The organism is Rathayibacter sp. AY1C2 (assembly GCF_002931195.1).
GTDB lineage: Bacteria > Actinomycetota > Actinomycetes > Actinomycetales > Microbacteriaceae > Rathayibacter.
On record NZ_PSWG01000005.1, the window covers coordinates 1 to 113,131 of the forward strand.

The window sequence follows — 113,131 nt, forward strand, 5'->3', positions numbered from 1 at the left end:
TCCGTGTTCGTCATGGATCCCATTGTCCTCCTCCGCACGGCCGCGGGGGCCGCCACGGGCCGGGCGGGGGAGGAGGACGGGGAGTCGGCGCCGGGGAGGAGCGTCAGGACGCGTCCTTCACCATCCCGCGGACCGAGAGCTGGACGACCAGCGGCCGGTGGTCGCTCCCGGCGTCGTCGCGGTCGTCGACGACCTGGTAGCCCGAGACCTCCCAGCGTCCGGAGAAGAGGACGTGGTCGATCGGGGCGCCGAGCGCGGGCGGGACCGAGGACGGCCAGGTGCCCAGGGCGGCGCCGCCCGCGACGGTCCCCGCGTCGCGGCAGCCGCCCAGCGCGGCCGAGCCCGGCAGCCCGGTCCAGTGGTCGACCGTGGAGTTCAGATCGCCGAGGACCACGACGTCCTCCTCCGCGGAGCAGAGCGCGGAGACCGAGAGCAGATCGCTCCGCCACTCCGCGAGGCGCGAGGGGATCGGCGCCATGGTGTGCACCGCGGCGAGGACGGGGCGCTCGGGAGTGTCGGGGCGTGCGACGAGGGACGGTGTCGATCCGGTGACGACCGCGGCGGTGTCGACGCTGTAGCCGCCGAGCGAGGGGGAGAGCAGCAGGGCCGCCCCGTCGTCGGCGCCCGACCCGGCGTAGTGGAGGGTCATCGACATCCCCTGGGCGCTGAGCGCGTTCACGACGTCCTGCGCGTGCGTCTGCGAGACCTCGAGGAGGGCGATGCCGTCGACCGCGCTCTCCCGGGCGAGCGAGGCGATCGTGTCGACGGGCACGCCGTCGTGCAGCACGTTCCAGGTCGCGAGGCGCACGTCGGCGAGGCGGTGGGCGCGCGGAGCGGCGGAGTCGTAGCCCCGCCCTCCCTGCACTCCCGCGAGCACGAGCGCGAAGACGACGCCGAGCGCCGCGAGGGCCAGCGCGAGGCGCCTGACCGGAGCGACGAGGACCGCGATCACGACCAGGACAGCGGCGAGCCCGACGGCCGCCGCGCCCGTCGCGAGCCGGAACGGCACCAGCTGGGCGAAGGGGGCCTCCCGGGCGATCCCGAAGAAGCCGGGCGCCGCGACCACCAGCAGAGCGATCGCCACGATCACCGCCACCGCGGTCTTCACCAGTCTCGTCCCCATCGCCGCCCAGGCTACTAGGGCATCGGAGGGCTCGCAGGCGGCGCGTCTACGATGAGCGCATGCATGTCGACGGGGGCCGTTACGACCTCCACACCCACTCCGTCGTCTCCGACGGCACCGAGGCTCCGGCCGTCCTGGTGCGGGCCGCGGCCGCGGCCGGGCTCGCCGGAGTGGCGCTCACCGACCACGACACGACCGGCGGCTGGGCCGAGGCGCTCGCCGCGGCCGAGGAGGCGGGCATCGACCTGCTGCCCGGCATGGAGCTCTCCTCCCGCGTCGGCTGGGCCAGCGTCCACGTCCTCGCGTACCTCGTCGATCCGGCGGATCCGGGGCTCGTGGCCGAGACCGCGCGCATCCGCTCGGCCCGCACGCACCGCGCGGAGGCGATCGTCACCGCGATCGCGGCCGACTACGACCTCACCTGGGACGACGTCCTCGCCCAGACCAGCCCGGGCACGACCATCGGGCGTCCGCACATCGCCGACGCGCTCGTCGCCCGCGGCCTGGCCACCGACCGCTCCGCGGCCTTCGCGGGGATCCTCGACTGGCGCGGCGGCTACTATCGCCCGCACTACGCGCCCGACCCGGTCGACGCCGTGCGCCTGGTCCGCGCGGCGGGCGGGGTCCCGGTCATCGCGCACCCGGCCGCGAGCGCCCGCGGGATCGCGGTCGAGTCGATCCTCCCGCAGCTCGTCGACGCCGGCCTGTTCGGCCTCGAGGTCGAGCACCGCGAGAACACGGCCGACGGCAAGCGCCGCCTGCGCGAGCTCGCCGAGCAGTACTCGCTCGTCACCACGGGCTCGAGCGACTACCACGGCACGGGCAAGCCCAACCGCCTGGGCGAGAACACGACTGCGCGCGCGACCGTCGACTCGATCCGCTCCTCCGCCCGCTGAGTCGCGGAGAGCCGCTGACAGGCGGAGAGCCGCCGGATCACCGTGACCGCTGAGGGGCGGAGATCCGCTGAGTCGCGTGGGGACCCCGCTGAGTCGCGGGAGAGCCGCTGAGACGCCGAGAGCCCGCCCTCCCGCGACGGATCGCGGGGGGACGGGCTCGGGGCGCGGAGGCTCAGGCCTGCGCGTCGGGGCGCGGCGAGCGGCGGCGCGACCGGGTGCGGCGGCGCGGCTCGCTGTTGCCGTCGTGGTGCTCCTTGCTCTCGCTCGAGGGAGCGGGGCCGGTCTGCTGCGGAGCGGTCGAGTCGGCGGAGTCGGAGCGGGTGCGGCGACGCGGCGGCCGGTCGCCCCGCTCGGAGCGCTCGCCGCGGTCGGAGCGCTCGCCCCGGTCCGGGCGCGCGTCGGCCTTCGCCTCGGCGGGGATCGGGGTCGGCTTCAGCCGTCCCTTGGTCCCCGCGGGGATGTCGAGGTCGGTGTAGAGGTGCGGCGACGACGAGTAGGTCTCGACCGGGTCGGGCTGGCCGAACTCCAGCGCCCGGTTGATGAGGGCCCACTTGTGCAGGTCCTCCCAGTCGACGAAGGTCACCGCGATGCCGGTCTTGCCCGCGCGCCCGGTGCGGCCGACGCGGTGCAGGTAGGTCTGGTCGTCGTCCGGGATCGTGTGGTTGATCACGTGGGTGACGTCGTTCACGTCGATGCCGCGCGCGGCGACGTCGGTGGCGATCAGGATGTCCTTCTTGCCGGCCTTGAACGCCGCCATCGCGCGCTCGCGCTGCTCCTGGTTGAGGTCTCCGTGCACGGCCGCCGCGTTGAAGCCGCGGTCGTTGAGCTCCTCGACGATGCGGGCCGCGGCGCGCTTCGTGCGGGTGAAGATGACGGTCTTGCCGCGGCCCTCGGACTGCAGGATGCGCGCGATGACCTCGTCCTTGTCGAGCGAGTGCGCCCGGTAGACGATGTGCTTGATGTTCGCCTGCGTGATGCCCTCGTCGGGGTCGGTCGCGCGGATGTGGATGGGCTTGTTCATGAAGCGGCGCGCGAGCGCGACGATCGCGCCCGGCATCGTCGCCGAGAAGAGCATGGTGTGGCGGGTGGGCGGCGTCTGCGCGAACAGCTTCTCGATGTCCGAGAGGAAGCCCAGGTCGAGCATCTTGTCGGCCTCGTCGAGGACCATCACCTGCACGTTGGCGAGCGAGAGCAGGCGCTGCCCGGCGAGGTCGAGGAGGCGGCCGGGGGTGCCGACGACGATCTGCGCGCCGGCCTTCAGCTGCTCGATCTGGCCCTCGTAGGCCTTGCCGCCGTAGATCGAGACGATCTTGGTCGGCCGGTTGGAGGCGGCCAGCTCGATGTCCTCGGTGACCTGCACGGCGAGCTCGCGGGTCGGGACGACGATGAGCGCCTTGACGCCCGGCTCCGGGTCGGTGCCGAGGGCCTGGATGAGGGGGAGGCCGAAGCCGAAGGTCTTGCCGGTGCCGGTCTTGGCCTGGCCGATGATGTCCTGCTTCTGCAGGGCCAGGGGGATCGTCTGCTCCTGGATGGGGAACGGCTCGAGGATGCCCTTGGCGGCGAGTGCGGCGACGATGTCGTCGTCGATGTTCAGATCGGAGAAAGTCACGGAGTGAAGCGCCTGTCGTGTCGAACGGTCTACGCCCCTGTACGACTCCGGGCGCAGGGTCACCGATCCAGCGCCGGTGACATCCCGGCGAGTCTACTGCTCCCGGCCCCGCCGGCCCCGGAACCCCGCTCCTCCGGCGCCCTATGCTGAGGAAATGGCTGCCTGGTTCCGACGTCGACGTCCCCTGCTCGAGGTGCCCCGCCTGACGCCCCGCGGGGAGTCGAGCCAGAAGCGCGACCGCGTCGACCTCGCCGACCTCACCCCCGAGGTGCTGCCCTACCTCGGCCAGGTCGCCTACCTCCAGCTCGCGGTGTTCGAGGTGCTGGCGCGCGCCGTCGCCGAGACCGACGACCTCGCGGACAAGGAGGCCATCTCCTCCGCCGCCGGCACGGCGCTCGCGAAGCACCACGCGGTCGTCGCCGAGCTGCGCCGCCGCGACGTGGAGCCCGGCGAGGCCATGACTCCGTTCCGCCCCGCGATCGACACCTTCGAGCGGCTCACCCGCGGTGCGGACCTCCACGAGACGCTGCTCTCGGCGTACATCACGGCGGGCCTGCTCGACGACTTCTTCATCCGCCTCACCGGCGGGCTGCCCACCGACGTGGGGCCGCGCATCGCGCAGACGCTCGGCGCGGACACGGGCGTCGACGGCGTGATCGCGATCCTCCGCCGCGAGATCGCCGCGGACGAGCGCCTGGGCTCGCGCCTGGCCGTCTGGGGCCGCCGCCTGGTGGGCGACACCCTCCTCGTGGCGCGCTCCGCGCTGATGGGGTCGGGCAACCACGACTCCGACGAGTCGCGGATCGAGCCGGTGTTCACCGAGCTCATCGCCTCGCACACGCGCCGGATGGACGCGCTGGGGCTCACGGCCTGACGGTTCCCGGCGTCGCACTGCCCCGGAATCCGGAACGACGGAGGCGCGGAAGTCCGAGGACTCCCGCGCCTCCGGCTCGGATCAGGGGGCGACGCGTCCCGAGAGCATCGCCTGCAGGGAGGCCTCGTCGCGGCGGGCGCGGCTGCGCCCGAGCGAGAGGCCGACCGGGACGACGACCACGGCGGTCGCGACGAGGGACAGGACCCAGATCAGGCCGCCGTCCCACGGCAGGCCCGCCCAGGTCAGTGCGACCCAGACGACTGCGGCGACGAGGCCGCCGATCGCCGGGACCAGCACGGAGCCGTGCAGGTGCCGGTGCGGCAGCCCGTAGCGCGCGGCGAGACCGATCAGGACCCCGAACAGGGTGATGAAGAGGAGCTCCACGACGTGTCCGCCCGGGACGCTCTAGGCGACGAAGCCGACGCGGCGCGACTCCTCGGAGCCGACCTCGACGAAGGCGATGGTGGCGGTCGGGACGATGTAGATCTTGCCCTTCTCGTCGCGGAGGCGGAGGACGGCGGTGCCGGCCTCGAGAGCGGTGGTCACCGTCTTCTCGACCTCGGTCACGGACATCGACGACTCGAAGTTGAGCTCGCGCGGGGTGTTGACCATTCCAATACGGATTTCCACCAGCAGTGCCTTTCGGGAGGGGACGAGGGTGTCAGGATACGGGACCGTGCTCGGACGACCGCGCCGGTTTCGCGGTGAGCGGAGCGGGCGGCCGGGGCTCCCCGGCGGGGACGGGCGGGAGTGTCGGACCCGGTGGCTACCGTGGTCGTGTGACCGCTCCCGCGACCCCCGCTCCCTCCACCGCAGCCTCCGTCGGCGAGGCGCTCCCGGGCGAGCCCGCGGTCGTGCTGGACGACTCCCAGCGCGCGGTGCTCGCGCTGCCCGAGGGCCGCAGCGCCGCCGTGCTCGGGGCGCCGGGGACGGGCAAGACCACGACGGTCGTCGAGCTGGTCGCCGAGCGCGTCCTCGAGCGGGGGTACCCGCCCGAGTCGGTCGTGGTGCTCGCGGCCAGCCGCACCGCCGCCACCGCCCTGCGCGACGTGCTCGCCCTGCGGCTGGGAGTGCCGACCCGGGGCCCGCTCGCCCGGACCGCGACCTCGCTCGCGTTCGAGGCGGTCACCTCCTCCGCCAAGGAGCGCGGCCTCGAGCGGCCGACCCTCCTGACCGGCGGCGAGCAGGACGCCCTCCTCTCGGAGCTCGTCGAGGGCCACCTCGAGGAGGGGACCGGCCCGCGGTGGCCGGAGGAGTTCAGCCCCGAGGTGCTGCGGCTCCGGACCTTCCGGACCGAGCTCCGCGAGTTCGGGATGCGGGCGACCGAGCACGGGCTCGACTCGGACGCGATCCGCGCCCTCGGGGTCGACGCCGAGCGCGGCGAGTGGAGCGCGGCGGCCGACGTGCTCGACGAGCTGCGCGAGGTGGTCGAGTGGATGGCGCCCCAGGCGGGGACCCGCCTGGACGCGGCGGAGTTCGCGGCCTATGCGGCCGAGGCGATCCGCGCCGGCGAGGGCGGCGAGCGGATCGACGCGCTGCGCCTCGTCGTCGTCGACGACCTCCAGGAGGCGAGCGAGTCGACGCTCGTGCTGCTGCGGGCGCTGACGGAGCGCGGGGTGACCGTGATCGCGCTGGGCGACCCGGACGTGGCGACCAGTGCCTACCGCGGCGCGGCCTCCGACACGCTCGGCCGGTTCGCCGCGAGCATCGGCGCGTCCGACGTCGAGACGCTGGTGCTCGCTCGGGTGCACCGCCACTCGGCCGCGCTGCGGGCGGTCGTGTCGGCGGCCACCGAGCGGATCGGCACCGCGGCGGCCGGCCGGCAGCGGGCGGCGGTCGCGGCTCCGGCCCCCGAGGCGGGCCCGGCGCCCGTCCTGGTGCTGCACGCCCCGACGGCGGCGCGCGAGGCGGCGACGGTGGCGCGGCTGCTGCGCGAGCGGCGGCTGCGCGACGGAGTGGCGTGGCGGCGGATGGCGGTCGTCGTCCGCTCCGGAGCCGCGGTCCAGCCGCTGGTGAAGGCGCTCGCGGTGGCGGAGGTGCCGACCCGCTCCGTGCTCGCCGGACGGGCGCTGCGCGACGATCACGCGGCCCGGGCGCTGCTCGTGCTGGTCGGCGTCGCGATCGGCGAGCGGCCCCTCGATGCGGAGCTCGCGGCGGAGCTGCTGCTCGGCCCTTTCGGCGGGGTCGACCGGCTGGGGCTGCGCAGGCTCCGGCTCGCGCTCCGGGCGGAGGAGCTGGCCGGCGGCGGCATCCGCGCGAGCGACCCGCTGCTGGTCGAGGCCCTCGCCGCGCCCGGCCGATTCGCGACCATCGACTCCGCTCCCGCCCGGCAGGCCGAGCGGCTGGCCGTGACGATCGACCGGGTCCGCCGCCTGCACGAGGAGGGGGGCTCGATCGAGGAGCTCCTGTGGTCGGCGTGGGAGTCCAGCCGCGTCGCGTCCTCCTGGCGCGAGCTCGCCCTCGGCACCGGCCTGACCGCCGCCGAGGCCAACCGCAACCTCGACGGCGTGGTCGCCCTCTTCAGCGCCGCGCGCCGGTTCGTGGAGCGGGCGACCGGGCACTCCGCGGTCGGCTTCGTCACCGAGATCCTCGAGGCGGAGGTGCCCGAGGACACTCTCGCTCCGCGCTCCGTCGAGGACGCGGTCCTCATCGGCACGCCCTCCTCGGTCGTCGGCCTGGAGTTCGACGTCGTGGTGGTGGCGCGGCTGCAGGACGGCGTCTGGCCCAACCTCCGCCAGCGCGGCTCGCTGCTCGATCCGGACGGCCTGCTGCGGCACGCCCGCGGCGAGGGCGGACTGCCGCTCGACGCCCGCAAGGCCACTCTCGACGACGAGCTCCGGATGTTCGTACTGGCCGCCTCGCGCGCTCGGCGGCAGCTGGTGCTCAGCGCCGTCGCGGGCGAGGACGAGACGCCCTCCCTCTTCTTCCGGCTCACCCCGCCGGACGCGCCGCGGCTCGATCCGGCCTCCGCGGTGCCGCTCACGCTGCGCGGGGCGGTGGCGGCGCTGCGCCGGACCGCCACCACACCGGACTCGACCGAGGCTCCCGCCGCCATCCGAGGGCTCAGCGCCCTGGCGCTCGCGGAGGTCCCCGGCGCCGACCCCTCCTCCTGGTCCGGGGTGCTCGAGCCCTCGACCACGGAGCCGCTCTTCGACGTCGGCGACCCCGAGCGGCCCGTCTCCGTCTCGCCGAGCCGGCTCGAGGCCTTCGAGCGGTCTCCTCTGGACTGGTTCGTCGACGCCGTCTCCGGCTCCACGACGAGCACGGCGATGGGGGTCGGCACCCTCGTGCACTGGGTCCTCGAGAACGCCGAGCGGCCCGATCCGCAGGAGCTGTGGGCGGCTCTCGAGTCGCGGTGGCCCGAGCTGGTCTTCGAGTCGCCCTGGCTGGGGGAGCGGCAGAAGCGCGTCACACGGCGGCTGATCGACGGCCTCGCGGGCTACCTCGCCGACTTCGAGCGCGGGGGAGGCGTGGTGCTCGGCCGCGAGCAGCAGTTCGAGCTCGACGTCCCGCCCGCCCGGGTGCGCGGCTCGATCGACCGCGTCGAGCGCGCGGCCGACGGCTCCGTCACGATCGTCGATCTCAAGACGGGCCGCAGCACTCCCCGCAAGGACGACATCGCCGAGCACGCGCAGCTGGGCAGCTATCAGCTCGCCGTCGCCGAAGGGGCGATCGAGGCGGCCGACCCGGCCGACGGGGGAGGCGCGAAGCTGCTCTTCGTGGCGACGGGCGTGCGCGGGAAGCCGTACCGCGAGGTGGTCCAGGAGCGCTTCGGCGAGGAGGAGCTGGAGCGGCTGCGCGAGCGCGTCCGCGCCGCGGCCCTGGGCATGGCGGCGGCGGGCTTCTCGGGCCTGCTCGACGCGACCCCGTTCTCCCCCGGCGACGCCCTGCGGTACCGCATCCACGCGGTACCCGAAGTCCCGGGGGACGGCCTCCTGGCGATCGACGAGGTCGACGAGACAGAGGACCTGGAGGACTCCGAGGAGCCGGATCCCGATGCGCCGGCCGATCCATCCGGCGCCGCCGACCCCGACCCCTCCGCCGTCTCCGAGGAGGAGCTGCCGTGATCGACGCCCTGACCATCGCCGAGCGCCTCGACCTGCGTCCGCCCACCGCCGAGCAGCGCGCCGTCATCGAGGCGCCGCTCGAGCCTGCCCTCGTGGTCGCCGGCGCCGGCAGCGGCAAGACCGAGACGATGGCGAACCGCGTCCTCTGGCTCCTCGCGAACGGCCACGCGGCGCCGTCGGAGGTGCTCGGCCTCACCTTCACCCGCAAGGCGGCGGCCGAGCTCGGCGAGCGCATCGGGCGGAGGATCGACCAGCTCGGCGCGGCGGGCCTGCTCCCGCTCGCGCCCGGGCAGTCGGCGCCCGACCCGTTCGAGGCCGCCACCGTCTCGACCTACAACGCCTTCGCGAACACGATCTTCCGCGACAACGCCGCCCTGATCGGCCGCGAGGGGGACGCGACCGTGCTCTCCGAGGCCTCCGCCTGGCATCTCGCGCGGGGAGTCGTGGCCGACACGGCCGATCCGCGCATCCTCGAGGTGGAGGCGGGGATCGACCGGCTGACCGACCTCGTCGTCTCGCTCGCGCACGACCTCGCCGACAACCTCGCCGATCCGGCCGCGGTCGCCGCGTTCGCCGAGGACTTCCTCCGCCTGGGCGAGCTGCCGCGCGGAGGCAGCGGCTCGGGGCTCTACCGCGAGCTCGAGAAGGCGCTGCAGGCCGTGGGCGCGCTGCCGGTGCTGACGGCGCTCGCCGAGCGGTTCCAGGAGGCGAAGGCCGAGCGCGGCTTCGTCGAGTTCTCGGACCAGGTGGCCCTCGCGCTGCGGATCGTCGACAGGGTGCCGCGGATCGTGGACGAGCACCGCGCGAGGTACCGGGTGGTGCTCCTCGACGAGTACCAGGACACCTCCGTGCTGCAGACCCGCCTCCTCTCGCGGCTCTTCGCCGGGCAGGGAGTGATGGCGGTGGGCGACCCTCACCAGTCGATCTACGGCTGGCGCGGTGCGAGCGCCGAGGGGCTCGGCCGCTTCGGCACCGATTTCGGGGGAGCGGGCCGCTTCTCCCTCAGCACGAGCTGGCGCAACGGCCGCCGTGTGCTCACCGCCGCGAACGCGATCGTGGAGCCGCTGTCGGCGAGCAGCGCGGTCGCGGTCGACACGCTGAGCGCGGGTCCTCAGGCCTCCGAGCACCCGGTCGAGCTCACCTTCCCCGAGACGATCGAGGAGGAGGCGGACGACGTCGCCGCCTGGTTCGCCGGGCGGCTGCGCGAGAACGCCGAGCCGCCGTCGGCCGCGGTGCTCTTCCGGGTGCGCGCGCACATGGACCGCTTCGCCGCCGCGCTGGCGAAGCACGGCGTCCGGTACCACATCCTCGGCATCGGGGGCCTGCTGCGGCAGCCCGAGATCGCCGACCTCGTCGCCGCGCTCACCGTCGTCGAGGACCCGGCCGCCGGCAGCGAGCTCGTCCGCCTCCTGGCCGGCGCCCGCTGGCGTCTGGGCGTCCGCGACCTCAAGGCGCTGCGCGACCTCGCCTCGTGGCTCGCGGCGCGCGACCACGCGCACCGGCTGCTCCCGGAGGAGGTGCGCGAGCGGATGCGCGCGTCCGTCACCGAGGGCGAGGGCGGCTCGATCGTCGAGGCCCTCGACTTCATCGCGGCGCGCCGCCCCGGCGACGACGGGCGGATCGACCACTCCGCGCTCGGCGGGTTCAGCGCCGAGGGCCTGCGGCGCCTGCACGAGGCGGGCACCCTGTTCGCCCGGCTGCGCGCCCGGGCCGGGCTCGACCTCCTCGACTTCGTCACCCTGGTCGAGCAGGAGCTGGGCCTGGACATCGAGGTCGAGGCGAACGAGTCGCGCGGGGACGGCCGCGAAAACCTCGAGGCCTTCCGGGAGGCGGTGGCCGGGTACCTGCAGACGGACGACCGCGGCGCCGGCACCGGCTCCTCTCTCCGCGGATTCCTCCGCTGGCTCGTCCTCGCGGACAAGCGCGACGGCCTGGCCCCGCGACCGGAGGACCCGGAACCGGGGACGGTGCAGCTGCTGACGATCCACGGCTCCAAGGGTCTGGAGTGGGACCTCGTCGCCGTCCCGCGGATGGTCGACGGCGAGCTCCCCGGCACGCCGGTCGAGGGCTTCCGCGGGTGGGTCAGACTGGGCGCGATGCCCTACGCGTTCCGCGGCGACGCCGCCGAGCTCCCCGATCTCGCCTGGCGCGGCTGCAGCACGCAGAAGGAGGTCGTCGACGCGATCGGAGCGTTCGGCGACACCCTCCGCGAGCGCAACGAGGCGGAGGAGCGGCGTCTCGCCTACGTGGCCGTCACGCGGGCGCGTCACCACCTCCTGCTCAGCGGCTCGTGGTGGGCCGGCCAGGCCAAGCCGCGCGGACCGGGCGTCTTCCTCCGCGACCTCGAGGAGGCCGGCACGATCCCGCCGCTGCCGACCGAGCCCGCGAACGAGGAGAACCCGCTCGAGCGGGCCCCGCGCACGTTCCGCTGGCCCCACGATCCGCTCGGCTCCCGCGGCGACCGGGTCCGCGCCGCCGCCGCCCGGGTCCGCAGCGCCGAGCCCGCTCTGCTCGGAGCGCGCGGCGACGACATCCGCCTGCTGCTCGCCGAGCGGGCGGTGCGGCTGGCCGGGGGCGAGCGCACGCCGCTGCCCACCCGCATCCCCGCCTCCCGGTTCAAGGACATCGTCAGCACTCCGGACGAGGTCGCCGCGCAGCTGCGCCGGCCGATGCCGGAGCGCCCCTACCGGCAGACCCGGCTCGGCACGACCTTCCACTCCTGGGTCGAGAACCGCTTCGGCGTCCAGGGCGGGGCGGAGGCGGTCGACACCTTCCCCGACGAGCTCGACGACGCCGGCCCCGCGTCCGTAGAGCAGGAGCGGCTCGACGCCCTGATCGCCACGTTCGAGCGCTCGGAGTGGGCCGACCGGCGCCCGGAGGCGGTCGAGATCGAGATCCACCTCCAGCTCGCCGGCCACGTCGTCGTCTGCAAGCTCGACGCGGTGTACCCGACGGAGGACGGCGTGCAGATCGTCGACTGGAAGACCGGGCGGGCGCCGAAGGACGCCGCCGACCTCGAGCTCAAGCAGTTCCAGCTCGCGCTGTACCGGCTCGCCTACTCGCGCTGGCGGGGAGTGCCGCTCGAGAGCGTCGACGCCGTGTTCTACTTCGTCGCCGACGACCTCGTGCTGCGGCCCGAGCGGTTCTACTCCGAGCGCGAGCTCGCGGAGTCGCTCTCCTCGGCGACGGGCGCGAGCCCGCGGCCGTGAGCGGAGGAGCTCGTGCGGGCTCCCGGCGTGCGGTTGAGCAGCTCCTCGACCTCCGAGACCGCCAGCACCGGGCCGGTGTCGGTCGAGAGGGGCGCGGAGAGGTCGCCGAGCACGCTGTCCACAAGCGTGTCCAGCATGGCGACCGCGTCGTCCACGATGGCGGAGTCGTCGGTCTCGGTGCCGTGCAGCAGCCATCGGGCGAGTTCGAGCTCGGCGTAGAGCTGGGCGCGCTGGCGGATCGTGCGGTCCACTGCTCCCGCGCGCATCCGGGAGTAGGCGGAGAGCGCCGTCTCGGAGCCCGGGGCGCTCAGCAGCCAGTGCAGGTCACGCGCCGGGTCGCCGACCCGCAGCGCCGCCCAGCCGAGCACGGCCGCGACGACGTCGCCCGAGCGGAGGAAGGAGTCGGCGGTCATCGAGCCGTTCACCACGGTCGGGTCGAACTGCCAGAGCGCCTCGTCCGAGGAGGCCGACTCCCAGCGCGCGACGAGCGCCGCCGGGACGTGGCCGGTGTCGGCCGCGCGCTCGATCACCGCGACCGTCTCGTTCACGCTGTCGCGCGCGGTCGCGATCGGCAGGCCCGCCTCCTGGACGAACGACACCGGGAGCGAGTGGATCGCCCCGACGGCCCGGCCGATCGAGTCCGCGAGCCCGCTCTGCGTGGCCACGTCGTCGATGAGGACGCGATCTCCCTCGAGGTACTCGTAGACGACCGCGCGGGTGCCGTCGAACGGCGTCTGCCCGACGCTCTCCTGCAGATCGAAGGGCAGGCGGCTGCGGATGCCGGCGGTCAGCGCCCGGAGCGCGACGAGGTCGCCGAGCTGCTCCTGCTCCGCGAGCGCGGACGTGGGCACGCGCACGACGAGGCGGGCGCCCTCGCGCGTCGTCAGCAGGGCGGAGTCGAAGTCGCCGTGCGTCGAGGACGTGAAGGGGCGCGCGGAGCGGACGTCGAGGCCCTCGACGGCCGAGGTGGCCAGCGCGGCTAGAGTGAGATGGGATCTGGCCATGGTTTCCAGGGTAGGCGGCTCGTGCCCGGCCGGCCCGCCGCCACGCGCTGTCCCGCCGATGCCGTCGAAGGCCCGCGACAGCGGTCCTCGCGGCCCCCGTCACGAAATGAGCCCCGGATGTCACTGCCCTTCGCCGATCGCCTCCCGCTCTCGCGACAGGCGGCCGACCGCGACGGCGTCGGACGCTCGCGGCCCGCGCTCTTCGACGAGCTGCTCGCCGATCCCGCCACCCGCGTGCTCGTCCTGCACCACGACCGGACCCTGGTCGAGGCCGACCGCCTCCTCCTGCGCCGCCCCGAGGACGTGACCGCCGGCACCCTCCGGATCTACCTCGGCCGCACGCTCGCCGAGGCCCCCGGCGAGCCGGTCGGAACCCCCGTCATCGCGACCGTCCTCACCGACGCGGCCGCCGCCGAGCTCGAGCCCGACGAGGAGCGGTGGAGCGGCCTGCGCCCGATCGCCGAGCGCCTGAGCGACCGCGACGCGGGCCTGTTCACCGAGGCGCTCGCCATCGCGAACTGGCACGCCTCGCACGGCTACTCGCCCCGCAACGGCGACCCGACCGTCGTCGAGCAGGGCGGCTGGGTCCGCCGCTCGCCCACCGACGGCAGCCAGGTCTTCCCGCGCACGGATCCGGCGATCATCGTCTGCGTCCTCGACGCGGACGACCGCCTCCTCCTCGGCTCGAACGCGATGTGGGGCACCGGCCGCTTCTCCCTGCTCGCCGGCTTCGTCGAGCCGGGCGAGTCGCTCGAGGCCGCCGTGATCCGCGAGATCGGCGAGGAGTCGGGCATGCGCGTCGTCGACCCGCAGTACCTCGGCTCGCAGCCCTGGCCCTTCCCCGCCTCCCTCATGGTCGGCTTCACCGCCCGCCTCGCCGAGGACCAGTCCCCGGAGGATCTGCTCCCGGACGGCGAGGAGATCGTCGAGCTGCGCTGGTTCACCCGGCAGCAGCTGCACGACTCGCTCGAGTCCGTGCTGCTGCCCGGCCGCTCGTCGATCGCCCGCGCGATGATCGAGGACTGGTACGGAGGCGAGCTGGAGAACGGCCCGATCGCGTGACCCTGCTCGACGGACTCGACGAGGGGCAGCGCGAGGCGGCGGAGGCGCTGCTGGGGCCGGTCTGCGTCCTCGCGGGAGCGGGCACGGGCAAGACCCGGACGATCACGCACCGCATCGCGCACGGAGTGGTGACCGGCGTCTACACGCCCGGTCGCGTCATGGCCCTGACCTTCACCAGCCGCGCCGCGGCCGAGCTGCGCTCGCGCCTGCGGGTGCTCGGCGCCGGCGGTGTCCAGGCCCGCACCTTCCACGCCGCCGCCCTCTCGCAGCTCGGCTACTTCTGGCCGCAGCTGGTGGGGGGCACGATGCCCCAGCTGCTCGACGGCAAGGCCCGCCTGCTCGGGCACGCGGCCGAGCGGCTCCGCCTGAAGCTCGACACGGCGACGCTCCGCGACCTCTCGGCCGAGATCGAGTGGCGGAAGGTGTCCGCCCTCTCGCTCGAGCAGTACGCCGTCGCCGCCCGCACGCGCCCCCTGCCCGGACGGCTCACCCTGGAGCAGACGGTCGCGCTCGTGGACGAGTACGAGGGGCTGAAGGACCAGCGCCGCCAGATCGACTTCGAGGACGTCCTGCTCGTGACCGCCGGGATGCTCGAGTCCGAGCCCGCGATGGCGATGCAGGTGCGCGAGCAGTACCGCTTCTTCGTCGTCGACGAGTACCAGGACGTCTCGCCGCTGCAGCAGCGGCTCCTGGAGCTCTGGCTCGGCGACCGGAGCGACCTCTGCGTCGTCGGCGACGCCAGCCAGACCATCTACTCCTTCGCGGGTGCGCGGGCCGACTACCTCCTCGACTTCCCGTCCCGCTGGCCGGCCGCCACCGTGGTTCGTCTGGAGGAGAACTACCGCTCGGCCGTGCCGATCGTCCAGACCGCGAACCGCCTCATGCGGGGCAGGCCCGGCGCCCTCTCGCTCCACGCCGTCGCCGCCGCCGAGGCGCCGGAGCCCGCGATCGACGCCTACCCGGACGACATCGCGGAGGCGCGCGGGATCGCGGCGCGGGTCGCGGCCGACATCGAGGCGGGGGTGCGCCCCTCCGACATCGCGGTCCTCTTCCGCACCAACAGCCAGTCGGCGGTCATCGAGCACGCCCTGCACGAGCGGGGAGTGAGCGCGCACATGCGCGGCGGCAAGCGCTTCTTCGACCTCCCCGAGGTCAAGCAGGCCGTGATGCAGCTGCGCGCGGCGTCCGTGTCGATCAGCGGCGAGCCGCTGTTCAAGTCGGTGAGCGACGTCCTCCGCTCGCTCGGCTGGAGCGCCGAGCCCCCGTCGGCGCCCGGTGCGGTGCGCGACCGGTGGGAGTCGCTGGACACGCTGGCCCGCCTCGTCGACGAGGCCCCTGCCGGATGGACCTTCCGGCAGTTCACCGACGACCTGATCGCACGCCAGCAGGTGCACCACGAGCCGGACCGCGGCGCGGTCACCCTCGCCACGCTGCACTCGGCGAAGGGCCTCGAGTGGGAGTCGGTGCACCTGATGGGGCTCGCCGAGGGCCTGCTGCCGATCTCGTACGCCGCCGGCCTCGAGGCGATAGACGAGGAGCGGCGCCTCCTCTACGTCGGCATCACCCGGGCCCGCCGGCGCCTGCGCCTCTCGTGGGCGCGCTCGACGGTCGGCCGCGTCACGCGGAGGGAGCCGTCGCGCTTCCTCGAAGAGCTCGGCACGCGCACTCGGGGTGCGGCTCCCGCTCCCGCACGGTGAAGGCTCCGGAGGCGTCGCTGTAGGTCCGCTCGGCCCCGCGGAGCCCTCGCCAGCCCGCGAGCAGCCGCCGCAGCACGGCGTCGGCGGCCGCCACGGCGATCGCGGCGCTCGCGAGCGGCGTGCGGGTGGGGGCTGAGCGGCCGAGCACCTGGATCACGAGGCGCGCGCGATCCGGGTCGAGGTCCATCCGGTCCCGCTCGGCGCAGTGCAGGCACGGTCCGGACCCCGGCTCCACCAGGGGTCCGAGGCGCACCGATTCGTCGCCGAACACCACCGCCAGGTGCGGCACGTCGGCCGCGAGCCAGTGCGCGGCGCGGGCGGGGGCTACCGCGAAGTCGGCGATCAGCACGGCGAGGTCCGGCGTTCCGACGTCGGCGAGCAGCGAGCAGCCCTCGCTCCGGAGCAGCGTGCGCAGTGCGTCCGGTGCCGCGCCCGTCCCCTCGACGACGACCCGCGGTGCCGGGGCAGGGCCGGGCTCGACGCTGCGCAGCAGGACCGGCCGGAGCGCCTCGAGCACCTCGTCGACCCGCGCCTCGCTCGCTCCGGCGCGCGCCGCGATCAGGCGGACGGTGCCGGCGCTGGTGCCCACGCGGAGGGCGTCGAGCAGCAGCTCCTCCGGGTAGCCGACGCCGTCCAGGACCGCGTGCGGCCGGTCGAGGCCGAGCTGCACCGCGGTCGCGGAGCGCCAGAGCAGAGGGAGTCGGGGATCGAGCCGGAGCACCATCCGGCGATCATGGCCGAGACCGGCCCGGCGCCGCGCGAGTTGTCCACAGGCGGGCGCCGGACGGGGGGTCAGACGGGGCGGTCGCCCGTGGGGGAGGAGCCGCGGTCGTCGTCGTCCGGCGAGCCGGCGTCGTCGGTCGTGTCCGGAGCGTCTCCGGAGGCGCCGTCGCCCTCGCGCGGCATCGCGCCGTTCAGCAGGTCCTCCAGCGCGCGGTCCATCTCGTCGGGCTCCGGGGTCTCGCCGCGGGCCTCGGCCGTGAGCCGGGCGACGAGCGCGCTCGGGTCGTCCAGGTCCTCCGAGCCGGGGAGCAGGTCGGGGTGCGACCAGAGGGAGTCGCGGGCCTCGGGCCCGACGGCGTCGGTCACGGCCTGCCACATCGCGGCGGCCTCGCGGAGGCGGCGCGGGCGCAGCTCCAGGCCGACGAGGGTGGCGAAGGCGGATTCGGCCGGCCCGCCGGAGGCGCGGCGGCGGCGGACCGTCTCGGCGATCGCCCCGGCGCTGGGCAGGCGGGTGGTCGCCGCCGCGGTGACGACGTCGACCCATCCCTCGATGAGGGCGAGGACGGTCTCGAGGCGGCCGTGCGCGGCGAGCTGCTCCTCCGTCTTCGGCGGGATGAGCGCGCCGGAGGTCATCGCGTCGCGGAGCTCCTCGGGGTTCGACGGGTCGAAGCCCTCGGCCAGCTCCTCGAGGCGGGTGGTGTCGATGCTGATCCCGCGCGCGAAGTCGGTGATCTGCGAGATGAGAGCGAGACGGAGCCACTTGCCGTGCCGGAAGAGGCGGGCGTGCGCGAGCTCGCGGACCGCCAGGTACAGCTGCACCTGGTCCAGCGGGATGTCGAGGCCCTCGCCGAACGCGGCGACGTTCTGCGGCAGGATCGCCGCGTCGTTCTCCTCCAGCAGCGGGATGCCGATGTCGCCGCCCGAGACGACCTCGGCGGCGAGCTGCCCGACGACCTGGCCCAGCTGCAGGGCGAACAGGGTGCCGCCGATCCCGCGCATCATGCCCTCGGCACCGGCGATCATCGCCTGCATCTCCTCCGGGGCCTGCTCGCGGAGCACGCGGGTCAGCGCGTCCGAGATGCTCAGCGCCACCGGCTCGGCGAGCTGGGTCCAGACCGGCATCGTCAGGGAGATCCACTCGAGGCGGCTGATCGAGCGCGGCGTGCGGCTCAGCTCGGAGACGTACGCGACCTCGTCGAGCCAGAGCGCGGCGACGCCGAAGGCCGCGTCGATCGGAGCCCGCACGGAGTCGGACACCGGCGCGGACTCGGCGCGCGCGAGCTGCTTCGCCTGCTCGAGCGAGAGCGTCCAGTTGACGCCGCCGTCGCCGTTCTGCTGCATCGCGCTCTGCAGCTGCGAGAGCAGGTTCTGCAGGGCCACCGGGTCGTTCGGCAGTCCTGCCGCTCCGGCGAGCTGCGAGGGGTCGACCGGGCCGTTCCCCGAGAGGAACTGCCGCAGCATCTCCCGGAACTCGTCCTCGGAGCCGCCGCCCGCTCGGTCCGCACTGTCGCCATCGGCCATCGGGATCAGCCCTCCGTCGCTCACGTGAATCCGGTCGCCGCACCGCCTCCGCGGCCCTGCACAGGGCGCCGGTTCCGGCGCGACTCCCAGTCGTGCAAGCTACGTTAGCCCGAGCGCCCGGGGCCTCGGCGTGCAGAGCACCGCTCGGGCCCAGCCCGCTTCCGCCCGCCGCGAACATCCCGGCGGAGCCGCTCCACCCGTTGCCAGAAAGGCCCCCGTGTCGCTGTTCTCCGACGACCCGCGCCCCTCCTCCTCCCCGCGCCGCCCGTGGGTCGGACCGGTCGTCCTCCTCTCGGGTGTCGCCGTCGTGGTCGGTCTGGGCGTCGCGCCCGCCCCCTACGTGATCGAGCAGCCCGGCCCCGTGTTCGACACCCTGGGCAGCAGCAAGGACGTGCCCCTCATCTCGATCCCGGACCGCACCACCTATCCCACGGCCGGCACGCTCGACATGCTCACCGTGTCGGTCGTCGGCAACCCGCAGAGCCTGCCCACCTGGGTCGAGGTCGCGAGCGCCTGGTTCGACAGGACCAAGGCGGTCGTCCCGGTCGACGCGATCTTCCCTCCCTCCTCCACGGTCGAGGAGCGCGACGAGGCGAACCAGGCCGAGATGACCGACTCCCAGCAGGAGGCGATCGCCGCCGCGCTCACCGAGCTCGGCTACCCCGTCGAGCAGCGCGTCTCGGTCGTGCAGGTGCCCGAGGGCTCCCCGGCCGAGGGCGTCCTGGAGGCGGGGGACGAGATCCTCGCGGTCGCGGGCACCCCTGTCGCCGACGCGACCGCCCTGCGCGCGACCCTGCAGACCCTCGGCACCGGCTCCCCGGTGCAGGTCAGCATCGAGCGCGAGGGCGTCCGGCAGGAGGTGGAGGTCACGCCGCGCGACTCGAACGGCGCCGCCGTCATCGGCGTCCTCCCCGGAGCGGCCTTCGACTTCCCGTTCGAGGTCGACATCCAGCTGGACGACGTGGGCGGGCCGAGCGCGGGCATGATGTTCGCCCTCGGGATCATCGACAAGCTCACCGAGGGCGAGCTCAACGGCGGGCGGAGCGTCGCCGGGACCGGCACGATCGACGCGGCCGGCGAGGTCGGCGCCATCGGCGGGATCCGCCAGAAGCTCTACGGGGCGGAGGGCGCCGGAGCCGAGTACTTCCTCGCCCCCGCGACCAACTGCAACGAGGTCGTCGGCCACGTCCCCGACGGGCTCGACGTGCTCGCGGTCTCGACCCTCGACGACGCCCTCGCCGCACTGAAGGGCATCGCCGCGGGCGACACCTCCGGGCTGCCGGACTGCAGCACCGCCGCTCCCCTCGACTGATCCCGCCCGCCGACCCCGGGTCGACGCCCAGGTGAGCCGGACAGCCGTCGCATAGCATGGGGGGCCTCCCCTCACATCTCGACAGCAAGAGGCCCTCACGTGAGTTCCACAGCAACCGAAACCCCGCCGCGGAAGAGACGGAGCGTCCTCGCCGTCACTGTCGTGGTGGTGGCCGTCCTGGTGGTGGCGTTCTTCGTCTTCGCCGGTCTGTACACCGACATCCTCTGGTACGACCAGCTCGGCTTCCTCTCCGTGCTCACGACGCAGTGGGCGGCGGCGGGCGGTCTCTTCGTCATCGGCTTCGTCGCCATGGCGGTGCCGGTGTTCATCAGCCTGATGCTGGCGTACCGCCTCCGGCCGGTCTACGCGAAGCTCAACTCGCAGATCGACCGCTACCAGCAGGTCGTGGAGCCGCTGCGGCGCCTGGCCACCTTCGGGATCCCCGCGGTGCTCGGCCTCTTCGCCGGCGTCTCCTCCGCCACCCGCTGGCAGACGAGCCTCACCTTCTGGAACCGCACGCCCTCGGGCACCACGGATCCGCAGTTCGGCCTCGACACGTCGTTCTACCTCTTCGAGCTGCCCTTCTACCAGAGCATCGTCGGCTTCGCGTCGGCGGTCCTGCTGATCTCGGCGTTCGCGACCCTCGCCACCGGCTACCTCTACGGAGCGATCCGGGTGAACGGCCGCGAGATCCGCATCTCGAAGGCCTCGCGCATCCAGCTGGCGGTCATCGCCGCCCTCTACCTCGCCGTGCAGGCGGTCAGCCTCTGGCTCGACCAGTACGCGACGCTCGCGCAGCAGGGGCCCCGCATCACCGGCGCCACCTACTCCACCGTCAACGCGACGATCCCGGGCCTGCAGATCCTGGCCGGCATCGCGGCGCTGGTCGCGATCCTCTTCGTCGTCACCGCCTTCATCGGCCGCTGGCGCTTCCCGGTCATCGGCACCGCGCTGCTGATCGTGTCGAGCCTGCTCGTCGGCTCCCTCTACCCCTGGATCGTGCAGAAGTTCCAGGTCGAGCCCAACGAGCGCACGCTCGAGCAGCCCTTCATCCAGAACAACATCGACATGACGCGCCAGGCCTACGGCGTCAGCGACGTCGACGTCATCCCCTACGACGCGACCACCGACGCGGAGCCGGGCGCCCTGCGCTCGGACGCCGAGACCACCGCGAACATCCGCATCCTCGACCCCGCCGTCGTCACCGACGCGTTCTCGCAGCTGCAGCAGTTCCGCCAGTACTACAAGTTCGGCGACACGCAGAACGCGCTCGACGTCGACCGCTACTCCATCGACGGATCGACGCAGGACGCCGTGGTCGGCGTCCGCGAGCTGAACCTCAACGGCCTCGGCACCAACCAGACCTGGTACAACCAGACGCTGGTCTACACCCACGGCTACGGCCTGGTCGCCGCGTACGGCAACCAGCGCTCGGCCGACGGCGAGCCGGTGTTCATCGAGTCCGGCGTCCCGACGACGGGCGACCTCGGCGACTACGAGCCGCGGATCTACTTCGGCGAGAACTCCCCGCCGTACTCGATCGTGGGCGGCAACGACTCGCGCGACATCGAGCTCGACTACCCCTCGGGCACCGACGGCGCGCAGCAGACCTACACGACCTTCGACGGCGAGGGCGGCCCCGCTCTCGACAACGTCTTCAAGAAGCTCGTCTACGCGATCAAGTTCCAGTCCGAGCAGATCTTCCTCTCGGACGGCGTGAACGACGACTCGCAGATCCTCTACGACCGCGATCCCGTGCAGCGCGTCCAGAAGGTCGCGCCGTACCTCAAGCTCGACTCCGACGCCTACCCGACCGTCGTCGACGGCCGCGTGAAGTGGGTCGTCGACGGGTACACCACCTCGGCCGACTACCCGTACTCGGAGGTGCAGAGCCTCTCGCAGGCGATCGCCGACACGAACACGCAGCAGCAGTTCCCGACCGACGACGTCAACTACATTCGCAACTCGGTGAAGGCGACCGTCGACGCGTACGACGGCAGCGTCACGCTCTACGCGTGGGACACCGAGGACCCGATCCTGCAGACCTGGCAGAAGATCTTCCCGACCACGGTGAAGCCCGTGAGCGACATGTCGGGCGAGCTGCTCAGCCACGTCCGGTACCCGGAGGACCTCTTCAAGGTCCAGCGCGCGGTCCTCGGCACCTACCACGTCACCGACGCGGGCTCCTTCTACTCCCGCGAGGACGCCTGGGCGACGCCGAACGACCCGACGAGCGGAGCCGCGACCACGGCCGCCGCGACCGGCACCAGCCTGCAGCCTCCGTACTACCTGACGCTGCAGACGCCGGACCAGGACGTGCCGTCGTACTCGCTCTACTCGACGTACATCCCGGCGAGCGTCCAGGGCGCGCAGGCCAGCCGCAACGTGCTGACCGGCTACCTCGTGGCCGACTCCGACGCCGGCTCGACGGCGGGCTCCGTGGCCGACGGCTACGGCACGCTCCGCCTGCTCGAGCTGCCGAAGGACGACACGGTGCCCGGCCCCGGCCAGGTGCAGAACGCGTTCACCACCGACCCGACGGTCGCGAACGAGCTGAACATCCTCTCCCGCGGCGACACCACCGTCACGAGGGGCAACCTGCTCACGCTGCCGGTCGGCGGCGGCCTGCTCTACGTCCAGCCGATCTACGTGCGCTCCAACGGAGACACGAGCTTCCCGCTCCTGCAGAAGGTGCTGGTCGCGTTCGGTGACGACATCGCCTTCGAGGACACCCTCGACGCGGCCCTCGACAGCCTCTTCGGCGGCGACTCGGGAGCCGACGCGGGCGACACCGGCACGCCGACGACTCCGGACGCCGGCACCGGCACCTCGGGCGGCGACACCGGAGGCGACGCGGGCGGCACGACCGGCGGCACCGGCTCCACGCCGGCCACGGGCGACCAGACGGCGCTGCAGCAGGCGCTGAACGACGCGCGGGACGCACTCACGGCTCGCGAGAACGCCCTCAAGGCGGGCGACCTCACCGCCTTCGCGGCGGCGGACGAGCAGCTGACCGAGGCGCTCTCGCGGGCGCTGCAGGCCGAGGGCGGCCAGTAGCCCGCATGGTGCAGGTCGACCGCGGCGAGCACCTCCGCTCGGGGGAGTGGCTCGAGCTGAACCGCACGTACTGGGAGGAGCGCACCGGCGAGGGTGCGCTCCACCCGGAGCTCGTCACCGCGGCGCTCCTCGACCCCGGGCCGAGGATCCTCCAGCTCGGCTCGGGCGACGGGCTCGACGCGCTCGAGCTCGCCGAGCGCGGCGCCCGCGTGGTGGGCGTCGACTTCTCGATGCCCGCGGTGCGCCGAGCACGCGCCGCCGCCGCGGACAGGGACCTCGCCGGCTCCGCCCGCTTCGTCTGCGCGAACCTCTACGAGCTGCGGCACATGCTGCCGGAGCCCGACTCGTTCGACGTCGTGCTCTGCAGCGCCGGCGTCGTCTCGTGGCTCCCCGACCTCGAGGAGTGGGCGCGGCTGGTGGAGTGGTTCGTCGCCCCCGGCGGCGCGGTGCTCGTCGCCCCGTCGTCGTCCGCTCCCGTCGACGCCGACGTCCGCACCTGGTCGCGCACCTCGTCCGAGCTCGCAGCCGCCCTGACGGCGGTCGGGCTGAGCGTGGACGGGAGCGCCGCGCTGCGCGCCGCCAAGCCCGCCTGAGACCGGAGCCCGCTCCCACCGCCGCGTCGATTTGCACCGGCGCCGGAACGCGTGTAATGTCTCTTCTTGTGCCGCGGGGTGGAGCAGTTCGGTAGCTCGCTGGGCTCATAACCCAGAGGTCGTAGGTTCAAATCCTGCCCCCGCAACAAGAAAGCGAAAGCCGGTCCTGAGAAGGGCCGGCTTTCGTCGTTAACACGGGTCGCGGACGTGCTTCCCGCGGCTGACAGTGCGCGGGCCGAGACCTCAGTCGCCCTCGATCACGCTCAGCACGTTGCCCGCCGGATCGCGGAACCAGCAGATCGTCGGCCCGTGGCCGCGCATCACTCCGTCCGCATCGGTCGGCAGCGACGGGTCGTCGTAGATCGCCGTGGTGACGCCTGCCGCGTGCAGCTCGGCGACCGCCGCGTCGACGTCCTCCACCGAGAAGTTCAGGATCGTGAACGACGCCGGCTCGTGGTCCGGCTTCGGGTACGCGATCGCGCGGCCTCCGCCCGGCAGCCGGATGTCGAGGATCCCCATCGCGTTCAGCTCGACCTCGAGCCCGAGCACTCCGCCGTAGAAGGCCCGCGCCGCCTCCACGTCGTCCACGCTGAAGCCGCTGAAGGCCCTCTCGCTCCGGATCATCGCCGTCCTCCGTCCCGCGGCCGCACCGTCGCGCCCGCTCCGCTCCGGACGCTACTCCGGTCGCCCGTCCGCGTCACCGTCGGATCCGCCCGCGGCGCCGCCGACCGCGAGCCGGTCTCGCGCGACCCGCATCCGCGGACCGGCCTCCTGACGCTCCGCGCCGACGCGTGTGCCGGACCGGCCCGCACGTTAGGCTCGACCCCGATGCGAGGGGTGCTGCTGTGAGGGACGAACGCGGAGACGACGGCTCGAACGAGGGGCTCGGCGACCGCCCGACCCGGCGGAGCCCGCGGCAGGCGCCGCACGCGCTGCCCGCGGCACGCGTCGCCACTCCGGTCCTCACGCCCGTCCGCCCCGTGCGGCGCCGCCGGGGCCGTGTCTTCCGCGCGACCGTCAGCACGGTCGCCCTCGCCGCCATCGCGGGCCTCGTGGCGGTCTCCGCGCTCCCCGCCTACTCCTTCGACCCGGCACCCGATTCGCAGGCCGCCGTCGAGGCCGCCGCCCGCGTGCAGGCGCTCGGCAACCAGAAGCTCACCGTCGCGGCGACCGCGGTCCAGGAGCAGGTCATCCGCGACTCCTTCACCGCACCGACCCAGGCCCAGCTCGACGAGGCGGCCGCCCAGGCGCGCGCGCTCGCCGCCGCCGAGCAGGCCGCCCGCGACGCCGAGACCGCCCGCCTCGCCCAGGAGGCGCAGGCCGCGGCAGGCACGACCGGCGCGGACGGCGCCGCCGCGGGCAGCGGCGGCACCAGCACCTCGGTCACGCCCCGCGAGGAGGGCGACGACTACCCCTGGCGCGACCAGCTCACCGACGACCAGGGCGGCGGCCTCTCGCCGCTGCGGTACTACTACCGCGAGTGCGTCGACTTCGTCGCCTGGCGGATCAACCGCGACCAGGGCTCGACGAGCGCACCCTTCAAGTGGACCTGGGGCAACATGACCCCGGGCGGGGGCAGCGCCTACGCGTGGGCCGGCCAGTGGGCCTCCCACGGCTGGGTGACCAGCAGCACGCCCGTCCCCGGCGCGGTCGCCTGGTTCACCGGCAACCACGTCGCGTACGTGCAGGCCGTCAACTCCGACGGCACGGTCTCGCTCGAGGAGTACAACTGGGGCAACGACCACGCGTACCACAAGCGCACCATCCCGGCCTCCCAGGTCGCCCTCTTCCTCTACCCGCCGAGCTGATGACCAGCGCCGTCGGCATGGCCGTGGCGCAGTTCGCCCCCTCGACGGACCGGGAGGCGAACATCGCGACGATCGGGCGCCTGGCCCGGATCGCCGCCGAGCGCGGCGCGAGCCTGGTGGTGCTGCCGGAGTACAGCTCCGCCTTCACCGATCCGCTCGGGCCCGAGCTGGTCGCGGCGGGCGAGGCGCTCGACGGCCCGTTCGTCACGGCTCTCGCGGCCCTCGCGCGCGAGCTCCGGATCCACCTCGTGGCGGGCATGGTCGAGGCGGTGGACGGGCGCCGCATCGCGAACACGCTCGTCGCGCTCGACCCCGAGGGCGCGCTCGTGGCCCGCTACCGCAAGCTGCACCTGTACGACGCCTTCGGCCAGACCGAGTCGGAGTGGGTCGCCGCGGGGGAGATCGCCGCACCCGAGACGTTCGAGGTCGGCGGCCTCGTCGTCGGGCTGCAGACCTGCTACGACCTGCGCTTCCCCGAGGTCAGCCGCTGGCTGGTCGACGCCGGGGTCGACGTCATCGCGGCACCGGCCGAGTGGGTGCGCGGCCCGCTCAAGGAGGCGCACTGGCGGACGCTGGTCACCGCCCGCGCGCTCGAGAACACGGTGTACCTCGTCGCAGCCGACCAGACCCCGCCGATCGGGGTCGGCACGAGCATGATCGTCGATCCGATGGGCGTCGAGACCGTCACCCTCGGCGAGGTCGAGGATGTCGCCGTCGCCTGGGTCTCGCGCGAGCGGATCGACGCGGCGCGCGCGAAGAACCCCGCTCTGGCGCTGCGGCGCTTCCGGGTGCTGCCGCTCTGACCGCCCCCCCGGCCCGACGGCGCCGGGCATCCGACCGAATCCGCTGAGGCCGGCTCCTCAGCGCGCCATGCGGGCGAGGCCCGCGACCGCGGTCTCCAGCACCTCGAACCGCTTGCAGAAGGCGAAGCGGACGAGCGAGCGGTAGGGAGCGGCGTCCTCGGGGCGGCAGAACGCCGACACGGGCACCGCCACCACTCCCGCGAGATCCGGGAGCGCCCGGCAGAGCGCGACCCCGTCGTCGTAGCCGAGCGGTGCCGCGTCCGCGACGACGAAGTAGCCGCCCGAGGAGGGCGCGACGCCGAAGCCCGCAGCAGCCAGGCCCGCCGACAGCAGGTCCTTCTTGGCCGCAAGAGTCTGCGCCGCGCCGGTGAAGAAGGCGTCCGGGAGCCCGAGCCCGAGGGCGACGGCCCCCTGGAACGGCGAGCCGCTGACGTAGGTGAGGAACTGCTTCACGGCGAGGACGGCCGTGATCAGCTCGCGCGGGCCCGTGACCCAGCCGATCTTCCAGCCCGTGGTGCTGAAGGTCTTGCCCGCCGAGGAGACGGAGAGCGTCCGCTCGAAGGCTCCGGGAAGGGAGGCCAGCGGGACGTGCGGGGTGTCGAAGCGCAGGTGCTCGTAGACCTCGTCCGTCAGGATCACGGCGTCGTGCCGCTCGGCGAGCCGCACGATCAGCTCGCGAGTCTCGGCCGGGAGGACGGCACCGGTCGGGTTGTGCGGGTCGTTCACCAGGATGACGCGCGTGCGGTCGCTCACTGCGGCGGTCAGCTCGTCGTGGTCGACCGCGAAGGAGGGGCCGCGCAGGAGCACGGTGCGATGCACCCCTCCGGCGAGGGCGATCAGGGCTCCGTAGGCGTCGTAGTGGGGAGTGAAGGTGACGACCTCGTCGCCCGGCTCGAGCAGGGCCAGCAGAGCCGCGGCCAGGGCCTCGGTGGCGCCCGTGGTGACGAGGACCTCGCCGTCGGGGTCGAGGGAGATCCCGGAGAAGCGCAGCCGGTGCGCGGCGATCGCCTCGCGCAGGACGGGGAAGCCGGGACCCGGCGGGTACTGGTTGAGCCCGGACGCGATGGCGTCGCGCGCGGCGTCGAGGATCTCGCGCGGGCCGTCCTCGTCCGGGAAGCCCTGGCCGAGGTTCACCGCTCCGGTGCGCAGGGCGAGCGCGCTCATCTCGCTGAAGACGGTGGCGGCGACCTCGCCACAGGGGCCGAGGAGGCCGGCGCCCGCCGCGGCGCGCGACCAGGATCCGGGAATGCTCACGTGCCCAGTGTGCCCGCTCGAGCAGTCCGGCCGGTTTCATTTCCCGCTCGCAGGCCCGTCATAAGAAACCCCCAGGTACGATCGCCAAGCTATCCCCGCTTGGAAGGAGCAGCACCCATGACCGAGAGTCACGAGGGTCCTCGTCAGCCGGAGGAACCCACCACGCCGACGGAGTCCGGCGCCCGAGAGGCGACCGAGCGCACCCCCGGCGAGAGCTCCGGAGCGTCGTCCTCGACCACCGGGCCCACCGAGCCGATCCACCGGGGCGGAGCGCACCGCGAGAGCGAGAACCCGACCGTCCCCTACCCCTCCTCCTCGGCCCCCCAGCCGCCGTACACGCCGAACGCGACGGCCGGCAACGAGGCGCAGCCCGTCTCCCAGCCCGCCCGCTACGGGCAGTACGCGCCGCCCGCCGCGAACACCCTGCACGGCTCCGAGGAGCCGCCCTCCTCGAGCCCCTTCGGCCCGGGCGCCGAGTACACCCCCGCCCCCACCGCCACGAAGCGCCGAGCCGGAGTGGGCGTCGTCGCGGCGCTCGCCATCGGCGCGGTCGTGGGCGGAGTCGCGGGAGCCGGCGTGTTCGGCCTCTGGTCCGCCTCCAACGGCGGCGGGACCCGCGTGGTCTCCGCCGGCGGCGCGCAGACGATCACGGTCAACAACGCCGAGGACGCGACGACCGCCACCGCGGTCGCCGCCAAGGCCACTCCGAGCGTCGTCACCATCGCGGTGAGCGGCAGCTCGTCCGCCGGCACCGGCTCCGGCATCGTGCTCTCGAAGGACGGCTACGTCCTGACCAACACCCACGTGGTCACCCTCGACGGCGAGATCGCGAACGGCGCCGTCTCGGTCACGACCAGCGACGGCCGGATCTTCGACGCGACCGTCGTCGGCACCGACCCGACCCTCGACCTCGCCGTCATCAAGCTGACCGGCGCGACCGACCTCAGCCCGATGACGTTCGCGGACTCCACCAAGATCAATGTCGGCGACACGGCGGTCGCCATCGGCGCCCCGCTCGGCCTCTCCGGCACCGTGACCGACGGCATCGTCAGCGCGCTCAACCGCAGCATCCAGGTCGCCTCCTCGGCGGCTCCGGACGACTCGGGCGACAGCTCGAGCGGCGGCACCGAGAGCCCGTTCAACTTCGACATCCCGGGCCAGCAGGCGCCGACCCAGGCGAAGAGCACCATCTCGCTGCCCGTCATCCAGACCGACGCGGCGATCAACCCGGGCAACTCCGGCGGCGCGCTGCTCGACAGCGACGGCGAGCTGATCGGCGTGAACGTCGCGATCGCGAGCGCCGGCCAGTCCTCCTCGAGCGGCCAGTCCGGCAACATCGGAGTCGGATTCGCGATCCCGAGCGCGATCGCCGAGCGCATCGCGAAGGAGATCATCGCGAACGGCTCCGCCTCGCACGGCCTGCTCGGCGCGAGCGTCTCCGACTCGACCGCGGACGTCCTCGGCGCCCGCATCGAGGAGGTCTCCGGAGGCGGTGCCGCGCAGGCGGCCGGTCTCGCCAAGGGCGACATCATCACCGCGGTCGACAGCACTCCGATCACGAGCGCGTCCGACCTCACCGCGCAGGTCCGCGCGCAGGCCGCGAACGCCGCGGTCGAGCTGACCTACGTCCGCAACGGCCAGAGCTACCAGGCGAAGGCGACGCTCGGCCAGATGGCCGCCGGCTGACCCTCCGCCACCGCGCACAGCCCCTCGACGATCCGTCCCCGGGGGGCTGTGCTCCGCCACCGTGCACAGCCCCTCGAGGATCCGTCCCCGGGGGGCTGTTCCGCGTCCGGGCCCGGCCCGGGGCGCGGCGCTCCCCGCTGGTAGGGTGGTGGATCCCTGCGCCCGCGCTCCTCCCGCACGAACTGGACCCATGCAGCACGAGATCCCGGAAGACGACCTCTCCGACCTGCCCGGCGTCTCCTACGTCATGCCCGTCCTCAACGAGGTGGCCCACGTGCGCGCCGCGGTCGACTCGCTGCTGCACCAGGACTACACCGGCCCCTTCGACGTCGTCCTCGCCGTCGCCCCGAGCATCGACGGCACGGAGCAGCTCGTCGCCGAGCTGAGCGCGGCCGACCCGCGGATCCGCGTCGTGCCGAACGAGGTCGGCTCCACTCCTGCGGGCCTCAACGCCGCGATCCGCGCCTCGCGCCACCCGGTCGTCGTCCGGGTCGACGCGCACTCCGTCCTGCCGCCCGAGTACGCGCGCACGGCGGTCGAGGCGCTGCAGCGCTCCGGAGCGGCGAACGTCGGCGGAGTGATGGCGGCGGAGGGCCTCACCCCGTTCCAGCGCGCGGTCGCCCGGGCCTACGGCTCCCGCATCGGGCTGGGCGGCACGCCCCACCACGTGGGAGGCGAGGAGGGCCCGGCCGACACGGTGTACCTCGGCGTCTTCCGCCGCTCCGCCCTCGAGCGCGCCGGCCTGTTCGACGAGCGCTTCAAGCGCGGGCAGGACTGGGAGCTGAACCGGCGGCTGCGCGAGCGCGGCGAGGTCGTCTGGTTCACTCCGCGCCTCACCGTCACCTACCGGCCGCGGCCCTCGATGCGCGCGCTGCTCCGGCAGTTCCTCTCGACCGGGATGTGGCGGGGCGAGCTCACCCGGATGTTCCCGGCCTCGCGGTCGTTGCGCTACTTCGCTCCGCCCGTGCTCGTCGCGATGCTCGCGATCGGGCTGCTCGTCGGGCTGGCGGGAGTCGTCCAGGTGCTCGCCGGAGCCGCGCCCTGGCTCCTGCTCGGGTTCGCGGTGCCCGCCGCCTACCTCCTCCTGGTGGCGGCGGCCACTCTCGTGGTCGCGCGGCCGGACGGCGCGCGTGCGATGCTGTGGTTCGCCGTGGTCATCCCGGCGGTCCACGTGGCCTGGGGGACCGGCTTCGTGCTCGGCTTCGCCGGGCTGACCAGCAACATCTCCGCCCACCGCCACCAGCCGCGGTCCGACTCGCCGAGGGGCGCATGACCACGACGACGAGACCCCGCTCCATCGCCGAGCTGCGCGCCGTCGCGCAGCCCCCGGAGGTGCGCGGGCGCCGCAACGCCGAGCACTGGACGGCGTCGCTCTACCTGCGCCGCTTCTCGCCCTACCTGACCTGGCTGCTGCTGAAGACCTCGATCTCGGCGAACGGCGTCACCGGGCTGATGATCCTGGTCGGCTGGAGCGCGGCGGCAGCCCTCCTGATCCCGGGGATCGCCGGAGCGGCGCTGGCGCTGCTCCTCGGCCAGCTGCAGATGCTGGTGGACTGCTGCGACGGCGAGGTCGCGCGCTGGCGCCGCACGTCCTCTCCGGCGGGCGTGTTCCTCGACAAGGTCGGGCACTACACGACCGAGGCGCTGATCCCGATCGCGCTCGGGCTGCGGGCGGCGGGCGTCCCGTTCGAGGCGCCGGCGGACTTCCTCTGGACCACGATCGGCTTCGCCCTGGCCCTGGTGATCGTCCTCAACAAGGCGCTCAACGACATGGTGCACGTGGCGCGCGCGAACGCCGGTCTCACGAAGCTGGCCGACACGAAGGGCGAGGCGGTGCCGTCCTCGTCCGGGCTGGCGGGGCTTCGCCGCGCGGCCCGCTTCCTGCCCTTCCATCGCCTCTACCACTCCGTCGAGCTGACGATGCTGGCCTTCGCGACCGCCCTCGTGGGCCTCGTCGTCGGAGCGGGCACGGCCGACCGGGTCCTCGTCGGGGCGCTGCTGCCGCTCGCCCTCCTCGCCCTGGTCGGCCACTTCGTCGCGATCATGGCGTCCAAGCGTGTCCGCTCCTGAGCCGCGGGTCGGCGTCGTCGTCCTGACGCAGGGGACCCGGCCCGACGACCTCGCCGCGGGGCTGGCCGGCGTCCTCGCGCAGGAGGGCGTCGAGCTGGACGTCGTCTGCGTCGGCAACGGCTGGGAGCCGGACGGCCTGCCCGAGGGAGTGCGCGCCCTGGCGCTCCCCGAGAACCTCGGCATCCCGGCGGGCCGGAACGCCGGAGTCGACGCCGTCGCGGGGGAGTACCTCTTCTTCCTCGACGACGACGCCCGGATCCCGTCTCCCCGCTTCCTCGTCGACGCGGTCGCGCTGCTCGCCTCGAACCGCCGCATCGGCCTGGTGCAGCCCCGCGTCGACAGCACGGACGGCACCCCGAGCCCGCGGCGCTGGATCCCGCGGATCCTCAAGGGCGACCCCCGCCGCTCCGGCCCCGTCTTCTCGGTCTGGGAGGGAGCGGTCGTGCTGCGGCGCGACGTGTTCGCCTGGACGGGCGGCTGGGCGGCTCCGTTCTTCTACGCCCACGAGGGCATCGAGCTGGCCTGGCGGGTCTGGGACACGGGTCGCACCGCCTGGTACGCGGGAGAGCTCGTCGCCCAGCACCCGGTCATCCAGCCGACCCGTCACGCCGACTACTACCGGCTGAACGCGCGCAACCGCGTCTGGCTCGCCCGCCGCAACCTCGCCGCACCTCTGGCGCTCGTCTACGTGGCGTCCTGGACCGCGATCCAGTGCCTCCGCTGGCGGCGCGACCCGGCCGCCCTGCGCGCCTGGTTCGCCGGCTGGCGGGAGGGATGGCGCTCGGATCCGGGCGGCCGGCGCGTCCTCTCGGCCCGCACGGTGCTCCGGATGGCGTTCGCCGGGCGTCCGCCGATCGTCTAGCATCGGGGAATCCGCCCCCGCCGGGGCCCCCGAAAGGACGACGGTGTTCGATTCGACCCAGCTCTCCCCGCCCGAGCGCGCCGAGGCGGAGACGACCCCTGCCGGACCGGACCTCCTCTTGGCGGTTCGCGAGCGCCTCGGCGCCGTCGACGACGAGTTCTCCGGCCGCCTCGACGAGCACCTCCCGCGCCTGGTCGATCTGCTCGCCACGGTGTACGCCGGCCGCGAGGACCTCGAGGACCAGCTGGTCGCGATCGTCGAGCTCGCCGCCGCCTCCTGGGAGGAGCGGCCCGAGGAGCTCCGCGCGCTCGACCGCGCCCGCGAGCAGCACCCGACCTGGTTCCTCTCGAACAAGGCTCTGGGCGGGGTCTGCTACGTCGACCGCTACGCGGGCGACCTCGAGGGGCTGCGCGCCGAGATCCCGTACCTCCGCGAGATCGGCCTGAACTACCTGCACCTGATGCCGCTCTTCGATGCGCCCGAGGGCGAGTCGGACGGGGGCTACGCGGTCTCGAGCTACCGGCGCGTGCGACCGGACCTCGGCGACATGGAGCAGCTCCGCGGGCTGGCCTCCGAGCTGCGCGAGCAGGGCATCGCACTCGTGGTCGACTTCGTCTTCAACCACACCTCGAACGAGCACGAGTGGGCGCAGCGCGCGCTGGCCGGCGAGCCGCGCTTCGAGGACTACTACTGGATCTACCCGGACCGGGAGCAGCCCGACGCCTTCGAGCGCACGACGCGCGAGATCTTCCCGGACGACCATCCCGGCTCCTTCGTTCAGCTGGAGGACGGGCGCTGGGTCTGGGCCACGTTCCACCGCTACCAGTGGGACCTCAACTACTCCAACCCCGAGGTGTTCCGGGCGATGGCGGGAGAGATGCTCTTCCTCGCCAATCAGGGCGTCGACGCCCTGCGGATGGACGCGGTCGCGTTCATCTGGAAGGAGCTCGGCACCACCTGCGAGTCGCAGCCGCAGGCGCACCTGCTGCTGCGGGCGTTCAACGAGGTCTGCCGCCTGGCCGCTCCGGCGCTGCTGTTCAAGTCCGAGGCGATCGTGCACCCCGACGAGGTGATCGAGTACATCGACGTCGAGGAGTGCCAGCTCTCGTACAACCCGCTGCAGATGGCGCTCACCTGGGAGGCGCTCGCCACCCGCGACGTCCGTCTCTTCGCGCAGGCCCTCGAGCGCCGGCACGCCCTCCCCGAGGGCACGGCCTGGGTCAACTACGTGCGCGGGCACGACGACATCGGCTGGACCTTCGCCGACGAGGACGCCGCCGAGCTCGGGATCGACGCGGCCGGCCACCGCCGCTTCCTCAACGACTTCTACACGGACCGGTTCGACGGCACCTTCGCCCGCGGAGTGCCGTTCCAGGAGAACCCGCGCACCGGCGACCGCCGCGTCTCGGGCACCACCGCGTCCCTCGCCGGAGTGGAGGCGGGCGACGCCTACGGGATCGACCGCGTGCTGCTCGCGCACTCGATCGCCCTGAGCACCGGCGGGCTGCCGCTGCTCTACCTCGGCGACGAGGTCGGCCAGCTCAACGACCACGGCTACCTCGACGACCCGACGACGGCCGGCGACTCGCGCTGGGTGAACCGGCCCCGCCGCCCCGCGGAGCGCTACGACGAGCGCGAGGTCCCGGGGACGGCCGCGAGCGAGGTCTTCGGCGGGCTGCTGCACCTCATCGCCGTGCGCAAGGCCGTGCCGATGTTCGCGGGCACCGAGCTGAGCGTCTTCGACCCGGTCAACGACCACGTGCTCGGCTACCAGCGCCCCGGCGACGGGGAGTCGGTGCTCGTGCTCGCGAACGTGTCGGACGAGGTCCAGGAGGTCGCGGCCGAGCGGTTCGGCGGGTTCGCCGCGGAGGCGGTCGACCTGGTCACCGAGATCGCGGTCGACCTGCGCGAGGGCTTCCGTCTCGCGCCGCTGCAGTTCGTCTGGCTGAGGGTGACCCCGGCCTGATCGGACCGCGCGAGGCCCCCGGCGCGGGGGCCGTCGCCGGTACCCTGGGGCGGATGACTCCCGCTCCCCGCGCCCTCCTCGCCCGCCTCCGCACCGACGCGCGACTCGCGCGCAAGGTGGGCGGCGAGCTTCTCGCGGCCCGCCGGGCCCGCCACGCGGTGACCCGGCTGCTCGCGGAGCGCGGGCCGCTGCCCGAGGGCCGGTTCGAGATCGGCGTCTACTTCGCCGACGGCGACATCAACCTGTACCAGCTGCGGCAGTGGTACCGGCCGCTGGCCGAGCTGGCGGAGACGCATCCGGTCGTGCTCCTCAGCCGCAACGCCGGCGCCGCGGAGGTGCTGCTGCGCGAGAGCCCGGTCCCCGTCGCCTACGTCCGCTCCGTCGCCGACCTCGAGAGCACCATCGCGAGCCAGCCGCTGCGGATCGTGCTCTACGTCAACCAGAACGCCCGCAACTTCCAGATGATGCGCTACGGGCGCCGCTGGCACGTCTTCGTCAATCACGGCGAGAGCGACAAGATGTACATGACGACGAACCAGTTCAAGGCGTACGACTACAGCATGATCGCCGGGGACGCCGCCCTGGCCCGGCTGCGCCGCGTGCTCTGGGACTACGACTTCGACAGGCGCGCCCTCGCCATCGGCCGTCCTCAGGCGGACCACTTCGCCGGCGCCGTGCCGTTCACGCCCGACGAGCGCCGCGTGGTGCTCTACGCGCCGACCTGGGAGGGCGACCGCCCCGCCGCGGGCTACGGCTCGATCCGGAGCCACGGCACGGCCCTCGTGCGCGGGCTCCTGGCCGACCCGCGGTTCCGGCTCGTCTACCGCCCGCATCCCCGCAGCGGCGCGGTCGACTCCGACTACGCCGCGGCCGACCGGGCGATCGTCGCGATGATCGCCGCCGCCAACGCGGCCGATCCGCGCGCCGGTCACGTGCACGACACCGGTGCCGAGCTCGGCTGGCAGCTCGCCGCCGCCGACCTCGCGATCCTCGACGTGTCGGCGATGGTCTACGACCGGCTGGCCACGGGGCGCCCGCTGCTGGTCACCCGGCCCGTCAGCGCCGAGGCCGAGGTCGACGAGAGCGGCTACCTCGGCGACGCGGAGTGGCTGCACGCCGAGGACGCCTCCGCGATCATCGCGCGGATCGACAGCGCCGAGCACGATCCGGAGTCGGTCGAGCGGCTGGAGCGCTGGGTGCACCGCTACTTCGGCGACACGTCGCCCGGAGCGGCCACGCGGCGCTTCCACGAGGCGATCGAGCACCTGCTCACCGAGTGGGAGCGGCACGCCGCTCTGCACCGGGGCGACGGCGCGGTCGACGACCACGATCCGGAGGGCTGAGCGGGCGGGAGCACCGCTCGAACGGCCGCGTCAAGGGTGGGCCGGTCGCCGGGCGGCCTCCCGGCGCCCCGCTACGCTCGTCCCATGATGACCCCGCGCGCCTTCGCCCGCTCCCGCCGGCGCCGGTCGGCACCCGCCCAGCCCGCGGTCGAGCCGGACATCGTGGTCTCCGCCGACCCGGAGAAGCCGGTCTTCACGATCCGCTCCTTCCGCATCGGCCTGTTCGGCGCGCTCGGCGTGCTGGTGGCGCTCGTCCTGGGCGGCCTCGTCGTGCAGCTGGGCACGGTGCTGACCTACATCTTCGTGGCGCTGTTCTTCGCGCTCGGCCTCGATCCGCTGGTCTCCTGGCTCGAGAGCAAGCGCCTGCCGAGGCCGCTCGCGATCACAGCGGTATTCGCCGCGGTGGTGCTGATCTTCGCCGGCCTGCTGGTCTACATCATCCCGATCCTGGTCGAGCAGCTGACGATTTTCGTCACGAGCGCCCCGCAGATCGTCACCGACATCGCCTCGCAGCAGTGGGTGCTCGACCTCGAGCAGCAGCTGCGCGGCGTGATCGACATCGACGAGCTGATCGAGAGCGTCCAGAGCTTCATCGGCAACCCCAACAACCTGCTCTCGCTCGGCGGCGGACTGATCGCGGTCGGGACCGGGATCGCCAGCGGCGTGACCGGCGCCGTCATCGTGCTGATCCTGACGCTGTACTTCCTCGCGTCGCTGCGCTCGATGAAGGCCGTCGCCTATCGCTTCGCCCCCGCCTCGCACCGCGCGAAGGCGCACGACGTCGGCGACGAGATCACTGGCGCCGTGGGCCGCTACGTGGTCGGCCAGGTCTCGCTCGCCGGCGTGAACGGCGTGCTCACGTTCATCCTGCTGCTCTCGATCGGCGCCCCGGTGCCGGCGCTGCTGGCCTGCGTCGCGTTCCTCGGCTCCCTGATCCCGCTGGTCGGCACTCTCTCGGGTGCCGTGATCATCTCGCTCGCCTGCCTCCTGGCCTCGCCGCTGACCGCGCTGGTCGCCGCGATCTACTACCTCGTCTACATGCAGGTCGAGGCGTACCTCCTCAGCCCCCGCATCATGAACAAGGCCGTCTCGGTCCCCGGTGCGGTCGTCGTGATCGCGGCGGTCGCGGGCGGCACCATCGCGGGCGTGCTCGGCGCCCTGGTCGCGATCCCGGTCGCGGCATCGGTGATCATCGTCGTGCAGAAGGTCGTCTTCCCCCGTCAGGACGCCAGGTAGCGGACCGCACCGCGACGGCCGGTCCGCTCAGCGCCAGGGCGGCACCGCGCCGTCGACCGCGGCGCTGAAGCGGCGGACCGACTCCGGGACCGCGACGCCCTCCTCCGCCGGCACCGGCGCGAGCGTGCGGGTGACCAGGGGCACGACGCCCGCCCAGACCCCGGCCTCCGGCTCGTCGCCCGCGCCGTGCGCGCGCACCTTCAGGCTCGCCTCGGCCAGGGGGAGGCGCAGCACCAGCGTGGCCGCGATCTCGCGGGCGGTGCTCGCTCGCACCTCCTCGTCGCGCCCCGGCAGGAGGCGTGCCACCAGCAGATCGAGGGCCCGCGCCTTCTCCTCGCCCTCCAGCACCTCGGCCCGGCCGATCACCATCGCCGAGCGGTAGTTCATCGAGCTGTCGAAGGTGGAGCGGGCGACGACCAGTCCGTCGACCAGCGTGACGGAAGCGGTGAGGAGCGAGTGCCGCGCCGCCTCCCGCAGCAGTCCTCCGCCGCTCGACCCGTGCAGCAGGAGGGAGTCGCCGTCGCGGGCGAAGAGGATCGGCAGCACGATCGCGGCGCCGTCCCGCACGACGGCGACGTGGGCGACGAGCGCCTCGTCGAGCAGGGCGTGCAGCTCGGCGGGATCGGTGCGCTGGCGGTCGCGGAGACGGGAGACGCGGGTGCGGTCGGTGACGGGGAGGCTGTCCATGTCGGAATCGTCCCGCGCCGACTGGATCTGCCAGGATGCCACTGGGCCGCGATCGGAGTGGTCCAGAGCGGAGCGGTCGATGGCGTCGGGCGATCTGGAGATCCCGCTCCTCCTCGGGCCGTCGCCGCGCGGCTCGGTCCGCGCCGGGCTCGCCGAGGCGCTGCGCCAGGCGGTGCTGGACGGGCGCTACCGGGCGGGCGATCCGATCCCGTCGAGCCGCGTGCTCGCCGAGCGGCTCGGCGTCTCGCGGGGCTCCGTCGTCGCCGCGGTGGATCAGCTGGTGGGGGAGGGCTACCTCGTCGCCCACCCGCGCGCAGCGGTGACGGTCGCCTCCGACGGACTGCTGGCGCCGGCGCCGCAGGAGCCGCGGCCGGAGTCCCGGGAGACCGTCGTCCCGCCCGCCGCGGCGGACCTGAGGCCGGGCCGGCCGGACACCCGCGCCCTCGACACCCCGGAGTGGCGGGCCGCCTGGCGCCTGGCGCTCGCCTCGCCGCCCTCGGCGCCTCCTCGGGGTTCCGGGGACCCGGCCCTGCGGGAGCAGATCGCCGAGCAGCTGCGCCGGTCCCGCGGCGTCGACGTGCAGGCGTCGGACGTGGTGGTGACCAGCGGCACCGCGGGCGCCGTCGCGCTCCTGGCCCGCGCCGCCTCGGCCTCGCTCGGACGCGAGGTGCGCGTCGCCGTCGAGGACCCCGGCTACCCGGCCGTCCGGCGCCGCCTGCGCGCCGACGGGCACGAGGTCGTCGGCGTCCCGGTGCGCGGCGACGGCATCGACCTCGACGCTCTCGCGAGCTCCGGCGCGGACGTGGTCGTCGTGACTCCGTCGCACCAGTACCCGACCGGCGGCAGGCTCGCCCTCGCCGAGCGCCTGGAGCTGGTGCGCCGCGCGTCGGCCGGCCCCCTGCTCGTGGTGGAGGACGACTACGACAGCGAGTTCCGCTACGTCGGCGCCCCGCTGCCCGCGCTCGCCTCGCTCGACTCCGGCGGCGGAGTCGCCCATGTCGGGTCGTTCTCGAAGACCGTCTCGCCGTGGCTCCGCATCGCCTACCTGGCCGTTCCGCGGGCGTCCTGGCTGCGCGCGGCGCTGGCGGGCCTCGACGACGAGAAGGACGCCTCCGCCTCGGGTCCGACGCAGGCGGCGCTCGCGCAGTTCATGGCGAGCGGGGCGTTCCGGAGGCATCTCACGCGCTCGAGACGGCGCTACGCCCACCGCCGTGAGCTGGTCCACGCATTCGGGGAGTCGGTGCCGTGGGGGCGCGCGAGCGGACTCGACGGGGGTCTGCACGTCGTCCTCTCCCTGCCCGCGCCTCTGGACGCGCACGCCGTCGCGGCCGCGCTGCTCCGGGAGGGACTGCTCGTCGCCACTCTGCACGAGTACGCCCTGTCGGGACGGGCCGCGACCGAGGCGCTGGTCCTCGGCTACGGCCATGTCGGCGACCTCGAGCTCGCTGCGGCGCTGGACCTCGTCGACCGGACCGTCCGCGCGCTCGCCGCCGGGGCCGTCCGTGGTATCCCTGGAGGATGACCCGCGACTCCGCCCTGCACATCACCGACGATCCCGACGCCGACGCGCTGCTCAGCCGCGACCCGCTGCTCAGCCGCGACCCGCTGGCGCTGCTGATCGGGATGCTCCTCGACCAGCAGGTCGCGATGGAGACGGCCTTCTCCGGGCCCCGCAAGATCGAGGAGCGCCTCGAGGCGGAGGGCGCCTCGTTCGACGCCGCGTCGATCGCGGGCTTCGACGAGGACGCGTTCTCGGAGCTCTGCCGGACTCCGCCCGCGATCCACCGCTACCCGGCGAGCATGGCGGGGCGCGTGCAGGTCCTCTGCCGCGCTCTGGTCGACGACTGGGACGGCGACGCCGCGGCCGTCTGGACGCGGGACGAGCCCGACGGCCGCACGGTCCTCGCGCGTCTGAAGGCGCTGCCCGGCTTCGGCGAGCAGAAGGCGCGGATCTTCCTCGCCCTGCTCGGCAAGCAGCGCGGATTCCCGGGGGAGGGCTGGCGCGCGGCCGCGGGCGCCTACGGAGAGGAGGGCGCCTTCCGCTCGGTCGCCGACATCGTCTCTCCGGAGTCGCTGACGAAGGTCCGCGCCACCAAGCAGGCCGCGAAGGCCGCCGCCAAGGCGGAGAAGTAGGGCCGGGGGCGGCGGCCGGATGGATCGAGCGCTCGACGACGGTCGCGGTCGCCGTCTCCGCAGTCGCAGGCCGAGCAGCCCGACCCGATGATCCCCGCCGCCACCGCCCGGCTGCGCTTCCGCGAGATGACCGCCGAGGACCTCCCCGACATGGCGGATCTGCTCGGCGACCCGGTCGTGATGCGGTACTACCCCGCGCCGAAGGACCGCGAGCAGGCAGCCGCCTGGATCGAGCGGAACCGGCGCAACTACCGCGAGCACGGCTTCGGGCTGTGGATCGTCGAGACCCTCGACGGCGAGTTCGTCGGCGACTGCGGGTTGACCTGGCAGCGCGTCGACGGCGGGATCGAGCTCGAGGTCGGCTACCACGTGCGGGCCGGTCTGCACGGCCGCGGCTACGCCACTGAGGCGGCTGCGGCCTGCCGCGACCTCGCGCTCGCCCACCGCCTCGCGGGACGACTCGTGGCGCTCGTGCACCCGGACAACGCCGCCTCGAGGCGCGTCGCCGAGAAGACCGGCCTCCGCGTGATCGCCGAGGACCGCGACGGCGGCGGACTCCTCCGCACCGTGCTCGGGATGCCGCTCGTCGGGCCCGGGCGCCGGCCTCGGGAACGCTGACCGAACGCCCCCGACGGCTCCGGACCATCGCGCGCGGAGCAGGCCCTGAGCTGGAGCAGATCCTGAGCTAGATCCGGTCCTCCAGCGCCGCGATCAGCGCCGCGCGGTCCTCGCGGAGGATCGAGGCCCCGCCCCCCGGCACGGTCCGCACCTCGACGCCGCGGCCGGCGAGGACGCCGCCCAGCGAGCCGTGGCCCAGCGGGTCCTCCGGCATCACGGCGAGCGTCGGCACGGGGAACGTCTCGGGGGCCTCGGCCGCACCCCGTGCCGTCAGCCCGCCGGCGGAGTCCTGCTCCCAGAGCGCGTGGGCCGACACGTCGAGCTCGATCTGCTCGTCCGTCCAGATCGGGTGGCGGTGGCGGAGGGAGTCTGCGTCGCCCTTCTCGACGTGCGCGACCGAGCCGCCGCGGTGGAGCGCGCTCGTCAGTCCTCGGGCGTCCGAGAACGCGGGGTCGAGCAGGACGAGCCGGGCGGCGCCGTACTCGGGGGCGAGCCGGGTGGCGACGACGGCGCCGAGGCCGTGGCCGATGACGAGATCGGGGGTCTGCAGCACCGAGGCGCGGACGTCCGACGCCCAGTGCTCCGGCGAGTACACGGGCGACGCCGGCGAGCCGCCGTGACCGGCGAGATCGGGGGCCACCACGCGGTAGCCGTGCTCGTGCAGCGTCGGGACCAGGGCGTACCAGATCCGGGAGTCGGAGCCGAGGCCGTGAAGGAGGAGCGCCGTCCGCTCGCCCGTTCCGCCGTAGTCGCGGACGAACAGCGCCAGCGGCTCGGCCGGCGCGGCGGCCAGCGCCTTCCGCTCGGCACGGGTCGGCTCGAGCACGAGGGTGTTGCCGAACGCCTGCGGTGCCGGCCCGAACGCGTCGCGCGCGCTCTGGATCACCTTGCGGCCGAGCATCGCGTTGCCGACGCCGCCCAGTGCCGCTCCGATCCCGAACGGCATCGCCCGGCCGACCAGGCCCGCGCCCTGTTGGGCGAGGAAGTGCTTGGCGAAGGACTTCTTCGCGCGGTCCGCCAGCTCGCCCACGAGGAAGGACGGCAGGCCCTTCGTGACCACGGAGCCCCAGTACTGGTTGAGGCCGCTGCCCCCGCCGACGGCCTGCCCGGCCACCTGGCGCACCATCTCGCTGCCGGAGGAGCCCATCATCAGCGTGAGCACGAGGGCCCGCGCGCGGTCCGGGTCCTCGAGCGGGATCCCGTGCACCTCCGTCACCGACTGCGCGAAGAGCGCGCTCGCCTCCAGGAACCCTGCGGCTCCCGCGCCGGAGAGAGCCACCGAGGCGGCCGTGCCGATGCCGGGGACGACGGCGGTCGCCCCGATCGCCGCGCCTCCCGCGGCCACGCTCGAGAGGTACTGCCGCTCGAGCGACGTGATGATCTGCTCCGGAGTCGCCCCGGGACGCCGGCGCCGCAGCAGGCGGATGTTCGCCAGCACGGCCGGGCGCTGCACCGCGAGGAGCCGGTCGAGCAGCTTCGCCAGCTGCGCGTTCTCGGAGCCGTCGGCCTGCTCCACCTCGCCGGCCCTCTCCACGGCGCGCTCGCGCTTGCGGTCCTTCTGGGCCATGTCGTGCACTCCTGCGTCCTCGGGCGCCGCGTGCGGGAGGGGTCAGTCGTCGGAGACGGTGCCCTGGACGGGCGGGCCCTCGGCCGGCGCCGTGCTGCTCCGCGGTGTCGGCGCGTAGTCCTCAGCGTAACGCGCGAGCACCTCCTCGATCGGCGCGTCCAGCACCAGGCGGCCCTTGTCCAGGTAGAGGCCGCGCGTGCAGAAGCGGCGGAGGTCGCGCTCGTTGTGCGAGACGAAGAAGAGGGTGCGGCCGGAGGCGAGCAGCTCCTCGATCCGCGCGTAGCACTTCTCGCGGAACGCCCTGTCGCCGACCGCGAGCACCTCGTCCACCAGGATGATCGGCTCCTCGAGCCGCGACACGACGGAGAAGGCGATGCGCACCTTCATCCCGCTCGAGAGGTGCTTGTAGGGGGTGTCGAGGAAGTCGCCGATCTCGGCGAACTCGATGATCGAGTCGAAGCGCGCGTCGACCTCGCGCTTGGACATCCCGTGGAGACCCGCGGTCAGGTAGACGTTCTCGCGGACGCTCAGGTCGGCCACGAAGCCGCCGGTGATCTCGATGAGCGGAGCGACGCCCCCGCGCACCTCCACCGCGCCCTCGTCCGGCAGTACCACGCCGGCGACGAGCTTGAGCAGCGTCGACTTGCCCTGACCGTTCCGGCCGACGACACCGATGGCCTCGCCCGCCCGCACCTGCACGTCGAGCCCGCGGATCGCCCAGAACTCGCCGGGCCGCGAGCGGCGGGAGCGGCCGGCGAAGAGGTCCTTGAAGGAGCGGCGGCCCCGCCGGTTGCGGCGGAAGCGGATACCGAGGCCGCGGCACTCGATGACCACGGGGGCGTCGGTCATCACAGCTCCTTCAGCACCGCGCGCTCGGAGCGGCGGAAGACGACGAGGCCCAGCACCAGCACGAGCACCGAGATGCCCGCGGAGGCGAGGATGAGCGGGACGTCGAGCTCGCTCTCGAAGAACGCGGAGCGGTAGAGGGCGAAGATCCCGCTGAGCGGGTTGAGCGCCGCGAGCGGCCGGATCTGCTCCGGCAGGTTGGCCGTGGAGTAGATGATCGGCGACGCGTAGAAGAGGAACCGGAGCACGAGCTTCACGGCCCGCTCCAGATCGCGGAAGAACACCACGAGCGGGGCCACCAGCAGACCCACGCCGAGCGTGAGCACCGCCTGCAGCAGGATCGCCACGGGGAACAGCAGCGCCGCCCAGGTCAGGTGCGCGCCGGCGATCACGGCGAAGAGCACCAGCACCGGCAGGCTCGCCACGAACTCGATGCCCTTCGAGAGCACGATCCGCCCGACCCAGATGGTCCGCGGGATCGACGTCGACCGCACCAGCTTCGCCTCGCGGAGGAACGCGCGGGTCGCGTCGGAGGTCGCCTGGTTGAACCACATCCACGGCAGCAGGCCCGCGAGCAGGAAGACGATGTACGGGTCCTCGCCGACGGTCCGCTGGAAGACGACGGTGAAGACGAAGAAGTAGATGCCCGACATGACGAGCGGGTCGAGAACCGACCAGACGTAGCCGAGCGCGCTCGTGGCGTACCGGACGGTGAGGTCGCGCCTGGTGAGCAGCCAGAGGGAGTGGCGGTAGCGCCAGGCCCGGGAGCGCCGGTGGCGCAGGGCCGTCTCGGTCGTGAGGGTGTCGGCCGTGCTCACTGCGCGACTCCTCCCGTCGGCTCCGCTCGAGCCGGGGGAGGAGCCGGGAGCGTCAGACGAAGAGGTTCGCGCGCTCGAGGTCCTCGGCGAAGTCCACCTCGACGGCGTAGAGGTCGGAGATGTCCATCGGCTCGACGAGCAGGCGGTCCTGCTCGATCGCCAACTCTATGCCACGCTCGAAGTAGTCCTGGGCGTCGACCCGGCCGAGCTGGCGCACCAGCGCGGCCTTGTCGGAGGCGGACACGTAGTTGATCCCGACCGCCTCGCCGAGGCCGCCGCGCACCGTCTTGGAGAGCTCCTGGATGAAGCCCTCGGCGCTCGTCGTGTACTTGACCTCCTCGTCCGACACCTTCGAGGTGTTGACGGTGACGAAGGAGACGTCCTTCGCGATCAGCGCGGCCGCGCGGTCGAGGATGCGCGGGTCGAAGACGACGTCGCCGTTCATCCAGAGCACGCCGCCCTGCCCGCTCGCCTGCAGCGCGCGGAGGAGGCTCTTGGAGGTGTTGGTCTGGTCGTACTGCTCGTTGTAGACGAACGTCGCCGAGGGGAAGGCCTCGATGATGTGCTCGAGCTTGTAGCCGACGACGATGCTCACCGGGATCTTGGTGCCGAAGGCGTGGTGGATGTTGTCGAACTGCTGCTGCATGATCGTGCGCCCGTCGCTGAGCGGCGTGAGCGGCTTGGGGAGGGAGCGGCCGAGCCGGCTGCCCATCCCTGCGGCGAGGATGACGACGGTGGCGGGGCTGCTGCTCGTCGAACCTGTGTGCATCATCGTGTGTTCTCCTCGAATTAACCGCTGCGTCTCGATCTGATCGACTCCTCGGGTAGAGACCTAGTGTACAGTTCACGCCCCCCGGGGCCAGGGTGGTTGACCTCTCGCCGTGTCGCCGGGTGTCGGCGCGGGCGCCGGGGGCCCGCGGGCGAGTTGGTACCGTAGCCGGATGACGTCCGTGACGAACGCCGAGCCCGCTGAGGGTGCCGCGGATCCGGACGGCGCCTCGCCCGTCGTCTTCGAGCTGCACCAGCTGACCCGGACCTTCGGGAGGACGGTGGCGGTCGACCGCATCGACCTGGCCGTCCGCGCGGGGACCTTCTACGGGATCATCGGCCCGAACGGCGCGGGCAAGACCACCACGCTCTCGATGATGACGGGCCTTCTTCGACCTGACACCGGCCGCGTCCTCGTGCACGGCGTCGACGTCTGGAAGGACCCGTCGGCCGCGAAGCCGCTGATCGGCGTCCTGCCCGACCGCCTCCGGCTGTTCGACCGGCTCACCGGCGCCCAGTTCCTCGCCTACTCCGCCGCGCTGCGCGGCATCGACCTCGCCACGGCGAAGCAGCGCACGGTCGAGCTGGCCGAGGCGCTCGGCCTCTCCGACGCGCTGGAGCGCCTGATCTCGGACTACTCCGCGGGGATGGCGAAGAAGGTCGCCCTCGCGGCGGCGATGATCCACGCCCCGCGCGTGCTGGTCCTCGACGAGCCGTTCGAGTCGGTGGACCCGGTCTCCTCGGCCGCCGTGATCACCGTGCTGCGCCGCTTCGTCGAGGGCGGCGGCACCGTCGTCCTCTCCAGCCACGGGCTCGACTTCATCGAGCGCGTCTGCGACGACGTGGCCGTGATCGTCGGCGGGCGCGTGCTCGCCTCCGGGACGGTCGCGGAGGTCGCCGGCACCGCGACGCTGGAGGAGCGCTTCCTCGAGCTCGCGGGCGGCAAGCAGATCGCCGAGGGGCTGCAGTGGCTGCACGACTTCTCCGGCTGAGGATCGACGTCCTCCTGGGCGCGTTCCGCTCCGGACCCGCGCGCTCGGCCGGCGCCGTCCTGGGCGTGCTCGTGGTCGTCGCGGTGACGGCCCTGCTGATCGGGGCGATCGGCGCTCTGCGCTCCTCGGACGCGGCGGCGGGCGCTCTCGTGACCGCCGGCGGACTCGTCTCCGTCGGCTTCCTGGTGCTGCCCTTCCTGCTCGGCCCGCTCGACCCGATGGATCCGCGCGCGTTCCGCCTCTTCGGCCTTCCGCCGCTCCGCCTCGCCGGGGCGCTCGCCCTGGCCGGCCTCGTCTCGGTCCCCACGCTCGCCCTGCTGGTGGTCGGGCTCGCGAGCGCGCCGCTCGTCCCGGGCGCAGGCGCCTTCGCCGTGGTCGGCCCGCTCCTCGCGGTGGCGACGGCCTCGCTGTTCGCGCGGATCGGCCTCGCCGCCTCCGCCGCACTCGTCCCCTCCCGGACCGCCCGCGAGCTGCTGGCCGTCCTCGGCCTGGTGCTGATGCTGGGCGGTCCCGCAGCCCTCGGCGCCGCCGCGCTGGTCGACACGGGGGACACCCCGGTGCTCGAGCGCTGGGGCGCGGCGATGGGGGCCACTCCGTTCGGCGCGGCGTGGATGATCGCCCCGGCCGCCCGGACCGGCGACGCGCTCGGCCCGCTCCTGCTGGCCCTGGCGACGCTCGTCGCGGCGGGCGCGCTCTGGTGGCTCGTCGTCCGCCTGCTGACGGAGCGGCCCGAGCGCACGCACCGGCCGCCGCGCGGCCTCCGGCTGGGCTGGTTCGACGTCCTCGGCTCGACCCGGACCGGCGCGATCGCGGCGCGCAGCATCACCTACTGGCTCCGGGATCCGCGCTACCAGGCGTCGCTCGTCGCCGTGCCGGTGCTGCCGGTCGCGGCCCTGCTGCTGCTCGCGGTCGTCGGCGTCCCCTTCCCACTGCTCTCGCTGCTCCCGGTCCCGCTGATCGCGCTGTTCCTCGGCTGGTTCCTCCACAACGACGTCGCCTACGACGGCTCGGCGTTCTGGCTCCACGTGGCCGCGGGCGTCCGCGGCTGGTCGGACCGGCTCGGCCGCGCCTTCCCGACCCTCCTGCTCGGCGTGCCGGTCGTCGTGCTCGGCTCGCTGATCAGCAGCGCGACCTCGGGGCTCCCCGATGCGCTGCCCGTCGTGCTCGCGGTGAACACCTGCCTCCTGCTCGTCCCCGCCGGCGTCGCCAGCGCCGTCTCGGCACGGCTCGCCTATCCGGCTCCGCGCCCGGGCGACAGCGCGTTCACGCAGCCCCAGGCCCCCGGAGCCAGCGGCGCCGGTCCGCAGTCCCTGGCGTTCGGCCTGGGGCTGCTCCTCTCGGCTCCAGCCGTGGTGCTCGGCGTCAGGGCCCTGTTCGTCGACCCGGAAGCGGCGGGCGACGCCGTGCTCGTCGGCTTCGGCAGCGCCGTGGTCGTCTTCGCCCTCGGCGTGCTCCTCGGCGGCAGGCTGTTCGAGCGCCGCGCGACCGAGCTGGTCGCGTTCACCAGCCGCTACTAGCGCCGCCCGATCCGGAGCGCACGGCCGCGGGCACGGGCTCCGCGCGTAGGATCGTCGGCATGATTCCGCGCGTCCAGAACAGCAGCACCGACCCCCTCGAGGGAGGCGGAGGAACCGCCACGCTCGACCGCGAGCTCGAGGAGCTCCTCAACCAGGAGTCCATCGAGCCGGGCGACCACGAGCGCTTCTCCCACTACGTGCCGAAGGACAAGATCCTCGAGAGCGCCATCACCGGCAAGCCGGTCCGCGCGCTCTGCGGCAAGAAGTGGCTCCCGGGCCGCGACCCGGAGAAGTTCCCGGTGTGCCCGGCCTGCAAGGAGATCTACGCGAAGATGAAGTGAGCTCCCGCCCCGCTCACTCGTAGCGGGTCGGGATGACGGGCTCGCCGCGGCCGAGCCGGAGCGCGTCGATCGGCAGCTCGAGGACCGCGTTGGCGTGGTGCGCGCGGGCTGCCGCCACTCCCTCGATGCCGAGGTGCTCGGGACGGATCGTCCCGTCCTCGATCAGGGGGACGAGCAGCGCCCGCTCGCCCTCGCCGACGGCGCCCTCGGGGCCGGCGCCCACGTGCACGACCTCGGCCTCGGCGACCCCGTCGTCCGAGAGCAGACGGCCGGCGGCCTTCCGCCCGCCGATCGACGCCTTCGAGACCGACTTCTTCGCCACCGCGACCCACTCGCCCGCGTCGTCCTCGTGCGCGACCAGCTTGTAGACCATGCCCGCCGTCGGGTGGCCCGAGCCCGTCGCCACCGAGGTGCCGACGCCGTAGGAGTCGACCGGTGAGGCCGCGAGCGCGGCGATCCCGTACTCGTCGAGGTCGTTGGTGACCGTGATGCGCGTGCCGGTCGCGCCGAGCGCGTCCAGCTGCTGCCGGACGGCGGCCACCTGCTGGGGGAGGTCGCCGGAGTCGATGCGCACAGCGCCGAGGCCGGTGCCGGCGACGCGGACCGCCAGGTCGACGGCGGCTGTCACGTCGTAGGTGTCCACCAGGAGGGTCGTGCCGGGGCCGAGCGCGGCGACCTGCGCGCGGAACGCCTCCTCCTCCGAGTCGTGGAGGAGAGTGAAGGAGTGCGCGGAGGTGCCCATCGTGGGCACGCCGAAGCTGCGGCCCGCCTCCAGGTTCGAGGAGGCGCCGAATCCGGCGATGTAGGCGGCGCGAGCCGCGGCGACGGCGGACCGCTCGCCGGCGCGGCGCGAGCCCATCTCGGCCAGCGGTCGCCCGTCGGCGGCCGAGACCATCCGCGCGGCGGCGCTCGCCACGGCGCTGTCGTGGTTGAGGACGCTGAGCACCAGGGTCTCCAGCAGCACGCCGTCGGCGAAGGGCGCCTCGACGATGAGCACGGGGGAGCCCGGGAGGTAGACCTCGCCCTCGCGGTAGCCCCAGACGTCGCCCCGGAAGCGGTAGTCGGCGAGCCAGTCCAGCGTGCGGGAGTCGACGACGCGGTTCTCGCGGAGCCAGGACAGCTCGTCGTCGCCGAAGCGGAAGCGCGAGATCAGCTCGAGGAGCCGGCCGGTGCCCGCGAGCACGCCGTAGCGGCGTCCGGGCGGGAGGCTCCGGGCGAACACCTCGAACATGCAGCGGCGGTCGGCGGTGCCGCTGCCGAGGGCGCCCTCGACCATCGTGAGCTCGTACCGGTCGGTGAGGAAGGCCGTGGAGTCCATCCGCTCAGTGTTCCACGGCCGCCCCCGCGCGGCCCAGGCGCGGGTGCCGGGGCTTGCGCACGCCGCCGGGCCCGGGAACGGCGTGCGGCCGGGACCGGGCCGCAGGGCGCGGGTAGGCTGTTCCTCTGTGACGGACGCACCGCTGGGCATCTTCGACTCCGGAGTCGGCGGGCTCACCGTCGCCCGCTCCGTGATCGACCAGCTGCAGAACGAGTCGATCGTCTACCTCGGCGACACCGCGCACTCGCCCTACGGGCCCAAGCCGCTCGCCGACGTCCGCGCCTACGCCCTCGACACCCTCGACACCCTGGTCGACCAGGGCGCCAAGCTGCTCGTCATCGCCTGCAACACCGCCTCGGCCGCGATGATGCGCGACGCCCGCGAGCGCTACACGCTCGGCCGCGGCATCCCGGTGATCGAGGTCATCCAGCCCGCCGTCCGCAGCGCTGTCCGCGACACCCGCAACCGCCGCGTCGGGGTGATCGGCACGGTCGGGACGATCCGCTCCCGCGCCTACGACGACGCCTTCGTCGCCGCGCCCGACCTGCAGCTGTTCACCGCCGCCTGCCCGCGCTTCGTCGAGTTCGTCGAGGCGGGCGTCACCTGGAGCGACGAGCTGCTCGCGGTGGCGGAGGAGTACCTCGCGCCGCTCAAGGCCGCGGGGGTCGACACGCTCGTCCTCGGCTGCACCCACTACCCGCTGCTGCGCGGTGCCATCGCGTACGTGATGGGGCCGGACGTCCGCCTCGTCTCGAGCGCCGAGGAGACCGCGCTCGACGTCTACCGGACCCTCGTGGCGCACGGCCTGCAGCGCACCTCCGCCGCGCCTCCGACCTACCAGTGGGAGGAGACGGGCTCGAGCGACTTCGTCCGCCTCGCCCGCCGCTTCCTCGGTCCGGAGGTCTCGAGCGTCGACCTCGTCGAGACCGGCACCATCAACCTGCGCGAGCTCGACCGGGCCGCGCTCCCGCACGATCGAGGGAGACCCGAGTGACCGACAGCACCGCATCGAAGGCCGCGCGCAAGGACGGGCGGGCGCCCGACGAGCTGCGCACCGTGACGATCGAGCGCGGCTGGAGCACCCAGGCGGAGGGCTCCGCGCTCGTCTCGTTCGGGAACACCAGGGTGCTCTGCACCGCCTCCTTCACGAACGGCGTGCCGCGCTGGCTGCAGGGCAAGGGCAAGGGCTGGGTCACCGCCGAGTACGCGATGCTGCCACGCTCCACCAACTCCCGCATGGACCGCGAGTCGGTCAAGGGGAAGGTCGGCGGGCGCACGCACGAGATCTCGCGGCTGATCGGCCGGAGCCTCCGCGCGGTGGTCGACACGAAGGCGCTCGGCGAGAACACCCTCGTGATCGACTGCGACGTCCTCCAGGCCGACGGCGGCACCCGCACCGCGGCGATCACCGGCGCCTACGTGGCGATGGCCGACGCGATCGAGTGGGCGCGCGGCAAGAAGTACGTGGGGCAGAAGGCGCAGCCGCTGATCGACAGCCTCTCGGCGGTGTCCGTCGGCATCATCGACGGCGTGCCGATGCTCGACCTGGCCTACGTCGAGGACGTGCGCGCCGAGACCGACATGAACGTCGTCGTCACCGGACGAGGCCTGTTCGTCGAGGTGCAGGGCACCGCCGAGGGGGCCCCGTTCGACCGCCGTGAGCTCGACGCCCTGCTCGACCTCGCGGTCGCCGGTGCCTCCGACCTCGCCCGCATCCAGGCCGAAGCGCTCGCCGCGGAGCCCGGAGCGTGAGCCTGGACCTCGTCCTCGCCACGCACAACGCGGGCAAGGTGGAGGAGTTCCGCGCCATGCTGGCCGGCGCGCTCCCCGGAGTCGGCGTCCGCGCCTACGACGGACCCGAGCCGGTCGAGGACGGCGTGAGCTTCGCCGAGAACGCGCTGATCAAGGCGCGCGCGGCGGCGGCGCACACCGGCCTCGTGGCGCTCGCGGACGACTCCGGGATCTGCGTCGACGTCCTCGGCGGCGCGCCGGGCATCTTCTCGGCCCGCTGGTCGGGACGCGCGCACGACGCGACGGCCAACCTCGAGCTCCTCCTGGCCCAGCTGCACGACGTGAAGGCGGAGCACCGCGGTGCGCACTTCAGCTGCACCATCGCCCTCGTGGTGCCGGACTCCGTGCTCCCCGGCGGTCAGGAGACGGTGGTCGAGGGCCGCTGGGACGGCGCGATCGCGACGGCCCCGCGCGGTGCGAACGGCCACGGCTACGACCCGGTGTTCGTCCCCGAGGCCGGGGCGCTCACGGCGGCCGAGCTCGCTCCCGAGCAGAAGAACGCCCGGAGCCACCGCGCCCGCGCCTTCACCGCGCTGCGCGCCGAGCTCGCCGCCCTGTCCGCCCGGCTCTGAGCCGGCGGGTTCCCACCGCGGGATGCCACTCCGGTGCACGCCTGTCGGCGTGCGGCGAGCCGGAGTGGCGTCTCGCGGAGGCGGAGGTCAGGACTTCGGGTGCTTGTCGTCCAGGGTGTCGGCGTCGAGCACGTAGGCGGCCGACTCGGTCGAGTCGGTCTCGGGGTCGGCGGCGAGCTTCGCCTTGCGCTGCTGCTGGAAGAAGTGGAACAGCGTCGGCAGCAGCGCGAGCACGACCGCGCCGATCAGGATCACGTCGATGTAGTGCGAGACGAAGTCGGCGACCGGCGGGATGAAGGCGAGCAGCCACCCGATCAGGGTGACCCCGCTGCCCCAGATCAGGGCGCCGATGAGGTTGTAGAGGCTGTACTTGCGGTAGTTCATGTGAGCCACGCCGGCCGCGATCGGCGCGAAGGTGCGGACGATCGGCACGAAGCGCGCGAGGATCACGGCGAGGCCGCCGAAGCGCTCGAAGAACGCGTTGGTCCGCTTCACGTTCTCGATGCTGAAGAAGCCGGACTCCTTGCGCTCGAAGATGCGCGGGCCGGCCTTGTGCCCGATCAGGTAGCCGACCTCGCCGCCGACGAAGGCCGAGAACCCGACGGCCAGGCAGATGAGCCAGATCGGGACGCCGAGGCCGCCGTTCGACGCGTTCTCGTGCGCCAGCAGGCCCGTGATGATCAGCAGCGTGTCGCCCGGGAAGAGGAAGCCGATCAGCAGTCCGGTCTCGGCGAACACTATGAGGCAGACCACGAGCACGCCCCAGGGGCCGAACGAGGTCAGGATCGTCTCCGGATCGAGCCAGGGGACGAGGGCGGCGTGATTCAACGGATCTCCAGTCGACGGGGGCCGGTGGCCGGTCGGCGGTCACGCGAGCGCGCTCAGCGTACCGGCCGATCCCGTGCGGAAGGAGGGACTCGAACCCTCACGCCTCTCGGCACAGGAACCTAAATCCTGCGTGTCTGCCATTCCACCACTCCCGCGTGCGGGCTCCAGTGTAGGAGGAGGGCCCCGCGCCTCAGCCGCGGGAGGCCGCCCGGGGGAGGTACCGCGGGATCCAGCGGGCGAGCGCCCCCGCTCCGCCCAGACCGAGCACCCCCATCACGACGGCGGCGAAGGGGAGGGAGATCAGGGCGGTGAGCGCCGACACGACGATCGGGGCGGCGGCGTTGCCCGCATCGCCGGTGAAGCGGAACGCGCCGAGGAACGGGGCCGGATCGGCGGGGGGCGCGAGATCGGCGCCGATGGTCATCAGGATCCCGGAGCCGATGCCGTTCGCGGCCGCGAGCACGCAGGCCACGGCGACGAACCAGGGCACCGGATCGAGGGCGAGCACCGAGGCGGCGAGGGCGAGGTGGCCGAGCCCGAGGCCGATCATCGAGGGGATCGCGGTGGCGCCCCGGCCGAAGCGGTCCATCAGCTGGCCGCCGGCGTAGAAGAGGGCGAAGTCGAGCGCGCCGGCGATGCCGATGATGATCGCGGTGTCGGTCTCGGCGAGCCCGATGCTCACCGCCCAGAGGGGGAGGATCAGCGTCCGGCTCGCCCGCAGCGCCCCGATCACGGCGGCGCCGGTCCCCATCCGAGCGAGGACCCCGCGGTGCTCGCGCAGCGTCCCGAGCAGCGACTGCGGCGACTCCGGGACGGTCGCCGACGCCTCCGCGGCGACCACGTCCTCCGGAGCGGCGCGGTCGGCCGCGGCCTGCGCCCGCCGCAGCACCGTCGCGGGGTCGGGCACGAGCAGCAGGACCACGACCGCCGCCACGCAGCAGACGATGTGCACCCAGAAGACGGACTCGACGGAGCCGGTGAGGTGCACCACCCCGGCCGCCAGGAACGGGCCGATCAGCCAGCCGGCGCGGAACGCCCCGGCGAGGGCGCTGAGCGCGCGGGCGCGGTGCGTGATCGGGACGAACGACGTCATGAACGCGTGCCGCGCCAGCGCGAAGACCGCGGTCGCGAGGCCGATCACGAAGACGCCGATCGTCAGCCCGACCCATGACGTCGAGAGCAGGCACACCACGAGCCCGAGGATCGACGCGGCCGAGGCTCCGAGCATCGCGCCGCGCTCGCCGATCCGGGAGACGATCCAGCCGCTGGGGATGTCGCCCGCCAGCTCGCCGATCATGATCATCCCCGCCACGAGGCCCGCCAGGGCCAGCGTCGCACCGAGGTCGCCGGCCGCGGCCGGCAGGAGGGGGATGATCGCCCCCTCGCCGATGGAGAAGAGGAGGGTGGGGAGGAAGGTCGACAGCAGCAGCGGCCCGACGGGGAAGGGGCGCGGAGCGGTGCTGGTCACCGTCCCCAGGGTACGCCCGGGCCGGAGGGCGGCCCCCGCCCCCCGGTAGTCTGGACGCACCATGCTGGACAACGACTTCACCGAGCAGATCACTGCTCTCCGCTCCACCTTCGCCGACATCCGCGCCGTCATCGACGTGGACGGTCTCCGCTCGAAGATCGCCGAGCTCAGCGAGCAGGCCGGCGCCCCCGACCTGTGGGACGACACGGCCAACGCGCAGAAGGTGACCAGCGCCCTCAGCCACCGCCAGTCCGAGCTCGCGCGGATCACCGCGATCGACCGGCGCCTGGACGACCTCGAGGTGCTCGTCGAGATGGCGAACGAGGCCGAGGACGCCGAGTCCGAGCAGGAGGCGATCGCCGAGCTCTCCTCCCTCCAGAAGGTCATGGGCGAGCTCGAGGTGCAGACTCTGCTCGACGGCGAGTACGACGACCGCCCCGCCGTGGTCACCATCCGCGCGGGAGCGGGCGGCGTCGACGCCTCCGACTTCGCCGAGATGCTCATGCGCATGTACCTCCGCTGGGCCGAGAAGCACAAGTACGCGGCGACCGTCATGGACGCCAGCTACGCGGAGGAGGCGGGCATCAAGTCGGCCACCTTCCAGATCGACGCCCCCTACGCCTTCGGCACGCTCTCGGTCGAGGCCGGCACCCACCGCCTCGTGCGGATGAGCCCCTTCGGCGCCGCGGGCAAGCGCCAGACCTCCTTCGCCGCGGTCGAGGTCATCCCGCTGATGGAGGAGGCCGGGGCGATCGAGATCCCCGACAACGACATCCGCGTCGACGTCTTCCGCTCCTCCGGCCCCGGCGGCCAGTCGGTGAACACCACCGACTCCGCGGTGCGCCTCACCCACCTGCCCACCGGCACCGTCGTGTCGATGCAGAACGAGAAGAGCCAGATCCAGAACCGCGCCGCGGCGATGCGCGTGCTCCAGTCGCGGCTCCTGCTGCTGCAGAAGGAGCAGGAGGCGGCCACCAAGAAGGAGCTCGCCGGCACCATCACCGCGAGCTGGGGCGACCAGATGCGCAGCTACGTCCTCGCTCCGTACCAGATGGTGAAGGACCTGCGCACCGACCACGAGGTCGGCAACCCCTCGCACGTGTTCGACGGCGATCTGGACGGCTTCATCGCCGCCGGGATCCGCTGGCGGAAGTCCTCCTAGCGCGGCTCGGGCGCGTCCCCACCGACGCGCCGCGCGCCCCCTCGGCGGACTCTTCGGGATCGTCGCTTACCCTCGTACCGACATGATTCGCTTCGACAACGTCTCCAAGCAGTATCGGGGCGGCACGAGACCCGCCCTCAACGCCATCGATCTCGAGATCCTTCGGGGCGAGTTCGTCTTCCTCGTCGGCGCCTCCGGCTCCGGCAAGTCGAGCTGCCTCCGCCTGATCCTCAAGGAGGAGCGTCCCTCCTCCGGGTCGATCCACGTGCTCGGGCAGAACCTCGGCAAGATCTCGAGCCGCAAGGTCCCGTACTTCCGCCGCAACATGGGCGTCGTGTTCCAGGACTTCCGGCTGCTGCCGAACAAGTCGGTCTTCGACAACGTCGCGTTCAGCCTCCAGGTGATCGGCAAGTCGAAGGGCTACATCCAGGAGGCCGTCCCGGACACGCTCAAGATGGTGGGCCTCGCGGGCAAGGCGTCGCGCCTGCCCCACGAGCTCTCCGGCGGCGAGCAGCAGCGCGTGGCGATCGCCCGTGCCGTCGTCAACAAGCCGGCCGTCCTGCTGGCCGACGAGCCCACGGGCAACCTCGACCCGACCACGAGCGCCGGCATCATGGCGCTGCTCGAGCGGATCAACGCGGGCGGCACGACCGTGATCATGGCGACCCACGAGGCCGGCATCGTCGACCAGATGAAGCGCCGCGTCATCGAGCTCTCGGCCGGCAGCATCGTCCGCGACGAGAGCCAGGGCGGCTACGGCCAGACCGAGAGCATCACCGTCGTCCACGACGGCGTCGTGGTCGTGGCGGCCGACGACCACGCGGTCGCCGAGCAGCCCGCGCCCCCGGCGATCATCGACAGCGAGCTCGCGCCCGCCGAGGTCCCCGAGATCGACCTGCGCCAGGAGGCCCCGGCCCCGCCGCCCGAGCCGGCCCGCCTCTCGCAGACCGCCGCCCAGCCCCGCGTCCCCGAGGGCCGCCGCTCCGCCGCCGTCGAGCCGGAGCGCGAGCCGGAGCCGGCCGCCGAGCCCGCCGCCGCCCCGCGCGTCGTCGAGCTGCAGAGCCAGACCGGTCCGATCTTCCTCCCCGCCGACACCGGCGCCCTGCCCGAGGAGTCGCTCGCCGCGCGCCTCGGCCTCCGCGCCCACGCGGGCGAGGGCGACGAGACCGGCGACGACCAGCAGAACGTAGGACCCGTCAAGTGAGATTCGCACTGATCTGGTCGGAGGCCGCCAGCGGCCTCCGGCGCAACGTCTCCATGGTCGTCTCGGTGATCCTGGTGACCTTCATCTCCCTCACCTTCGTCGGCACGGCGATCCTGCTCCAGATGCAGATCGGCCAGATGAAGAACTTCTGGTACGACAAGGCGCAGGTCGCGGTGTACATGTGCACCGCCACCTCCGGCGGCTCGAACTGCAGCGGCTCCGACGCCACCGCCGAGCAGATCGACGCGGTGCAGGGCCAGCTCGAGGGCGCGACGCTCGCGCCGTACATCGACCGCTCCTACTTCGAGGACCACGACCAGGCCTACGCGAACTTCCAGGAGCAGTTCGCGGGCAACCCGGTCGCCGAGTACGTCACTCCCGACCTGCTCAACCAGACCTTCTGGATCAACCTGAAGGACCCGACCCAGTCGGACGTCATCGTGGAGAGCCTGTCGAGCGTCTCGGGAGTCGAGAGCGTCACCGACCAGCGGCAGTACCTCGACCAGATCTTCTCGATCCTCAACGCGGCGAGCTACACGGCGATCGGCATCGCCGTCCTGATGCTCGTCGCGGCCGTGCTGCTCATCGCCACCACGATCCGCCTCTCGGCGTTCTCGCGGAGACGGGAGCTGGGCATCATGCGGCTCGTGGGGGCCTCGAACAGGTTCATCCAGACCCCGTTCATCCTCGAGGGGGTCTTCGCCGCGCTGGTCGGCTCGATCCTCGCGGGAGTCGCGGTGGTCGCCATCGTGCAGGTCTTCGTGCAGGGGTTCCTGGCGTACCGGATCCCGCTGACCTCCTTCGTGGGACTCGACGACGCTCTGATCGTCGTGCCGATCCTGATCGTGGTCGGCATCGTCCTGGCCGCCGTCTCGGCGAACGTCGCGATCGCGCGGTACCTGCGGGTCTGATCCCGGACCGGACGTATACTGGTGGGCTGTCCCGTTCGGGGCGGCCCACCGGTGCATCGCCCCGACGATGCCCGCCCCCTTCATCCGCTCGCGACCCGAGGAGCAGCCGTGCCCAGAGAACAGGGACAGAAGGTCGTCGCGACCAACCGCAAGGCGCGCCACGACTACCTCATCGAGGACACCTACGAGGCGGGCCTCGTGCTCACCGGCACCGAGGTGAAGTCCCTCCGGGCCGGCCGAGCCTCGCTGGTCGACGGCTACGCGTTCGTCGACGGGGGAGAGGCGTGGCTCGACGCCGTCCACATCAACGAGTGGGCCCAGGGCACCTGGACGAACCACCCGCCGCGCCGCAAGCGCAAGCTGCTGCTGCACAAGGCGCAGATCCTCAAGATCCACAACAAGGTGAAGGAGGGCGGGTACACGCTGATCCCGCTCTCGCTGTACTTCAGCGACGGCAAGGCCAAGGTCGAGCTTGCCGTGGCCAAGGGCAAGAAGGACTACGACAAGCGCCAGGTCCTCCGAGAGCGCCAGGACCGCCGCGAGGCGGACCGTGCGATGTCGACCCGCCGCCGCCTCGGCGAGTAGGCCCCGGCGGGCACTGTCCGACGGGTGCCGCGCAAGCCTCTTCTTCGCGCCCCGTGCTTTGGGAGACTGGGGCGCGTGACCTCCCCCGAGAACAGCGCCCCCGCCGCCCTGAGCGCCGCCGACGAGAAGACGCGGTGGCGCGCCTTCGCGGTGAGCGTCGGAGTCGCGGCCATCACGATCCTCGACCTCTCGAAGGTCAACGTCGGCCTGCCGTCGATCGAGCGCTCGCTCGGAGCGGACGCGAGCCAGCTGCAGCTGATCGTCGCAGGCTACGCGCTCGCCTTCGGACTGGCGCTCGTGCCGGCCGGTCGGCTGGGCGACATCCGCTCGCGCCGCCTGCTGTTCCTCATCGGGCTGACCGCGTTCACGGTGACGAGCCTGCTCTGCGCGCTCGCGCCGTCGATCGAGCTGCTCGTCGTCGCGCGCTTCCTGCAGGGCGTCGCCGCGGGAATCCAGATGCCCCAGGTCCTCGGGCTGGTGCAGCAGATGTTCACCGGCGCCGAGCGGGCCCGGGCCTTCGGGGTCTTCGGCGCGACCATCGGCCTGTCGACCGCCTTCGGCCCGACCCTCGGCGGCCTCCTGATCGCGATCGGCGGCGAGCAGGACGGCTGGCGCCTGCTGTTCTGGATGAACATCCCGCTGGGCGTCGCCGCGCTGGTCTTCGCCTGGAAGCTCATCCCGAAGAAGCGCTCGCGGCCCGAGGGAGACCGGTCCCTCGACCCGGTCGGCCTGCTCCTGCTGGCGGTCGCGATCTTCGCGTTCATGCTGCCGTTCCTGCTGACCACGGGCTCCTCCTCGGACTCGCCCTACCGCTGGTTCTGGCTGGTCCTCGCCGCGGCCGCCGCCGCGGTCTTCGTGCGCTGGGAGGCGCACTACGCCGCGTCGGGGCGGACGCCCGTCATCGACTTCCGCATCTTCCGGACCAGCTCCTACCGCAACGGCATCCTGGTCGCGACCTCCTACTTCGCCGCGATCCCGGCGACCTTCCTCCTCACCACGCTCTTCCTCCAGCAGGGGCTCGGCCTCGAGCCGGTGTTCGCCGGCATGGTGAGCATCCCGTTCGCGCTGACCTCGGCGGTGACCGCCTGGTACGGCGGCAAGCTCGTGCAGCGCTACGGCCGCGCACTGGTGGTGCTCGGCATCGTGCTCGTGGTCATCGGCTTCACGCTCGTGCTGCTCGCCGCCGAGCTCCTCCCGGCCGAGACCGCGGCCTACGGCATGGGTGCCGCGATGCTCGTCGCCGGGGCCGGCGGCGGCTTCGTCGTGTCGCCGAACCAGACGCTCACCCTCGCCGAGATCCCGCCGGCGCAGGGCGGCGTGGCGGGCTCCGTGGGCCAGCTCGGCCAGCGCGTGGGCACCGCGGTCGGCACCGCCTGCGCCTCCGCCGTCTTCTTCGCGACGCTGGCGAGCGAGCAGGGGATGGCGGAGGGGCTGGACCGCTACCACGACGCCTTCCGCAACGGCTACTTCGTCACCCTCGGGCTGATCGCGCTCGCGCTCGTGCTGGGTCTGCTCGATCTGCGCCGCCGCCGGGTGACCGCCCGCGGAGCTGAGGTAGACTAGGACTCGTAACTCCACAGTGTGCGACGAACGACCCACTCCAGCGGCCTCCGGGCCGTCGAGTGCTCGCGGGGATGATCGGTTTCGACATTGCCTGCGAAACTGCGAGAAGCGGGTCGAGGATCCAGGGTCATCTCGTCAACGATCCCTGGAAAACACAGGTGCCGAACAGAAGCGCACCGACTTCGCTCTCGCTGCCTAAGCCAGAGTAGATAGTCCGTCAGCCCGTGGGTGCGTCCTCGCCCCGGATCCTGGCGTCATCTAGAGGACTTGCTGCGTCGTTACGCCTGAGGGCGACGCGGGACTTGCACTCGGGCTGGGCCCGTCGACCGATGCGCCGATGGTAACGGTCGGGGCCGAGCAGAACGCTCTCATCGGCTACACCCGTAGAAGGCGCAGAATCACAGCGATGGACGGGGGTTCGATTCCCCCCATCTCCACCACCGGTCGTCGTCGCACACTGGGAGCTCCGCTCCGCCGCCCTCACGACGGGCGCACGTCGAGCTGTCTGATCCGCCCGTAGAGGGTGAGCATCGCCAGCCGGTCGTCGTCGTCGTGCGCCGGGCCGGCGAGAGCCTGCGGCGGGGCCCAGTCCCGGTAGAGCACGCCCGGCGCCAGCACGGCGACGGCGGTGCCGGCCGGGTAGTGGGCGCTGCGGTCCACCGGCAGCTCGGCGAACGCGTCGGGCAGGAGCCGGTGCAGCACGTCCAGCAGAGGACGGAGCCGTGCTGCTCGCGCCTCGTGCACGGAGAGGGTCACGGCGTTCATCGCGGCGAGCGCGGCCACCAGGTGCTCGGCGGCGTCGTCGTCGTCGCACCGCTCGGTGACCAGCAGCGAGACCACACCGCGCGGCTTCAGCCAGCCGAGCGTGGCGGCCTCGTCGTCGCCGTCCACCGAGACGACGCGGTCGGAGGCGTGGGCGTAGTCGTGCAGGAGCCGCGACCAGACGTCGCCCGGGCCGGGCCCGTCGACCTGCGCGACCGCCTCCGCCGCGGCGAGCAGGGAGCTCTGCCGGTGGAGCCTCGGGAACAGGCTGTCCGCCGGTCCCCAGTGCTGCTCGGCCGTGCGCGAGCGCTCGGGGGGTTCCTGGTCGTGCCGGTCCTGCATGTCGACTCCTGAGCCGCCGGTCTCCGCGCCCCCTCGCGCCTGCCGTTCGTCCCTTCACCCTGCGCTCCGACGGAGCGCGTGTCAATGAGCCGAACGGGGGTCGATCGGAGCCGTGGTCAGCGAGCGGAGCCGAAGAGGCTGCCGGTGGTGGAGTCGTCGGCCGGATCGAGGACCGCGCAGACGATCGTGCGGTCTCCATGGCGCCAGCCGACCTCGGAGGGGACGAGCGAGCGGTACTCGAGGGCGGAGTCGCCGTAGGCGATCCCCATCACGGCGCCGAACTCCGGCTCGCAGCCCGCCTCGGCCTGGGCGAGCAGCGTGTTGCGGCTGGTGTAGCGGTCTCCGGGCTGCGCGAACGTGTGGAAGACCTCCAGTTCGTGCTCCTCGGCGCACGGGACGACGTCCACGTCGGCGATGCGGTCGTCGCCCGGGTCGGCCAGGCAGTCGCCGCGCCGCAGCGAGAACACGTCGGTGACGCCGGCGGTCGCCACCGTGCCGCCCTCGTCACGCACGGCCTCCGGGCCGTCCGGCCCGACGACGGAGGAGCAGCCCGAGAGGAGCAGGAGGAGCGCCGCCGAGGCGAGCGCGGCCGTCCGGCTCCTCATCGCGGCGCCACGATCGCGAGCACCTCGTCGTGCAGCAGGCCGTTGGTGGCGACGGCGCTGCCGTGCCACGGCCCGTCCTCCCCGTCGGCGGAGGTGAAGCGGCCGCCCGCCTCCTGCACGATCGGCACCAGGGCCGCCAGGTCGTAGGGCTTCACGTCGAACTCGCCCGCACCGTCGAGGAGGCCCTCGGCGACGAGCATGTAGGGCCACGCGTCCCCGTACGCCCGGTCGCGCCAGACGGCGCCGGCGAGCTCGAGCAGCTGCGGGAGACGGCCCGCGCCCTTCCACTGCTGGATGCTGTTGTAGCTGAAGGTCGCCGAGGCGAGCGTGTCGATCCCCGAGACGCGCAGCGGTCGCGGCTCGGCCCCGGCCTCCAGCTCGACGGCCCAGGCGCCGGAGCCCTCAGCCGCCCACCAGCGCGTGCCGAGAGCGGGAGCGGAGACGACTCCGACGACGGGGACGCCGTCGACCGCGAGCGCGATCAGGGTCGCCCAGATCGGGACGCCGCGGAGGAAGTGGGCGGTGCCGTCGATCGGGTCGAGGATCCACTGCCGCGAGGCCTCGCCCGAGGTGCCGAACTCCTCGCCGAGGATCGCGTCGTCCGGACGCTCGGCGGCGAGCAGCGCGCGGATCGCCTCCTCGACGGCGCGGTCGGCGTCGGTGACCGGGGTGCGGTCGAGCTTCGTGTCCACGACGAGGTCGAGCGCGCCGAACCGCTCCCGCGAGATCGCATCGGCCGCGTCCGCCAGGCGGAGGGCGAGTCGGAGGTCGTCGTCGAAGCTCTGGTCACTGCTCTGCGGGGTCACGCGACCACGATACCGGTGGGTCCCGCGGAGCCTCCGATCGCTGCCGCGGGCGGTCCGTCGCACTCGATTTGACGAGACGGGGGGAGACGCTGGTAATGTGATTCCTCGGTTCGGCACGCACGATCAGCCGACCGGAACGCACCTCTAGCTCAATCGGCAGAGCAACTGACTCTTAATCAGTGGGTTCTCGGTTCAAGTCCGAGGGGGTGCACCACCAGCCCCGCACCTCCTCGTGAGGTGCGGGGCTTCGTCGTTCCCGGTCCGTGTCCGTTCCCGACCTCCTCGTAGCGCCCGCGGGGGGAGCGCCGGCCCGTGCTCACTCGCTGGAGGGTGCGGCGGTCGACGGGTCGAGCAGCGGCAGGACTCCGCGGAAGCCGGCGCTCGTGGAGCCGATCCCGACGTCGAGCGCGTCCGAGGCCCGGGCCTGGTCGTCTGCGGCGGCGGTCAGGCTCAGGGTGATGCGCGTCCGCGTGAAGGCCCGGGCGACGGTGCTCCAGGCGAGGTCGACGTCTCCGTCCGCCGACGCCAACAGGCGCCTGAGCATCCGCACGGTGTCCGGCGCAGAATGCGGACCGACCCCCGTTCGCGTGGCAGGATCTCCGTTCGCTTCCGTTTCCCCTCCAGAAAGGACCGATGTGCCCGAAGACGTCCTCCCCGTGATCGGCTCGATCGCGCTCGCCGTGGTGATCGCGGTCGTGATCGCCGTGGTCGCGACCGCCGTCGTCGCCCTCGTGCTGCGCTCGGTCGGCAAGCGCAAGACCTGGGCGCGCCTGCTGATCCGGCGTCTGCGCATCCCGTTCCGCGTGCTGCTGATGACCATCGCGGTCTGGGCCGCGCTCGCCGCCACCGTGTCGGGCGACCCCTGGCCGGGTCTCGTGCAGCGGGTGTTCCAGATCGCCACGATCGGCGCGGCGGCGTGGGTGATCGGATCCCTGTTCGTGTTCCTCGAGGACCTGGGCGCCGAGCGCTACCGGACCGACACGGCCGACAACCGCCGGGCACGCCGCCTCCGCACGCAGATGACGATCATCCGGAGGGTCGCCGTGGCGGCCGTCGTGGTAATCGCGATCGGCGCCTCGCTGCTGACCTTCCCCGAGGCCCGCACGGCCGGTGCGAGCCTCCTGGCCTCGGCCGGCGTGCTCTCGATCGTGGCGGGCCTGGCCGCGCAGTCGAGCCTCACGAACATCTTCGCCGGGATGCAGCTCGCCTTCAGCGACGCCATCCGCCTGGACGACGTGGTGATCGTCGAGACCGAGTGGGGGCGGATCGAGGAGATCACGCTGACCTACGTCGTCGTCCACCTCTGGGACGACCGCCGCCTGGTGCTGCCCACGAACTACTTCACGACCCAGCCGTTCCAGAACTGGACCCGCACCGGGTCCGAGCTGCTCGGCGCCGTCGAGCTCGACCTGGACTGGCGGGTCAGCCCCGAGCAGATGCGCGAGGAGCTGCACCGCATGCTCGAGGAGACCGACCTCTGGGACCGGCGCACCAGCGTGCTGCAGGTGACCGACGCGACGGGCGGCTTCGTCCGGATCCGGGTGCTCGTCACTGCGAAGGACGCGCCGACGCTCTTCGACCTGCGCTGCTACGTGCGCGAGCGACTCGTCTCGTGGCTGCACGAGAACGACCCCGTCGCCCTGCCGCGTCAGCGCGTCGAGATGGAGCGGGAGCCCGCTCCCGCCGCGACCCCGCGCCGGCACGGGTCCTCCGCCCCGGACAACCTGTTCTCGGGCGACGAGCGCTCGAACGAGCGGGGGGCGATGTTCACAGGTCTCATCGACCTGCGGGACACCCCGAAGCGGGACACCCCGAAGCGGGAGCTGCCGCCGCGGGACTGACTCCTGCGAGGACGCCGCTCGCACGGCCGCACCCGGGGGGTGCGCGGCGAGCGGCGTCCCGCAGGGCGGTCAGCGGTTCACGGAGCTCATGTCGGCGTAGCGGTCGCCGACGGGGGCCTCGAGCGAGCCGAGGACGTCGAGCTGCTCCGCGGTCAGCACGAGGGCGTCCGCGGCGGCGTTCTCCTCGATGCGCGAGACGCGCTTGGTGCCCGGGATCGGAGCGATGTCCTCGCCCTGGGCGAGCAGCCAGGCGAGCGCCACCTGCGCGGCGGTCGCGTCCGCCTCTGCCGCCACACGGTCGACGGCCTCCACGATGCGGAGGTTCGCCTCCAGCGCTCCGTCGGCGAAGCGGGGGTTGTCGCGGCGGAAGTCGTCGCTGCCCAGCTCGGCGACCGAGCGGATGCTGCCCGTGAGGAAGCCGCGGCCCAGCGGCGAGTACGGGACGAAGCCGATGCCGAGCTCGCGGAGGACCGGCAGCACCTCCGCCTCGGGGTCGCGGGTCCAGAGCGAGTACTCGGACTGCACAGCGGTGACCGGGTGCACGGCGTGAGCGCGCCGGATCGTCGCTGGCGCCGCCTCCGAGAGGCCGTAGCCGCGGAGCTTGCCCTCCTGAATCAGCTCCGCGAAGGCCCCGGCGGTCTCCTCGACCGGGACGCCCGGGTCCATGCGGTGCTGGTAGTAGAGGTCGATGCGGTCGGTGCCGAGGCGCGCGAGCGAGCCCTCGACGGCGAGCCGCAGGTTCTCCGGGGAGCCGTCGAGTCCGCGGCCCCCATCGCCGCGGTGGCGGATCATGCCGAACTTGCTCGCCAGCACGACCTCGTCGCGGTGGCCGGCCAGCGCGCGGCCGAGCAGCTCCTCGTTGGTGTACGGGCCGTAGATCTCGGCGGTGTCGAGGAACGTGACGCCGAGCTCGAGGGCGCGGTGCACGGTGTGGATCGACTCCGCGTCGTCGGTGCCGGCGCCGGTGTAGAACGCCGACATGCCCATCGCGCCGAGACCGAGGCGCGAGACCTCGAGAGCGGCGACGTCGGATCCGAGGGTGATCGTCTTCATCAGTGGGTGGTCCTCTCCTGGTACGCCGCGATCTTGATGTCGATCGCGGCGAGGCTGGCGTGTGTCCGGGCGAGCTGCGCCTCGACCTCCTCGCGGTGCGTCCGGAGCAGCGCGAGGCGCTCCGGCTCCGTGGCGGGCCCGCTCCGGAGGAGCCGGGCGTACTCGCGGATCCGCGCGATCGGCATCCCGGTCGCGCGGAGCTTGGTGAGGAAGTCGACCCAGCCGACGTCGGCCGGCCGGTAGCGGCGGTGCTGCGACGAGGCGCGCTCGACCGGGTCGAGCATGAGCCCGGCGCGCTCGTAGTAGCGCAGGGTGTGCACGGTGAGACCGGTGACGGCGGCGACCTGCGAGATCGACAGCACCTCCGGCTCGGCCGGGGCGGCGGTGGCGGTGGACATGGCGTCAACCTACGACTTCGAGTGCGCTCGAGGTCAAGCGGGAGCGGGCGACTCAGCCGACCTCGCGGCTGAAGCCCAGGAGGGCCTCGGCGATGCGGGCGTCCGCCTCCTCGTGGCTGATGGTCGCCTCGCCGTCGCCCGCCTGCGGCCCGTACCAGCCGAAGTCGGCGTGGTTGGCGCCGTCGATCTCGACGAGGTCGGCGGAGGAGGGCAGCCGGACGCTCGCGTCGGCGACCTTCTCCGGCGTGCTGAGCCCGTCCTCCGATCCGCTGACACTGAGGACGGGGAGCCCGGAGCCCGAGAGGTCGTTCGCGCAGTAGCTGCCGAGCAGCACCAGGCCCGCCACGGCCGGGTCCTCGGCCCACTGGCAGGCCTTCACGCCGCCGAGGGAGTGGCCGCCGACGAGCCAGCGGTCGACGCCCTCGGCCTGGCTGGTGAAAGTCTCGAGCGAGCGGAGGTCGAAGAAGGCCAGGTGCAGGATCGGCCGCGTGATCACGACGGTCGCCCCGGCGTCGACCAGCGGAGCCAGGGTCGCCTCGTAGGAGGAGGCGTCGACCTTCGCTCCGGGGATGAAGACCAGGCCCGTGCCGGCCAGCTCGCCGGTCGAGGTCGGCGTCATCACGAGCGCGTCGTCCGTGCGTTCGACCGCGATCGCCGGATCGGCGCGCACGCGGGCGAGGGCGTCCTCGTCGGGGCCGCTGACGATCGAGCTCCAGGTGAGGAAGCCGAGGACCGCGACTCCGAGGACTCCGCCGATGCTCGCGAGAACGACGCGGCGGCGCCTCATCGGGCTGCCGCGATCGCGTCGGCCGCCTGCACCAGGGCGAGGTGGGAGAGGGCCTGGGGAGTGTTCCCCGCGTGCCGGCGGCCCTCGACGTCGTACTCCTCCGAGAGGAGGCCCACGTCGTTGCAGAGCCCGACGAGCCGGTCCATCAGGGTCCGCGCGTCGTCGATCCGGCCGGAGTCGGCGTACTGCCGGACGAGCCAGAAGGAGCAGGCGAGGAACGGGTGCTCGCCGCCCGCGAGGCCGTCGACCGAGGACTCGGTCCGGTAGCGGTGCAGCAGGCCGTCCTGCAGGAGCACGCGCTCCAGCTCGGCGACGGTGCCCAGCATCCGCGGGTCGTCGGCGGGGACGAAGCCGACCATCGGCAGCACGAGGAGCGACGCGTCGACCTCGGGCGAGCCGTAGGACTGCACGAAGTGGCCGCGCTCGGCGTCGAAGCCCTGGGCCTCGATCTCGGCGCGCACCTCGTCGCGGAGGCGCTCCCAGGTCTCGACCGGACCGGGCAGGCCGTTCTCGCGCACGGCGCGGACGCCCCGATCGAGCGCGGCCCAGATCATGACCCGCGAGTGCGTGAAGTGCCGCGGCTCGCCCCGGATCTCCCAGATGCCGTTGTCCGGCCGCTGCCAGTTGGTCTCGACGAAGCCCAGGAGCGCGCGCTGGAGCGGCCAGGAGAACTCCGTCTCGTCCACTCCGGCCACGCGGGCCTCGTGCAGAGCGACCATCACCTCGCCGATCACGTCCGCCTGGTACTGGTCGACGGCGGCGTTCCCGATCCGCACGGGGGAGGCGCCGTCGTAGCCGGGCAGGCTCGGCATCTCCCGCTCGGGCAGGTCTCGCTCGCCGGCGAGGCCGTACATGATCTGCACGTCCTCCGGCGCGCCCGCGACCGCGCGGAGCAGCCAGGCCCGCCACTTCTGCGCCTCCTGCTCGAACCCGTGCGCGAGCAGGGCCTGCAGGGTGAGCGAGGCGTCGCGGAGCCAGACGTAGCGGTAGTCCCAGTTGCGGGCGCCGCCGAACTGCTCCGGGAGCGAGGTGGTCGCCGCCGCGACGATGCCGCCGGTCTCGTCGTCGGTGAGGGCGCGGAGGATCAGCAGCGAGCGGACGACGGCGTCGCGGTGCGGGCCGTCGTAGTCGATCGCCGACGCCCACTCGGACCACCAGGACAGCGTGCGCTCCAGCGCGCGGTCGACGTCGAGGCGCTTGGGCGCCCGCTGGTGCGAGGGGAACCACGCCATCGAGAGGTCGACGACCGCGTCCGCGTCGACGTCGAACTCCGCCGCGTGGGCGTGGTCGACGGCCTTCAACCGCACTCCGCGCACCACGACCGCGTCGGGCCCGGCGACGGCGACGAGCAGCGGATCCTCGTCCGTCCCCTCCTGCCGCACCCACGGCATGGTGCGGGCGTAGTCGAAGCGGATGCGCAGCTCCTGCCGCATCCGGACGGTCCCCGACACTCCGCGCACCCGGCGCACCAGCTCGGCGCGCTCGTCGCGCAGCGGCATCACGTCGACCACCTCGACGACGCCGGTGGGAGTCGTCCACCGGGTGACCAGCGCGAGCGTGTCGCCGAGGTAGTGGCGCTCGCTCGTCGCCTCCCCGTCCACCGGCCGGAGCGACCAGCGCCCCTGGTCGTCGCCGCCGAGCAGGGCGCCGAAGACGGAGGCGGAGTCGAAGCGCGGCAGGCACAGCCAGTCGATCCCCCCGTCGCGGGAGACGAGAGCGGCCGTGCGGCAGTCGGAGAGGACGGCGTAGTCCTCGATCGGGGAGACCATGCGGCGATCCTCTCAGGTGCGGCTGTGGCCTCCCAGTCAAGGCGGAGCGGGGCTCTTCAGCGCCGCCGTAGGGTGAGCCGCATGGCACAGACCGTCTCGACCCTGCTCATCCTCGGAGCGACGGGGGACCTGTCCTCGCGGCTCCTCCTCCCCGCCGTCGGCCAGCTGCTGACCCGCGAGACCGACCGGCGGGTCCACCTCGTCGGCGCGGGACGCGAGGACTGGACCCAGGAGCACTGGCACGAGGTGCTGACCGCCTCCTTCGCCACCGTCGAGGCGCAGGGCGAGGGCGTGGACGCGCTCACCTCCGGCACGCGCTACCAGCAGGTCGACGTCACCGATCCGGAGGCGCTCGCCGCACTGCTCGCGAGCTGCGCCGGTCCGGTGGCGGTCTACTTCGCCCTCCCGCCGGCGATCGCGGCGAAGGCCTGCGAGGCGCTCGCCGCCCACGACCTGCCGGAGGGCACCGTGCTGGCGCTGGAGAAGCCGTTCGGGACCGACGAGGCGAGCGCGCACGCCCTCAACCAGCGCCTCGCCGCGCTGGTCCCCGAGGACCGCATCCACCGCGTCGACCACTTCCTCGGCCGCGCGACCGTGATGAACGTGCTCGGCCTGCGCTTCGCGAACCGGATCCTCGAGCCGCTGTGGTCGGCCGAGCACATCGAGAGCGTCGAGATCGTCTACGACGAGCAGCTGGCCCTCGAGGGGCGGGCGAGCTACTACGACGGCGCGGGCGCGCTGACCGACATGATCCAGAGCCACCTGCTGCAGGTCCTCGCGGTGATCGCGATGGAGCCGCCGTCCTCGCTCGACGCGGCCGACATCCGGGACGCGAAGTCGATCGTCCTGCGCGCTACCCGCCTGCACGGCGACGACCCCGCCGCGAGCTCGCGCCGCGCCCGCTACACAGCGGGGACGATCGACGGACGCGAGCTGCCCGCCTACGCGGACGAGAAGGGCGTGGACCCCGCTCGCCGGACCGAGACGCTGGCCGAGCTGGTCGTCGAGATCGACACCTGGCGCTGGGCAGGCGTGCCGTTCACCCTCCGCTCCGGCAAGGCGCTCGGGGAGCGGCGGCGCGAAGTGGTCATCCGCTTCAAGCCAGTGCCGCACCTGCCCCGCGGCTTCGTCGGCACCGAGGCGCCGTCCGTGCTGCGGCTGTTCCTCGCGCCCGACCAGATGTCGCTCGAGCTGAACATCAACGGCCCCGGCGACCCGTACACGCTCGAGCGCGCCTCGCTGGAGGCGACCTTCGGCGCGGGCGAGCTGCTGGCGTACGGCGAGGTCATCTCGGGGATCCTCGACGACGACCCGTCGCTCTCGGTCCGCGGGGACGCCGCCGAGGAGTGCTGGCGCATCGTGCAGCCCGCGATCGACGCGTGGCACGCGGATCGGGTGCCGCTCGACGAGTACCCGGCGGGCAGCGAGGGCCCCGGGAGCTGGCCGACGCTCTGACGGGCGGCCGGGGGAGGGCGGCCGCGGGGGATCTCGAGACGGCGGCTGCGCCGCCTCCTCGATCAGCGGGAAGGGCGACGTCGCTCGTCGGGTCGGCCGGAGGGCGAGCCCGCCGGCCGACCGCTCGGGTCAGGAGCGGGTCGCGACGGGGGTGTCGACGGCGACGTCGGCGGGGGCCGGCTCCGCCCAGACGGCGATCGGCTTCGGCTCCCAGGTGAGGGCGGCCGGCTCCACCGGGGGAGTGGAGGCGCGCATCACGGGGATCGCCTCGGTGACCGGGGACGACGTCCGCTCGGCGCCGGCGCGGAGCTGCTCCTCCTGGATGGCGGCGGAGAGCTCGTGGGCGAGGGAGCGCGCGAGCATCCCGTGGAAGATCGGGTCGCGGTCGTCGTGGCTGCGGCGCGTGACGACCCAGGCGCCCTCGGATCCGACGAAGGCCGCGAGGCGCTCGTGGACGACGGCGAAGAGCTCGTCCTGCGTGAGGACGGGGGCCGCCTCGACGACCTCGGGGGCCGCCTTGCGACGCCTCAGACGAAACCTCATGACGAACCCCGTTTCCCGTGCCGGCAGCGACTGGGAACAGTGTCGCCGCCACCGGGTCGGGAGACCGGCTGACACGCCGCCCCGCGGGGAGGCGGCGCGTCAGGAGGGCCTAGCGGTCGCGCTTCTTGCCGCGCTCCTCCTTGACGATCTCCTTCGAGTCGTAGGACACGGAGCCCAGGGCGACCGTGACCGAGATGGCCCAGCTGACCCACTGGAGGGCCAGGCGCCAGTCGCGCGGGCCCTTGCGCGTGGTCTGCAGGATCGACCAGCCGCCGACGATCGCGCTGATGACGCTGGAGTTGAGGATGAACTTGCGCATGCGTGTGCCTCCCGTGTTCACCCCGACGCTAGCGGGTGCGAAAGCTCTCAGAGGAACGCTTGACAGCACCGAGGGGTTGTCCCGCTACGGTGGACCGCCGCCGGGACCCGAATCCTCGAGCCGGGGCACGCCGAGGAGAACGGGAACGACATGCGCACGGCTGTGATCGGGGCGGTGCTGCTCGTCGTCGGGGCGGTGGCCGTCGTCACGGGGGTCCTCCCGATGGACGCGCTGGGCGAGCTGGTCGAGCGGACGGCGCCGATCCTCGGCTTCGTGGTCGCGGTGACCGTGGTCGCCGAGCTGGCCTCCGAGGCCGGCGTCTTCACCGTGGTCGCCGAGCGCTCCGCCGAGTGGGGCCGCGGGCGGACCGCGGTGCTCTGGCTGCTGGTGGTGGCGATGGCCGTCGTCAGCACGGTGTTCCTCTCGCTCGACACGACCGCCGTGCTCCTGACCCCGGTCGTGGTCCTGCTCGCGGCGCACGTGCGCGTCCCGCCCCTGCCGTTCGCGATGGCCACGGTCTGGCTGGCGAACTGCGCCTCCCTCCTCCTCCCCGTCTCGAACCTCACCAACCTGCTCGCGCAGCGGCGCCTGGGGGTCGAGGGCCCCTTCGCCTTCGCCGCGCTGACCGCGGTGCCCGCGCTCGTCGCGGCCGTCGTGCCCGTGCTGATCCTCGCGATCCGCTACCGGCGCGAGCTGGCCGGGCGCTACACCCCGGGGGAGCGGACGCCGGTGGAGGACCGGGTGCTGCTCGTCGGCGCGGGGATCGTCGTGGCGCTGCTCCTGCCGGCGCTCGTCTCGGGCCTCGAGGTGTGGATCCCGGCGACGGTCGCCGCGGTCGCGCTGATCGTCCTCTTCGCGGTGCGCCGTCCCGCGGCGCTCACGCCCGCCCTCCTGCCGTGGCAGCTCGTCGTGTTCGCGTCGGGCCTCTTCGTGGCGATGGAGGCGGCGCACCAGCTCGGGCTGGGCGCGGCGCTCGCCGTGGTCGCGGGGGAGGGGAGCGGGACGCTCGACCTGCTGCGCCTCGCCGGCTCCGGCGCGGTCGCCTCCAACCTGGTCGACAACCTGCCCGCCTACCTCGCCCTCGAGCCCGTCGCGGCGGATCCGCTCCGCCTGGTCGCCCTGCTGATCGGCGTGAACGCCGGACCGCTGATCACCCCGTGGGCCTCGCTCGCCACCCTGCTCTGGCACCAGAGGCTGACCGCGCTGGGCGTGCACGTCTCGTGGCGCCAGTACGCGCTCCTCGGACTCGTCGCGGTCGTCCCGACGGTGGGCGGAGCGACGCTCGCGCTCGCCCTCGTGCAGGGCTGACCCCCCGTCCCCCGTGCGGGGCCGGCTGATAGCCTCGACGGGCACGACGACGGCTCGACCGACGAAAAGGGACCACCATTCCTCCGCACTCCGCCTCCGCCTCCTCCGCCGCTGACAGGACCGACGCCGGGACCTCGGGAGGGACAGAGCGCAACGCGTTCGTGGTCGTCTCGAACCGCCTCCCGGTGGACCGCGTCGTGGCCGAGGACGGCACCGCGTCCTGGAAGACCTCACCCGGCGGGCTGGTCACCGCGCTCGAGCCGGTGATGCGCGCGAACGAGGGCGCCTGGGTCGGCTGGCCCGGCGTGGCCGACGAGGAGGTCGCCCCGTTCGTCGACAACGGCGTGCAGATCGTCCCCGTCGCCCTCAGCGCGCAGGAGCTCGAGGACTACTACGAGGGCTTCTCGAACGACACGCTCTGGCCGCTGTACCACGACGTGATCGCGCCCCCGACCTACCACCGCGACTGGTGGGACGCCTACGTGCGGGTCAACCAGCGCTTCGCCGAGGCGGCCGCGGCCGTGACGGAGGAGGACGGCGTGGTCTGGGTCCAGGACTACCAGCTCCAGCTCGTGCCCAAGATGCTGCGGGAGCTCCGGCCCGACGTCACGATCGGCTTCTTCAACCACATCCCGTTCCCGCCCTACGGGATCTTCGCGCAGCTCCCGTGGCGCCGGCAGATCGTCGAGGGCCTGCTCGGCGCCGACGTGATCGGCTTCCAGCGCCAGGGAGACGCGGGCAGCTTCCTCCGCGCGGTCCGGCGCCTGCTGGGCTACGACACCCGCAGCACGGTCGTCGAGGTCCCGGTCGAGGAGGAGGCCGTCGGCGGCACCCGCCGCGTCAACCGCTCGCGGCGCGGGGCGAGCGTGCGCCCGGTCGTCGCCCGGCACTTCCCGATCTCGATCGACTCCGCGTCGTTCGAGGCGATGGCGCGCACCCCCGAGATCCAGGCCCGCGCCGCCGAGATCCGCGCCGAGCTGGGCAACCCCGCGACGATCATGCTCGGCGTCGACCGGCTCGACTACACCAAGGGGATCGGCCACCGCCTGAAGGCCTTCGGCGAGCTCCTGGCGGACGGCCGCCTCACCTCCGAGGACGCGGTGCTGGTCCAGGTCGCGAGCCCGAGCCGCGAGCGCGTGGACACCTACCGGCAGCTGCGCGACGACATCGAGCTGCAGGTCGGCCGGATCAACGGCGACTACAGCACGCTCGGGCACCCGGCGATCAGCTACCTCCACCACGGCTACCCGCGCGAGGAGATGGTGGCGCTCTACCTCGCCGCCGACGTCATGCTCGTCACGGCGCTGCGCGACGGGATGAACCTCGTCGCGAAGGAGTACGTCGCGTCCCGCTTCGACAACGACGGCGTGCTCGTGCTGAGCGAGTTCGCCGGAGCGGCCGACGAGCTCAAGCAGGCCGTGCAGGTGAACCCGCACGACATCTCGGGGCTGAAGGACGCGATGGAGGCCTCGGCGCGGATGCCGCGCGTCGAGCGCACCCGGCGCATGCGCGCGCTCCGTCGCCGCGTGCTCGAGAACGACGTGGCGCGCTGGTCCGAGTCGTTCCTCTCCGCTCTCGCGGAGCACGCGGCCGGCCAGCAGCTCGACGTGCGGCCCGCCGCCCGCGGGCAGGAGGCGCCGCACGGCCAGGAGGCCGAGCACCGCGACGACTCGGCGCACGGACAGGCGGCCGAGCTCGAGCGGGAGGCCGCCGACGACCGCGAGCTCGACGGCGGCGCGCGATGAGCGAGGGAGTGCCCGAGCGGCTCGCGGCGGCGCTGCGGGAGCTCGCCGCGGCCGACCGGCTCCTGGTGGCCCTCGACTTCGACGGCACACTCGCGCCCGAGGTCGACGACCCCGCCCGCGCGCGGGCGCTCCCCGAGGCGCGCGAGGCCGTGCTGCGGCTCCTCGCCCTCCCCGGCACCCGGGTCGCGCTGGTCTCCGGCCGGGCGCTCGGGAGCCTGGAGGAGGTCTCGCAGCTGCCGGACGAGGCGCTGCTGGTCGGCTCCCACGGCATCGAGATCCGCCTCGACCCCGAGGAGGACGCGGTCCGGCTCGACGACGACGAGCTCGAGAAGGTGGGAGTGCTCGAGGACGTCCTGAAGGGCATCGCCCGCGGGATCGACAACGTCTGGATCGAGGACAAGCCCGCCGGCTTCGCCCTGCACACCCGCCTCGCGACCGAGCGCCACAGCCGTGTCGCCCACGTCGTCGCCCTCTCCGAGGCGCGCGCCGAGGTGCAGGGGGTCACCGTCCGCGAGGGCAAGAACGTCCTGGAGTTCTCGGTCCGCTCGACCACCAAGGGCGAGGCCGTGCAGCACCTCCGCCGCTACACCGGCGCGACCGCCGTGCTCTACGCGGGCGACGACGTGACGGACGAGGACGCCTTCGCGGTCCTCGGCTCCGGCGACGTCGGCATCAAGAGCGGCGAGGGCACCACCGCGGCCTCCTACCGGGTCCGCGGCCCCGAGCAGGTCGCGCACGCGCTCCGGCTGCTGGCCGACCTGCGCGCGGAGTAGCAGCTCCCTTCCGGCCGTCAGCGCCGGCCGCCCTCGCGGTGCGGCTCCGTCGACCCGCTGCGGACGGCCGTCCGCCGACGCGGGGAGCGGCCGTTCGCGACGAGTCGGAGATCCGCGGGGACGTCCGCGTCCGGTGCCGCTGCCGGAGGCCGGGGCAGGAACGGGTGCGCGGGCCGGTCCGGGTCCGCCCGGCGAGCAGGGGCACTGCGCGCGAGGCGGTAACCTCATCGCATGCCGGAAATCGATTGGAAGCCCCGCTCGCGCACCGTCACGGACGGCATCGAGGCCACGACGTCGCGCGGGATGCTGCGGGCGGTCGGGATGGGCGATGACGACTGGGAGAAGCCCCAGATCGGCATCGCGTCCTCGTGGAACGAGATCACCCCCTGCAACCTCTCGCTCGAGCGCCTCGCGCGCTCCGCGAAGGAGGGCGTGCACTCCGGCGGCGGCTACCCGCTCCAGTTCGGCACCATCTCCGTCTCGGACGGCATCTCGATGGGCCACGAGGGCATGCACTTCTCGCTCGTCTCCCGCGAGGTCATCGCCGACTCCGTCGAGACCGTGATGATGGCCGAGCGCCTGGACGGCACCGTCATGCTGGCCGGCTGCGACAAGTCGCTGCCCGGCATGCTGATGGCCGCGGCCCGCCTCGACCTCGCCGCCGTGTTCGTCTACGCCGGCTCGATCGCCCCGGGCTGGGTCAAGCTCTCGGACGGCACCGAGAAGGACATCACGATCATCGACTCCTTCGAGGCCGTCGGCGGCGTCAAGGCCGGGATCATGTCCGAGGAGGACGCCAAGCGCATCGAGTGCGCCTTCGCCCCGGGCGAGGGATCCTGCGGCGGCATGTACACCGCCAACACCATGGCCAGCGTGGCCGAGGCGCTCGGCATGAGCCTGCCCGGCTCCGCCTCGCCCGCCGCCGCCGACCGCCGCCGCGACTACTTCGCCCGCAAGTCCGGCGAGGCCGTCGTCGAGCTGCTGCGCAACGGCACCACGGCCCGCGACATCCTCACCAAGGAGGCGTTCGAGAACGCGATCGCGGTGGCGATGGCCTTCGGCGGGTCGACCAACGTCATCCTGCACCTGCTCGCGATCGCCAACGAGGCCGAGGTCGACCTCACGATCGACGACTTCAACCGCATCGGCGACACGATCCCGCACATCGGCGACCTCAAGCCCTTCGGCAAGTACGTCATGAACGACGTCGACCGCCACGGCGGCGTCCCGGCCGTGATGAAGGCGCTCCTGGACGCCGGGCTGCTCCACGGCGACTGCCTGACGGTCACCGGGAGGACGGTCGCCGAGAACCTCGCCGCGATGGACATCGCACCGCTGGACGGCGAGGTCATCCGCACCCTCGACAACCCGATCCACGCGACCGGCGGGCTCACCATCCTCAAGGGCTCGCTCGCCCCCGAGGGCGCGGTCGTCAAGACCGCCGGCTTCGACGCCTCCGTCTTCGAGGGTCCGGCCCGCGTGTTCGAGCGCGAGCGCGCCGCGATGGACGCTCTGACCGAGGGCCGGATCGAGAAGGGCGACGTGGTGGTCATCCGCTACGAGGGTCCCAAGGGCGGCCCCGGCATGCGCGAGATGCTCGCCATCACCGCCGCCATCAAGGGGGCCGGGCTCGGAAAAGATGTACTACTGTTGACGGACGGACGATTCTCAGGCGGCACAACCGGCCTGTGCATCGGCCACATAGCTCCCGAATCGGTGGACGCAGGTCCCATCGCATTCGTTCGCGACGGAGACCCGATTCGGGTCGACATCGCCGCTCGCTCGATCGACCTACTCGTCGACGAGTCCGAGCTCGCCGCCCGCCGAGAAGGCTGGGCCCCTCTCCCTCCGCGCTACACCCGCGGTGTCCTCGCCAAGTACGCCAAGCTCGTCCGCTCGGCAGCCGAGGGTGCCGTCACCGGGTGACCCGGCCCGCTCCGGCCGGCCGCGCACTCGCGTTCCCGGGCACTCGCCTCCGGCTCTGCCCGCCGCCGCACCACCTCCTGAAGGAATCGACACCCGCATGACTCCGGATCCGTCCGCCGTGCAGCCCGCACCGACGCCCCAGCCACCCCGACCCGCCCACGCTCCCGGGGCCGCCCCCGCGGCCGAGATCCTCACCGGAGCGCAGGCGGTCGTCCGCTCGCTCGAGATGCTCGGGATCGAGGACGTCTTCGGCCTGCCCGGCGGCGCGATCCTCCCGGTCTACGACCCGCTGATGGACTCCTCGAAGATCCGGCACATCCTGGTCCGCCACGAGCAGGGCGCCGGCCACGCCGCCGAGGGCTACGCCTCGGCGACCGGCAGGCTCGGCGTCTGCATCGCGACCTCGGGCCCCGGAGCGACCAACCTGGTCACCGCGATCGCGGACGCCTACATGGACTCGGTCCCGATGCTCGCGATCACCGGCCAGGTGTTCTCGACGCTCATGGGGACCGACGCGTTCCAGGAGGCGGACATCGTCGGCATCACGATGCCGATCACGAAGCACTCCATCCTCGTGACGCGTCCCGAGGACATCCCCTCGGCCCTCGCCTCCGCCGCGCTGATCGCCACCACCGGCCGCCCCGGCCCCGTGCTGGTCGACATCACGAAGGACGCGCAGCAGGACCAGGCGCCGTTCCTCTGGCCGCCGAAGATCGACCTGCCCGGCTACCGTCCGGTCACGAAGGCCCACGGCAAGCAGATCCAGGCCGCGGCCCAGCTGCTGGTCGAGTCGCGGAAGCCGGTGCTCTACGTGGGCGGCGGCATCATCCGCGCCCGCGCGGCCGCCGAGCTGAAGGCGTTCGCCGAGGCCTGCGGCGCCCCCGTGGTGACCACGCTGATGGCGCGCGGAGCGTTCCCGGACTCGCACGAGCAGCACCTGGGCATGCCCGGCATGCACGGCACCGTCCCCGCGGTGCTCGCGCTGCAGGAGGCAGACCTGATCCTCGCGCTGGGCTCGCGCTTCGACGACCGCGTGACCGGCAAGGCGGCGCTCTTCGCGCCCCACGCCAAGGTCGTGCACGTCGACATCGACCCGGCCGAGATCTCCAAGATCCGCACCGCCGACGTGCCGATCGTGGGCGACCTGAAGGACGTCCTCCCGGACCTCACCGACGCGTTCGCCAAGGCCTCCGCCGATGGCCGTGCCGACACCTCCGAGTGGTGGAGCTACCTCAAGGGCCTGCAGACGGAGTTCCCGCTCGGCTACACCGAGCCGAACGACGGCCTGCTCTCGCCGCAGTACGTCATCAAGCGCATCGGCGAGATCACCGGCCCCGAGGGCGTCTTCGCCTCCGGCGTCGGCCAGCACCAGATGTGGGCGGCGCAGTTCATCAAGTACGAGCGCCCCAACTCGTGGCTGAACTCCGGCGGCGCCGGCACCATGGGCTACTCCGTGCCCGCGGCGATGGGCGCCAAGGTCGGCGAGCCCGAGCGCACCGTGTGGGCGATCGACGGCGACGGCTGCTTCCAGATGACCAATCAGGAGCTCGCCACCTGCACGATCAACGACATCCCGATCAAGGTCGCGGTGATCAACAACTCCTCGCTCGGCATGGTGCGCCAGTGGCAGACCCTGTTCTACGAGGGCCGCTACTCCAACACCGACCTCAACACGGGTCACGACACCGTCCGGGTGCCCGACTTCGTGAAGCTCGCCGACGCCTACGGCGCGCTCGGCATCCGCGTCACGAAGCCGGAGGAGATCGACGACGCCATCCGCCTCGCCATCGCCACCAACGACCGGCCCGTGGTGATCGACTTCGTCGTCAGCCGCGACTCCATGGTCTGGCCGATGGTCCCGCAGGGCGTCTCCAACAGCTACGTCCAGTACGCCCGAGACCACAGCCCGACCTGGGACGACGAGGAGTAGACCCGCATGACGCACCACGTTCTCTCCCTGCTCGTCGAGGACAAGCCGGGACTGCTCACCCGTGTCGCCGGGCTGTTCGCCCGCCGCGGCTTCAACATCGAGTCGCTGGCGGTCGGTCCGACCGAGCTGGCCGGGCTCTCGCGCATCACGGTCGCCGTGGACGTCGAGGACCTGCCGCTCGAGCAGGTCACGAAGCAGCTCAACAAGCTCGTCAACGTGATCAAGATCGTCGAGCTCGACACCGACCAGTCGGTCCAGCGCGAGCACCTGCTCGTCAAGGTCCGCGTCGACAACGTCACGCGCTCGCAGGTGCTCGAGGCCGTCACGCTCTTCCGCGCCCGCGTGGTCGACGTCGCGACCGACGCCCTGGTGATCGAGGTCACCGGCGACACCGGCAAGACCAATGCGTTCCTGCGGGTGATCGAGCCCTACGGCATCAAGGAGATCGCGCAGTCGGGCCTGCTCGCCATCGGGCGCGGCTCCAAGTCGATCACCGAGCGCGTCTTCAAGAACTGACCGCGAACTCTCCACTACAGAAAAGGACTCACCACGTGACCGAGCTCATCTACGACGCCGACGCCGACCTCTCCATCATCCAGTCCAAGAAGGTCGCGATCGTCGGCTACGGCTCGCAGGGCCACGCGCACGCGCAGAACCTCCGCGACTCCGGCGTCCAGGTCGTCATCGCGCTGAAGGAGGGGTCGAAGTCGACCGCCAAGGCCGAGGACGACGGCTTCGAGGTCAAGAGCGTCGCCGACGCCGCGGCCTGGGCCGACCTGATCATGATCCTCGCGCCGGACCAGCACCAGCGCGCGATCTACAGCGAGCAGATCGCCTCCGCGCTGACCGAGGGCAAGACCCTCGCCTTCGCGCACGGCTTCAACATCCGCTTCGGCTACATCGAGGCGCCCGCGGGCGTCGACGTCATCCTCATCGCGCCGAAGGCCCCCGGCCACACCGTGCGCCGCGAGTTCGTCGCCGGCCGCGGCATCCCGGACATCATCGCCGTCGAGAACGACGCGACCGGCACCGCCTGGGAGACCGCGAAGTCCTACGCGAAGGCCATCGGCGGCACCCGCGCCGGCGTCATCAAGACCACCTTCACCGAGGAGACCGAGACCGACCTGTTCGGCGAGCAGGCCGTGCTCTGCGGCGGCACCTCGCAGCTCGTCCAGTACGGCTTCGAGACCCTCGTCGAGGCCGGCTACCAGCCCGAGATCGCCTACTTCGAGGTGCTGCACGAGCTCAAGCTCATCGTCGACCTCATGTGGGAGGGCGGCATCGCCAAGCAGCGCTGGAGCGTCTCCGACACCGCCGAGTACGGCGACTACGTCTCCGGCCCGCGCGTCATCGACCCGCGCGTGAAGGAGAACATGAAGGCCGTCCTCGGCGACATCCAGAGCGGCGCCTTCGCGAAGCGCTTCATCGGCGACCAGGACGCGGGCGGACCCGAGTTCCAGGAGCTGCGCGCCAAGGGCGAGAAGCACCCGATCGAGGAGACCGGCCGCGAGCTGCGCAAGCTCTTCGCCTGGAAGCAGACCGACGAGGACTACACCGACGGCAGCGTCGCGCGCTAGCCGCACCGCGTCGATCGGGGGAGCCCCGGTCCGACGAGGGACCCGTCCACCGGGATCCCCTCGCCGGGCCGGGGCTCCTCCGCGTCCGGGGCGCGACTACCGCTCGAGCTCGCGGACGAGACGGCGGAGACCGCCCTTCGGCGGGACGAGGACGGGGTCCGGCCACCGGGGCGAGAGGTGGTCGCCGAGCGTCACCCGGCGCAGCTTGCGGCCGACGAGGGGGAGGACCCAGTCGGCGGCCCAGCGGCGCTGCTCGCGCAGCCGTGCGCGGAGGCGGAGCGGCTCGGGGGCGTCCCAGGGCCCGGTCGAGATCGTGTGATGCACGCCGAGCGTGTCGAGCACTCGGCCGGCCAGGACGCGGTGGCCGCGCTTGGAGAGGTGCATCCGGTCGGGCGACCAGAGCACGGGGGAGTGGAACTCCCGCATCGCCCAGTAGTCGACGAGGATCGCGCCCCGCTCGCGGGCGATCCGGCGGACGGCGCTGTTGTAGAGGTGGTTGCGGCGCAGGAACATCCGCGGGGCGGGCAGTCCCGGGATGTCGACGCCGGTGAAGAGCACGAGTGAGGCGCCGGTGGTCGCGAGCGCGTCGACGAGCGCCTCGTAGCGGGTGATCAGATCGACGGTGTCGGTGCCGAGGTCGAGGATGTCGTTGCCGCCGGCGTACAGCGTGATCAGCGTGGGGCGGAGCGCGAGGGCGGGCGCGAGCTGGTCCTCGGTGATCTGGGCGAGGCGCTTCGAGCGGACGGCGAGGTTCGCGTACTCCCAGCCCGGCTCGGCCTTCGCCAGGCGCTCGGCGACGCGGTCGGCCCAGCCGCGCACCCCGTTCGGCAGGCGCGGGTGCGGGTCGCCGACCCCCTCCGTGAACGAGTCGCCGAGGGCGACGAAGCGGCGGCGGCGGTCGTCCATCCGCTCAGCCTCGCCCCCGGGGGAGGACGCGGGGTGTCCGCCGGGTGTCGGGGAGGCGGCGGCGGGCTCCGAGCCTCCTGCGAGGTGCGCGCGGCTAGGGTGTTGCGGTGATCGATGGTGGACCGGGCCGCTCCCCGGAGGACGACGACGCGGCGACCCCGCCGGCGGACCGCGGGCCGGACGCCGGCCCGGAGGACGACGCCGACGACGAGGCCCTGGAGTGGGCGGGCGAGGGCGCGGACCCGACGCTCGCCGCGGGGACGGCGCGCGTACGCCGGACGCCCCGCGCGGTCGCGGGGGCGGGCCCGGCGGACGACGGCTCGGACGACGACGACTCCGAGGACGAGGACCCCGACGACGAGGACCCCGACGACGAGGCCGCGTCCTCGTCCGCTCTGCTGATCGCCGCGGGCATCGCGGCCGGCCTCTACCTCCTGTACGCCATCGCCTGGGCGATCACGGCGACGCGGCAGTCGCCGGTCGCCGCGGCCGGCTTCGCGGGCGATGCGCTCGGCGGCGCCCTCTACTCGCTCGGGCTCTGGCTGGCGGTCCTGGCGCCGCCGGTGTGGTTCGCCGTGGTGCTCCTCGCCACCCGCGACTCCCGGGTGCGCACCCGCGTGCTCTGGCTGGTCGCCGGACTCGTCCTCCTCGCTCCGCTGCCGTTCCTCAAGGGGGCCTGATGACCGACTCGACCCGGGCCACCCTCGGCGGGACCGGCCGGCGCGACCGGCCCGGCCGGCGCCTGGCCGCCTCCGTCCTCGTCGCCGTGGTGTTCGCGCTCTTCTTCGCCTGGGACGTCTGGGAGGCGGTCGGCAACCTGATCGGCCTGCGCAGCTACGCGGCCTCCCTCGGCACCGACCTGAATCCGACGGGCTGGGCGGTGCTCCTGCTCGGCCTGGTGCTGCCGGTCGCCTGCTTCGTCGCCGCCGTCCTGCTCGGCCGCCGCCGGGGGCTCCCGGCGCGCGTCGGACTGCTCGCGGCGGCCCTCTGCCTCTCGGCGGCGCTCTCGCTCGACGTGCAGCTCGTCCTCGGCGTCGAGAGCCTGGTCTCGCTGAGCTGACCGGCGGCGTCACACGGCGCGGGGCGCGCGCACCCCTCCGCTACAGTGACGGGGGGCTGCCGACGCCCCCGCCTCGGTGCCCGCTCCGTCCCCTCTCCGAAGGAAGCGCCTCTCGTGACAAAGCCGGTCGTCCTGATCGCCGAAGAACTCTCGCCCGCCACCGTGGACGCGCTCGGTCCCGACTTCGAGATCCGCTCCGTGGACGGCACCGACCGCCCGGCGCTGCTCGAGGCCCTCGCCACGGCGCACGCGATCCTGGTGCGCTCCGCGACGCAGGTCGACGCGGAGGCGATCGCCGCGGCCCCCTCGCTCCAGGTGATCGCCCGCGCCGGTGTGGGCCTGGACAACGTCGACATCACCGCCGCGACCGCCGCGGGCGTCATGGTCGTGAACGCGCCGACCTCGAACATCATCTCGGCCGCCGAGCTCACCGTCGGCCACATCCTGAGCCTCGCCCGCCACATCCCCGCCGCCCACAGCGCGCTCGCGCAGGGCCTCTGGAAGCGCTCGAAGTACACGGGCGTCGAGCTCTACGAGAAGACCGTCGGCATCATCGGCCTCGGCCGCATCGGCGCGCTGATCACCGCGCGCCTGCAGGCCTTCGGCGTGAACGTCGTCGCCTACGACCCCTACGTGACCGGCGCCCGCGCCCAGCAGCTCGGCGTCACGCTCCTCTCCCTGGAGGAGCTGCTGGCCGAGAGCGACTTCATCACGATCCACATGCCGAGGACCCCCGAGACGACGGGCATGATCTCGGACGATCAGCTGGCGCTGATGAAGCCGTCGGCGTTCATCGTGAACGTGGCCCGCGGCGGCCTCATCGACGAGGACGCGCTGCACCGCGCGCTCGTCGCGAAGACCATCGCCGGCGCCGGACTCGACGTGTTCGTCAAGGAGCCGCCGACCGGATCACCGCTGCTCGCCCTCGAGAACGTGGTCGTCACTCCGCACCTCGGGGCCTCGACCGACGAGGCGCAGGAGAAGGCCGGCGTCTCGGTCGCCCGCTCGGTGCGCCTCGCGCTCTCGGGCGAGCTCGTGCCGGACGCCGTGAACGTCGCCGGCGGCGTGATCGACGAGTACGTGCGCCCCGGCATCCCGCTGGTCGAGAAGCTCGGCCAGGTCTTCTCGGGCCTCGCGGACTCGCCGGTCACCTCCATCGACGTCGAGGTGCGCGGCGAGCTCGCCGGCTACGACGTGAAGGTCCTCAAGCTGGCGGCTCTCAAGGGCGTGTTCACCAACGTGGTCTCGGAGACGGTGTCCTACGTCAACGCGCCGGTGCTCGCGGAGCAGCGCGGCATCGAGGTGCGCCTGATCACGGAGCCGGTCTCGGACGAGTACCGCAACGTGATCACGCTGCGCGGCGCGCTCTCGGACGGCTCGCAGATCTCGGTCTCGGGCACGCTGACCGGCACCAAGCAGGTCGAGAAGATCGTGGCGATCAACGGCTACGACGTCGAGGTCCCCCTCGCGAAGCACCTCGTCGTCATGAGCTACGTCGACCGCCCCGGGATCGTCGCGGTCTACGGCCGCGAGTTCGGCGACGCCGCGGTCAACATCGCGGGCATGCAGATCGCGCGCACCGAGGCGGGCGGCAAGGCGCTCTCGGTGATCACCATCGACTCCCCCGCCCCCGACGGCCTGCTCGAGAAGGTCCGCGTCGCGATCGACGCCGACCTCATGCAGGAGATCGACATCACCGAGCAGTGAGCACGCGGCGGTTCGCTCAGGTCGACGTCTTCGGCGCCGCGCCGTTCCGGGGCAACCCGGTGGCGGTCGTCGTCGACGGCGACGGCGTGGGCGACGCCGCGATGGCGGAGTTCGCGCGCTGGACGAACCTCTCCGAGACGACCTTCCTCCTCCGCCCGAGCGACCCCGCGGCCGACTACCGGCTGCGGATCTTCACGCCGGGCGGGGAGCTGCCCTTCGCCGGGCACCCGACCCTCGGGAGCGCGCACGCCTGGCTCGCGGCCGGAGGGACGGCCCGCGCGGCGGGGGAGCTCGTGCAGGAGTGCGCCGCGGGTCTCGTCCGGCTGAGGGTGACGGAGGAGGGCATCGCCTTCGCCGCCCCGCCCCGCCGGCGGACCGGACCGGTCGACGAGGCGACGCTCGAGCGGGTGGCTGCGGCTCTGCGGATCCCGCGCGCGGAGATCCTCGACCACGAGTGGGTCGACAACGGTCCCGGCTGGCTGGCCGTGCGGCTCGCGTCGGCGGAGCAGGTCCTCGCGCTGCGGCCGGACCAGGCTCTCCTCGCCGGGCTCCCCGTCGGCGTCGTGGGCGAGCATCCGGCGGGAGGCGAGTGCGCGGTCGAGGTGCGGGCGTTCATCCCCGACGCCGGTGTGTCCGAGGACCCGGTGACGGGGAGCATCAACGCGGGGATCGCCCAGTGGCTGATCGGCAGCGGCGTGCTGCCCGAGCGCTACACGGCCGCTCAGGGGGCGGCGTTGGGCCGAGCCGGGCGCGTGCGCGTCGAGAGCACGGACGGCGCGATCTGGATCGGCGGCGCGACGGTGACCCTGATCGACGGGGTCGTCGAGCTGTAGCGGGTACGCCGGGGGCGGCGCGGCTCAGCTCCCGAGGAGGCGCTGGACGACCGCGAGGACGTCCTCGGCCTCGCCGCGCGACTGCGATCCCGTGGGGAGCAGGGCGGAGTTGTAGTAGAGCCCGTCGCTCATCAGGACGATCGCCCGGGCGACGAGCGGGTCGCCCACGGCGTCGGCGACCACCTCGTTCCAGCTGTCGTGGATCCGCGCGAGGCCCCCGCTGGCGCGCTCGTCGTGCCCCTGCGCGATGCGCGACACGGCGAGGATCGTGCGGTCGAAGGCCGAGTCGGCGGCGAAGGAGGTGCGCAGCAGGTAGGCGACCACGCCCTCGGGAGCAGCGAGGCTCTGCGCGACGTCCGCCTCCCGCCGCGCGTCGAGGCGCTGCAGGAGCCCGTCGACGAGGGCGTCCTTCGAGGGGAAGTGGTAGAGCAGCCCGCCCTTGGAGACTCCGGCCTCGCGGGCGACGGCGTCGAGGGTCGCGGCGCGCTCGCCCTGCTCGATAAGGAGCTGCTCGAACGCGTCGAGGACGCGGTCGCGGGCGGGGGCAGGAGGCACGGCGACCATCCTACGGCGGATCAGTGGCGACTGTACCGGCTGGACGGTATACTCTCTCCGTTCTCCTCTGAAAGGTCGTCCCCGTGTCCGCGCGCACCGCTCCCGTCTGCACCCACGACACCGCCGGCGCCGCCGACCGGGTCGGGCGACGCGCCTGGGTGGCGCTCGCGGTGCTGATGCTCCCGGTGCTGCTGGTCTCGGTCGACAACACGGTGCTGAACTTCGCGCTCCCCTCGATCGCCGAGGATCTGGGCCCCTCCGGCACCGAGCTGCTGTGGATCGTCGACGCCTACCCGCTGGTGCTCGCGGGCCTGCTGGTGGCGATGGGCAGCCTCGGCGACCGCGTCGGGCGGCGGCGCCTCCTGCTGGTCGGCGCGGTCGGCTTCGCCGCCGTCTCGGTCGTGGCCGCGTTCGCTCCCACCGCCGCGGCGCTCATCGGCGCCCGCGCGGCACTGGGCTTCTTCGGCGCGATGCTGATGCCCTCGACGCTCTCGCTCCTGCGCAGCGTCTTCCCCGACCGCGACCAGCGCCGCCTCGCGATCGCCATCTGGGCGACCGGCTTCGCCGTGGGCTCGGGCATCGGCCCTCTGGTCGGCGGCGTGCTGCTCGAGCACTTCCCCTGGGGGTCGGTGTTCCTGCTCGCGGTGCCCGTGCTGCTCCCGCTGGTCGTCCTGGTGCCGATCCTGGTGCCGGAGTCGCGCGACCCGCAGCCCGGCCCGGTCGACGTGGTCAGCATCCTGCTGTCGCTGGCGACCATGGCGCCGGTCGTCTACGCGGTCAAGTCCTTCGCCGAGCACGGGATCGACGCGGTCGGCGTCGCGGCGCTCGTCGTGGGCGTCGTCTCGGGAGCTCTGTTCGTCCGCCGCCAGCAGCGCCAGGCCTCGCCGATGCTCGATCTCTCGCTCTTCCGCCGCGGCTCGTTCAGTGCGGCGATCGTGGTCAACCTCCTCAGCGTCACCGCGCTGGTCGGCGGGCTCTTCTTCCTCTCGCAGCACCTGCAGCTCGTGGTCGGGCTCTCGCCCCTGGAGGCGGGCCTCGTGCTCGTGCCGGGCCTCGCCGTGATGATCCTGGCCGGGCTCGGCGTGGTGCCGATCGCGCGCCGCGTCGCTCCGCGCCTCGTCGTCCCGGCCGGACTGCTGGTCTCGGCCGTCGGGTACATCCTGCTGGCCCTCGGCAGCGGGGCGCCCGGAGGGGCGTCCGCGCTCACCGTCGCCGTCGCCTTCGCGTTCCTCGGCCTGGGCATCGGTGCGGCCGAGACGGTGTCGAACGAGCTGATCCTGGCCAACGCGCCCGCCGACAAGGCCGGTGCGGCCTCCGCCGTCTCCGAGACCGCCTACGAGCTCGGTGCCGTCCTCGGCACCGCGACGCTCGGCACGGTCCTCACCGCCGTGTACCGCGGGGGAGTCGTGCTGCCCGAGGGCCTCGACGCCGCGCAGGCGCAGCGGGCCGGGGAGACCCTCGGCGGCGCCGTCTCGGTCGCCGGCGAGCTGCCCGCCGACTCCGCCGCGAGCCTCGTCGCGTCGGCGAGCGCGGCGTTCGACTCGGGCGTCGGCTGGTCGGCCTGGCTCGGTGTCGTCCTCGTGCTGGCCGCCGCCGCGGTCGGCGCCTGGCGCCTCCGCCGGAGCTGAGGCTCCTCCTCTCCTCCCGAGGGAGGCCGCCCGGGACGCGCAGCGCCTCCCGGACGGCCCTCGCCAGCCCGACGGGGGCGCGTGCCCCGGACCGCGGCGCGGGCGGGCCGCGAGTACGCTGGGGGGACTCCGACCCCGTACGCCTGAGGACCGCCATGCCCCGCACCGTGAAGCTCGCCGTCATCCCCGGAGACGGGATCGGGCCCGAGGTGACCGCCGAGGCCGTCAAGGTCCTCGACGCCGTCACCACCGACTCCGACCTGGTGCTCGAGACGACCACCTTCTCGCTCGGCGCCGCCCGCTACCTCGAGACCGGCGACGTCCTCACCGACGAGGACCTCGCGGCGATCGCGGGGCACGACGCGATCCTCCTGGGCGCCGTCGGCGGAGCACCGGGCGACCCGCGCCTCCGGGACGCGAACATCGAGCGCGGGCTGCTCCTGCGGCTGCGCTTCGAGCTCGACCACTACGTCAACCTGCGGCCCACCCGTCTCTACGCGGGCATCGCCTCGCCGCTCGCGGCTCCCGGCGAGGTCGACTTCGTGGTCGTCCGCGAGGGCACGGAGGGCCCCTACGTCGGCACCGGCGGCTCGATCCGGCAGGGCACCCCGCACGAGGTCGCCAACGAGGTGTCGGTCAACACCGCCTACGGGGTCGAGCGCGTCGTCCGCCACGCGTTCGAGCTCGCCCGCGCGCGGCGCTCCCGGCTGACGCTCGTGCACAAGACGAACGTCCTCGTCTTCTCCGGCTCGCTCTGGAAGCGGATCGTCGACGAGGTGGGGGCCGCCTTCGAGGACGTGGCCGTCGACTACCTCCACGTGGACGCCGCCACGATCTTCCTCGTGACCGACCCTGCTAGGTTCGACGTCATCGTCACCGACAACCTCTTCGGCGACATCCTGACCGATCTGGCCGGCGCGATCAGCGGCGGCATCGGACTCGCGGCCTCGGGCAACATCAACCCCGACGGCGCGTTCCCCAGCATGTTCGAGCCGGTCCACGGATCCGCGCCCGACATCGCCGGACGGCAGCTCGCCGACCCGACCGCCGCGATCCTCTCGGCTGCGATGCTGCTGGACCACCTCGGCCGGAGCGACGAGGCCGCCCGCGTCACCGCGGCCGTGACCGCCGACATCGAGTCGCGCGACGGCACCCCGCGCTCCACGGCCGCGATCGGCGACTCCGTCGTCGCCCGCCTCCGCTGATCCCCCGCAGAAGGACACCACCACGATGAGCACCGACTCCGCCCCCGCCGACCTCGCCTTCGAGGTGACCGCCGCCCCCGCGCCCCGCTCCGCCGAGGAGCGCGCCCGGATCCTCGCGAACCCCGGCTTCGGCATGCACTTCACCGACCACATGGTCGGCCTCCGCTGGACCCGCACGGACGGCTGGCACAGCGCCCGCGTCGAGCCCTACGGCCCGCTCGCGCTCGACCCCGCCGCCGCCGTCCTGCACTACGCGCAGGAGATCTTCGAGGGGATGAAGGCCTACCGCCACGAGGACGGCTCCGTCTGGACCTTCCGCCCGGAGGCGAACGCGCGCCGCCTGCAGCGCTCGGCCCGCCGCCTCGCGCTGCCGGAGCTCCCGACGGACCTCTTCGTCGAGTCGCTGCGGCAGCTGATCGCGGTCGACGGCGACTGGGTCCCCTCGGAGCCGGAGACCAGCCTCTACCTGCGCCCGTTCATGTTCGCGCAGGAGGCGTTCCTCGGCGTGCGCGCGGCCGAGGACGTCGGCTACTACGTGATCGCCAGCCCCGCCGGCGCCTACTTCTCGGGCGGCGTCGCCCCCGTGTCGATCTGGCTCTCCACCTCCTACGCCCGGGCGGGCAAGGGCGGCACGGGAGCGGCGAAGACGGGTGGCAACTACGCCTCCTCCCTCCTCCCGCAGCAGGAGGCCTACAGCCACGGCTGCGCGCAGGTCCTCTTCCTCGACTCGCAGGAGTCGCAGTGGATCGAGGAGCTCGGCGGCATGAACGTGGTGCTGGTGAAGAAGGACGGCACGCTGGTCACCCCGGAATCGGACTCGATCCTCGAGGGCATCACGCGCGACAGCGTCCTGCAGCTCGCCGAGGACCGCGGCCACCGCGTCGAGCGGCGCCGCGTGAGCATCGACGAGTGGCGCGACGGAGTGACCTCCGGCGACGTGGTCGAGGTGTTCGCCTGCGGGACCGCCGCCGTGATCACCCCGATCGCCGAGCTCAAGGGCGAGGGCTTCTCCGTCGGCCGCGAGGGCGCGCCCGCCGGGGAGCTCACGATGTCGCTCCGCGAGGAGCTGACCGGCATCCAGTACGGACGCCGCGAGGACACGCACGGATGGATGACGAGGCTGGACGCATGAAGATCGCACGATTCGCCACGCAGCGCGACGGGGACAACGGGGGAGCGATCCACTTCGGGATCGTGGACGAGGACGACCTGGTCGTGCTCGCCGGCGACCCGATGTTCGCCGGGTTCGACACCACGGGGGAGCGCATCCCGATCGCGGAGGCGAAGCTCCTCGCGCCGGTGATCCCGCGCTCCAAGGTCGTCGGCATCGGGAAGAACTACGCCGACCACGCGGCTGAGATGGGCGGTGACGCCCCGGCGGAGCCGCTGGTGTTCCTCAAGCCGAACACGTCTGTCATCGGCCCGGACGAGGCGATCGTCCTCCCCGAGGACAGCCAGCAGGTGGAGTTCGAGGGCGAGCTGGCGATCGTGATCGGCGCCGTGGCCCGCAACGTCCGCGCAGAGGACTACGAGGACGTGGTCTTCGGGTACACCATCGCCAACGACGTCACCGCGCGCGACCTCCAGCGCTCCGACGGCCAGTGGGCGCGGGCGAAGGGCTACGACACCTTCTGCCCGCTCGGCCCGGTCATCGAGACCGAGTTCGTCTGGAACGAGAGCGCGATCGAGACGCGCGTCAACGGGCGCGTGCAGCAGTCGGGCAGCACCGGCGACATGATCCACGGGGTGCCCGAGCTCGTGGCCTACGTCTCGCGCATCTTCACGCTGCTCCCCGGGGACGTGATCCTCACGGGGACGCCCGCCGGCGTCGGGCCGATCGCGAACGGGGACACCGTCGCGGTGGACGTCGAGGGCATCGGCACGCTGTTCAACCCGGTGGTCGTCCGGCGCTGAGCCCGGGCCCTCCTCCGCGGAGGGACGAGCGCCTCCGGCCCGCGCGGATCCTCGGACCGCGCGGGCTGGACGCGCTCGAGCGGGACGTCAGTCGGTGCTCGCCGGGTCGCTGCCGACCGCGCCCTCGGTCTCGTCCGGCAGGTCGGCGTCGCCGGAGACGGTGTCCCCTCCGCTGTCGCCGTCGGTCACGGCGTCCGTGACACCGCGGTCGATCGCGGTGCCCCCGGGAGCGGCCCCCGCTGCGGAGGCGTCGGCCGCGTCCTCGCCGGGCAGCACCGTCTGCGCGCCGCCGGTGTTCGGGGCGGCGTCGCCGCCGGATCCGGGAAGGTCCTCGTTCACGTTCTGGTCGGCCATGTCGGCTCCTCTCGTCGGGGCTCCAGCCCAGCACGCGACGGGCCCGTCCGCAGGACGTTGACAGCGCGGGAGCGAGGGGGCAGAGGCGGGCCGTGAGGCCGGGCGACGCGCCTTCACCGTGCTCCCCGGCGCTGTCAAGCGGACTGCCTCCGGGGCCGTCTGGTCGTAGCGTCGAGCTATGAACTCCTCCCGTACCGACTCCGTCAGCCGCATCGCCCGGGAGGACTTCGGCTGGTCGTCGCTGCTCCCCGGTCAGCGCGAGGCGATCGAGTCGGCGGCCTCCGGGCGCGACACGCTGCTGGTGCTGGCGACGGGCGGCGGCAAGTCCGCGGTCTACCAGATCGCCGGAGCCGAGCGCGGCGGCGTCGTCCTGGTCGTCTCCCCGCTCGTCGCCCTGCAGGCCGACCAGCTCGCCGCGATCGAGGCGGCTCCGGCGGCCCCGCCCGCCGTCGCGATCAACTCCTCCCAGGGCGCCGCGGCCGTCGCCCGCGCCTGGGACCGGATCGACGAGGGCGGCCCGCTCTACGTGCTCCTGGCGCCCGAGCAGCTCGCCAAGCCCGAGAACGTGGCGCGCCTGGCGGCCGCGGGAGTGTCGCTCCTGGTCGTTGACGAGGCGCACTGCGTCTCCTCCTGGGGCCACGACTTCCGCCCCGACTACCTCCGCCTGGCCGATGTGCGCGGCGAGCTCGGCGACCCGCCGGTGCTCGCGATGACCGCCACCGCCTCCGGGCCGGTGCGCGACGAGATCATCGAGCGCCTCCGGATGACCGACCCCGAGATCCAGGTTCACGGCGTCGACCGTCCGGAGATCCGGCTGGTGGTGCACCGCCACGAGAGCGAGAACGAGAAGCGCGCCGCCGTGGTCGAGGAGGCGCGCAGCTGGACGGCTCCGGGCCTGGTCTACGTCGCCACCCGCAAGGAGACGGAGGCCTACGCGGCCGACATCGCGGCGGAGGGGCGCCGGGTCGCGGCGTACCACGCCGGACTCAAGGTGTCCGAGCGCAAGGTCGTGCACGAGCAGTGGCGCGCCGGCGAGCTCGACGTCGTCGTCGCGACCTCGGCCTTCGGAATGGGCATCGACCGGGCCGACGTCCGCTTCGTGCTGCACGCGACGACCACCGAGTCGCTCGACGCCTACTACCAGGAGATCGGCCGCGCGGGCCGCGACGGCGAGCCGGCCACGGGCGCGCTGCACTACCGCGCCGAGGATCTGGGTCTCCGCCGCTTCTTCGCCAAGCGCTCGGTCGACAAGGCCGCGCTGCGCGTGATCTGGGCGGCCGTCTCGGAGCAGCCGGGGCTCGACACCGCGGCTCTCGCGAAGGAGCTGGGGAAGCCGGCCCGCACGATCGCCCGGATCGTCAACGATCTCGCGGACGCGGGGCTGGTGGAGACCGGCTCCGGACTGCGCGCGACGCGCGAGGCCTCGGGCGACGAGGCCGTGCACGCGGTGAAGGAGGCTCTGGCCTCCCGCGAGCGGATCGCGGAGTCGCGCCTGTCGATGATGCGCGCCTACGCGGAGACCAGCCAGTGCCGCCGCCGAGTCCTGCTGGACTACTTCGGCGTGGAGTCGGCCGAGTGGTGCGGCAACTGCGACGGCTGCGAGCGGCACGAGGCGAGCGGCGAGACCGTCGAGGCGCCCGTGGACGCCCCTCTGAACGTCGACGAGTCGGTGGAGCACCGCGAGTGGGGCGCCGGCACCGTGATGAGCGTGGAGGCCGACCGGGCGACGATCTTCTTCGAGTCCGAGGGCTACAAGGTGCTGTCGTTCCAGGCGCTCGAGTCCGGCGTCCTGCGCGAGCGCGAGCACGCCTCCGCCTGACCCCGGCTCTCCGCGCCGGCCGATCGCCGCTCGCGGGACGCCGCTCCGGTGCGGCAGGCACGGCGTGCCGTGCACCGGAGCGGCGTCCCGCGGAGGGGGTCAGACCTTCGAGACGGCCGAGCTCACGTCGGTGGGCTTCTCGTAGTCGCCGTCCGGGATCGCACGGAGGGCCTCGAGGACGTCGCCGTCCGCGCCCTCCTTCTCCGCGGTCTCGACGATCGTGTCCTTCGAGGCGGGGTAGTCGATGCCCGAGAGGTACTTCTGGATCTGGATCGGGTTGGGTGCGTCCATCGTGCTGTCCTTTCGTCGCCTTGCTGAGTGTTACGAGTGCTCTTCGGCGAAGAGCCGGTCGAAGGCGTCGACGCGCCGGTCGGTGACCGTCGTGGGCGTCTCGAGGTGCACGGCGCCGCTGGGCACGAGGCCCGCGCCGCCGAAGCGCTCCATGACGCGCCACTGCGCGGCGACGTCCTCACCGCTGTGCTCCGGGGGCAGGTGCTCCCAGAAGTCGAAGCCGCCGACGGCCAGGAGGGCGTCGCGGCGGTAGAGGACGCACGCGCCCAGCCAGGCGACCCGGTACGCGCGCCAGGCGCCCTCCGGGACGTCGAGGCGGGCGGCGACGTGCGTGAGATTGGCCGCGTTGTGCAGCGGCCAGCGCTCGAACTCCGGGGTTCCGCGCCGCACCCGCTCGGGCTCCACGCGCTCCTCCCAGGTCTCGAACGACTCGGTCTCCTGCGGGCGCACGTCCTCGAGGTAGGACAGGCCCTGCACCGCGGAGCCGACGAAGCCGCAGTCGAGGCGCTCGAGGGCCTCGTGCAGCCGCGAGAGCGTGCCCGGCTCGAGCCACACGTCGTCGTCGAGGAAGAGGACGGCCGGGGCGGTGGCGAGGGAGAGGAGGTAGTGCCTCTGCTCCGCGAGCCCGCGCCGGGGCAGGTGCCGGCGCACCACCGGAGCCCGGCCCTGCGCCTCCAGCACGCGCAGCATCGCGAGGATCGTCGGGTCGCTCTCGGCGACCGCGTCGTCGGACTGGGCGCTGACAATCACGCGGAAGGGCGGGTCGTCCTGGGCGGCGAGTCCGGCGAGCGTGGCGGCGAGCTCGGCACGGCGGCCGACCGTCGGCACCAGCACGTCGATCAGCGGCTGCCGGGGAGCCTCGGGGATCCCCCAGCGCCCGGACCACCGGCGGCTGGTCACGGCGCGGCCGATCGGATGCGCTGGACCATCTCGGTCGTGGAGTGCTCCGAGACGTAGCCGACCGTGGTGACGACGCCCCCGTAGGAGCGGACGACGGCCGCCTCCGCGAGCATGTCGGGGTTGTAGTCCCCGCCCTTCACGTAGACGTCGGGCTGCACGCGCTCGAGCAGCGGGATGGGGGTGTCTCCGCCGAAGAGCGTCACGTAGTCGACGCAGCCCAGCTCGGCGATCACGCCCGCGCGGTCGCCCTCCGGGTTGATCGGCCGTCCCTCGCCCTTCAGCCGCCGGACGGAGTCGTCGTCGTTCACCGCGACCACGAGCACGTCGCCGAGCTCGCGGGCCTGGCGGAGATACGCCGTGTGGCCGCGGTGCAGGACGTCGAAGCAGCCGTTGGTGAAGACCACGCGGCGACCGCGGCGCGCCTGCTCCGCGAGGACCTCGACGAGGGCGTCCTCGCCGAGCACGACGGCGCCGGGAGCGGCGAGGGAGGCGAGCAGGTCGTCGCCCGAGCAGACGGAGGTGCCGGGGCGCTGCACGACCACGTCGGCGGCGGCCTGCGCCAGATCGACGGCGGTGGCCAGGGAGCGGCCGGCGGCGAGGGCGAGGGTGGCGGTCGCGGCGAAGGTGTCGCCGGCGCCGGACGCCTGCTTCTCCTCCGCGGGCTGAGCGAAGGTGCGGCTGACCGTGCCGTCGGCGTCGAGGGCGGTGGAGCCGTCCCGGTCGAGGGTGACCACGACGTGCCGGGCGCCCGAGCGGGCGCGCAGGTCGTCCGCCGCGTCGCGCACGGCGGCGGCCCGCTCCGTCCCGCGCCCGAGGGAGCCGCCGAGCAGCCGCTCCGCCTCCTTGGCGTTCGGGGTGACGAGGTCCGGCCGGGCGAAGGCCCAGTCGGCGAGCTCGTGCGCGTCGATCACGAGGAGGCCGGGGCGCCCGACGGCGAGCAGGCGTTCGACGGCCTCGCGGAGGATCCCCGAGCCGTAGTCGCAGACCAGGACGGCGTCGGCGCCCGCGGCGGCCTCGGCGGCGGCACCGGCGAGCAGGGCCAGCTCGTCGTCGGCCGGGTGGTGCGGGCCGGAGTCGACGCGCAGCATCACGCTGTCGCCGCCGACCACGCGGGTCTTGATCGTCGTCGCAGCGCCGGTGCGGACGACCCGGGAGGTGTCCAGGCCGGCCCGCTCGAGGGCGCGCACGAGCCGGTCGCCCTCGGAGTCGCGTCCGGCCACGCCGACCGTGCGGACGACGGCGCCCAGCGCGCGCAGGTTGGCGGCGGTGTTGGCGGCCCCGCCCGCGACGTCGACGACGTCCTCGAGCCGCAGGACCGGCGCGGGCGCCTCCCGCGTGACGCGCTCCGCCTCGCCGAGCCACCAGGAGTCGAGGATGAGGTCCCCGATCACGGCGACGACCGGCGGGCGCTCGTGGACGTGCGCCAGGAGGGCGCTCGCCCGCTGGAGCGCCGAGCCCTCGAGGCTCATCGCGCGCCTCCCGGCAGAACGGGCAGGCCGAAGTGCACGACCGTGGTCGTGGTCATCTCGTCGAGCAGCTCCGGGCCGTAGCCGAAGCCGGAGCCGGACGCTCCGCGGGGCTGGGCGCTGCCGCCCGGGGCTCCTCCGAAGACGCCGTTGACCTTGACGGTGCCCACCGGCAGCGTCGCCGCGGCCCGATGGGCGTGCTCCATGTCGGCGGTGAGGATCGAGGCGGCCAGACCGTAGGGGCTCGCGGCGGCCAGGTCCAGGCCCTCGTCGAAGGAGTCGACGACGCGGATCGGCGCGACGGGCCCGAAGGTCTCCTCCGTCATCACCAGCATCGACTCGGTGCAGTCGGCCAGGACGGTCGCGGGGTAGAAGGTGCCGTCCCCGGGAGTGCCGCCGGTGAGGGCGCGCGCGCCGCTGCCGAGCGCCTCCGTGACGTGCTCGTGGACGGCGTCGCGCATGCGGGCGTCGACGAGGCGGGGGAGCGGGCCCGCGCTCCAGCGGTCGGCCTCGGCGACCAGCGCCGCCGTGAACGCCTCGGCGATGTCGCGGTGCACGTAGATCCGCTCGACGGAGGTGCAGATCTGGCCGGCGTTGGCGAAGGCGCCCAGCGCGGCCTGCTCGGCGGCCCAGACCGGGTCGACGTCGCGGTCGACGACGAGCGCGTCGTTGCCGCCGTTCTCGAGGATCACGTGCCTGCCGGTGAGGGCGGCGACCCGGGCGAGCGCGCGGCCGGTGGCGGTCGAGCCGACGTGGGCGAGGACGTCGACGCCCTCGGTGCGCGCCAGCTCGTCGCCGACCGCCCCGTCGCCCTCGACCAGGGTCAGCACGCCCTCGGGCAGCGCCTCGGCGAGGATGCTCGTGAAGAGGGCGCCCGTGCCCGGACTGCGCTCGCTCGGCTTGTGCACGACGACGTCACCGGAGACGATCGCGGCGCCCAGGAGGCCCGCAGCGACGGCGACCGGGTCGTTCCACGGAGTGAGGGCGAGCACGACACCGCGCGGGTGCGGCAGGGCCAGATCGACGTTGAGAGCCCCTCCGCGCAGGCTCCTCCCGCGGTGCAGCGGGCCGAGCTCGGCGTACTGGAGCAGCGTGTCGACACCGGCGCGCACGCCGCCCAGCGCGTCGCCGGCGGGCTTGCCCGTCTCCTGCGTGTTGAGGTCGGCGAGCTCCTGCTCGCGCTCGGCCACGCGGTGGGCGGCGGCACGGAGCAGGGCGCCGCGCTCGGCGGGCGCGGTGGCGGCCCACGCGGGGAACGCGGTCCGCGCGCGGCGGACGGCGTCGGCGGCGGTCGTGGCGGGGGTCGTGATGTCGATGGTCACGGTCACCTCTCGGTCGGGGGCGCCCGCGGAGTGGCGGACGCATCTGTCCGGTACCCGGGTGGTGCGCGCCTAGACACGCCGCCTCGGGAATCCACCCCCGGATCGGCGACGGGCTCGCCCCCGATCCGGTTTCGGATCGGTCCCGGCGGGGAAGTGGAGGAGTGCACCGTCCCCGGAGCGGCGCCCGCGCGCCCTCCGCACCTGAGAGGAACCCGTCGTGGTCGCCATCGCCCCCCTCCGAGAGCCCTTCGCCGGAGTCGAGAGGATCGCCGTCCTGCGCGGCGGCGGACTCGGCGACCTGCTGTTCGCGCTGCCCGCCGTCGACGCCCTCGCGGCCGCCTACCCGGGAGCCGAGATCACCCTGCTCGGGACGCCCGCGCACCGGGTCCTGCTGACGGGCGTCGAGTCGCCGATCGCCGACGTCGAGATCCTGCCGGTGGCGCAGGGCGTCCGCGACGGAGAGGGGGAGGACCCCCGGGTCGTCGAGGACTTCACCGAGCGGATGCGCGCGCGCCGCTTCGACCTGGCCGTGCAGCTGCACGGCGGCGGGCGCTACTCCAACCCGTTCCTCCAGCGCCTCGGCGCGCGCCACACGATCGGGTCGCGCACCGACGACGCCGCGGAGCTCGAGCGCACGATCCCCTACGTCTACTACCAGCACGAGATGCTGCGGGCGCTCGAGATCGTCGGGCTGGCCGGAGCGCCCGCGACCCGCCTCGAGCCGGCGCTCGCCGTGGATCCGGAGCGGCGGGACCGCCTCGCCGCCGCGCTGCCCGCGGGCGGCCCGCTGGTGCTGATCCACCCCGGCGCGACCGATCCCCGCCGCCGCTGGCCCGCCGCCTCCTTCGCCGCCGTGGCGACGGAGCTGCTGGCGGACGGCGCGCGCGTGCTGGTGGTGGGCGACGCCTCGGACGTGCCCGCCGCCGACGAGATCGTCGCCGGAGCGCCGGGAGCGGTCTCCTGGGCGGGCGTCGTGGACCTCCCGGACCTCGCTCCGCTGCTCTCGCTCGCCGACCTCGTGCTCGGCAACGACTCCGGACCACGCCATCTCGCCGCCGCGGTCGGCGCTCCGACGGTCGGGGTCTTCTGGGTGGGCAACGCGATCAACGCCGCGGCCCTCGGGCGGCAGCGCCATCGGGTGCAGCTGAGCTGGACCACGCACTGCCCGGTCTGCGGGCGCGACGCCACGCAGGTCGGCTGGACCGCTCCGCGCTGCGAGCACGACGTCACGTTCGTCGGCGATGTGCGCGTCGAGGCGGTGCTCGAGGACGTCCGCGGGGTGCTCGCCTCCACCCGCTGAACCGCGAGACGCCACCTCGGTACGCGACGCGCCGGGGCGTGCGGACCGAGGCGGCGTCTCGCGGAGGGGGATCCGGGGCGCGCCCGGATCAGCGGATCACGGCCAGGACGGCTCCTCCTCGTGCGTGATGACGAGCTCGCGGACCTCGCAGCCGCGCGGCTGGCCGAGGACGAACATGACGGCGTTCGCCACGTTCTCCGGATCGTTCAGCAGCGCGTCCGGACCCGGCTTGTACTGCTCGTCGCGGTCGTCGAAGAAGCGCGTCTTCATGCCCGACGGGATCAGCGTGGTCACGCCGATCTCGCCCTTGGTCTCGGCCGCGAGCGCGCGGGTGAAGCCGAGCACGCCGAACTTCGAGGCGCAGTACGCGGTCGCGTCCGAGACGGCCTTGATCGCGAGCGAGGAGGCGACGGTGACGACGCGGCCGTGGGTCTCGGTGAGGAAGGGCAGGGCCGCCCGGACGACGGCCGCGGTGCCGAGGAGGTTGACGGAGATGACGCGCTCCCACTCCTCCGGCTCCACGTCCACGAGGCGGCCGCAGCGGTCGATGCCGGCCGCGGTCACGACGGCGTCGAGCCCGCCGTGCTCGCGGGCGATCTCGACGACCGCCTTCTCGGCCTCGCGGGTCTTCGCGACGTCGACCTGGTAGGCGGCGACGCCCTCCTTCACCGACGAGACGTCGCGGTCGAGCACGATCGGGGTGCCGCCGGCGGCGGCGACCGCGGCGGCGACGGCCGCACCGAGCCCGGAGGCTCCTCCGGTGATCAGGACGCGGCCGATGGGGGTGGGAGTGGTGCTCATGGTTTCCTTCCGGGGGTGGTCTGCGGGCCTCGTGGGCCGCGGGTCAGCCGACGCGCGCGAGCGCGGCGGCGAGATGGGTGGTCGAGCGGCCCGGGTGGTACGGCACGGTCAGGACCCGGCCGCCCCACTTCGCCACCGTCGCCGTCTCGGGGAGGGACTCGGCGGAGTAGTCGCCGCCCTTCACCCAGACGTCGGGGCGGATGCGGCGCAGCGCCTCGTCCGGCGTGTCCTCGCCGAAGACCAGCACGGCGTCGACGCACTCGAGCGCGAGCAGCAGGTCGACGCGGTCGTCCTCGGGGATGATCGGCCGTGCCGCGCCCTTGAGGCGCCGGACGGAGTCGTCCGAGTTGAGGCAGACGATCAGGCAGTCGCCGAGAGCGCGTGCTGCGGAGAGGGTGCGGGCGTGGCCGGCGTGGAGCAGGTCGAAGCAGCCGCCCGTCGCGACCACCGTTCCTCCTGCCGCGCGGACGGACTCGGCGACGCGCAGGGCGTCCACCCCGCCGCCGTGGAGGGGTGCGGGGTCGGCGGGAGCGGACAGTGAGGCGACCCCTCCCGCGAGGAGGTAGGCGCCGGCCGCGGCGACCGCCGCCTGCACCGCCTCCGAGGTGCTCGCGCCCTCGGCGAGGGCGACCGCGGCGGAGGCGGCGAACCGGTCGCCCGCGCCGCACGGGTCGGTGGGCGGCACGGCGACGGCCGGTGCGACGACCGGGACGCCGGCGCCGCGGGAGCGCAGCAGGGCGCCGGAGGATCCCATCGTCACGGTGACCGCACCGCAGCCCCAGCGCTCGAGGAGGGTGGTCGCGGCGGACTCGGCGCGCGTCACTCCGCGGCCGACGGCTCCCGAGAAGGCGGTGGCCTCGGCCAGGTTCGGGGTGGCGAGGGAGGTGGCGGCGACCGGCTGCGAGCCCCGCGGGTGCGGATCCCACACCAGCGGCACGGTGAGCGCGTCGAGCGCCGTGCGGAGCGACGGCTCCTCGGTCAGGCGGCGGCCGTAGTCGGCGACGATCACGGCGTCGGCGTCGGCGAGGGCGGCGAGCATCGCGTCGGTGACGCCGGGGACGGGCGGCGTCTCGCAGCCGCGGTCGATCCGCACGACGGCCTGGCCGGAGGCGGCGACGCGGGTCTTCACCGGCGTCGGCGCTCCCGAGGGCCCGGCGACCAGGCGGACGCCGGACAGCTCGGCGCGCAGCTCCGCCACGTCCGGATCCGAGTCCTCGGCGAGCGCGGTCACCAGCGTCACCTCGTGCCCGTCGCGGGCGAGCATCCGGGCGACCAGCCCGGCACCGCCGGCGCGGGCGCTGCGGGCCGACACGTCGACCACGGGGACGGGGGCGTCCGGGCTGAGCCGCTCGGCGGGTCCGGAGAGGTCGACGTCGAGCATCACGTCGCCGACGACGACGAGGCGCAGGCGGCTCACGAGGCGGCCGCCGTCCGCGCGCGGATCCGGTGCTCGAAGGCCCGGCAGAGCGCGTGCACGAGCACCAGCTGCGCCTCCTGCACGTTGGAGCCGTGGCCCTCGAGGGCGATCGCCTCGTCGCAGAGCTCGGTGAGCGGGTTCGGCCCCTCGCCGGTCAGCGCCCACGACCGGGCGCCCGCCGCACGGGCGGCCTCCGCGGCGTGGAGGAGGTTCGCGCTGCGTCCGCTGGTGGAGAGCAGGACCACGACGTCGCCCGCCCGGGCGTGCGCGGTGACCTGGCGCGAGAACACGTGGTCGAAGCCGTAGTCGTTGCCGATCGCGGTCAGGCTCGACGTCTCGGCGTGCAGCGAGATGGCGGAGAAGGGGACGCGGTCGCCGTCGAAGCGGCCGACGAGCTCGGCGGTGAGGTGCTGCGCCTCCGCCGCGGAGCCGCCGTTGCCCGCGGCGAGCAGGCGCGCGCCGGAGTGCAGGCGGTCGGCGAGCTCGACGCCCCAGGCGGCGATCCTGTCGGAGTGGCGCTCCAGCTGCGCGACCGCGTCGAGCGCGCGCGCCACGTGGTCGTCGACGAGGCGCCGGGCGGCGTCGGCCGGGGTGTCCAGAACGGTGTCGATGGTCGCGGTGTCGATGGTCATCGTCGCGGAGCCGCCTTCCGGGTGGTGGGGGATGAGGGTGCGCTCGTGGCGCCGGTGAGGAGCGACTCGTCGCCGAGGCCGGCGAGCGTCGTGACGTAGGCGCGCTCGGTGTCGGCGGCGACGCGGTCCCAGGAGTAGCGGGACTCGACGCGCTCGCGGCCGGCGGCCCCGTAGGCGCGGGCGCGGTCGGGGTCCTCCAGCAGCGAGCCGAGGGCGGCGGCCAGGGCGACCGGATCGCGCGGAGGCACGTGGACCCCGGTGACGTCCTCGACCACGGTGTCGATCAGGCCGCCCACGGAGGAGGCGACGACCGGCACGCCGCAGGCCATCGCCTCGAGCGGAGTGATGCCGAACGGCTCGTACCAGGGCGCGCAGACCACGACGTCGGCCGAGCGGAGCATCGCGGGCATCTCGGTCTGCGAGAGCTGGCCGACGAAGTCGACACGGTCCGCGACGCCGAGGCTCTCGGCCACGCCGTGCAGCCGCTGGTACTCGGGGTCCGCCGTCAGCGCGTCGCCGGAGCCGGAGCCCCCGACCACGACGAGCTCGGCGTCGTGGCCGGCCGCGACCAGGTGCGCGAGCGCCTCGATCGCGATGCCCATGCCCTTGCGCGGCACCAGGCGTCCGATGGTCATGAGCCGCGAGCGCTCTCTGCGGGGCGCGACCGGGCCCTCGACCGAGAACCGGTCGATGTCGACTCCGCAGGGCACCACCGAGATGCGCGAGGTCGGCACGCCGAGCCCCTTGAGCTCGAAGGCCTCGTCCGAGCAGGTGGCGACGACGCCGTCGGCCTTCTGGCCCACTCCGGGCTCGAGCCAGGCGCGCTCCTCGGGGCTGGTGTCGAGCGCGCCCTGCTGGCGGCGCTTGACCACGCCCAGCGCGTGGAAGGTGTGGAGGACGGGCACGCGCCGACCCGTGGCTCGCTCCACCCGCTCGGAGGCGTCGAGCGCGGCGACCCCGGACATCCAGAAGTGGCTGTGCACGAGGTCCGGCCGCTCCTGCAGCCACTCCTCGGCGAGGTCGACGGCGAAGTCGCCCATGAAGGGCAGCAGCTCGTCCTTGGACACCCGGCGCGGCGGCCCGGCGTCGATGTGCACGACCTCGACTCCCGAGGTGAAGGGCACGCGCCGGGGCAGGGAGGGGTCGTCGCGGCGGGTGTAGACGACCACGCGGTGGCCGCGGCGCGCGAGGGCGTCGGCGAGCGCCGCCACGTGGACGTTCTGGCCGCCGGCGTCGACGCCGCCGAGGGTCGCCAGCGGGCTCGCGTGCTCCGAGACCATGGCGATCGTGAGCGCGGGCGCGGAGGAGAGGTGCTGCTTCATCGGGTGCTCCCTTCCAGAGCGGGCTCCGGCGACCGGCGTCCCGGGAGGTCGGCGAGGACCTCGTCCCAGTCGCGGTGGAACCGGGCGAGGCCGTAGCGCGCGAGCGCGGCCTCGCGGGCGACGGCGCCGGCGCGGGCGGCGCGGTCCGGGTCCTCGACGAGCGCCCGGGCCGAGGCGACGAGGGCGTCGAGGTCGTTCGAGACCGCTCCGGCCTCGGGCGGGACGGCGCGCCCCGCCTCCGTCACGTCGAGCGCGACGACGGGCATCCCGAGATGCATCGCCTCCAGCAGCGCGAGGCCGAGGGAGGTCCAGCGGAACGGGTGCAGGTAGACCCGGCGGCGGGCCAGGGCCGCGTGCATCGCCTGCGTGCGGACGTCGCCGAGGACCGTCACGTCCTCCAGGCCCGGCAGCTCGGCGAGCCGGTCGGTCTTCATCCCGAAGACGTCCAGCGGAGCGACGGCGCCGAAGCGGGGGAGCAGGTCGGTCCCGGCGACCCGGCCCCGGCGGACGGGCTCGTTGACGACCACGCCGAAGTGCGGCAGCTCGCCGGTGTAGAGGGGACCCGGGTCGTGGATCCCGTGCTCGATCACCGTCGTCCGCGTCGATCCGGTGTCCCACATCAGGGCGTTGAAGTGGGTGACGTGGACGATCAGCAGGTCGTCGCGGTCGGCGAGCGGGTGGCGGTTGTCCGGCACGTCCCCGCGGGGTGTGTTGTGCTCCACGTAGACGGCGGGTACGTCGCGGCCGAGGCGTCGCCCGAGCAGGCGCTCGGCCTCGGCGAGCTCCTCGGGCCTCTGGAGGAGGACCGCGTCGACGTCGGCGTCGTGCAGCTCCTCGGGCGCGATCTCGACGGCGCTCGGCCAGTCGCGGCCGCCGGTGCCCAGGCCCCAGCCGTCGCGGGCCGGAGTCGTGGGGAGCAGGTAGGTGTGGGCGCCGCGGACGAAGGCGTCCGCCCAGCCGCCGTGCACGTGCCAGAGCAGGATCCTCATGCGATGGCCTCTCTCGGGGAAGTCGTGGGTCGGAGTCGGAGGGCGGCGGCGACCGCCTCCTCGGCGCTCACCCCCGCGAGGCAGGGATGGCCGGGGACGGGGCACACGCGGGCGCGCGAGCCGGCGCAGGGCGCCTCCTGGTCGCCGAGCAGCGCGACCGGGACGCCGTAGGGCGCCCAGCGCACGGCCGGGACGACCGGCGCGAAGAGGCTGACCACGGGGGTGCCGACCGCGGCGGCGAGGTGCGCGGGGCCGGTGTTGCCGCAGATCACGACCTCGGCGCCGGCCAGCACCTCGGCGGCGCCGGGGAAGTCCGTCGCCCCGCCGAGGTCGATGCCGCGGGTGCCCGCGACCTCGGCCGTGAGGGAGCGCTCGCCCGGGCCGCCGGTGACGACGACAGCGAGGCCCGCGTCCGCCAGCAGCTCGACGGCGCGGGCCGCGTTCGCCGCGGGCCAGGCGCGGGCGGGGACGGCTGCCCCGGGGTGCACGACCGCGTAGGGGCCGATCCCCTCGAGAGCGGCGGGCAGCACGCCCTCGCGGCGCACGCGGAGCCGTCCGTCGTCGCCGGCGGGCAGCGCGAAGCCGGCCGCCGCCGCGATCGCGAGCGCGCGCTCCGGCTCCGGCTGGTCCTCCTCGAGGGTCTCGCCCGGCACGAGGCGCACATCGAGCAGGGCGCCCGCGAAGTCGACTGAGGCGCCCGTGATGCGGGCGACACCGGCGAGGCGGAGCAGCAGGGCCAGCGGAAGCGGCGACTGGTGGAAGGAGGTGAGGATCACGGCCTCGTCCGGCGCGAACTCCTCGACGATCGCGCGCAGCTCGTCGACGAGCTCGGAGTCGACGGGGCGGGAGGCGTCGCCGATCCACGGGCACCACCAGGTGCGGACGGAGGAGGGACCCGGCAGCAGCGCGGCCGCGGGCGCTCCCTGCGGACCGCTCAGCAGCAGCACCTCGGCGTCGGCCGCGATCGCGCGGACGGCGGGTCCGCACAGCAGGACGTCTCCCGCGCTGTCCAGGCGGGCGACGAGCACGCGGCGCTTCACTCGGCGTCCTCGGCGGGCTGCATCGCGAGCAGCAGCTCGACCGCCTCGAGGAGCGTCGCCGCCTGCAGCGGAGCGGCGTCCACCTCCTCGGCGCGGGTGATCGGAGTCGGCACCAGCACTCCACGGGCGCCGGCCGCGGCGGCGGCGCGGACGTCGGCCCCGATGTCGCCGATCACGGCGAGGGACCGTGCCGGCAGTCCCAGCTGCTCGGCGGCGCCGAGCACCATGCCGGGCCGGGGCTTCCGGCAGGAGCAGCCGTCCTCCGGGCCGTGGGGGCAGAGCATCCACACGTCGAAGCCACCGAACAGCTCGTCCACGCGCCGGTTCACCGCGTCGGCCTGGCCGCGGTCGATGATCCCGCGGGCGATCCCGGACTGGTTGGTGACCACGCCCACGGCCAGCCCCGCCTCGCGCGCCCGCTCGACCGCGGCGACGGCGGTGGGCATCGGGGAGACCTGCGCTGGGTCGCCGTTGTAGGGCACGTCGACCACGAGCGTCGCATCGCGGTCGAAGAGGATCCCCCGCAGGCGCGGGGCCCTCGCGCGCTCGTCGGCGCTCCGGGAGGAGGAGTCGTTCACCTTCTCCTCGTACCCCTCGACCGGGGATGTAAACCCCCTTCCGGAGAAGTCGGTCCGTCCGGGCGCGTCGCTCGCATCTGCGGGCGGCGCGTCTGAGGTGCGCGCAGCGGGGTACGGGGACTCCGACAGGAAGGAGGCGCCGTGCGCGCTCTCACCGCCCCGGACGGGACTCCGGAGATCCTCGCGCTGCGCGCCCTCAAGCTCGGCGACCTGCTCGTCGCCGTCCCGGCGCTCAAGGCCCTGCGCCGAGGCTTCCCGGACCACCGGCTGATCATGGCGACCACGCCCTGGCTCGAGCCGATCGTCGACCTGGTCGAGGGCCTGGACGCGCTCGTGCCCACCCTCCACGGACTCGACGACCCGCTGCCGATGGCCGCCGGCCGCGTCGAGCTCGGCGTGAACCTCCACGGCAACGGCCCGGAGTCGCGGCTGCGGCTGCGCGAGATCGCGCCCGAGCGCACGCTCGAGTTCCGCGTCCCGGCGCTGGACCCGGGCGCGGGCCCGGAGGACCCGCGGCCGCTCTGGATCGACGGCGAGCTCGAGCGCGCCCGCTGGGCCCGCCTGGTGAACTCGATCGGTCTCGACGCCGACCCCGAGGACGTCGCGATCGCCGTCCCCGAGGAGCCCGCCTCGGCCCCCGGAGCCGCCGTCGTGCACATCGGGGCCTTCTACGGCTCTCGCGAGTGGCCGGAGGAGCGCTTCGCCGCGGTGGCGCGCGCCCTCACCGCCGAGGGGCACCGCGTCGTCTACACCGGAGGCGCGAACGAGGCCGACCGCGCCCGCCGCGTCGCCGAGCTCGCCGGCACGGGCGAGGTGCTGGCGGGGGAGCTCGCGCTCAGCGGGTTCGCCGCGGTCGTCGCGGCCGCCGAGGTCGTAGTGACCGTCGACACCGGAGCCGCGCACCTCGCCTCCGCGTACGGCGTCCCCTCGGTCGTGATCTTCGGTCCGGCACCGCCCGAGGCCTGGGGCCCTCCGGCCTCGGGGCCGCACGTCGTGCTGACCGACGCCTCCCTCCGCCGCGGAGACGTCTTCTCTGCCGAGCCGGACCCGGCGCTGCTCGCGGTCCAGGTCGACGACGTCCTCGCCGCCCTCGCGTCGCTCCCGTCGCGTGCCGAGGCCCACCTCAGGCGGACTTCAGCCGCGTCGCCGGTCGGACCGGAGTGACCGTGGCCACGCGGGCCCGGGGAGCACGCGGCTGATGGCTGCGCGAGGGGGCGCCGAGCCGGTCGGCGAGCTGCGCGAGGATCCGCCGCTGCAGGCGCGAGACCTGCATCTGCGTCGTCCCCAGGGCGTCGGCGATCTGCTGCTGGGTGCGCTCCTCGACGAAGCGCATCCGCAGGAGCTCGCGCTGGCCCTCCTCGAGCTCGGCGAGGGCCTCGGCGAGCCCGTGCCGCCGGTCGATCTCGAGCAGCCGGTCGTCCTCGCCGCCGAGAGTGTCGCCCAGGCCGACGCCGCCCTCGCCCACGGTCTCGTCGAGGGAGAGCGGATGCCCCGCGAGGCGCGCGTCGGCCACCTCCGTCGCGTCCACTCCGAGGCGGCGGGCGATCTCCTGGTCGGTGGGGTGCCGGCCGAGCTCCTGCGCGAGCTCGTCGGCGACGACGGCGGAGCGGCGGTGCAGCTCCTGCACGCCGCGCGGCGGCCGGATCATCCAGCCGAGGTCGCGGAGGTGGCGCTTGAGCTCGCCGGTGATCGTGGGGACGGCGAACGCGGCGAAGCTGTCGCCGCGCTCGGGAGTGAAGCGGCGGGCGGCCTTCACGAGGCCCACGTAGGCGACCTGGCGCAGATCCGCCCAGTCGCCTCCACTCCGGGAGACCCGGCGGGCCATGGCCTCGGCCAGGCCCAGGTGGTCGAGCACGATGCGCTCGCGGATGCGCGCGCCCTCGGCGGCCTCCGCGCTCACAGCCGCCTGGAAGAGCGAGAGCGTGCGGGCGTCCTTCTCCTCCCGCGCCGCCTCGGTGAGGGCGCTCGGGCGGTCGGTGCGGGGGTCGAGATCGATCGTGCTCATCAGTGCTCCTTCCGGGCACGCTCGCGCGGAGGCCCGGCGCGGCCTGCGGTGCGGCGCTCGGGCCCTCTCGACGAGAGGCCCGGGGTCAGCGCACCACTGCTCCTGCTCGCTCGGGGAGTCCGTTGACTCGGAGCAGTGCTGTCCGGTAGAAGCAGTCGCCGCGAGGCGCGCACCGTGCCCGGGGCGGAGGCGCCACGGCCCCCGCGATCCCGGGCGCCGCACCGGCTCCCGCCGGTAGGATCGGCCTCGTATGTCTGAGCTCACCCCGCCCCTGGAAAGCGCGCCGGACGCGCACCCGTTCACGACCGCGACCGGGAGCGACGTCCGCGTCCGCTTCTGCCCCTCGCCGACCGGGACCCCGCACGTCGGCCTCATCCGCACCGCCCTGTTCAACTGGGCGTACGCGCGCCACACCGGCGGCACGTTCGTCTTCCGCATCGAGGACACGGACGCCGCCCGCGACAGCGAGGAGAGCGTGGAGCAGATCCTCGACGCGCTGCGCTGGCTGAAGCTCGACTGGGACGAGGGCGTCGGAGTCGGCGGCCCGCACGGCCCGTACCGGCAGTCCGAGCGCACCGATGTCTACCTCGACGTGATCGCGCGCCTGACGGCCTCGGGGCACCTCTACGAGAGCTACTCCACGGCCGAGGAGATCGACGCGCGCAACGAGGCGGCCGGCCGCGCGAAGCAGCACGGGTACGACAACCACGACCGCGATCTCACCGAGGAGGAGCGCGCCGCCTTCCGCGCCGAGGGCCGCGCCCCGGCGCTGCGCCTGCGCGTGCCGGACGCCGACCTGTCCTTCGACGACCTGGTCCGCGGCCCGATCACGTTCCCCGCCGGCTCCTTCAGCGACTTCGTCGTGGTGCGCCCCAACGGCCAGCCGCTCTACACGCTGGTGAACCCGGTCGACGACGCGATCATGCAGATCACCCACGTGCTGCGCGGCGAGGACATCCTCCCCTCGACCGCCCGGCAGATCGCGCTGTACCACGCGCTGATCGACATCGGAGTGACGACCTTCGTCCCGCGCTTCGGGCACCTCCCCTACGTGATGGGCGACGGCAGCAAGAAGCTCTCCAAGCGCGATCCGTCCTCGAACCTCTTCCACCACCGCGACCGCGGCTTCATCCCGGAGGGCCTGGTCAACTACCTCGCCCTGCTCGGCTGGTCGCTCACGCACGACCGCGACGTCTTCTCGATCGACGAGATGGTCGCCGCCTTCGACGTCGCCGACGTGAACCCCAATCCGGCCCGCTTCGACCTCAAGAAGGCCGAGTCGATCAACGGCGATCACATCCGCCTCCTGGCCGTCGACGACTTCACCGAGCGGACGATCCCGTACCTCGTGGCGGCCGGAGTGCTCGCGGGCGAGCCGACCGCCGAGCAGCGCGCCGTGCTCGACGCCGCCGCACCCCTCGTGCAGGAGCGGATCGGCCTGCTCGGGGAGGCCCCCGGCATGCTCGGGTTCCTCTTCACCGCGTCCGACGCGCTCGAGTACGACGAGGACGCGCTGAAGGGCCTGCCCGCGAACGCCGGCGAGGTGCTCGCCGCCTCGATCGGCGCCCTCGAGCTCGTCCCCGCGTCCGAGTGGCTGACGGCCTCGATCCAGGAGGCGCTCGCCTCCGCGCTGATCGAGGGCCTCGGCCTCAAGCCCCGCATCGCCTACGGGCCGCTGCGCACGGCGGTCTCCGGACGCCGCGTCTCGCCGCCGCTGTTCGAGTCGATGGAGATCCTCGGCAAGCAGGAGTCGATCGCCCGCCTCGACCGCCTGGGCGCTCACCTCGGCACCTCCCGGCAGGCCTGACCGTGGCGGAGACGGTCGGCGGACGCTACGACGTCGTCGTGATCGGCGGGGGCCCCGCCGGGCTCTCGACCGCGCTCAACCTCGTCCGGGCGCGCCGCAGCGTGCTGCTGCTCGACAGCAACCGCCCGCGGAACGCTGCGACCCTGCACTCGCACGGGTTCCTCACCCGCGACGGCATCTCGCCGCTCGAGCTGCGCCGCCTCGGCCGCGAGGAGTTCGAGCGCTACGAGGCCGCCGAGGTGCACAACGCCCTCGTCACGTCGGTCGAGCGCTCCGGCGGCGAATTCGTGGTCGGCGCGCGCGGCGTGCGCGGCAGCGCGGACCGCTCGGTCGTCGCCACCGCCGTCGTGGTCGCCGCGGGGCTCCTCGAGACGCCGCCCGCGCTCCCGAGCCTGCGCGCCTACTACGGCACCGCCGTGCACAGCTGCATGGAGTGCGACGGCTACGAGAAGGCGGGGGAGGCGCTCGCCCTGATCGGCGAGACCGACGACCTCGCGGAGCGGGCCATGCTCCTCTCGCAGTGGTCGACCGACCTGATCGTCTTCACCAACGGCGTCGGGACGGTGAGCGACGCCGACGAGTCGCTGCTCGCCTCCATCGGCATCCGGGTCGACCGGCGCCCGGTCGCCGACCTCGCCGGGGAGCGCGCCGAGATGACCGGCGTCCGCCTCGTCGACGGCGACGTCGTGCCGCGCACCGGCGCGTTCGTCCGCCCCGTCTGGACGCCCGCGCTGGACTACCTGGACGCGGCCGGCCCCGACCGCGACGCCGACGGCTTCCTCCGCGTCGACGCCGGTGGCCGCACGTCCGTCCCCGGCCTCTACGCCGCCGGCGAGGTCACCCCTCCCGGCCCGCAGCAGCTGATCGTCGCCGCCGGATCGGGCGCCCAGGTCGCCTCCGCGATCAACCGCGACCTCGTCCGCGCCCGCCTCGGCGAGGCCGCCCCGGAGTCCGAGGGCAGCGTCGTCCGCGGCTCGATTTGAGCGGGATGCCCGCGTAGGGTACTGTCGTCTCTCGGCGCTCGGGTCCCGATCCGGTCGCCGCCTGGTCCCGGGATCACCTCCGGATGACCATTGGGGTATGGTGTAATTGGCAACACGGCTGATTCTGGTTCAGTTGTTCTTGGTTCGAGTCCAGGTACCCCAGCACTGATCTCCTCCGCGGCACTCCGCGCGACGCCCTCGTTCGTGGCGTCCTCGTCCGGGCCCGCCCCCTCGCGAACCGCTCTCGGCGGCGTCCGCAGTATCCCCCCTCCGGCCGACGCGGCCGTCCGAGGCGCTGTGACACGATGGAACCTGTACGTCTCTCAGGTACCCGCGTCGCGCGGGTCGGACGAAAGGTCGCCCGCCCATGGAACCGGATCTCCTCTGGATCGTCCTCGCCGGAGTCGCCGTCGGCGCACTCCTGCTGATCGCCCTCATCGGCTTCTTCCTCTTCCGCGCCTGGTACCAGGTGCCGCAGGCCGACGAGGCGATCGTGATCGTCGGGAAGAAGCAGAAGGGCGAGGACGGCCTCACCTCGAACATGACCGTCATCACCGGCGGCGGCGCGTTCGTGAACAAGCTGACCCAGCGGTCAGACCGCATCTCGCTGCGCTCCCGCCAGATCAAGATGGAGCCGGTCGCGCAGACCAAGAACGGCGTGACCATCCACCTGGCGGGCGTCGCCCTGGTCAAGATCGGGTCCACGGCCGACCAGGTCCGCGCCGCCGCCGAGCGCTTCGCGTCGCAGGACCAGTCCATCGACGTCTTCACGACCGAGCAGCTCGAGGGCGCCCTCCGCGGCGTCGTCGCCAAGCTCAGCGTCGAGGAGGTCATGCAGGACCGGCAGAAGCTGGGAGACGAGATCGCCGAGGGCATCAAGGGCGACCTGCTCGCCCAGGGCCTCGTCCTCGACTCCTTCGCGATCCAGGGCGTCACCGACCGCAACGGCTACATCGAGGCGCTCGGAGCGCAGGAGATCGAGCGTGTCCGCCGCGAGGCCGACGTCGCGCGGATCAACGCCGCCCGCGAGGTCAAGGCCCGCCAGCTCGCCACGGACGAGGCGAACCTGATCGAGCAGACCGCCTACGACAAGAACACCGCCGCCGCCAAGTCCGAGGTCGGCCGCGCCAACGCCGAGGCCGAGCAGGCCGAGAACCTGGCCCGCGCCGAGCGCGAGCAGGCCGTCCTCGTGCAGCGCGCCGAGAACCGGCAGGCCGAGCTCGACGCCGACGTCAAGCGCGTCGCGGACGCCGAGAAGTACCGCCGTCAGACCGAGGCCGACGCCGACGCCTACGGACGCGAGAAGAAGGCCGAGACGGACCGCCAGGTCGCGCAGCAGGTCTCGGACGCCGAGGCGTACGCCGTCCAGCGCCAGGCGGAGGCGCGCCAGGCGTCCGCCGCCGCCGAGGCCGCCGCCGTGAGCGCCCGCGCCGAGGCCGAGGCCCACGCACTGCGGGCCAAGGCGGGCGCAGAGGCCGAGGCGCTGCGCGCGAACGCGACCGCCGAGGCGGAGGCCATCCGCGCGAAGGGCGAGGCGAGCGCGGCGGCCATCGCGGCCGAGGCGGAGGCGCTCCGCGAGAACCAGGAGGCGATCCTGGGTCGCGAGCTCATCGGGCAGCTGCCCTCGCTCATGGCCGAGTTCGCGAAGGGCTACCAGAACGTCGGCTCGGTGACGCTGATCGGCGGCGACACGGCCGGCACCCACATCGCGCGCGAGCAGGCGGCGGGTCTCGCCGCGACGTTCGACAGCGTCAGGTCGGCGACCGGCGTCGACCTCGGCGCGATCCTCCAGGGCCAGGCCTTCGGCCGGGGGATGGCGACCGGCGGCACCGTGGTGCCGACCGGCGCGTCGGTGCCGACCGGACCGGGTGACACCCCGCGTCCGTCCGGCGCCGGCGACCCGACCGCCGTCGCCTCCACGAGCTGACCGCAGGGTCCCGCTGATTTCCGGCGGTTCCACCACCGCCGCCGTGCTCGTCGGTGGGCGCCCGTCGGCGTCCGCCCTCGAGTACGGCGTGCGGCGTTCTGCGCGACCGGGTCGTGCCCCTTCCCGGAGTCGAGCAGCCCCCGCTCAGGCCAGCGGCTTGCGCATCTGCAGGGAGGTCGTCTCGTAGCCGAGCGACTCGTACAGCGTCCGCGCGGCGGTGTTGAAGCCGAACACGTTCAGCGCGAGGGCGGAGCCGCCGCGGGAGCGGACGTGCGACTCCGCGAGCAGCATCGCCGCCCGGCCGAGGCCGCTGCCGCGCTCGGCGGCGTCGATCTGCACGTCCCAGACGTACCCGACGCCTCGAGTCCGCTCGGGTGCGGGCCGAGCCAGAGCGACCCGACCGCGCGGCCGTACTCGGAGACGAGGAGCACGTCGTGCCCGGCGGCGGGGGAGCCGCCCGGGAAGTACTTCTCGTACGAGGCGTTGGCGTTGCGCGTCGCGGCCGCCTCGTCGTCGCCCGCGCGCATCCGGTCCTCGATGTACGCCGAGCGCTCTACCCGCATCCAGGCGGCGAGAGCGGCGGCGGGCATCGGCTCGAGCGTGACGGTCATAGCCTCACGATCCCACTCCTCACCGCCCCCCGCGATCGATCCGCCGCGGACGGCCCGCAGGGGATCCGCGGACGGGCCGCTCGCGACGGATCGCCGCCGGCCCGGATCAGTCCGGGGTCCGCTCCGCGTGCTTCCGCTTCCCCAGGCGGGTGGCGAGGAACAGCAGCGTCCCCACGACCACGTAGCCCGCTGTCGCCAGCCAGACCACGCCCGTCTGCTGCGTCAGCAGCACCACGCTCGCGATGGTCGCGAGCACCGGCACCACCCGCGGCACGGAGTAGTGGGCGTGGTCGACGCGGTCCTTCTTCAGCACCAGCACCGACACGTTCGCCGCGATGAACACCAGCAGGAGCAGCAGCACCGTCGTCTCGGCGAGCGTGCCGACGTCGCCGATCAGGCTGAGCAGCATCGTCACTCCGCCGACGACCACGATCGACACCCACGGCGTGCGGCGGCCCGGCAGCACCTTCCCGAAAGCGCTCGGCAGCAGCCCGGAGGTGGCGAGCCCGAAGCCGACCCGCGACGCCATCACCATGAACAGCAGAGCGCCGTTCGCGATGGCGACCAGCGCGATCAGGCCGAACAGCCACGGCGGCACCGCCACTCCGCTCGCCGCGACCACGTCCAGCAGGGGGCCGCTGGAGGCCGCGAGCTCGTCGTTCGGCAGCACGATCACGGCGCCGAGCGCGATCAGGAGATAGACCACGGCGGCGGTGATCAGCGCACCGAAGAGGGCCCGCGGGTAGACCTTCGAGGGGTTCCGCACCTCCTCGGCCATGTTCGCCGCGGCCTCGAATCCGAGGAACGAGAAGAAGGCGACGATCGAGGCGGCGAACGCCCCCTGCAGCGGAGCGACGTCGGGGTTGAACTCGAGCACGCGGGAGGCGTCGCCGTCGCCGGAGCCGAAGAAGACCGCGGCGCAGACGATGACGATGACCAGTCCGCTCACCTCGATCACCGAGGCGACCAGGTTCGCCGTCAGCGACTCCTTCACCCCGCGCAGGTTCACCAGGGTGAGGATCGCGATGAAGACGATCGCGGTGGGGATCGGCGGCACGTCCAGCAGAGCCCCGAGGTAGTCGCCCGCGAACGCGTTCGCCAGGGAGGCGGCCGTCGTGATGCCGGAGGCCATCATCAGGAAGCCGATCAGGAACGAGAGGTACGGCTTCCCGAACGCGCGGTCCACGTAGCGCGCCGCCCCTCCGGCGTGCGGGTACTTGGTGATCAGCTCGGCGTACGTGCCCGCGGTGAGCAGGGCGACGACCAGCGCGATCAGCAGCGGCAGCCAGATCACGCCGCCCACGTCCTCGGCCATCGTGCCGACCAGGGTGTAGATGCCGGCGCCGAGCGTGTCGCCCACGATGAAGGCGAACAGCAGCGGCCCGGTGATCACCCGCTTGAGCGACGCCTTCCCGGGAGCGGTCTCGGCGGTGTCCGTCGTGTCGGTCATCCGGACACTCCACCGAAGCGGAGGGTCCGAGCGCAAGCCTCGCCGCCCGATCGCTGCGAGATTTCTCATCATCGCGACCCGTGTGGCAGGGGCCCGGGCGGCGGGGACTCCCACAGCGCGCTGATCCCAGGACTCGGGCGATCGGCCGCATCAGAGGGAGCGGACCCGGTGCGCACAGGGTGAACAGGGGGCGACCGCGCGTGCCGCCGCGCGCCCGCACTGGGTAGGCTGGAGCGCTTCGTCGTGAGTGGAGCGGTCGCGGAGGAATCATGGGCAAGAAGCGCAACCAGGGACGATCCGGAGGCGGTCAGGGCGGGTCCGGCGGTCAGGGCGGCGGCCGCACGGCCGAGACCGCGCTGATGGTGCGGTTCCGCAGCTGGTACCGCTCGCACCTCGCCGAGGTGGGAATGCAGCACGAGCACCTCGAGGCCGACGAGGCCGTCGAGGTGCTGACCGACCTCTTCGCGATGACCCGCGACCTGCGCCCGCGCGGCTCCTTCGCCCAGCCCGACGCCGAGCTGCTCGAGGCCGTCTTCGACCAGATCGAGGCCGACCTGTCGGGGGAGGAGAGCGAGGCCGACCTCGACGACACCCTCTTCACCGTCGCCGAGGTCGTCGAGCACTTCCTCGACTTCCTCACCGACGAGGACCTCTGGACCGGCACCGACGAGGAGCTGGACGAGTGCCAGGCCGTCCTCGACGAGGTCCTCGACCTCGCCGGCTCCTTCGTGGAGGCCGTGCTCGACGACCTCGCCGAGCTCGACGAGGTCCCGGCCGAGGAGCAGCTCTCCGCCGTGCGCGCCACCGCTCTCGTGCACGCCGCCGACGTCGTGGTCGAGCACCTCGCCGCCGACGACGGCGCGACCCTCACAGAGCGCGCCGCCCGCGAGATCGCGGTCGAGGCGGGCATCTCCTCCGCGGGATCCACCCCGAGCGACGACTCCGTCCGCATCCCGGTCTCGGCCTGGTGGGACGCGCTGGTCGGCTCCGCTGTGCTCGAGCAGGAGGGATCCGCCGCAGGTCTCGGCGAGGCCGCCGTGCTCTGGCGCAGCTCCGATGCCCACGAGGCCGCCGCCGAGCGCATCGCCTACGTCGCCCGCTTCCTCGAGCAGTGGATCCTCAGCGCCCAGACCGCGCTGGCGGCCGCCGACACCGAGGACGGCGCCTTCTCCCCGGAGGAGCGCGCGGTCACCACCACCGATGCCGTACTGGTCCGCATCGCGGTAGCCTGCCAGGCCGAGATCCACCCGGGCCTGGTCGTCGGCGAGCTGGTCGACGAGCTGGCAGCCGACTCCGGAGTCTCGCTCGACGAGGCCCTCGACGAGCGCGAGCGCATGGTCGGCACGGCCGAGCGGATGCTCGACGACACCGCCGAGCTCGGGCTGCTGCTGCACTCGCCCGAGTTCGGCTACGCGGTGCCGGAGGGCCTGGCGCCCGTCCTCGCCTCCGTCGTCCGCGCGACGGTCGTCCTCCTCGGAGAGCGCGAGGCCACCCGCCTCGAGATCCTCGACGAGGCGACCCAGGACACGGCGACGGCCTACGCGCTCCACGTCGCCCTGCTCGGGACCAAGCCCGTCGTCTGGCGGCGCCTCGAGCTCTCCTCCGAGTCGTCGCTGCGCGATCTGCACCTCGCGCTCCAGCTCTCGCTGGGCTGGACCGACGCGCAGCCGCACTACTTCAGCGTGGGCGTGCCCGACGAGGAGCAGGCTCCGATCGGCTCGCCGTCCGACGCGGAGGAGTTCGGCGCCGACCTCGTGGACGAGGCGGGCGTCGCGCTCGCCGAGGTGCTCGAGCAGGAGCAGGACGAGCTCTTCTACGTCTACGACCTCGAGGACGAGTGGCGCCACGTCATCCGCCTGGAGGCGATCGCGCCGCTGTCGACGGCTCTGCCGCGCTGCACGGGCGCGCGCGGCGCGGCTCCGCTCGACGTGCCGGGAGGCCCCGCGGCCTGGGCCGACACGGTGCGGGCGGCGACGGACCCGTCCTCGGCTGACCACGCGGAGGCGCTCGAGGCTCTCGGCCTCGCCGCCGGAGCATCGTTCGATCCGGCCGCGGTGGACGTCGACGGCATCAACCGCTCGCTCGGACTCCTGCGCTCCGCCGTCTGACGCCCCGCCGAAGGGCGTCATCGGAGGAGGCCCCCGCTCCCGCTCACCGCGGGCGGCGGGGGCCTCCTCCGGTGCGGGGCGTCACGGGGTGAGCAGCAGCTTGCCGATGTGGCCGGAGGAGCGCATCACGTCGTGCGCCCGCTCGGCCTCGGCGAGCGGGACCACCTCGTCCACCACCGGGCGCACCGTCCCGGCGGCGACCAGCGGCCAGACCTCTGCGCGCACCCGCGCGACGATCGCGCGCCGCTCCTCCAGGGGCCGGGCGCGGAGGGTCGTGGCGTGCACCGCCCCGCGCTTGCGCATCAGGACCCCGAGGTCGAGCGAGCCCAGCGCACCGGACTGGTTGCCGATGAACACCACGCGCCCGCCCACGGCCAGCGCCTCCAGGTCACGGGCCAGGTAGTCGCCGCCGACGGGGTCGAGGATCACGTCGACGCCGCGCCCGCCGGTCGCCTCGCGGATCCGCTCGACGAAATCCTCCTCGCGGTAGTCGATCAGGACGTCGGCCCCGAGCGCGCGGCACGCCTCGAGCTTGCGGGGGCTGCCGGCCGTGACGGCGACGCGGGCGCCGAGGGCGGCGGCGACCTGGATGCCCGTGGTCCCGATCCCGCTCCCGCCTCCGTGGAGGAGGACGGTGTCGCCGGATCCGAGCCCGGCCACCATCACGAGGTTCGACCAGACGGTGGACGTCGTCTCCGGGAGGGCGGCGGCCGAGACGAGGCCGACGCCGTCCGGCACCGGCAGCACCAGGCCCGCGTCGACCGCGACGTACTCCGCGTAGCCGCCGCCGGAGAGCAG

101 protein-coding genes, 4 tRNA genes and 1 other RNA gene (1 of these 106 cut by a window edge) are annotated in these 113,131 nt (G+C 73.5%); 60 read left to right on the plus strand and 46 right to left on the minus strand.

What is annotated here, in order from left to right:
* Positions 1-103: 103 nt before the first annotated feature.
* Positions 104-1,123, minus strand: coding sequence for an endonuclease/exonuclease/phosphatase family protein (locus tag C5C55_RS05335; RefSeq protein WP_146080893.1), 1,020 nt, complete (start codon positions 1,121-1,123; stop codon positions 104-106).
* 59 nt (positions 1,124-1,182) lie between these two features.
* On the opposite strand from C5C55_RS05335, the gene C5C55_RS05340 reads away from it, so the two are divergent.
* Positions 1,183-2,019 (plus strand): PHP domain-containing protein, encoded by an 837-nt coding sequence (locus tag C5C55_RS05340; RefSeq protein WP_104233176.1) that lies wholly within the window; start codon positions 1,183-1,185, stop codon positions 2,017-2,019.
* A 172-nt stretch (positions 2,020-2,191) separates the two neighbouring features.
* Here C5C55_RS05340 and C5C55_RS05345 read toward each other — a convergent pair whose 3' ends face one another.
* On the minus strand, positions 2,192-3,628 hold the full coding sequence (locus C5C55_RS05345) for a DEAD/DEAH box helicase (RefSeq protein ID WP_104224844.1): 1,437 nt from the start codon (positions 3,626-3,628) through the stop codon (positions 2,192-2,194).
* A 154-nt stretch (positions 3,629-3,782) separates the two neighbouring features.
* Here C5C55_RS05345 and C5C55_RS05350 point away from each other — a divergent pair, with 154 nt between their 5' ends.
* Positions 3,783-4,502 (plus strand): ferritin-like fold-containing protein, encoded by a 720-nt coding sequence (locus tag C5C55_RS05350; RefSeq protein ID WP_104224843.1) that lies wholly within the window; start codon positions 3,783-3,785, stop codon positions 4,500-4,502.
* Between the two features lie 81 nt (positions 4,503-4,583).
* Here the strand turns inward: C5C55_RS05350 and C5C55_RS05355 are convergent, their stop codons facing one another.
* Complete coding sequence (locus tag C5C55_RS05355) at positions 4,584-4,886, minus strand: hypothetical protein (RefSeq protein WP_104226942.1); 303 nt, start codon at positions 4,884-4,886, stop codon at positions 4,584-4,586.
* Positions 4,887-4,907: 21 nt separating this feature from the next.
* Positions 4,908-5,132 carry a DUF3107 domain-containing protein gene (locus C5C55_RS05360; RefSeq protein WP_104224841.1) on the minus strand — a complete coding sequence of 75 codons (225 nt, stop codon included), beginning with the start codon at positions 5,130-5,132 and terminating at the stop codon, positions 4,908-4,910.
* Between the two features lie 149 nt (positions 5,133-5,281).
* Here C5C55_RS05360 and C5C55_RS05365 point away from each other — a divergent pair, with 149 nt between their 5' ends.
* Positions 5,282-8,569: an ATP-dependent DNA helicase gene (locus C5C55_RS05365; protein ID WP_104233177.1), complete on the plus strand. Its 3,288-nt coding sequence runs from the start codon at positions 5,282-5,284 to the stop codon at positions 8,567-8,569.
* Positions 8,566-11,778: an ATP-dependent DNA helicase gene (locus C5C55_RS05370; protein WP_104233178.1), complete on the plus strand. Its 3,213-nt coding sequence runs from the start codon at positions 8,566-8,568 to the stop codon at positions 11,776-11,778. Before C5C55_RS05365 ends, C5C55_RS05370 begins: the two co-directional genes overlap by 4 nt.
* Here C5C55_RS05370 and C5C55_RS05375 read toward each other — a convergent pair.
* Positions 11,715-12,782, minus strand: a complete 1,068-nt coding sequence (locus C5C55_RS05375) for a phosphotransferase (RefSeq protein WP_104233179.1) — start codon at positions 12,780-12,782, stop codon at positions 11,715-11,717. The two genes, C5C55_RS05370 and C5C55_RS05375, sit on opposite strands and share 64 nt — an antisense overlap.
* Positions 12,783-12,899: 117 nt before the next feature.
* Here C5C55_RS05375 and nudC point away from each other — a divergent pair, with 117 nt between their 5' ends.
* Both nudC and C5C55_RS05385 read left to right on the plus strand, forming a co-directional pair.
* Positions 12,900-13,844 (plus strand): NAD(+) diphosphatase, encoded by a 945-nt coding sequence (gene nudC / locus C5C55_RS05380; protein WP_104233180.1) that lies wholly within the window; start codon positions 12,900-12,902, stop codon positions 13,842-13,844.
* Positions 13,841-15,541 (plus strand): ATP-dependent helicase, encoded by a 1,701-nt coding sequence (locus C5C55_RS05385; RefSeq protein ID WP_104233181.1) that lies wholly within the window; start codon positions 13,841-13,843, stop codon positions 15,539-15,541. The genes nudC and C5C55_RS05385 overlap by 4 nt, the downstream gene beginning before the upstream one ends.
* Here the strand turns inward: C5C55_RS05385 and C5C55_RS05390 are convergent.
* Together C5C55_RS05390 and C5C55_RS05395 are read right to left on the minus strand one after the other, a co-directional pair.
* Positions 15,462-16,265, minus strand: a complete 804-nt coding sequence (locus C5C55_RS05390; RefSeq protein WP_104233182.1) for a hypothetical protein — start codon at positions 16,263-16,265, stop codon at positions 15,462-15,464. The two genes, C5C55_RS05385 and C5C55_RS05390, sit on opposite strands and share 80 nt — an antisense overlap.
* A gap of 68 nt (positions 16,266-16,333) precedes the next feature.
* Positions 16,334-17,785, minus strand: a complete 1,452-nt coding sequence (locus C5C55_RS05395; protein WP_104233291.1) for a zinc-dependent metalloprotease — start codon at positions 17,783-17,785, stop codon at positions 16,334-16,336.
* A gap of 217 nt (positions 17,786-18,002) precedes the next feature.
* Between C5C55_RS05395 and C5C55_RS05400 the strand changes: the two genes are divergently transcribed.
* From C5C55_RS05400 to C5C55_RS05415, 4 genes are all read left to right on the plus strand, one after another.
* Complete coding sequence (locus C5C55_RS05400) at positions 18,003-19,097, plus strand: PDZ domain-containing protein (RefSeq protein ID WP_104233183.1); 1,095 nt, start codon at positions 18,003-18,005, stop codon at positions 19,095-19,097.
* A gap of 99 nt (positions 19,098-19,196) precedes the next feature.
* A complete protein-coding gene (locus C5C55_RS05405) occupies positions 19,197-22,154 on the plus strand; it encodes a UPF0182 family protein (RefSeq protein ID WP_181027225.1) in 2,958 nt (985 codons plus the stop codon).
* A 5-nt stretch (positions 22,155-22,159) separates the two neighbouring features.
* Positions 22,160-22,747 carry a bifunctional 2-polyprenyl-6-hydroxyphenol methylase/3-demethylubiquinol 3-O-methyltransferase UbiG gene (locus C5C55_RS05410; RefSeq protein WP_104233184.1) on the plus strand — a complete coding sequence of 196 codons (588 nt, stop codon included), beginning with the start codon at positions 22,160-22,162 and terminating at the stop codon, positions 22,745-22,747.
* A gap of 72 nt (positions 22,748-22,819) precedes the next feature.
* Positions 22,820-22,893, plus strand: a tRNA-Met gene (locus C5C55_RS05415).
* A 97-nt stretch (positions 22,894-22,990) separates the two neighbouring features.
* Here C5C55_RS05415 and C5C55_RS05420 read toward each other — a convergent pair.
* Positions 22,991-23,371, minus strand: a complete 381-nt coding sequence (locus C5C55_RS05420) for a VOC family protein (protein ID WP_104226951.1) — start codon at positions 23,369-23,371, stop codon at positions 22,991-22,993.
* 221 nt (positions 23,372-23,592) lie between these two features.
* Between C5C55_RS05420 and C5C55_RS05425 the strand changes: the two genes are divergently transcribed.
* Together C5C55_RS05425 and C5C55_RS05430 are read left to right on the plus strand one after the other, a co-directional pair.
* Entirely contained in the window at positions 23,593-24,555 is a 963-nt protein-coding gene (locus C5C55_RS05425; RefSeq protein ID WP_104233185.1) for a CHAP domain-containing protein, read from the plus strand.
* Positions 24,555-25,358 (plus strand): carbon-nitrogen hydrolase family protein, encoded by an 804-nt coding sequence (locus tag C5C55_RS05430; RefSeq protein WP_104233186.1) that lies wholly within the window; start codon positions 24,555-24,557, stop codon positions 25,356-25,358. Before C5C55_RS05425 ends, C5C55_RS05430 begins: the two co-directional genes overlap by 1 nt.
* Before the next feature lie 57 nt (positions 25,359-25,415).
* On the opposite strand, the gene C5C55_RS05435 is transcribed toward C5C55_RS05430, so the two are convergent.
* On the minus strand, positions 25,416-26,612 hold the full coding sequence (locus C5C55_RS05435; RefSeq protein WP_104233187.1) for an aminotransferase class I/II-fold pyridoxal phosphate-dependent enzyme: 1,197 nt from the start codon (positions 26,610-26,612) through the stop codon (positions 25,416-25,418).
* A gap of 117 nt (positions 26,613-26,729) precedes the next feature.
* Between C5C55_RS05435 and C5C55_RS05440 the strand changes: the two genes are divergently transcribed.
* From C5C55_RS05440 to C5C55_RS05470, 7 genes are all read left to right on the plus strand, one after another.
* Positions 26,730-28,298 (plus strand): S1C family serine protease, encoded by a 1,569-nt coding sequence (locus C5C55_RS05440; protein WP_104233188.1) that lies wholly within the window; start codon positions 26,730-26,732, stop codon positions 28,296-28,298.
* Positions 28,299-28,488: 190 nt separating this feature from the next.
* Entirely contained in the window at positions 28,489-29,571 is a 1,083-nt protein-coding gene (locus C5C55_RS05445) for a glycosyltransferase family 2 protein (RefSeq protein ID WP_181067779.1), read from the plus strand.
* On the plus strand, positions 29,568-30,368 hold the full coding sequence (locus tag C5C55_RS05450; protein ID WP_104223579.1) for a CDP-alcohol phosphatidyltransferase family protein: 801 nt from the start codon (positions 29,568-29,570) through the stop codon (positions 30,366-30,368). Before C5C55_RS05445 ends, C5C55_RS05450 begins: the two co-directional genes overlap by 4 nt.
* Entirely contained in the window at positions 30,355-31,230 is an 876-nt protein-coding gene (locus C5C55_RS05455; RefSeq protein ID WP_104233189.1) for a glycosyltransferase family 2 protein, read from the plus strand. The genes C5C55_RS05450 and C5C55_RS05455 overlap by 14 nt, the downstream gene beginning before the upstream one ends.
* 118 nt (positions 31,231-31,348) lie before the next feature.
* The gene (locus C5C55_RS05460) at positions 31,349-33,196 is read left to right on the plus strand and encodes an amylosucrase (RefSeq protein WP_104233293.1); all 1,848 of its coding nucleotides are present in this window, start codon (positions 31,349-31,351) and stop codon (positions 33,194-33,196) included.
* Positions 33,197-33,249: 53 nt separating this feature from the next.
* Positions 33,250-34,539: a hypothetical protein gene (locus C5C55_RS05465; RefSeq protein ID WP_258059840.1), complete on the plus strand. Its 1,290-nt coding sequence runs from the start codon at positions 33,250-33,252 to the stop codon at positions 34,537-34,539.
* 84 nt (positions 34,540-34,623) lie between these two features.
* Positions 34,624-35,775, plus strand: coding sequence for an AI-2E family transporter (locus C5C55_RS05470; protein WP_258067485.1), 1,152 nt, complete (start codon positions 34,624-34,626; stop codon positions 35,773-35,775).
* Between the two features lie 27 nt (positions 35,776-35,802).
* Here the strand turns inward: C5C55_RS05470 and C5C55_RS05475 are convergent, their stop codons facing one another.
* On the minus strand, positions 35,803-36,462 hold the full coding sequence (locus C5C55_RS05475; RefSeq protein WP_104233190.1) for a pyridoxamine 5'-phosphate oxidase family protein: 660 nt from the start codon (positions 36,460-36,462) through the stop codon (positions 35,803-35,805).
* Positions 36,463-36,541: 79 nt separating this feature from the next.
* On the opposite strand from C5C55_RS05475, the gene C5C55_RS05480 reads away from it, so the two are divergent.
* The 3 genes from C5C55_RS05480 to C5C55_RS05490 all read left to right on the plus strand — a co-directional run bounded on the left by C5C55_RS05480 (position 36,542) and on the right by C5C55_RS05490 (position 39,213).
* Positions 36,542-37,984 carry a PLP-dependent aminotransferase family protein gene (locus C5C55_RS05480; RefSeq protein WP_181067780.1) on the plus strand — a complete coding sequence of 481 codons (1,443 nt, stop codon included), beginning with the start codon at positions 36,542-36,544 and terminating at the stop codon, positions 37,982-37,984.
* Positions 37,981-38,595, plus strand: coding sequence for an HhH-GPD-type base excision DNA repair protein (locus tag C5C55_RS05485; protein WP_104233192.1), 615 nt, complete (start codon positions 37,981-37,983; stop codon positions 38,593-38,595). Before C5C55_RS05480 ends, C5C55_RS05485 begins: the two co-directional genes overlap by 4 nt.
* 87 nt (positions 38,596-38,682) lie before the next feature.
* On the plus strand, positions 38,683-39,213 hold the full coding sequence (locus tag C5C55_RS05490; RefSeq protein WP_104233193.1) for a GNAT family N-acetyltransferase: 531 nt from the start codon (positions 38,683-38,685) through the stop codon (positions 39,211-39,213).
* Between the two features lie 67 nt (positions 39,214-39,280).
* On the opposite strand, the gene C5C55_RS05495 is transcribed toward C5C55_RS05490, so the two are convergent.
* The 4 genes from C5C55_RS05495 to C5C55_RS05510 are packed head-to-tail and all read right to left on the minus strand — an operon-like array spanning position 39,281 to position 43,216.
* Positions 39,281-40,780 carry an alpha/beta fold hydrolase gene (locus tag C5C55_RS05495; protein ID WP_104233194.1) on the minus strand — a complete coding sequence of 500 codons (1,500 nt, stop codon included), beginning with the start codon at positions 40,778-40,780 and terminating at the stop codon, positions 39,281-39,283.
* Positions 40,781-40,822: 42 nt separating this feature from the next.
* Positions 40,823-41,629 carry an ABC transporter ATP-binding protein gene (locus C5C55_RS05500; protein ID WP_104233195.1) on the minus strand — a complete coding sequence of 269 codons (807 nt, stop codon included), beginning with the start codon at positions 41,627-41,629 and terminating at the stop codon, positions 40,823-40,825.
* Entirely contained in the window at positions 41,629-42,444 is an 816-nt protein-coding gene (locus tag C5C55_RS05505; protein WP_374954231.1) for an ABC transporter permease, read from the minus strand. The genes C5C55_RS05500 and C5C55_RS05505 overlap by 1 nt, the downstream gene beginning before the upstream one ends.
* A 52-nt stretch (positions 42,445-42,496) precedes the next feature.
* The gene (locus C5C55_RS05510; RefSeq protein WP_258072504.1) at positions 42,497-43,216 is read right to left on the minus strand and encodes a phosphocholine cytidylyltransferase family protein; all 720 of its coding nucleotides are present in this window, start codon (positions 43,214-43,216) and stop codon (positions 42,497-42,499) included.
* Positions 43,217-43,385: 169 nt separating this feature from the next.
* Here C5C55_RS05510 and C5C55_RS05515 point away from each other — a divergent pair, with 169 nt between their 5' ends.
* Genes C5C55_RS05515 through C5C55_RS05525 form a run of 3 tightly spaced genes read left to right on the plus strand, consistent with a single transcriptional unit; the run spans position 43,386 to position 46,062 of the window.
* Positions 43,386-44,204 carry an ABC transporter ATP-binding protein gene (locus C5C55_RS05515; protein ID WP_104223570.1) on the plus strand — a complete coding sequence of 273 codons (819 nt, stop codon included), beginning with the start codon at positions 43,386-43,388 and terminating at the stop codon, positions 44,202-44,204.
* On the plus strand, positions 44,180-45,721 hold the full coding sequence (locus tag C5C55_RS05520) for an ABC transporter permease (RefSeq protein ID WP_104233196.1): 1,542 nt from the start codon (positions 44,180-44,182) through the stop codon (positions 45,719-45,721). The genes C5C55_RS05515 and C5C55_RS05520 overlap by 25 nt, the downstream gene beginning before the upstream one ends.
* A gap of 59 nt (positions 45,722-45,780) precedes the next feature.
* Positions 45,781-46,062, plus strand: coding sequence for a DUF3039 domain-containing protein (locus tag C5C55_RS05525; RefSeq protein WP_104223568.1), 282 nt, complete (start codon positions 45,781-45,783; stop codon positions 46,060-46,062).
* A 13-nt stretch (positions 46,063-46,075) separates the two neighbouring features.
* Here the strand turns inward: C5C55_RS05525 and C5C55_RS05530 are convergent, their stop codons facing one another.
* On the minus strand, positions 46,076-47,380 hold the full coding sequence (locus C5C55_RS05530; RefSeq protein ID WP_104233197.1) for a nicotinate phosphoribosyltransferase: 1,305 nt from the start codon (positions 47,378-47,380) through the stop codon (positions 46,076-46,078).
* A gap of 127 nt (positions 47,381-47,507) precedes the next feature.
* On the opposite strand from C5C55_RS05530, the gene murI reads away from it, so the two are divergent.
* The 3 genes from murI to rdgB are packed head-to-tail and all read left to right on the plus strand — an operon-like array spanning position 47,508 to position 49,743.
* Positions 47,508-48,374 (plus strand): glutamate racemase, encoded by an 867-nt coding sequence (murI, locus tag C5C55_RS05535; RefSeq protein WP_104233198.1) that lies wholly within the window; start codon positions 47,508-47,510, stop codon positions 48,372-48,374.
* The gene (gene rph, locus C5C55_RS05540) at positions 48,371-49,132 is read left to right on the plus strand and encodes a ribonuclease PH (protein WP_104233199.1); all 762 of its coding nucleotides are present in this window, start codon (positions 48,371-48,373) and stop codon (positions 49,130-49,132) included. Before murI ends, rph begins: the two co-directional genes overlap by 4 nt.
* Entirely contained in the window at positions 49,129-49,743 is a 615-nt protein-coding gene (rdgB, locus tag C5C55_RS05545; protein WP_104223564.1) for an RdgB/HAM1 family non-canonical purine NTP pyrophosphatase, read from the plus strand. Before rph ends, rdgB begins: the two co-directional genes overlap by 4 nt.
* Positions 49,744-49,830: 87 nt before the next feature.
* On the opposite strand, the gene C5C55_RS05550 is transcribed toward rdgB, so the two are convergent.
* The 3 genes from C5C55_RS05550 to C5C55_RS05560 all read right to left on the minus strand — a co-directional run bounded on the left by C5C55_RS05550 (position 49,831) and on the right by C5C55_RS05560 (position 52,039).
* Positions 49,831-50,571 carry a DedA family protein gene (locus tag C5C55_RS05550; protein WP_104233200.1) on the minus strand — a complete coding sequence of 247 codons (741 nt, stop codon included), beginning with the start codon at positions 50,569-50,571 and terminating at the stop codon, positions 49,831-49,833.
* A gap of 74 nt (positions 50,572-50,645) precedes the next feature.
* Positions 50,646-50,726, minus strand: a tRNA-Leu gene (locus tag C5C55_RS05555).
* A gap of 35 nt (positions 50,727-50,761) precedes the next feature.
* Complete coding sequence (locus tag C5C55_RS05560) at positions 50,762-52,039, minus strand: MFS transporter (RefSeq protein ID WP_258059482.1); 1,278 nt, start codon at positions 52,037-52,039, stop codon at positions 50,762-50,764.
* Between the two features lie 61 nt (positions 52,040-52,100).
* Here C5C55_RS05560 and prfB point away from each other — a divergent pair, with 61 nt between their 5' ends.
* The 6 genes from prfB (at position 52,101) to ssrA (ending at position 57,904) form a co-directional block, all read left to right on the plus strand.
* Positions 52,101-53,201, plus strand: a complete 1,101-nt coding sequence (gene prfB / locus C5C55_RS05565) for a peptide chain release factor 2 (RefSeq protein WP_104226967.1) — start codon at positions 52,101-52,103, stop codon at positions 53,199-53,201.
* Between the two features lie 82 nt (positions 53,202-53,283).
* A complete protein-coding gene (gene ftsE / locus C5C55_RS05570) occupies positions 53,284-54,405 on the plus strand; it encodes a cell division ATP-binding protein FtsE (protein WP_104233202.1) in 1,122 nt (373 codons plus the stop codon).
* A complete protein-coding gene (gene ftsX, locus C5C55_RS05575) occupies positions 54,402-55,316 on the plus strand; it encodes a permease-like cell division protein FtsX (RefSeq protein WP_104233203.1) in 915 nt (304 codons plus the stop codon). The genes ftsE and ftsX overlap by 4 nt, the downstream gene beginning before the upstream one ends.
* A gap of 108 nt (positions 55,317-55,424) precedes the next feature.
* Positions 55,425-55,901 (plus strand): SsrA-binding protein SmpB, encoded by a 477-nt coding sequence (smpB, locus tag C5C55_RS05580; protein WP_104223558.1) that lies wholly within the window; start codon positions 55,425-55,427, stop codon positions 55,899-55,901.
* 75 nt (positions 55,902-55,976) lie between these two features.
* Positions 55,977-57,464 carry an MFS transporter gene (locus tag C5C55_RS05585; protein ID WP_104223557.1) on the plus strand — a complete coding sequence of 496 codons (1,488 nt, stop codon included), beginning with the start codon at positions 55,977-55,979 and terminating at the stop codon, positions 57,462-57,464.
* A 67-nt stretch (positions 57,465-57,531) separates the two neighbouring features.
* Positions 57,532-57,904, plus strand: a transfer-messenger RNA (tmRNA) gene (gene ssrA / locus C5C55_RS05590).
* Between the two features lie 40 nt (positions 57,905-57,944).
* Here the strand turns inward: ssrA and C5C55_RS05595 are convergent.
* The 3 genes from C5C55_RS05595 to C5C55_RS05605 all read right to left on the minus strand — a co-directional run bounded on the left by C5C55_RS05595 (position 57,945) and on the right by C5C55_RS05605 (position 59,979).
* Positions 57,945-58,568 (minus strand): hypothetical protein, encoded by a 624-nt coding sequence (locus tag C5C55_RS05595; RefSeq protein ID WP_104226969.1) that lies wholly within the window; start codon positions 58,566-58,568, stop codon positions 57,945-57,947.
* 116 nt (positions 58,569-58,684) lie between these two features.
* The gene (locus C5C55_RS05600) at positions 58,685-59,173 is read right to left on the minus strand and encodes a septum formation family protein (RefSeq protein ID WP_104233204.1); all 489 of its coding nucleotides are present in this window, start codon (positions 59,171-59,173) and stop codon (positions 58,685-58,687) included.
* Positions 59,170-59,979 (minus strand): inositol monophosphatase family protein, encoded by an 810-nt coding sequence (locus C5C55_RS05605; protein WP_104233205.1) that lies wholly within the window; start codon positions 59,977-59,979, stop codon positions 59,170-59,172. Before C5C55_RS05605 ends, C5C55_RS05600 begins: the two co-directional genes overlap by 4 nt.
* 138 nt (positions 59,980-60,117) lie before the next feature.
* Between C5C55_RS05605 and C5C55_RS05610 the strand changes: the two genes are divergently transcribed.
* A tRNA-Lys gene (locus C5C55_RS05610) sits at positions 60,118-60,193 on the plus strand.
* Positions 60,194-60,295: 102 nt separating this feature from the next.
* Here C5C55_RS05610 and C5C55_RS16500 read toward each other — a convergent pair.
* Positions 60,296-60,523, minus strand: a complete 228-nt coding sequence (locus C5C55_RS16500; RefSeq protein WP_181067791.1) for a hypothetical protein — start codon at positions 60,521-60,523, stop codon at positions 60,296-60,298.
* A gap of 91 nt (positions 60,524-60,614) precedes the next feature.
* Here C5C55_RS16500 and C5C55_RS05620 point away from each other — a divergent pair, with 91 nt between their 5' ends.
* The gene (locus tag C5C55_RS05620; RefSeq protein ID WP_258065409.1) at positions 60,615-61,820 is read left to right on the plus strand and encodes a mechanosensitive ion channel family protein; all 1,206 of its coding nucleotides are present in this window, start codon (positions 60,615-60,617) and stop codon (positions 61,818-61,820) included.
* Between the two features lie 69 nt (positions 61,821-61,889).
* Here C5C55_RS05620 and C5C55_RS05625 read toward each other — a convergent pair whose 3' ends face one another.
* Genes C5C55_RS05625 through C5C55_RS05640 form a run of 4 tightly spaced genes read right to left on the minus strand, consistent with a single transcriptional unit; the run spans position 61,890 to position 65,827 of the window.
* The gene (locus C5C55_RS05625; RefSeq protein ID WP_104233208.1) at positions 61,890-62,873 is read right to left on the minus strand and encodes an aldo/keto reductase; all 984 of its coding nucleotides are present in this window, start codon (positions 62,871-62,873) and stop codon (positions 61,890-61,892) included.
* The gene (locus tag C5C55_RS05630; RefSeq protein ID WP_104233209.1) at positions 62,873-63,271 is read right to left on the minus strand and encodes a MerR family transcriptional regulator; all 399 of its coding nucleotides are present in this window, start codon (positions 63,269-63,271) and stop codon (positions 62,873-62,875) included. Before C5C55_RS05630 ends, C5C55_RS05625 begins: the two co-directional genes overlap by 1 nt.
* Positions 63,272-63,323: 52 nt before the next feature.
* Positions 63,324-64,058, minus strand: coding sequence for an alpha/beta hydrolase (locus C5C55_RS05635; protein WP_104233210.1), 735 nt, complete (start codon positions 64,056-64,058; stop codon positions 63,324-63,326).
* On the minus strand, positions 64,055-65,827 hold the full coding sequence (locus C5C55_RS05640) for a glycoside hydrolase family 15 protein (protein WP_104233211.1): 1,773 nt from the start codon (positions 65,825-65,827) through the stop codon (positions 64,055-64,057). The genes C5C55_RS05635 and C5C55_RS05640 overlap by 4 nt, the downstream gene beginning before the upstream one ends.
* A gap of 81 nt (positions 65,828-65,908) precedes the next feature.
* On the opposite strand from C5C55_RS05640, the gene C5C55_RS05645 reads away from it, so the two are divergent.
* A complete protein-coding gene (locus tag C5C55_RS05645) occupies positions 65,909-67,282 on the plus strand; it encodes a glucose-6-phosphate dehydrogenase (protein ID WP_181067782.1) in 1,374 nt (457 codons plus the stop codon).
* A gap of 129 nt (positions 67,283-67,411) precedes the next feature.
* Here C5C55_RS05645 and C5C55_RS05650 read toward each other — a convergent pair whose 3' ends face one another.
* Together C5C55_RS05650 and C5C55_RS05655 are read right to left on the minus strand one after the other, a co-directional pair.
* Positions 67,412-67,825, minus strand: a complete 414-nt coding sequence (locus tag C5C55_RS05650; RefSeq protein ID WP_104233213.1) for a hypothetical protein — start codon at positions 67,823-67,825, stop codon at positions 67,412-67,414.
* Between the two features lie 109 nt (positions 67,826-67,934).
* Complete coding sequence (locus tag C5C55_RS05655) at positions 67,935-68,144, minus strand: hypothetical protein (RefSeq protein WP_104223546.1); 210 nt, start codon at positions 68,142-68,144, stop codon at positions 67,935-67,937.
* A gap of 150 nt (positions 68,145-68,294) precedes the next feature.
* Between C5C55_RS05655 and C5C55_RS05660 the strand changes: the two genes are divergently transcribed.
* From C5C55_RS05660 to ilvC, 7 genes are all read left to right on the plus strand, one after another.
* On the plus strand, positions 68,295-69,452 hold the full coding sequence (locus C5C55_RS05660) for an SLC13 family permease (RefSeq protein WP_104233214.1): 1,158 nt from the start codon (positions 68,295-68,297) through the stop codon (positions 69,450-69,452).
* A 161-nt stretch (positions 69,453-69,613) separates the two neighbouring features.
* Complete coding sequence (locus C5C55_RS05665) at positions 69,614-71,197, plus strand: trehalose-6-phosphate synthase (RefSeq protein ID WP_104226244.1); 1,584 nt, start codon at positions 69,614-69,616, stop codon at positions 71,195-71,197.
* On the plus strand, positions 71,194-71,970 hold the full coding sequence (gene otsB, locus C5C55_RS05670; RefSeq protein ID WP_104226245.1) for a trehalose-phosphatase: 777 nt from the start codon (positions 71,194-71,196) through the stop codon (positions 71,968-71,970). The genes C5C55_RS05665 and otsB overlap by 4 nt, the downstream gene beginning before the upstream one ends.
* 231 nt (positions 71,971-72,201) lie before the next feature.
* Positions 72,202-73,896, plus strand: coding sequence for a dihydroxy-acid dehydratase (gene ilvD, locus C5C55_RS05675; protein WP_104233215.1), 1,695 nt, complete (start codon positions 72,202-72,204; stop codon positions 73,894-73,896).
* Between the two features lie 97 nt (positions 73,897-73,993).
* Positions 73,994-75,826 carry an acetolactate synthase large subunit gene (locus tag C5C55_RS05680; RefSeq protein ID WP_104233216.1) on the plus strand — a complete coding sequence of 611 codons (1,833 nt, stop codon included), beginning with the start codon at positions 73,994-73,996 and terminating at the stop codon, positions 75,824-75,826.
* A 6-nt stretch (positions 75,827-75,832) separates the two neighbouring features.
* Positions 75,833-76,342, plus strand: coding sequence for an acetolactate synthase small subunit (gene ilvN / locus C5C55_RS05685; RefSeq protein WP_104223540.1), 510 nt, complete (start codon positions 75,833-75,835; stop codon positions 76,340-76,342).
* Between the two features lie 35 nt (positions 76,343-76,377).
* On the plus strand, positions 76,378-77,403 hold the full coding sequence (ilvC, locus tag C5C55_RS05690; RefSeq protein WP_104223539.1) for a ketol-acid reductoisomerase: 1,026 nt from the start codon (positions 76,378-76,380) through the stop codon (positions 77,401-77,403).
* Positions 77,404-77,499: 96 nt separating this feature from the next.
* Here the strand turns inward: ilvC and C5C55_RS05695 are convergent, their stop codons facing one another.
* Positions 77,500-78,309 (minus strand): SGNH/GDSL hydrolase family protein, encoded by an 810-nt coding sequence (locus C5C55_RS05695; protein ID WP_104226248.1) that lies wholly within the window; start codon positions 78,307-78,309, stop codon positions 77,500-77,502.
* Positions 78,310-78,416: 107 nt separating this feature from the next.
* Between C5C55_RS05695 and C5C55_RS05700 the strand changes: the two genes are divergently transcribed.
* The 4 genes from C5C55_RS05700 (at position 78,417) to C5C55_RS05715 (ending at position 81,909) form a co-directional block, all read left to right on the plus strand.
* Entirely contained in the window at positions 78,417-78,989 is a 573-nt protein-coding gene (locus tag C5C55_RS05700; RefSeq protein WP_104233217.1) for a hypothetical protein, read from the plus strand.
* Positions 78,989-79,369, plus strand: coding sequence for a hypothetical protein (locus tag C5C55_RS05705; protein ID WP_104233218.1), 381 nt, complete (start codon positions 78,989-78,991; stop codon positions 79,367-79,369). Before C5C55_RS05700 ends, C5C55_RS05705 begins: the two co-directional genes overlap by 1 nt.
* 114 nt (positions 79,370-79,483) lie before the next feature.
* Positions 79,484-81,076: a phosphoglycerate dehydrogenase gene (gene serA / locus C5C55_RS05710; RefSeq protein ID WP_104233219.1), complete on the plus strand. Its 1,593-nt coding sequence runs from the start codon at positions 79,484-79,486 to the stop codon at positions 81,074-81,076.
* A complete protein-coding gene (locus tag C5C55_RS05715) occupies positions 81,073-81,909 on the plus strand; it encodes a PhzF family phenazine biosynthesis protein (protein WP_104233220.1) in 837 nt (278 codons plus the stop codon). The genes serA and C5C55_RS05715 overlap by 4 nt, the downstream gene beginning before the upstream one ends.
* 24 nt (positions 81,910-81,933) lie before the next feature.
* Here C5C55_RS05715 and C5C55_RS05720 read toward each other — a convergent pair whose 3' ends face one another.
* Positions 81,934-82,473, minus strand: a complete 540-nt coding sequence (locus C5C55_RS05720; RefSeq protein ID WP_208543367.1) for a TetR/AcrR family transcriptional regulator — start codon at positions 82,471-82,473, stop codon at positions 81,934-81,936.
* A gap of 74 nt (positions 82,474-82,547) precedes the next feature.
* Here C5C55_RS05720 and C5C55_RS05725 point away from each other — a divergent pair, with 74 nt between their 5' ends.
* The 4 genes from C5C55_RS05725 (at position 82,548) to C5C55_RS05740 (ending at position 87,211) form a co-directional block, all read left to right on the plus strand.
* On the plus strand, positions 82,548-84,092 hold the full coding sequence (locus C5C55_RS05725; protein WP_258072505.1) for an MFS transporter: 1,545 nt from the start codon (positions 82,548-82,550) through the stop codon (positions 84,090-84,092).
* Positions 84,093-84,247: 155 nt separating this feature from the next.
* Positions 84,248-85,297, plus strand: a complete 1,050-nt coding sequence (locus C5C55_RS05730; RefSeq protein WP_104233221.1) for a 3-isopropylmalate dehydrogenase — start codon at positions 84,248-84,250, stop codon at positions 85,295-85,297.
* Between the two features lie 25 nt (positions 85,298-85,322).
* Positions 85,323-86,429 carry a branched-chain amino acid aminotransferase gene (locus C5C55_RS05735; RefSeq protein ID WP_104233222.1) on the plus strand — a complete coding sequence of 369 codons (1,107 nt, stop codon included), beginning with the start codon at positions 85,323-85,325 and terminating at the stop codon, positions 86,427-86,429.
* Positions 86,426-87,211, plus strand: a complete 786-nt coding sequence (locus C5C55_RS05740) for a fumarylacetoacetate hydrolase family protein (protein WP_104233223.1) — start codon at positions 86,426-86,428, stop codon at positions 87,209-87,211. The genes C5C55_RS05735 and C5C55_RS05740 overlap by 4 nt, the downstream gene beginning before the upstream one ends.
* Positions 87,212-87,298: 87 nt before the next feature.
* Here C5C55_RS05740 and C5C55_RS05745 read toward each other — a convergent pair whose 3' ends face one another.
* Positions 87,299-87,565, minus strand: a complete 267-nt coding sequence (locus C5C55_RS05745; RefSeq protein WP_104233224.1) for a hypothetical protein — start codon at positions 87,563-87,565, stop codon at positions 87,299-87,301.
* Between the two features lie 178 nt (positions 87,566-87,743).
* On the opposite strand from C5C55_RS05745, the gene C5C55_RS05750 reads away from it, so the two are divergent.
* The gene (locus C5C55_RS05750; RefSeq protein ID WP_104233225.1) at positions 87,744-89,384 is read left to right on the plus strand and encodes a RecQ family ATP-dependent DNA helicase; all 1,641 of its coding nucleotides are present in this window, start codon (positions 87,744-87,746) and stop codon (positions 89,382-89,384) included.
* A gap of 99 nt (positions 89,385-89,483) precedes the next feature.
* On the opposite strand, the gene C5C55_RS05755 is transcribed toward C5C55_RS05750, so the two are convergent.
* From C5C55_RS05755 to C5C55_RS05770, 4 genes are read right to left on the minus strand one after another with little or no spacing between them, the layout of a single operon-like run.
* Positions 89,484-89,675: a DUF2795 domain-containing protein gene (locus C5C55_RS05755; RefSeq protein WP_104223528.1), complete on the minus strand. Its 192-nt coding sequence runs from the start codon at positions 89,673-89,675 to the stop codon at positions 89,484-89,486.
* A gap of 30 nt (positions 89,676-89,705) precedes the next feature.
* Complete coding sequence (locus C5C55_RS05760; RefSeq protein ID WP_219812988.1) at positions 89,706-90,575, minus strand: glycosyltransferase family A protein; 870 nt, start codon at positions 90,573-90,575, stop codon at positions 89,706-89,708.
* Positions 90,572-92,044, minus strand: a complete 1,473-nt coding sequence (rfaE2, locus tag C5C55_RS05765) for a D-glycero-beta-D-manno-heptose 1-phosphate adenylyltransferase (RefSeq protein WP_104233226.1) — start codon at positions 92,042-92,044, stop codon at positions 90,572-90,574. Before rfaE2 ends, C5C55_RS05760 begins: the two co-directional genes overlap by 4 nt.
* Positions 92,041-93,363 carry an aldehyde dehydrogenase gene (locus C5C55_RS05770; RefSeq protein WP_258062856.1) on the minus strand — a complete coding sequence of 441 codons (1,323 nt, stop codon included), beginning with the start codon at positions 93,361-93,363 and terminating at the stop codon, positions 92,041-92,043. The genes rfaE2 and C5C55_RS05770 overlap by 4 nt, the downstream gene beginning before the upstream one ends.
* 217 nt (positions 93,364-93,580) lie before the next feature.
* Between C5C55_RS05770 and C5C55_RS05775 the strand changes: the two genes are divergently transcribed.
* The gene (locus tag C5C55_RS05775; protein WP_104233228.1) at positions 93,581-94,663 is read left to right on the plus strand and encodes a glycosyltransferase family 9 protein; all 1,083 of its coding nucleotides are present in this window, start codon (positions 93,581-93,583) and stop codon (positions 94,661-94,663) included.
* A 96-nt stretch (positions 94,664-94,759) separates the two neighbouring features.
* Here the strand turns inward: C5C55_RS05775 and C5C55_RS05780 are convergent, their stop codons facing one another.
* The 7 genes from C5C55_RS05780 to C5C55_RS05810 are packed head-to-tail and all read right to left on the minus strand — an operon-like array spanning position 94,760 to position 101,442.
* Positions 94,760-95,464: an SDR family oxidoreductase gene (locus tag C5C55_RS05780; RefSeq protein ID WP_104233229.1), complete on the minus strand. Its 705-nt coding sequence runs from the start codon at positions 95,462-95,464 to the stop codon at positions 94,760-94,762.
* 43 nt (positions 95,465-95,507) lie between these two features.
* The gene (locus C5C55_RS05785; protein WP_104233300.1) at positions 95,508-96,872 is read right to left on the minus strand and encodes a PfkB family carbohydrate kinase; all 1,365 of its coding nucleotides are present in this window, start codon (positions 96,870-96,872) and stop codon (positions 95,508-95,510) included.
* Between the two features lie 5 nt (positions 96,873-96,877).
* On the minus strand, positions 96,878-97,513 hold the full coding sequence (locus tag C5C55_RS05790; RefSeq protein WP_104223523.1) for an SIS domain-containing protein: 636 nt from the start codon (positions 97,511-97,513) through the stop codon (positions 96,878-96,880).
* Positions 97,510-98,835: a glycosyltransferase gene (locus C5C55_RS05795; protein ID WP_104233230.1), complete on the minus strand. Its 1,326-nt coding sequence runs from the start codon at positions 98,833-98,835 to the stop codon at positions 97,510-97,512. Before C5C55_RS05795 ends, C5C55_RS05790 begins: the two co-directional genes overlap by 4 nt.
* The gene (locus tag C5C55_RS05800) at positions 98,832-99,824 is read right to left on the minus strand and encodes a glycosyltransferase (protein WP_104233231.1); all 993 of its coding nucleotides are present in this window, start codon (positions 99,822-99,824) and stop codon (positions 98,832-98,834) included. The genes C5C55_RS05795 and C5C55_RS05800 overlap by 4 nt, the downstream gene beginning before the upstream one ends.
* On the minus strand, positions 99,821-100,864 hold the full coding sequence (locus tag C5C55_RS05805; protein ID WP_104233232.1) for a glycosyltransferase family 9 protein: 1,044 nt from the start codon (positions 100,862-100,864) through the stop codon (positions 99,821-99,823). The genes C5C55_RS05800 and C5C55_RS05805 overlap by 4 nt, the downstream gene beginning before the upstream one ends.
* On the minus strand, positions 100,861-101,442 hold the full coding sequence (locus C5C55_RS05810) for an HAD-IIIA family hydrolase (RefSeq protein WP_104233233.1): 582 nt from the start codon (positions 101,440-101,442) through the stop codon (positions 100,861-100,863). Before C5C55_RS05810 ends, C5C55_RS05805 begins: the two co-directional genes overlap by 4 nt.
* 141 nt (positions 101,443-101,583) lie before the next feature.
* Between C5C55_RS05810 and C5C55_RS05815 the strand changes: the two genes are divergently transcribed.
* Complete coding sequence (locus C5C55_RS05815; RefSeq protein WP_104233234.1) at positions 101,584-102,606, plus strand: glycosyltransferase family 9 protein; 1,023 nt, start codon at positions 101,584-101,586, stop codon at positions 102,604-102,606.
* Here C5C55_RS05815 and C5C55_RS05820 read toward each other — a convergent pair.
* On the minus strand, positions 102,566-103,447 hold the full coding sequence (locus C5C55_RS05820) for a sigma-70 family RNA polymerase sigma factor (RefSeq protein WP_104223520.1): 882 nt from the start codon (positions 103,445-103,447) through the stop codon (positions 102,566-102,568). The genes C5C55_RS05815 and C5C55_RS05820 overlap by 41 nt on opposite strands.
* Before the next feature lie 250 nt (positions 103,448-103,697).
* Between C5C55_RS05820 and gltX the strand changes: the two genes are divergently transcribed.
* The 4 genes from gltX (at position 103,698) to C5C55_RS05840 (ending at position 108,164) form a co-directional block, all read left to right on the plus strand.
* Positions 103,698-105,254: a glutamate--tRNA ligase gene (gene gltX, locus C5C55_RS05825; protein ID WP_104233235.1), complete on the plus strand. Its 1,557-nt coding sequence runs from the start codon at positions 103,698-103,700 to the stop codon at positions 105,252-105,254.
* A 2-nt stretch (positions 105,255-105,256) separates the two neighbouring features.
* Complete coding sequence (locus C5C55_RS05830; protein WP_104276156.1) at positions 105,257-106,237, plus strand: NAD(P)/FAD-dependent oxidoreductase; 981 nt, start codon at positions 105,257-105,259, stop codon at positions 106,235-106,237.
* Between the two features lie 91 nt (positions 106,238-106,328).
* Positions 106,329-106,400 (plus strand) — tRNA-Gln (locus C5C55_RS05835).
* 204 nt (positions 106,401-106,604) lie between these two features.
* Positions 106,605-108,164, plus strand: coding sequence for a flotillin family protein (locus tag C5C55_RS05840; RefSeq protein ID WP_104233236.1), 1,560 nt, complete (start codon positions 106,605-106,607; stop codon positions 108,162-108,164).
* A 144-nt stretch (positions 108,165-108,308) separates the two neighbouring features.
* On the opposite strand, the gene C5C55_RS16940 is transcribed toward C5C55_RS05840, so the two are convergent.
* Together C5C55_RS16940 and C5C55_RS05850 are read right to left on the minus strand one after the other, a co-directional pair.
* Positions 108,309-108,731: an N-acetyltransferase gene (locus C5C55_RS16940; protein ID WP_104233237.1), complete on the minus strand. Its 423-nt coding sequence runs from the start codon at positions 108,729-108,731 to the stop codon at positions 108,309-108,311.
* Positions 108,732-108,881: 150 nt separating this feature from the next.
* Complete coding sequence (locus tag C5C55_RS05850; RefSeq protein WP_104226270.1) at positions 108,882-110,225, minus strand: APC family permease; 1,344 nt, start codon at positions 110,223-110,225, stop codon at positions 108,882-108,884.
* A gap of 269 nt (positions 110,226-110,494) precedes the next feature.
* Here C5C55_RS05850 and C5C55_RS05855 point away from each other — a divergent pair, with 269 nt between their 5' ends.
* Positions 110,495-112,333 carry a plasmid pRiA4b ORF-3 family protein gene (locus C5C55_RS05855; RefSeq protein WP_104233238.1) on the plus strand — a complete coding sequence of 613 codons (1,839 nt, stop codon included), beginning with the start codon at positions 110,495-110,497 and terminating at the stop codon, positions 112,331-112,333.
* Positions 112,334-112,414: 81 nt separating this feature from the next.
* Here C5C55_RS05855 and C5C55_RS05860 read toward each other — a convergent pair whose 3' ends face one another.
* On the minus strand, positions 112,415-113,131 hold the 3' portion of the coding sequence (locus C5C55_RS05860) for an NAD(P)H-quinone oxidoreductase (protein ID WP_104233239.1). Its footprint extends 261 nt past the window's final position; the window shows 717 of its 978 coding nt (coding positions 262-978); its start codon lies off the right edge, out of view — the gene reads right to left on this strand; its stop codon occupies positions 112,415-112,417.

Bases quoted from the DNA above. Each gene is read 5' to 3' on its own strand.
- C5C55_RS05840 (WP_104233236.1), top strand. From the start codon at position 106,605: ATGGAACCGGATCTCCTCTGGATCGTCCTCGCCGGAGTCGCCGTCGGC.
- C5C55_RS05800 (WP_104233231.1), bottom strand. From the start codon at position 99,824: ATGAGGATCCTGCTCTGGCACGTGCACGGCGGCTGGGCGGACGCCTTC.
- C5C55_RS05625 (WP_104233208.1), bottom strand. From the start codon at position 62,873: ATGAAGACGATCACCCTCGGATCCGACGTCGCCGCTCTCGAGGTCTCG.
- C5C55_RS05480 (WP_181067780.1), top strand. From the start codon at position 36,542: ATGGCGTCGGGCGATCTGGAGATCCCGCTCCTCCTCGGGCCGTCGCCG.
- C5C55_RS05475 (WP_104233190.1), bottom strand. From the start codon at position 36,462: ATGGACAGCCTCCCCGTCACCGACCGCACCCGCGTCTCCCGTCTCCGC.
- C5C55_RS05335 (WP_146080893.1), bottom strand. From the start codon at position 1,123: ATGGGGACGAGACTGGTGAAGACCGCGGTGGCGGTGATCGTGGCGATC.
- C5C55_RS05470 (WP_258067485.1), top strand. From the start codon at position 34,624: ATGATGACCCCGCGCGCCTTCGCCCGCTCCCGCCGGCGCCGGTCGGCA.
- C5C55_RS05450 (WP_104223579.1), top strand. From the start codon at position 29,568: ATGACCACGACGACGAGACCCCGCTCCATCGCCGAGCTGCGCGCCGTC.
- ilvD (WP_104233215.1), top strand. From the start codon at position 72,202: ATGCCGGAAATCGATTGGAAGCCCCGCTCGCGCACCGTCACGGACGGC.
- C5C55_RS05650 (WP_104233213.1), bottom strand. From the start codon at position 67,825: ATGAGGTTTCGTCTGAGGCGTCGCAAGGCGGCCCCCGAGGTCGTCGAG.
- C5C55_RS05510 (WP_258072504.1), bottom strand. From the start codon at position 43,216: ATGATGCACACAGGTTCGACGAGCAGCAGCCCCGCCACCGTCGTCATC.
- C5C55_RS05395 (WP_104233291.1), bottom strand. From the start codon at position 17,785: ATGGCCGATGGCGACAGTGCGGACCGAGCGGGCGGCGGCTCCGAGGAC.
- C5C55_RS05465 (WP_258059840.1), top strand. From the start codon at position 33,250: ATGACTCCCGCTCCCCGCGCCCTCCTCGCCCGCCTCCGCACCGACGCG.
- C5C55_RS05495 (WP_104233194.1), bottom strand. From the start codon at position 40,780: ATGGCCCAGAAGGACCGCAAGCGCGAGCGCGCCGTGGAGAGGGCCGGC.
- C5C55_RS05735 (WP_104233222.1), top strand. From the start codon at position 85,323: ATGAGCACCGACTCCGCCCCCGCCGACCTCGCCTTCGAGGTGACCGCC.
- C5C55_RS05350 (WP_104224843.1), top strand. From the start codon at position 3,783: ATGGCTGCCTGGTTCCGACGTCGACGTCCCCTGCTCGAGGTGCCCCGC.
- prfB (WP_104226967.1), top strand. From the start codon at position 52,101: ATGCTGGACAACGACTTCACCGAGCAGATCACTGCTCTCCGCTCCACC.
- C5C55_RS05390 (WP_104233182.1), bottom strand. From the start codon at position 16,265: ATGGTGCTCCGGCTCGATCCCCGACTCCCTCTGCTCTGGCGCTCCGCG.
- C5C55_RS05755 (WP_104223528.1), bottom strand. From the start codon at position 89,675: ATGGACGCACCCAACCCGATCCAGATCCAGAAGTACCTCTCGGGCATC.
- C5C55_RS05375 (WP_104233179.1), bottom strand. From the start codon at position 12,782: ATGGCCAGATCCCATCTCACTCTAGCCGCGCTGGCCACCTCGGCCGTC.
- C5C55_RS05595 (WP_104226969.1), bottom strand. From the start codon at position 58,568: ATGCAGGACCGGCACGACCAGGAACCCCCCGAGCGCTCGCGCACGGCC.
- C5C55_RS05490 (WP_104233193.1), top strand. From the start codon at position 38,683: ATGATCCCCGCCGCCACCGCCCGGCTGCGCTTCCGCGAGATGACCGCC.
- C5C55_RS05640 (WP_104233211.1), bottom strand. From the start codon at position 65,827: ATGGTCTCCCCGATCGAGGACTACGCCGTCCTCTCCGACTGCCGCACG.
- C5C55_RS05440 (WP_104233188.1), top strand. From the start codon at position 26,730: ATGACCGAGAGTCACGAGGGTCCTCGTCAGCCGGAGGAACCCACCACG.
- C5C55_RS05750 (WP_104233225.1), top strand. From the start codon at position 87,744: ATGAACTCCTCCCGTACCGACTCCGTCAGCCGCATCGCCCGGGAGGAC.
- C5C55_RS05850 (WP_104226270.1), bottom strand. From the start codon at position 110,225: ATGACCGACACGACGGACACCGCCGAGACCGCTCCCGGGAAGGCGTCG.
- gltX (WP_104233235.1), top strand. From the start codon at position 103,698: ATGTCTGAGCTCACCCCGCCCCTGGAAAGCGCGCCGGACGCGCACCCG.
- C5C55_RS05645 (WP_181067782.1), top strand. From the start codon at position 65,909: ATGGCACAGACCGTCTCGACCCTGCTCATCCTCGGAGCGACGGGGGAC.
- C5C55_RS16500 (WP_181067791.1), bottom strand. From the start codon at position 60,523: ATGCTCAGGCGCCTGTTGGCGTCGGCGGACGGAGACGTCGACCTCGCC.
- C5C55_RS05655 (WP_104223546.1), bottom strand. From the start codon at position 68,144: ATGCGCAAGTTCATCCTCAACTCCAGCGTCATCAGCGCGATCGTCGGC.
- C5C55_RS05515 (WP_104223570.1), top strand. From the start codon at position 43,386: ATGACGTCCGTGACGAACGCCGAGCCCGCTGAGGGTGCCGCGGATCCG.
- otsB (WP_104226245.1), top strand. From the start codon at position 71,194: ATGAGCGAGGGAGTGCCCGAGCGGCTCGCGGCGGCGCTGCGGGAGCTC.
- C5C55_RS05500 (WP_104233195.1), bottom strand. From the start codon at position 41,629: ATGACCGACGCCCCCGTGGTCATCGAGTGCCGCGGCCTCGGTATCCGC.
- C5C55_RS05680 (WP_104233216.1), top strand. From the start codon at position 73,994: ATGACTCCGGATCCGTCCGCCGTGCAGCCCGCACCGACGCCCCAGCCA.
- C5C55_RS05630 (WP_104233209.1), bottom strand. From the start codon at position 63,271: ATGTCCACCGCCACCGCCGCCCCGGCCGAGCCGGAGGTGCTGTCGATC.
- C5C55_RS05740 (WP_104233223.1), top strand. From the start codon at position 86,426: ATGAAGATCGCACGATTCGCCACGCAGCGCGACGGGGACAACGGGGGA.
- C5C55_RS05485 (WP_104233192.1), top strand. From the start codon at position 37,981: ATGACCCGCGACTCCGCCCTGCACATCACCGACGATCCCGACGCCGAC.
- C5C55_RS05340 (WP_104233176.1), top strand. From the start codon at position 1,183: ATGCATGTCGACGGGGGCCGTTACGACCTCCACACCCACTCCGTCGTC.
- C5C55_RS05720 (WP_208543367.1), bottom strand. From the start codon at position 82,473: ATGGTCGCCGTGCCTCCTGCCCCCGCCCGCGACCGCGTCCTCGACGCG.
- C5C55_RS05445 (WP_181067779.1), top strand. From the start codon at position 28,489: ATGCAGCACGAGATCCCGGAAGACGACCTCTCCGACCTGCCCGGCGTC.
- C5C55_RS05730 (WP_104233221.1), top strand. From the start codon at position 84,248: ATGCCCCGCACCGTGAAGCTCGCCGTCATCCCCGGAGACGGGATCGGG.
- C5C55_RS05745 (WP_104233224.1), bottom strand. From the start codon at position 87,565: ATGGCCGACCAGAACGTGAACGAGGACCTTCCCGGATCCGGCGGCGAC.
- C5C55_RS05530 (WP_104233197.1), bottom strand. From the start codon at position 47,380: ATGGACTCCACGGCCTTCCTCACCGACCGGTACGAGCTCACGATGGTC.
- C5C55_RS05820 (WP_104223520.1), bottom strand. From the start codon at position 103,447: ATGAGCACGATCGATCTCGACCCCCGCACCGACCGCCCGAGCGCCCTC.
- C5C55_RS05600 (WP_104233204.1), bottom strand. From the start codon at position 59,173: ATGAGGAGCCGGACGGCCGCGCTCGCCTCGGCGGCGCTCCTCCTGCTC.
- C5C55_RS05795 (WP_104233230.1), bottom strand. From the start codon at position 98,835: ATGAAGCAGCACCTCTCCTCCGCGCCCGCGCTCACGATCGCCATGGTC.
- ilvN (WP_104223540.1), top strand. From the start codon at position 75,833: ATGACGCACCACGTTCTCTCCCTGCTCGTCGAGGACAAGCCGGGACTG.
- C5C55_RS05420 (WP_104226951.1), bottom strand. From the start codon at position 23,371: ATGATCCGGAGCGAGAGGGCCTTCAGCGGCTTCAGCGTGGACGACGTG.
- C5C55_RS05525 (WP_104223568.1), top strand. From the start codon at position 45,781: ATGATTCCGCGCGTCCAGAACAGCAGCACCGACCCCCTCGAGGGAGGC.
- nudC (WP_104233180.1), top strand. From the start codon at position 12,900: ATGTCACTGCCCTTCGCCGATCGCCTCCCGCTCTCGCGACAGGCGGCC.
- C5C55_RS05705 (WP_104233218.1), top strand. From the start codon at position 78,989: ATGACCGACTCGACCCGGGCCACCCTCGGCGGGACCGGCCGGCGCGAC.
- C5C55_RS05635 (WP_104233210.1), bottom strand. From the start codon at position 64,058: ATGAGGCGCCGCCGCGTCGTTCTCGCGAGCATCGGCGGAGTCCTCGGA.
- ftsE (WP_104233202.1), top strand. From the start codon at position 53,284: ATGATTCGCTTCGACAACGTCTCCAAGCAGTATCGGGGCGGCACGAGA.
- rfaE2 (WP_104233226.1), bottom strand. From the start codon at position 92,044: ATGAGCCTCGAGGGCTCGGCGCTCCAGCGGGCGAGCGCCCTCCTGGCG.
- C5C55_RS05660 (WP_104233214.1), top strand. From the start codon at position 68,295: ATGCGCACGGCTGTGATCGGGGCGGTGCTGCTCGTCGTCGGGGCGGTG.
- C5C55_RS05695 (WP_104226248.1), bottom strand. From the start codon at position 78,309: ATGGACGACCGCCGCCGCCGCTTCGTCGCCCTCGGCGACTCGTTCACG.
- C5C55_RS05780 (WP_104233229.1), bottom strand. From the start codon at position 95,464: ATGAGCACCACTCCCACCCCCATCGGCCGCGTCCTGATCACCGGAGGA.
- C5C55_RS05430 (WP_104233186.1), top strand. From the start codon at position 24,555: ATGACCAGCGCCGTCGGCATGGCCGTGGCGCAGTTCGCCCCCTCGACG.
- C5C55_RS05410 (WP_104233184.1), top strand. From the start codon at position 22,160: ATGGTGCAGGTCGACCGCGGCGAGCACCTCCGCTCGGGGGAGTGGCTC.
- C5C55_RS05790 (WP_104223523.1), bottom strand. From the start codon at position 97,513: ATGACCATCGACACCGCGACCATCGACACCGTTCTGGACACCCCGGCC.
- C5C55_RS05855 (WP_104233238.1), top strand. From the start codon at position 110,495: ATGGGCAAGAAGCGCAACCAGGGACGATCCGGAGGCGGTCAGGGCGGG.